This is a genomic window from Ancylobacter vacuolatus (genome assembly GCF_030813595.1).
Taxonomy (GTDB): domain Bacteria; phylum Pseudomonadota; class Alphaproteobacteria; order Rhizobiales; family Xanthobacteraceae; genus Ancylobacter; species Ancylobacter vacuolatus.
The window spans coordinates 1-111,852 of the sequence record NZ_JAUSUH010000013.1 but is presented as its reverse complement, the minus strand read 5'-3'; the positions used below and the strand labels follow the sequence as shown (position 1 = coordinate 111,852).

109 protein-coding genes and 1 pseudogene (1 of these 110 only partly in view) are annotated in these 111,852 nt (G+C 68.0%); 46 read left to right on the top strand and 64 right to left on the bottom strand.

Annotated elements, in window-relative coordinates; genetic code table 11:
- Window positions 1-419: the 5' portion of an MFS transporter gene (locus J2S76_RS21815; RefSeq protein WP_307064040.1), read on the bottom strand. 853 nt of this gene lie to the left of the window's left edge; only the first 419 of its 1,272 coding nucleotides appear in the window; it begins with the start codon at window positions 417-419; its stop codon lies beyond the left edge, outside the window.
- Between the two features lie 91 nt (window positions 420-510).
- Window positions 511-1,260: a bifunctional 2-polyprenyl-6-hydroxyphenol methylase/3-demethylubiquinol 3-O-methyltransferase UbiG gene (ubiG, locus tag J2S76_RS21810; RefSeq protein WP_307064038.1), complete on the bottom strand. Its 750-nt coding sequence runs from the start codon at window positions 1,258-1,260 to the stop codon at window positions 511-513.
- Between the two features lie 159 nt (window positions 1,261-1,419).
- Here ubiG and J2S76_RS21805 point away from each other — a divergent pair, with 159 nt between their 5' ends.
- From J2S76_RS21805 to J2S76_RS21785, 5 genes are all read left to right on the top strand, one after another.
- Window positions 1,420-2,670, top strand: coding sequence for an aspartate kinase (locus tag J2S76_RS21805; RefSeq protein WP_307064036.1), 1,251 nt, complete (start codon window positions 1,420-1,422; stop codon window positions 2,668-2,670).
- Between the two features lie 79 nt (window positions 2,671-2,749).
- A complete protein-coding gene (ptsP, locus tag J2S76_RS21800) occupies window positions 2,750-5,017 on the top strand; it encodes a phosphoenolpyruvate--protein phosphotransferase (RefSeq protein WP_307064034.1) in 2,268 nt (755 codons plus the stop codon).
- Window positions 5,018-5,027: 10 nt separating this feature from the next.
- Window positions 5,028-6,125: a peptide chain release factor 1 gene (gene prfA / locus J2S76_RS21795; protein WP_307064032.1), complete on the top strand. Its 1,098-nt coding sequence runs from the start codon at window positions 5,028-5,030 to the stop codon at window positions 6,123-6,125.
- Window positions 6,122-6,973 carry a peptide chain release factor N(5)-glutamine methyltransferase gene (prmC, locus tag J2S76_RS21790; RefSeq protein ID WP_307064030.1) on the top strand — a complete coding sequence of 284 codons (852 nt, stop codon included), beginning with the start codon at window positions 6,122-6,124 and terminating at the stop codon, window positions 6,971-6,973. Before prfA ends, prmC begins: the two co-directional genes overlap by 4 nt.
- 588 nt (window positions 6,974-7,561) lie before the next feature.
- The gene (locus J2S76_RS21785) at window positions 7,562-8,803 is read left to right on the top strand and encodes a DUF4167 domain-containing protein (protein WP_307064028.1); all 1,242 of its coding nucleotides are present in this window, start codon (window positions 7,562-7,564) and stop codon (window positions 8,801-8,803) included.
- A gap of 111 nt (window positions 8,804-8,914) precedes the next feature.
- Here the strand turns inward: J2S76_RS21785 and J2S76_RS21780 are convergent, their stop codons facing one another.
- Window positions 8,915-9,748, bottom strand: a complete 834-nt coding sequence (locus tag J2S76_RS21780) for an MOSC domain-containing protein (RefSeq protein ID WP_307064026.1) — start codon at window positions 9,746-9,748, stop codon at window positions 8,915-8,917.
- Window positions 9,749-9,918: 170 nt separating this feature from the next.
- Between J2S76_RS21780 and thpR the strand changes: the two genes are divergently transcribed.
- The 5 genes from thpR to J2S76_RS21755 all read left to right on the top strand — a co-directional run bounded on the left by thpR (window position 9,919) and on the right by J2S76_RS21755 (window position 12,976).
- The gene (gene thpR, locus J2S76_RS21775; RefSeq protein ID WP_018387397.1) at window positions 9,919-10,452 is read left to right on the top strand and encodes an RNA 2',3'-cyclic phosphodiesterase; all 534 of its coding nucleotides are present in this window, start codon (window positions 9,919-9,921) and stop codon (window positions 10,450-10,452) included.
- A 78-nt stretch (window positions 10,453-10,530) separates the two neighbouring features.
- Window positions 10,531-10,944 carry a YkvA family protein gene (locus J2S76_RS21770; RefSeq protein ID WP_307064024.1) on the top strand — a complete coding sequence of 138 codons (414 nt, stop codon included), beginning with the start codon at window positions 10,531-10,533 and terminating at the stop codon, window positions 10,942-10,944.
- A gap of 217 nt (window positions 10,945-11,161) precedes the next feature.
- The gene (locus J2S76_RS21765; protein WP_307064022.1) at window positions 11,162-11,680 is read left to right on the top strand and encodes an invasion associated locus B family protein; all 519 of its coding nucleotides are present in this window, start codon (window positions 11,162-11,164) and stop codon (window positions 11,678-11,680) included.
- A 79-nt stretch (window positions 11,681-11,759) separates the two neighbouring features.
- A complete protein-coding gene (gene gloB, locus J2S76_RS21760; RefSeq protein WP_307064020.1) occupies window positions 11,760-12,533 on the top strand; it encodes a hydroxyacylglutathione hydrolase in 774 nt (257 codons plus the stop codon).
- A gap of 8 nt (window positions 12,534-12,541) precedes the next feature.
- Window positions 12,542-12,976, top strand: coding sequence for a cupin domain-containing protein (locus tag J2S76_RS21755; RefSeq protein WP_307064018.1), 435 nt, complete (start codon window positions 12,542-12,544; stop codon window positions 12,974-12,976).
- Window positions 12,977-13,046: 70 nt separating this feature from the next.
- On the opposite strand, the gene yddG is transcribed toward J2S76_RS21755, so the two are convergent.
- Window positions 13,047-13,937 carry an aromatic amino acid exporter YddG gene (gene yddG, locus J2S76_RS21750; RefSeq protein WP_307064016.1) on the bottom strand — a complete coding sequence of 297 codons (891 nt, stop codon included), beginning with the start codon at window positions 13,935-13,937 and terminating at the stop codon, window positions 13,047-13,049.
- 270 nt (window positions 13,938-14,207) lie between these two features.
- Between yddG and J2S76_RS21745 the strand changes: the two genes are divergently transcribed.
- A complete protein-coding gene (locus tag J2S76_RS21745) occupies window positions 14,208-14,465 on the top strand; it encodes a PepSY domain-containing protein (RefSeq protein ID WP_307064014.1) in 258 nt (85 codons plus the stop codon).
- A 46-nt stretch (window positions 14,466-14,511) separates the two neighbouring features.
- Here the strand turns inward: J2S76_RS21745 and phbB are convergent, their stop codons facing one another.
- Together phbB and J2S76_RS21735 are read right to left on the bottom strand one after the other, a co-directional pair.
- Window positions 14,512-15,237, bottom strand: coding sequence for an acetoacetyl-CoA reductase (phbB, locus tag J2S76_RS21740; RefSeq protein WP_307064012.1), 726 nt, complete (start codon window positions 15,235-15,237; stop codon window positions 14,512-14,514).
- A gap of 134 nt (window positions 15,238-15,371) precedes the next feature.
- Window positions 15,372-16,550, bottom strand: a complete 1,179-nt coding sequence (locus J2S76_RS21735; RefSeq protein WP_307064011.1) for an acetyl-CoA C-acetyltransferase — start codon at window positions 16,548-16,550, stop codon at window positions 15,372-15,374.
- Window positions 16,551-16,818: 268 nt separating this feature from the next.
- On the opposite strand from J2S76_RS21735, the gene phaR reads away from it, so the two are divergent.
- Window positions 16,819-17,403 carry a polyhydroxyalkanoate synthesis repressor PhaR gene (gene phaR / locus J2S76_RS21730; RefSeq protein ID WP_018387406.1) on the top strand — a complete coding sequence of 195 codons (585 nt, stop codon included), beginning with the start codon at window positions 16,819-16,821 and terminating at the stop codon, window positions 17,401-17,403.
- A gap of 190 nt (window positions 17,404-17,593) precedes the next feature.
- On the opposite strand, the gene J2S76_RS21725 is transcribed toward phaR, so the two are convergent.
- From J2S76_RS21725 to J2S76_RS21715, 3 genes are all read right to left on the bottom strand, one after another.
- Window positions 17,594-18,811, bottom strand: coding sequence for an alpha/beta hydrolase (locus J2S76_RS21725; protein WP_307064009.1), 1,218 nt, complete (start codon window positions 18,809-18,811; stop codon window positions 17,594-17,596).
- A 239-nt stretch (window positions 18,812-19,050) separates the two neighbouring features.
- On the bottom strand, window positions 19,051-19,236 hold the full coding sequence (rpmF, locus tag J2S76_RS21720) for a 50S ribosomal protein L32 (protein WP_018387408.1): 186 nt from the start codon (window positions 19,234-19,236) through the stop codon (window positions 19,051-19,053).
- Window positions 19,237-19,390: 154 nt separating this feature from the next.
- On the bottom strand, window positions 19,391-20,059 hold the full coding sequence (locus tag J2S76_RS21715) for a transglycosylase domain-containing protein (protein ID WP_307064008.1): 669 nt from the start codon (window positions 20,057-20,059) through the stop codon (window positions 19,391-19,393).
- Between the two features lie 144 nt (window positions 20,060-20,203).
- On the opposite strand from J2S76_RS21715, the gene J2S76_RS21710 reads away from it, so the two are divergent.
- Window positions 20,204-21,130 (top strand): polyprenyl synthetase family protein, encoded by a 927-nt coding sequence (locus tag J2S76_RS21710; RefSeq protein WP_307064089.1) that lies wholly within the window; start codon window positions 20,204-20,206, stop codon window positions 21,128-21,130.
- Between the two features lie 97 nt (window positions 21,131-21,227).
- Entirely contained in the window at window positions 21,228-21,503 is a 276-nt protein-coding gene (locus tag J2S76_RS21705; RefSeq protein WP_307064006.1) for a hypothetical protein, read from the top strand.
- A gap of 149 nt (window positions 21,504-21,652) precedes the next feature.
- Here the strand turns inward: J2S76_RS21705 and leuB are convergent, their stop codons facing one another.
- The 12 genes from leuB to J2S76_RS21645 all read right to left on the bottom strand — a co-directional run bounded on the left by leuB (window position 21,653) and on the right by J2S76_RS21645 (window position 30,419).
- Window positions 21,653-22,762, bottom strand: a complete 1,110-nt coding sequence (gene leuB, locus J2S76_RS21700) for a 3-isopropylmalate dehydrogenase (RefSeq protein ID WP_307064004.1) — start codon at window positions 22,760-22,762, stop codon at window positions 21,653-21,655.
- Between the two features lie 324 nt (window positions 22,763-23,086).
- Window positions 23,087-24,658, bottom strand: a complete 1,572-nt coding sequence (locus J2S76_RS21695; RefSeq protein WP_307064002.1) for a GMC family oxidoreductase — start codon at window positions 24,656-24,658, stop codon at window positions 23,087-23,089.
- A 15-nt stretch (window positions 24,659-24,673) separates the two neighbouring features.
- Window positions 24,674-25,210 (bottom strand): Twin-arginine translocation pathway signal, encoded by a 537-nt coding sequence (locus J2S76_RS21690; protein ID WP_307064000.1) that lies wholly within the window; start codon window positions 25,208-25,210, stop codon window positions 24,674-24,676.
- Window positions 25,211-25,279: 69 nt separating this feature from the next.
- Window positions 25,280-25,675, bottom strand: a complete 396-nt coding sequence (locus tag J2S76_RS21685) for a VOC family protein (RefSeq protein ID WP_307063998.1) — start codon at window positions 25,673-25,675, stop codon at window positions 25,280-25,282.
- Window positions 25,676-25,833: 158 nt separating this feature from the next.
- Complete coding sequence (locus tag J2S76_RS21680) at window positions 25,834-26,175, bottom strand: ribbon-helix-helix domain-containing protein (RefSeq protein WP_018387416.1); 342 nt, start codon at window positions 26,173-26,175, stop codon at window positions 25,834-25,836.
- An 84-nt stretch (window positions 26,176-26,259) separates the two neighbouring features.
- A complete protein-coding gene (locus J2S76_RS21675; RefSeq protein WP_307063995.1) occupies window positions 26,260-26,646 on the bottom strand; it encodes a Rid family hydrolase in 387 nt (128 codons plus the stop codon).
- A gap of 143 nt (window positions 26,647-26,789) precedes the next feature.
- Window positions 26,790-27,395, bottom strand: a complete 606-nt coding sequence (leuD, locus tag J2S76_RS21670; protein ID WP_307063993.1) for a 3-isopropylmalate dehydratase small subunit — start codon at window positions 27,393-27,395, stop codon at window positions 26,790-26,792.
- A gap of 112 nt (window positions 27,396-27,507) precedes the next feature.
- Window positions 27,508-28,068 (bottom strand): cytochrome b, encoded by a 561-nt coding sequence (locus J2S76_RS21665; RefSeq protein WP_307063991.1) that lies wholly within the window; start codon window positions 28,066-28,068, stop codon window positions 27,508-27,510.
- Between the two features lie 71 nt (window positions 28,069-28,139).
- Window positions 28,140-28,556, bottom strand: a complete 417-nt coding sequence (locus tag J2S76_RS21660) for a metallopeptidase family protein (RefSeq protein ID WP_307063989.1) — start codon at window positions 28,554-28,556, stop codon at window positions 28,140-28,142.
- A 4-nt stretch (window positions 28,557-28,560) separates the two neighbouring features.
- Entirely contained in the window at window positions 28,561-28,695 is a 135-nt protein-coding gene (locus J2S76_RS21655; RefSeq protein WP_307063987.1) for a hypothetical protein, read from the bottom strand.
- A 22-nt stretch (window positions 28,696-28,717) separates the two neighbouring features.
- A complete protein-coding gene (gene leuC, locus J2S76_RS21650) occupies window positions 28,718-30,139 on the bottom strand; it encodes a 3-isopropylmalate dehydratase large subunit (RefSeq protein WP_307063984.1) in 1,422 nt (473 codons plus the stop codon).
- Between the two features lie 88 nt (window positions 30,140-30,227).
- Window positions 30,228-30,419, bottom strand: coding sequence for a hypothetical protein (locus tag J2S76_RS21645; RefSeq protein ID WP_307063982.1), 192 nt, complete (start codon window positions 30,417-30,419; stop codon window positions 30,228-30,230).
- Between the two features lie 246 nt (window positions 30,420-30,665).
- Here J2S76_RS21645 and J2S76_RS21640 point away from each other — a divergent pair, with 246 nt between their 5' ends.
- Both J2S76_RS21640 and J2S76_RS21635 read left to right on the top strand, forming a co-directional pair.
- Window positions 30,666-30,920: a hypothetical protein gene (locus tag J2S76_RS21640; protein WP_307063981.1), complete on the top strand. Its 255-nt coding sequence runs from the start codon at window positions 30,666-30,668 to the stop codon at window positions 30,918-30,920.
- A 68-nt stretch (window positions 30,921-30,988) separates the two neighbouring features.
- A complete protein-coding gene (locus tag J2S76_RS21635) occupies window positions 30,989-31,744 on the top strand; it encodes a M15 family metallopeptidase (RefSeq protein ID WP_307063979.1) in 756 nt (251 codons plus the stop codon).
- Window positions 31,745-31,823: 79 nt separating this feature from the next.
- Here the strand turns inward: J2S76_RS21635 and rplS are convergent, their stop codons facing one another.
- Window positions 31,824-32,243 (bottom strand): 50S ribosomal protein L19, encoded by a 420-nt coding sequence (gene rplS / locus J2S76_RS21630; protein ID WP_091441925.1) that lies wholly within the window; start codon window positions 32,241-32,243, stop codon window positions 31,824-31,826.
- A 180-nt stretch (window positions 32,244-32,423) separates the two neighbouring features.
- On the opposite strand from rplS, the gene J2S76_RS21625 reads away from it, so the two are divergent.
- Window positions 32,424-32,867 carry a DUF1036 domain-containing protein gene (locus J2S76_RS21625; protein ID WP_307063977.1) on the top strand — a complete coding sequence of 148 codons (444 nt, stop codon included), beginning with the start codon at window positions 32,424-32,426 and terminating at the stop codon, window positions 32,865-32,867.
- Between the two features lie 19 nt (window positions 32,868-32,886).
- Here the strand turns inward: J2S76_RS21625 and trmD are convergent, their stop codons facing one another.
- The 4 genes from trmD to ffh all read right to left on the bottom strand — a co-directional run bounded on the left by trmD (window position 32,887) and on the right by ffh (window position 36,565).
- Window positions 32,887-33,588: a tRNA (guanosine(37)-N1)-methyltransferase TrmD gene (gene trmD / locus J2S76_RS21620; RefSeq protein WP_370874822.1), complete on the bottom strand. Its 702-nt coding sequence runs from the start codon at window positions 33,586-33,588 to the stop codon at window positions 32,887-32,889.
- 163 nt (window positions 33,589-33,751) lie between these two features.
- Window positions 33,752-34,306: a ribosome maturation factor RimM gene (gene rimM, locus J2S76_RS21615; protein ID WP_307063972.1), complete on the bottom strand. Its 555-nt coding sequence runs from the start codon at window positions 34,304-34,306 to the stop codon at window positions 33,752-33,754.
- Between the two features lie 157 nt (window positions 34,307-34,463).
- Window positions 34,464-34,838, bottom strand: a complete 375-nt coding sequence (gene rpsP / locus J2S76_RS21610) for a 30S ribosomal protein S16 (protein WP_018387430.1) — start codon at window positions 34,836-34,838, stop codon at window positions 34,464-34,466.
- 179 nt (window positions 34,839-35,017) lie between these two features.
- Entirely contained in the window at window positions 35,018-36,565 is a 1,548-nt protein-coding gene (gene ffh, locus J2S76_RS21605; RefSeq protein WP_307063968.1) for a signal recognition particle protein, read from the bottom strand.
- A 259-nt stretch (window positions 36,566-36,824) separates the two neighbouring features.
- Here ffh and J2S76_RS21600 point away from each other — a divergent pair, with 259 nt between their 5' ends.
- Complete coding sequence (locus tag J2S76_RS21600; RefSeq protein ID WP_307063965.1) at window positions 36,825-38,342, top strand: pyruvate kinase; 1,518 nt, start codon at window positions 36,825-36,827, stop codon at window positions 38,340-38,342.
- Window positions 38,343-38,478: 136 nt separating this feature from the next.
- Here the strand turns inward: J2S76_RS21600 and J2S76_RS21595 are convergent, their stop codons facing one another.
- The gene (locus tag J2S76_RS21595) at window positions 38,479-38,886 is read right to left on the bottom strand and encodes a DUF930 domain-containing protein (RefSeq protein ID WP_307063964.1); all 408 of its coding nucleotides are present in this window, start codon (window positions 38,884-38,886) and stop codon (window positions 38,479-38,481) included.
- 135 nt (window positions 38,887-39,021) lie between these two features.
- Here J2S76_RS21595 and J2S76_RS21590 point away from each other — a divergent pair, with 135 nt between their 5' ends.
- Genes J2S76_RS21590 through J2S76_RS21580 form a run of 3 tightly spaced genes read left to right on the top strand, consistent with a single transcriptional unit; the run spans window position 39,022 to window position 40,551 of the window.
- Complete coding sequence (locus J2S76_RS21590; RefSeq protein WP_307063962.1) at window positions 39,022-39,756, top strand: heme ABC transporter permease; 735 nt, start codon at window positions 39,022-39,024, stop codon at window positions 39,754-39,756.
- A gap of 10 nt (window positions 39,757-39,766) precedes the next feature.
- On the top strand, window positions 39,767-39,937 hold the full coding sequence (gene ccmD, locus J2S76_RS21585; protein ID WP_307063960.1) for a heme exporter protein CcmD: 171 nt from the start codon (window positions 39,767-39,769) through the stop codon (window positions 39,935-39,937).
- Window positions 39,934-40,551, top strand: coding sequence for a DsbE family thiol:disulfide interchange protein (locus J2S76_RS21580; protein WP_307063958.1), 618 nt, complete (start codon window positions 39,934-39,936; stop codon window positions 40,549-40,551). Before ccmD ends, J2S76_RS21580 begins: the two co-directional genes overlap by 4 nt.
- Before the next feature lie 211 nt (window positions 40,552-40,762).
- Here the strand turns inward: J2S76_RS21580 and J2S76_RS21575 are convergent, their stop codons facing one another.
- The 4 genes from J2S76_RS21575 to J2S76_RS21560 are packed head-to-tail and all read right to left on the bottom strand — an operon-like array spanning window position 40,763 to window position 43,307.
- Window positions 40,763-41,254, bottom strand: a complete 492-nt coding sequence (locus tag J2S76_RS21575; protein ID WP_307063956.1) for a DUF1178 family protein — start codon at window positions 41,252-41,254, stop codon at window positions 40,763-40,765.
- On the bottom strand, window positions 41,251-42,165 hold the full coding sequence (locus J2S76_RS21570; protein ID WP_307063954.1) for a carbon-nitrogen hydrolase family protein: 915 nt from the start codon (window positions 42,163-42,165) through the stop codon (window positions 41,251-41,253). The genes J2S76_RS21575 and J2S76_RS21570 overlap by 4 nt, the downstream gene beginning before the upstream one ends.
- Before the next feature lie 14 nt (window positions 42,166-42,179).
- Window positions 42,180-42,437: a glutaredoxin 3 gene (gene grxC / locus J2S76_RS21565; protein WP_307063952.1), complete on the bottom strand. Its 258-nt coding sequence runs from the start codon at window positions 42,435-42,437 to the stop codon at window positions 42,180-42,182.
- Between the two features lie 48 nt (window positions 42,438-42,485).
- Window positions 42,486-43,307 carry a ComF family protein gene (locus J2S76_RS21560; RefSeq protein ID WP_307064087.1) on the bottom strand — a complete coding sequence of 274 codons (822 nt, stop codon included), beginning with the start codon at window positions 43,305-43,307 and terminating at the stop codon, window positions 42,486-42,488.
- 106 nt (window positions 43,308-43,413) lie between these two features.
- Between J2S76_RS21560 and J2S76_RS21555 the strand changes: the two genes are divergently transcribed.
- Window positions 43,414-44,313: a methyltransferase domain-containing protein gene (locus J2S76_RS21555; protein WP_307063950.1), complete on the top strand. Its 900-nt coding sequence runs from the start codon at window positions 43,414-43,416 to the stop codon at window positions 44,311-44,313.
- A gap of 16 nt (window positions 44,314-44,329) precedes the next feature.
- Here J2S76_RS21555 and mutT read toward each other — a convergent pair whose 3' ends face one another.
- Together mutT and argJ are read right to left on the bottom strand one after the other, a co-directional pair.
- A complete protein-coding gene (mutT, locus tag J2S76_RS21550; RefSeq protein ID WP_307063949.1) occupies window positions 44,330-44,740 on the bottom strand; it encodes an 8-oxo-dGTP diphosphatase MutT in 411 nt (136 codons plus the stop codon).
- A gap of 173 nt (window positions 44,741-44,913) precedes the next feature.
- Window positions 44,914-46,152, bottom strand: a complete 1,239-nt coding sequence (gene argJ / locus J2S76_RS21545; protein ID WP_307063946.1) for a bifunctional glutamate N-acetyltransferase/amino-acid acetyltransferase ArgJ — start codon at window positions 46,150-46,152, stop codon at window positions 44,914-44,916.
- A 1,501-nt stretch (window positions 46,153-47,653) separates the two neighbouring features.
- Between argJ and J2S76_RS21540 the strand changes: the two genes are divergently transcribed.
- The 3 genes from J2S76_RS21540 to gmd all read left to right on the top strand — a co-directional run bounded on the left by J2S76_RS21540 (window position 47,654) and on the right by gmd (window position 51,981).
- Window positions 47,654-48,283, top strand: coding sequence for a TetR/AcrR family transcriptional regulator (locus J2S76_RS21540; protein ID WP_307063944.1), 630 nt, complete (start codon window positions 47,654-47,656; stop codon window positions 48,281-48,283).
- A gap of 1,482 nt (window positions 48,284-49,765) precedes the next feature.
- Window positions 49,766-50,755: a glycosyltransferase gene (locus tag J2S76_RS21535; RefSeq protein WP_307063942.1), complete on the top strand. Its 990-nt coding sequence runs from the start codon at window positions 49,766-49,768 to the stop codon at window positions 50,753-50,755.
- 155 nt (window positions 50,756-50,910) lie between these two features.
- Window positions 50,911-51,981, top strand: a complete 1,071-nt coding sequence (gene gmd / locus J2S76_RS21530; RefSeq protein WP_370874821.1) for a GDP-mannose 4,6-dehydratase — start codon at window positions 50,911-50,913, stop codon at window positions 51,979-51,981.
- A 294-nt stretch (window positions 51,982-52,275) separates the two neighbouring features.
- Here the strand turns inward: gmd and J2S76_RS21525 are convergent, their stop codons facing one another.
- On the bottom strand, window positions 52,276-53,286 hold the full coding sequence (locus J2S76_RS21525) for a peptidylprolyl isomerase (RefSeq protein WP_307063937.1): 1,011 nt from the start codon (window positions 53,284-53,286) through the stop codon (window positions 52,276-52,278).
- A gap of 425 nt (window positions 53,287-53,711) precedes the next feature.
- Here J2S76_RS21525 and secA point away from each other — a divergent pair, with 425 nt between their 5' ends.
- On the top strand, window positions 53,712-56,507 hold the full coding sequence (secA, locus tag J2S76_RS21520; RefSeq protein WP_307063935.1) for a preprotein translocase subunit SecA: 2,796 nt from the start codon (window positions 53,712-53,714) through the stop codon (window positions 56,505-56,507).
- A 9-nt stretch (window positions 56,508-56,516) separates the two neighbouring features.
- Complete coding sequence (locus tag J2S76_RS21515) at window positions 56,517-56,921, top strand: nuclear transport factor 2 family protein (RefSeq protein ID WP_307063933.1); 405 nt, start codon at window positions 56,517-56,519, stop codon at window positions 56,919-56,921.
- 15 nt (window positions 56,922-56,936) lie between these two features.
- Here J2S76_RS21515 and J2S76_RS21510 read toward each other — a convergent pair whose 3' ends face one another.
- The 4 genes from J2S76_RS21510 to J2S76_RS21495 form a co-directional block, all read right to left on the bottom strand.
- Window positions 56,937-58,565 (bottom strand): L,D-transpeptidase family protein, encoded by a 1,629-nt coding sequence (locus J2S76_RS21510; protein ID WP_307063931.1) that lies wholly within the window; start codon window positions 58,563-58,565, stop codon window positions 56,937-56,939.
- A 218-nt stretch (window positions 58,566-58,783) separates the two neighbouring features.
- Window positions 58,784-59,737, bottom strand: coding sequence for an acetyl-CoA carboxylase carboxyltransferase subunit alpha (locus tag J2S76_RS21505; RefSeq protein WP_307063930.1), 954 nt, complete (start codon window positions 59,735-59,737; stop codon window positions 58,784-58,786).
- 117 nt (window positions 59,738-59,854) lie between these two features.
- Window positions 59,855-60,832, bottom strand: a complete 978-nt coding sequence (locus tag J2S76_RS21500; RefSeq protein WP_307063928.1) for a site-specific tyrosine recombinase XerD — start codon at window positions 60,830-60,832, stop codon at window positions 59,855-59,857.
- Window positions 60,829-60,972: a hypothetical protein gene (locus tag J2S76_RS21495; RefSeq protein ID WP_018387451.1), complete on the bottom strand. Its 144-nt coding sequence runs from the start codon at window positions 60,970-60,972 to the stop codon at window positions 60,829-60,831. Before J2S76_RS21495 ends, J2S76_RS21500 begins: the two co-directional genes overlap by 4 nt.
- Window positions 60,973-61,206: 234 nt before the next feature.
- Between J2S76_RS21495 and J2S76_RS21490 the strand changes: the two genes are divergently transcribed.
- Genes J2S76_RS21490 through J2S76_RS21480 form a run of 3 tightly spaced genes read left to right on the top strand, consistent with a single transcriptional unit; the run spans window position 61,207 to window position 64,265 of the window.
- Window positions 61,207-61,797 (top strand): shikimate kinase, encoded by a 591-nt coding sequence (locus J2S76_RS21490; RefSeq protein WP_307063924.1) that lies wholly within the window; start codon window positions 61,207-61,209, stop codon window positions 61,795-61,797.
- Window positions 61,794-62,945, top strand: coding sequence for a 3-dehydroquinate synthase (gene aroB / locus J2S76_RS21485; RefSeq protein WP_307063922.1), 1,152 nt, complete (start codon window positions 61,794-61,796; stop codon window positions 62,943-62,945). The genes J2S76_RS21490 and aroB overlap by 4 nt, the downstream gene beginning before the upstream one ends.
- A 9-nt stretch (window positions 62,946-62,954) precedes the next feature.
- Entirely contained in the window at window positions 62,955-64,265 is a 1,311-nt protein-coding gene (locus tag J2S76_RS21480) for an HlyC/CorC family transporter (protein WP_307063921.1), read from the top strand.
- Window positions 64,266-64,375: 110 nt separating this feature from the next.
- On the opposite strand, the gene J2S76_RS21475 is transcribed toward J2S76_RS21480, so the two are convergent.
- On the bottom strand, window positions 64,376-64,897 hold the full coding sequence (locus J2S76_RS21475) for a hypothetical protein (RefSeq protein ID WP_307063919.1): 522 nt from the start codon (window positions 64,895-64,897) through the stop codon (window positions 64,376-64,378).
- 291 nt (window positions 64,898-65,188) lie between these two features.
- Complete coding sequence (locus tag J2S76_RS21470; protein WP_307063917.1) at window positions 65,189-65,500, bottom strand: BolA family protein; 312 nt, start codon at window positions 65,498-65,500, stop codon at window positions 65,189-65,191.
- Between the two features lie 237 nt (window positions 65,501-65,737).
- Between J2S76_RS21470 and J2S76_RS21465 the strand changes: the two genes are divergently transcribed.
- The 3 genes from J2S76_RS21465 (at window position 65,738) to cobT (ending at window position 69,457) form a co-directional block, all read left to right on the top strand.
- Window positions 65,738-66,358: a J domain-containing protein gene (locus tag J2S76_RS21465; protein ID WP_018387457.1), complete on the top strand. Its 621-nt coding sequence runs from the start codon at window positions 65,738-65,740 to the stop codon at window positions 66,356-66,358.
- 53 nt (window positions 66,359-66,411) lie between these two features.
- Window positions 66,412-67,398 carry a cobaltochelatase subunit CobS gene (gene cobS / locus J2S76_RS21460; RefSeq protein ID WP_307063915.1) on the top strand — a complete coding sequence of 329 codons (987 nt, stop codon included), beginning with the start codon at window positions 66,412-66,414 and terminating at the stop codon, window positions 67,396-67,398.
- A gap of 79 nt (window positions 67,399-67,477) precedes the next feature.
- A complete protein-coding gene (gene cobT / locus J2S76_RS21455) occupies window positions 67,478-69,457 on the top strand; it encodes a cobaltochelatase subunit CobT (protein ID WP_307063913.1) in 1,980 nt (659 codons plus the stop codon).
- 470 nt (window positions 69,458-69,927) lie between these two features.
- Here cobT and J2S76_RS21450 read toward each other — a convergent pair whose 3' ends face one another.
- From J2S76_RS21450 to hemC, 4 genes are all read right to left on the bottom strand, one after another.
- Window positions 69,928-71,556: a heme biosynthesis protein HemY gene (locus J2S76_RS21450; protein ID WP_307063911.1), complete on the bottom strand. Its 1,629-nt coding sequence runs from the start codon at window positions 71,554-71,556 to the stop codon at window positions 69,928-69,930.
- Complete coding sequence (locus J2S76_RS21445) at window positions 71,553-73,004, bottom strand: COG4223 family protein (protein ID WP_307063909.1); 1,452 nt, start codon at window positions 73,002-73,004, stop codon at window positions 71,553-71,555. Before J2S76_RS21445 ends, J2S76_RS21450 begins: the two co-directional genes overlap by 4 nt.
- Window positions 73,005-73,098: 94 nt before the next feature.
- Window positions 73,099-73,800 (bottom strand): uroporphyrinogen-III synthase, encoded by a 702-nt coding sequence (locus J2S76_RS21440; RefSeq protein ID WP_307063908.1) that lies wholly within the window; start codon window positions 73,798-73,800, stop codon window positions 73,099-73,101.
- Between the two features lie 11 nt (window positions 73,801-73,811).
- The gene (hemC, locus tag J2S76_RS21435) at window positions 73,812-74,741 is read right to left on the bottom strand and encodes a hydroxymethylbilane synthase (protein WP_307063906.1); all 930 of its coding nucleotides are present in this window, start codon (window positions 74,739-74,741) and stop codon (window positions 73,812-73,814) included.
- Window positions 74,742-74,919: 178 nt separating this feature from the next.
- Between hemC and tsaD the strand changes: the two genes are divergently transcribed.
- The 5 genes from tsaD (at window position 74,920) to acs (ending at window position 80,587) form a co-directional block, all read left to right on the top strand.
- Window positions 74,920-76,083: a tRNA (adenosine(37)-N6)-threonylcarbamoyltransferase complex transferase subunit TsaD gene (gene tsaD / locus J2S76_RS21430; protein ID WP_307063904.1), complete on the top strand. Its 1,164-nt coding sequence runs from the start codon at window positions 74,920-74,922 to the stop codon at window positions 76,081-76,083.
- Entirely contained in the window at window positions 76,083-77,072 is a 990-nt protein-coding gene (locus tag J2S76_RS21425) for an NAD(P)H-dependent glycerol-3-phosphate dehydrogenase (protein WP_307063903.1), read from the top strand. Before tsaD ends, J2S76_RS21425 begins: the two co-directional genes overlap by 1 nt.
- 181 nt (window positions 77,073-77,253) lie before the next feature.
- Window positions 77,254-77,673, top strand: coding sequence for an EVE domain-containing protein (locus J2S76_RS21420; RefSeq protein ID WP_307063901.1), 420 nt, complete (start codon window positions 77,254-77,256; stop codon window positions 77,671-77,673).
- A complete protein-coding gene (locus tag J2S76_RS21415; protein ID WP_307063899.1) occupies window positions 77,670-78,335 on the top strand; it encodes a class I SAM-dependent methyltransferase in 666 nt (221 codons plus the stop codon). The genes J2S76_RS21420 and J2S76_RS21415 overlap by 4 nt, the downstream gene beginning before the upstream one ends.
- A 293-nt stretch (window positions 78,336-78,628) precedes the next feature.
- Window positions 78,629-80,587, top strand: a complete 1,959-nt coding sequence (acs, locus tag J2S76_RS21410) for an acetate--CoA ligase (protein WP_307063897.1) — start codon at window positions 78,629-78,631, stop codon at window positions 80,585-80,587.
- 274 nt (window positions 80,588-80,861) lie between these two features.
- On the opposite strand, the gene J2S76_RS21405 is transcribed toward acs, so the two are convergent.
- The gene (locus tag J2S76_RS21405; RefSeq protein WP_307063895.1) at window positions 80,862-85,715 is read right to left on the bottom strand and encodes an NAD-glutamate dehydrogenase; all 4,854 of its coding nucleotides are present in this window, start codon (window positions 85,713-85,715) and stop codon (window positions 80,862-80,864) included.
- A gap of 251 nt (window positions 85,716-85,966) precedes the next feature.
- Here J2S76_RS21405 and J2S76_RS21400 point away from each other — a divergent pair, with 251 nt between their 5' ends.
- Complete coding sequence (locus tag J2S76_RS21400) at window positions 85,967-86,677, top strand: OmpW/AlkL family protein (protein WP_307063893.1); 711 nt, start codon at window positions 85,967-85,969, stop codon at window positions 86,675-86,677.
- Between the two features lie 205 nt (window positions 86,678-86,882).
- Here J2S76_RS21400 and J2S76_RS21395 read toward each other — a convergent pair whose 3' ends face one another.
- The 12 genes and pseudogenes from J2S76_RS21395 to J2S76_RS23205 all read right to left on the bottom strand — a co-directional run.
- Entirely contained in the window at window positions 86,883-87,860 is a 978-nt protein-coding gene (locus tag J2S76_RS21395) for a LysR family transcriptional regulator (RefSeq protein WP_307063891.1), read from the bottom strand.
- A 7-nt stretch (window positions 87,861-87,867) separates the two neighbouring features.
- Window positions 87,868-88,779, bottom strand: a complete 912-nt coding sequence (locus J2S76_RS21390) for an HpcH/HpaI aldolase/citrate lyase family protein (protein ID WP_307063890.1) — start codon at window positions 88,777-88,779, stop codon at window positions 87,868-87,870.
- Window positions 88,776-89,981 (bottom strand): CaiB/BaiF CoA transferase family protein, encoded by a 1,206-nt coding sequence (locus J2S76_RS21385; protein WP_307063888.1) that lies wholly within the window; start codon window positions 89,979-89,981, stop codon window positions 88,776-88,778. Before J2S76_RS21385 ends, J2S76_RS21390 begins: the two co-directional genes overlap by 4 nt.
- A 10-nt stretch (window positions 89,982-89,991) precedes the next feature.
- Window positions 89,992-91,125 (bottom strand): zinc-binding dehydrogenase, encoded by a 1,134-nt coding sequence (locus tag J2S76_RS21380; RefSeq protein ID WP_307063886.1) that lies wholly within the window; start codon window positions 91,123-91,125, stop codon window positions 89,992-89,994.
- Window positions 91,126-91,144: 19 nt separating this feature from the next.
- Window positions 91,145-92,428, bottom strand: a complete 1,284-nt coding sequence (locus J2S76_RS21375; protein ID WP_307063884.1) for a TRAP transporter large permease — start codon at window positions 92,426-92,428, stop codon at window positions 91,145-91,147.
- Window positions 92,419-92,976, bottom strand: coding sequence for a TRAP transporter small permease (locus tag J2S76_RS21370; protein WP_307063882.1), 558 nt, complete (start codon window positions 92,974-92,976; stop codon window positions 92,419-92,421). The genes J2S76_RS21375 and J2S76_RS21370 overlap by 10 nt, the downstream gene beginning before the upstream one ends.
- 28 nt (window positions 92,977-93,004) lie before the next feature.
- Window positions 93,005-94,009 (bottom strand): TRAP transporter substrate-binding protein, encoded by a 1,005-nt coding sequence (locus tag J2S76_RS21365; protein WP_307063881.1) that lies wholly within the window; start codon window positions 94,007-94,009, stop codon window positions 93,005-93,007.
- A gap of 51 nt (window positions 94,010-94,060) precedes the next feature.
- Window positions 94,061-95,509 (bottom strand): aldehyde dehydrogenase family protein, encoded by a 1,449-nt coding sequence (locus tag J2S76_RS21360; RefSeq protein ID WP_307063879.1) that lies wholly within the window; start codon window positions 95,507-95,509, stop codon window positions 94,061-94,063.
- Between the two features lie 581 nt (window positions 95,510-96,090).
- Window positions 96,091-96,714, bottom strand: coding sequence for an NAD-dependent epimerase/dehydratase family protein (locus J2S76_RS21355; protein WP_307063877.1), 624 nt, complete (start codon window positions 96,712-96,714; stop codon window positions 96,091-96,093).
- Window positions 96,711-97,169, bottom strand: a complete 459-nt coding sequence (locus J2S76_RS21350) for an NAD-dependent epimerase/dehydratase family protein (RefSeq protein WP_307063875.1) — start codon at window positions 97,167-97,169, stop codon at window positions 96,711-96,713. Before J2S76_RS21350 ends, J2S76_RS21355 begins: the two co-directional genes overlap by 4 nt.
- Before the next feature lie 232 nt (window positions 97,170-97,401).
- Window positions 97,402-98,313, bottom strand: a complete 912-nt coding sequence (locus J2S76_RS21345) for a glycosyltransferase family protein (protein WP_307063873.1) — start codon at window positions 98,311-98,313, stop codon at window positions 97,402-97,404.
- 29 nt (window positions 98,314-98,342) lie between these two features.
- Window positions 98,343-98,528 (bottom strand): annotated as a pseudogene (locus J2S76_RS23205) (glycosyltransferase); the annotation flags it as partial.
- On the opposite strand from J2S76_RS23205, the gene J2S76_RS21340 reads away from it, so the two are divergent.
- Both J2S76_RS21340 and J2S76_RS21335 read left to right on the top strand, forming a co-directional pair.
- Complete coding sequence (locus tag J2S76_RS21340) at window positions 98,515-98,868, top strand: hypothetical protein (protein WP_307063872.1); 354 nt, start codon at window positions 98,515-98,517, stop codon at window positions 98,866-98,868. The pseudogene J2S76_RS23205 and the gene J2S76_RS21340 overlap by 14 nt on opposite strands.
- 330 nt (window positions 98,869-99,198) lie before the next feature.
- Window positions 99,199-99,729, top strand: a complete 531-nt coding sequence (locus J2S76_RS21335) for a hypothetical protein (protein ID WP_307063870.1) — start codon at window positions 99,199-99,201, stop codon at window positions 99,727-99,729.
- A gap of 243 nt (window positions 99,730-99,972) precedes the next feature.
- Here J2S76_RS21335 and purH read toward each other — a convergent pair whose 3' ends face one another.
- The 3 genes from purH to rsmB form a co-directional block, all read right to left on the bottom strand.
- Window positions 99,973-101,574, bottom strand: coding sequence for a bifunctional phosphoribosylaminoimidazolecarboxamide formyltransferase/IMP cyclohydrolase (gene purH / locus J2S76_RS21330; protein ID WP_307063868.1), 1,602 nt, complete (start codon window positions 101,572-101,574; stop codon window positions 99,973-99,975).
- 218 nt (window positions 101,575-101,792) lie between these two features.
- On the bottom strand, window positions 101,793-103,511 hold the full coding sequence (locus J2S76_RS21325) for a heparinase II/III family protein (RefSeq protein WP_307063866.1): 1,719 nt from the start codon (window positions 103,509-103,511) through the stop codon (window positions 101,793-101,795).
- A 121-nt stretch (window positions 103,512-103,632) separates the two neighbouring features.
- Window positions 103,633-104,955 (bottom strand): 16S rRNA (cytosine(967)-C(5))-methyltransferase RsmB, encoded by a 1,323-nt coding sequence (rsmB, locus tag J2S76_RS21320; protein ID WP_307063864.1) that lies wholly within the window; start codon window positions 104,953-104,955, stop codon window positions 103,633-103,635.
- A gap of 183 nt (window positions 104,956-105,138) precedes the next feature.
- Here rsmB and J2S76_RS21315 point away from each other — a divergent pair, with 183 nt between their 5' ends.
- On the top strand, window positions 105,139-106,110 hold the full coding sequence (locus J2S76_RS21315; RefSeq protein WP_307063863.1) for a glucokinase: 972 nt from the start codon (window positions 105,139-105,141) through the stop codon (window positions 106,108-106,110).
- A 75-nt stretch (window positions 106,111-106,185) separates the two neighbouring features.
- Here the strand turns inward: J2S76_RS21315 and J2S76_RS21310 are convergent, their stop codons facing one another.
- From J2S76_RS21310 to J2S76_RS21295, 4 genes are all read right to left on the bottom strand, one after another.
- Entirely contained in the window at window positions 106,186-106,602 is a 417-nt protein-coding gene (locus J2S76_RS21310) for a hypothetical protein (RefSeq protein WP_307063861.1), read from the bottom strand.
- 106 nt (window positions 106,603-106,708) lie between these two features.
- Window positions 106,709-107,488 carry an RluA family pseudouridine synthase gene (locus J2S76_RS21305; protein ID WP_307063859.1) on the bottom strand — a complete coding sequence of 260 codons (780 nt, stop codon included), beginning with the start codon at window positions 107,486-107,488 and terminating at the stop codon, window positions 106,709-106,711.
- A gap of 42 nt (window positions 107,489-107,530) precedes the next feature.
- On the bottom strand, window positions 107,531-108,313 hold the full coding sequence (locus J2S76_RS21300) for a 3-hydroxybutyrate dehydrogenase (RefSeq protein ID WP_307063857.1): 783 nt from the start codon (window positions 108,311-108,313) through the stop codon (window positions 107,531-107,533).
- 122 nt (window positions 108,314-108,435) lie between these two features.
- The gene (locus tag J2S76_RS21295; RefSeq protein ID WP_307063855.1) at window positions 108,436-108,894 is read right to left on the bottom strand and encodes a hypothetical protein; all 459 of its coding nucleotides are present in this window, start codon (window positions 108,892-108,894) and stop codon (window positions 108,436-108,438) included.
- Between the two features lie 204 nt (window positions 108,895-109,098).
- On the opposite strand from J2S76_RS21295, the gene J2S76_RS21290 reads away from it, so the two are divergent.
- The 4 genes from J2S76_RS21290 to J2S76_RS21275 form a co-directional block, all read left to right on the top strand.
- On the top strand, window positions 109,099-109,671 hold the full coding sequence (locus J2S76_RS21290; protein ID WP_307063853.1) for a Fur family transcriptional regulator: 573 nt from the start codon (window positions 109,099-109,101) through the stop codon (window positions 109,669-109,671).
- Window positions 109,672-109,750: 79 nt separating this feature from the next.
- Window positions 109,751-111,055, top strand: coding sequence for a flavodoxin-dependent (E)-4-hydroxy-3-methylbut-2-enyl-diphosphate synthase (gene ispG / locus J2S76_RS21285; RefSeq protein WP_370874818.1), 1,305 nt, complete (start codon window positions 109,751-109,753; stop codon window positions 111,053-111,055).
- A gap of 5 nt (window positions 111,056-111,060) precedes the next feature.
- Entirely contained in the window at window positions 111,061-111,456 is a 396-nt protein-coding gene (locus J2S76_RS21280; RefSeq protein ID WP_307063849.1) for a rhodanese-like domain-containing protein, read from the top strand.
- Window positions 111,457-111,691: 235 nt separating this feature from the next.
- Window positions 111,692-111,852, top strand: a 161-nt coding sequence (locus J2S76_RS21275; RefSeq protein WP_307064085.1) for a GIY-YIG nuclease family protein, incomplete at its 3' end; no start/stop codon positions are given.

Below are 111,852 nucleotides of genomic sequence, written 5' to 3'. Positions count from 1 at the left end.
CCCAGCTGCCGGTCGAAACCGGCCGGCCCGACCAGCCCCAGCGTGAGGCCGGCAATCGCCGGCAACAGCGCGGCGGCGGCGATGCCGTTCACCGCCTGCGCCACCGCCACCGCCGCGAAATAGGGTACGGCGAGGATGGTCAGCGAGGCCGCCAGGATCGCCACCGAACCGAACACGATGATCGCCCGCTTGGCCCGGCTCGCATCGACCAGCGCCCCCATCGGCATGGTTGCCAGCATGGCGACCAGCCCGCCCAGCGTCATGACGAGGCCGATCTCGGCCGGGCTCCAGTTCTTTTCCTGCAGGAACACGCCGAGAAACGGCCCGAGGCCGTCGCGCACATCGGCGAGGAACAGGTTCAGCGCGGCAAGCGCCGCGAGCGGGGAGAGCAACGCGGCAGTGGGGACGGAGGCGCGCATGATGGGGGTTCCGGCGGTGGCATCGCACCGATAAGCCGCCGCCCGCCGAATGGTTCCGGCGTACCGGACGATGCGTGCCGGGACGGCGATGCTAGGCCGCCGCGCGGCGCTCCGCCAGCATCATGTAGTTGACCGAGAGGTCGCTGGAGCGCCGCCATTCATCCGCCAGCGGGTTGAACACCACACCCTCGCGCGCGATCACGTCGAGCCCGCCGGTCTCCAGCGCCGCCTGCAGCTCCTCGGGGGTAACGAAGCGCTTCCAGTCATGCGTGCCGCGCGGCAGCCAGCCGAGCACATATTCGGCCCCGACAATGGCGAGGGCGAAGGAGCGCTTGGTGCGGTTCAGCGTCGCCGCCACGAACAAGCCGCCCGGCTTCACCATCTCCGCCGCGCGGGCGAGGAACAGGTCGACATCGGCGACATGCTCCACCACTTCCATCGCCATGACGACGTCGAATCGCTCGCCGGCGTCGGCCAGCGCCTCGGCCGTGGTGGCGCGGTAGTCGACCGGAATATCGCTCTCTTGCGCATGCAGCGCGGCGATCCGCACATTGCGCTCGGCCGGGTCGATGCCGGTGACATCCGCGCCCATGCGGGCCAGCGGCTCGCTGAGCAGCCCGCCGCCGCAGCCGATATCGAGCAGGCGCAGCCCTTCCAGCGGGCGGATGGCGCGCGGGTCACGGCCGAAATGGGCGGTGATCTTCTCGCGCAGATAGGCCAGCCGCACCGGATTGAACCGGTGCAGCACCCGCATCTTGCCGCGCGGATTCCACCATTCGGCGGCGAGCGCGGCAAAGCGTTCCACTTCGCGGGGATCGACGGTGGTGGCGGTTGCGGTCATCGACGCCTCATCTTCGCCCGGCGGTGCCGAGAGGGATTCCAAGCTCGCGCGACGGCGTTGCGGGCGCGGCACGAGGTGGATATGTATACGCGCCTTTTGGGCCGGGAGCTCACATTCTCCCGCCCGGCCCCACAGAAGAACACGGTACGGTTTCCCGCAATGGCACGTCTGGTGATGAAGTTCGGCGGCACCTCGGTCGCCAACATTGAGCGCATTCGCATTGTTGCGCGGCACGTCAAACGGGAAGTGGAGGCCGGCCACCAGGTCGCGGTCGTCGTCTCGGCCATGTCCGGCAAGACCAATGAGCTGGTCGCCTGGTGCCGCGAGGCCGCCCTGCTGCACGATGCGCGCGAATATGATTCCATCGTCGCCTCCGGCGAACAGGTGACCTCCGGCCTGCTGGCCATCGTGCTGCAGGAGATGGGCATCTCGGCCCGCTCCTGGCTCGGCTGGCAGCTGCCGATCTCGACCGACGACGCCCATGGCGCGGCGCGCATTCTCGACGTGAATGGCGAGGAGATCATCAACCGCTTCGCCCAGGGCGAGGTGGCTGTCATCGCCGGCTTCCAGGGCATCCACCTGCCGAGCGGGCGCCTCACCACGCTCGGGCGCGGCGGCTCGGACACCTCAGCGGTGGCGATCGCCGCCGGCATCAAGGCCGACCGTTGCGACATCTACACCGATGTCGACGGCGTCTACACCACCGACCCGCGCATCGTGCCGAAGGCGCGCCGGCTGGAGAAGATCGCCTTCGAGGAAATGCTGGAAATGGCGTCGCTCGGCGCCAAGGTGCTTCAGGTGCGCTCGGTCGAGCTGGCCATGGTACACAAGGTCCGCACCTTCGTGCGCTCCAGCTTCACCGATCCGGACGCACCGGAACTCAAGACCGCCGGCGACCCGCCCGGCACCCTGATTTGCGACGAGGAGGAAATCGTGGAGAGTGAAGTCGTCACCGGCATCGCCTTCGCCCGGGACGAAGCCCAGGTCAGCATCCGCCATGTGCCGGACCAGCCCGGCATCGCGGCGAACGTGTTCGTGCCGCTCGCGGAAGCGAACATCAATGTCGACATGATCGTCCAGAACATCTCGGCCGAGGGCTTCACCGACATCACCTTCACCGTGCCGACCACCGATTTCGAACGCGCCAAGGCCACGCTCGCCGGCGTGCGCGACCAGATCGGCTTCCAGAGCATCGAAGGCGCGACGGATGTGGTGAAGGTGTCGATCATCGGCATCGGCATGCGGAGCCATGCCGGCGTGGCGGCCCGTGCGTTCAAGTCGCTTTCCGAGCGCGGAATCAACATCCGCGCCATCTCCACCTCCGAGATCAAGATCTCGGTGCTGATCGACGCCGCCTATACCGAGCTTGCCGTGCGAACGCTGCATTCGGTATACGGGCTGGACGCCTGAGTTCAGGCAACGGCGCGGCGCGAGTCGCGCCGCGTTAAGACGCTCCGGGATAGCGGCTCCCGGAAACCGAGGACGGCCAATGCGTGGCGCGCTCGGCGGCCCGCGCGTGCTTTTGAGGCGTCTCCGCGAGGTCATGGCGGAGCCGGTGAGCGCGCAGGACCGCCTCGACAAGATCGTGGTGCTGATCGCGGCCAACATGGTGGCCGAGGTGTGCTCGGTCTATGTGCTGCGCGTCGATGGCACGCTTGAGCTCTATGCGACCGAGGGCCTGAACCGCACCGCCGTGCATCTCACGGTGATGCGGATCGACGAGGGCCTCGTCGGCACGGTGGCCCGCGAGGCCGAGCCGATCAGCCTGTCCAATGCGCAGGCGCACCCGGCCTTCTCCTACCGGCCGGAAACGGGCGAGGAAATCTACCACTCCTTCCTCGGCGTGCCGATCCTGCGTGCCGGCAACACGCTCGGCGTGCTTGTCGTGCAGAACCGCGCCCACCGCTCCTATACCGAGGAGGAGATCGAGGCGCTGCAGACCACGGCCATGGTGCTGGCCGAGATCATCGCCTCGGGCGAACTGACCGCGATGGCGCTGCCCGGCGCCGAGCCGGCCGCGCGCCGGCCGCTGCATCTCAAGGGACTTGCGCTCTCGGAAGGCATCGGCCTCGGCCATGTGGTGCTGCACGAGCCGCGCATCGAAGTCACCAAGGTCATCGCCGACGACCTGCCCGCCGAGCTGAAGCGGCTCGACGGCGCGGTGGACACGCTGCGCGCCTCGATCGACACCATGCTGGAGGATGAGGGCGTCGCCCGCGTGGGCGAGCACCGCGAGATCCTCGAAGCCTACCGCATGTTCGCCCATGACCGCGGCTGGATCGGCCGCATGCGCGAGGCTGTGATGACCGGGCTCACCGCCGAAGGCGCGGTGGAGCGGGTGCAGTCCGACACCCGCGCCCGCATGCTGCGCATGACCGATCCCTATCTGCGCGAGCGGATGCACGATCTGGACGATCTGGCCAACCGCCTGCTGCGCCAGCTCACCGGCCGCACTGCCGGCTCGGACCATGACCGGCTGCCCGACAACGCCATCATCGTCGCCCGCAATATGAGCCCGGCGGCGCTGCTGGACTATGACCGCACCCGGATTCGCGGCCTCGTGCTGGAAGAAGGCGCGGCGACCAGCCATCTGACGATCGTCGCCCGGGCGCTCGGCATATCCGCCGTCGGCCACATGGAGAACGTGGTCGGCCAGGTCGATGCTGGCGACGCGGTGATTGTCGACGGCGTCAGCGGCGAGGTGCATATCCGCCCGCCGGCCGATGTCGAAAGCGCCTATGCCGAAAAGGTGCGCTTCCGTGCCAAGCGGCTGGAGCGCTACGCCGCCCTGCGCGACGTGCCGACCGTCACCAAGGACGGCACGCCGATCGAGCTGCATCTCAATGCCGGCCTGCTGGTCGACCTGCCGCATATTGAGGAGACCGGCGCGACCGGCATCGGCCTGTTCCGCACCGAACTTCAGTTCATGATCGCCTCCGCCTTCCCGCGCACCAATGAGCAGCTAAAGCTCTACCGCTCGGTGCTGGACGCGGCGGGCGACCGGCCGGTGGTGTTCCGCACCCTCGATATCGGCGGCGACAAGGTGCTGCCCTATATGCGGGCGATCGAGGAGGAGAACCCGGCGCTGGGCTGGCGCGCTATCCGCCTCGGCCTTGACCGGCCCGGCCTGCTGCGCAGCCAGATTCGCGCCTTGCTGCGCGCCGCCACCGGGCGCGAGCTGCGACTCATTTTCCCGATGGTGTCGGCGGTGGAGGAATATGACCGCGCCCACCATATCGTCGAGCGCGAGCTGACCCATCTGCGCCGGCACGGCCACGGCCTGCCCGAGCGCGTGCTGGTGGGGGTGATGCTGGAAGTGCCGGCGCTGCTGTTCCAGCTCGACCTGCTGTTCAGCCGGGTGGATTTCGCCTCGGTCGGCTCCAACGACCTGGTGCAGTTCCTCTACGCCGCCGATCGCGGCAATTCGCGCGTCGCCGACCGCTTCGACCCGCTGGCCCCGGCGGCGCTGCGGGCGCTGAAGATGATCATCGATAAGGCGGCCGAGTACGGCAAGCCGGTCACGCTGTGCGGCGAACTCGCCTCGCGCCCGCTGGAGGCGCTGGCGCTGGCCGCTATCGGCTATCGCCGGCTCTCGGTCTCCCCGGCCTCCTATGGCCCGGTGAAGGCCATGCTGCTCGAACTCGACCTGCCGGCTGCTTCCGCCTTTGTCGAACCGCTGCTCGGCATTCGCGGCGAGGTTCACTCGCTGCGCCCCCAACTCGCCGCCTTCGCCGCGAAGGCGGGCCTGCCGCTGTGAGTGCCGCCGCGTGACCGCCCTGCCCGATGTCCGGCTCGACCAGCTTCTCGCGCGCCATGCCGAGATCGAGCACGCCCTCTCCTCCAGCCCGGAGGCGGACACCTATGTCCGCCTGTCGCGGGAGTTTTCCGATCTCTCGCCGCTCGTGGAGAGCGTGAAGGCGCTGCGCCGCGCCGAGCGCCAGCTCAAAGAGGCCCGCACCCTCGCCACGGAAGCGTCCGGCGATCGCGAGATGGCGGCGATGGCGCAGGAGGAGGCGCACGCGCTGGAGGAGGAGGTGGAAACCCTCTCCCATGCCGTGCGGCTCGCCTTGCTACCCAAGGACGCGATGGATGAGCGCGGCGTCATCCTGGAAGTGCGCGCCGGCACCGGCGGCGACGAGGCGGCGCTGTTCGCCGGCGACCTGTTCCGCATGTATGAGCGCTTCGCCGCGCTGAACGGCTGGTCGGTCGAGGTGCTGTCGATGACCGAGGGCGCCGCCGGCGGCTTCAAGGAAATCGTCGCCGGCCTGCATGGCTCGGGTGCCTATGCCAAGCTGAAATTCGAATCGGGCGTCCACCGCGTGCAGCGGGTGCCTGATACCGAGGCCTCCGGCCGCATCCACACTTCCGCCGCCACCGTGGCGGTGTTGCCGGAAGTGGAAGAGGTCGACGTCGACATCAACGAATCCGATCTGCGCATCGACGTGTTCCGGGCCTCCGGCGCCGGCGGCCAGCACGTCAACAAGACCGAGAGCGCGGTCCGCATCACCCATCTCCCCACCGGTACGGTGGTGGCGGTGCAGGACGAGCGCTCGCAGCACAAGAACAAGGCCCGCGCCATGGGCATGCTGCGGGCCAAAATCTACGAGGCCGAGCGCGAGCGGCGCGACAGCGCCCGCGCCAGCGAGCGCAAGGTACAGGTCGGCTCCGGCGACCGCTCCGAGCGCATCCGTACCTATAATTTCCCGCAGGCGCGCGTCACCGACCACCGCATCGGCCTCACTCTGCACAAGCTGCCCGAAATTCTCGCCGGCGACGCGCTGGGCGAGCTGGTCGATGCGCTGACCACCGAATATCAGGCGACGCTGCTGGCCGAGGCCGAGAGCGCCGGCTGGGGCGAGCGGTGACCACCCGCACCGCCCTGCTGCGCGCCTTTGCCGCAGCCTTTGCCGAAAAGGGCCTGGAGGCGCCTGAACGCGAGGCACGGGCGCTGCTGCGGGCGGGCCTCGGCCTCAGCGATCTCGACCTGGTGACGCGGGGCGAGCAGGAGGTGGCGCCGGTGGACGCCGCGCGGCTTCGCGCCCTCGCCGAGCGCCGCGCCGAGGGCGAGCCGCTGGCCCGCCTGACCGGGCGGCGCGAATTCTGGAGCCTCGCTTTCACCCTCGCCCCCGAGACGCTGGTGCCGCGCCCGGAGACGGAAACGCTGGTGGAAGCGGCGCTGGCGCTGTTCCCGGACCGCCGCGCGCGGCTGCGCCTTCTCGACCTCGGCACCGGCTCCGGCGCCCTGCTGGCGGCGCTGCTCAGCGAATTTCCCGCCGCCTTCGGCATCGGCGTCGACCTGTCGCCGGGCGCCGCCCGGCAGGCGCGCGAAAACCTTGCGGCGCTTGGATTCGCGACGCGCTCATCGGTGATGGTGGGGCACTGGGCGCAGGCGCTGGCCGGCGGCTTCGATCTCGTGGTCTCCAATCCGCCTTATATTCCCAGCACCGATATAGCGGCGCTGGAGCGGGAGGTGCGCGAGCACGACCCACTTCTCGCCCTCGACGGCGGCCCGCAAGGGCTCGATGCCTACCGTGCTCTCGCCAGCGCCCTGCCCGGCCTGCTCGTCACCGGCGGCTCTGCCGTGCTGGAACTGGGCATCGGGCAGGAACGGGATGTCGCCGCGCTGCTGGCCGCAGCGGGGCTACGGGTCGAGGGTCCGGCACGGTGCGATCTCGCCGGGATCGCCCGCGCGCTCGTCGCCCGCAAGCCCTGATATTGCGGGAAACGCCACAAAAAAGGGCTTGGAAGGCGATACCGAACCGATTAGTGTCATTTGCAGGAATCGTCCTGAGACATCATCTGCCTTTTGGTGATTGGAACGCCGGTCGCTCAACGATCCGAGTCGCCGTGCTCCTCGCTGGCAGTGGCATTCGGGCCCTTGCGAAAGGCCTAGATGCAACCCGTTTCATAAGGGGCGAACGCTCCAAGAGTTTATCGGCGTGGCTTCGGTTACGCGATGAAACATGGGGTCGGCCGCAGCGCATTCTTGCGCGCGCCGGGTCCGGGCCGGAGAAATGCGGTCAGGACGGATCGGTGTCGGCATGGCCGGCGGCGAAGCATCTTCGAGATGCGCTCCCATGGAAGAAGCCCGATGGTCGAGGGCGACCTGCGGCGCGACTGGGACCCAAGGGTTCCGGCCTGCGGCAGCTTTTCACCGACTGACGGCGAGATTTCCCGCCGTGCCGCTGCCGATGGCCTAGGCCGAAGGGGCGGGACTGCGGACACCGTGTGATTGACCCGCCTGTATGGCACCGAATGGGGCATCCCCGTCCGGCTTTGTGGGGCACCAGAGACCAGCTCGATGCGAAATAGTAATCAGCAGAAGCGTACGCGCGGCCGCAACAACGGCAATCGGCGCAGCCAGAATCCGCTTACGCGCGTTTATGAGTCCAACGGCCCGGATGTGAAGGTGCGGGGCACGGCGCAGCACGTCGTGGAAAAGTATCAGCAGCTGGCCCGCGACGCGCAGGCCACAGGCGATTACGTGGCGGCGGAAAACTATCTCCAGCACGCCGAGCATTACTACCGCATCATCGCCGCCGCGCAGGCGCAGTTCGGCGTGCAGGGGCAGCCCTATCAGCGCTCCGACGATGACGAGTTCGACGACGAGATGGACGAGGGCGGCTCGGACAACCAGCCGGTCTACCAGACCCGCGAGCCGCAGGCGCCGCGCGACAACGGCCAGCGCGAGAATGGCCAGCGGGACAACGGACATCGCGACGGTGGCCAGCGTGACAACGGCCAGCGGGACGGAAACCAGCGCGACGGTGGCCCACGTGAAGGCCAGCGCGACTTCTTCCGCGACCGCGACAACCGCCGCGACAATCGCGAGCGCGGGCAGGATCGCCACCAGGAGCGCGGCCCCGACCGCAACCAGGACCAGCGCAACCAGGACCAGCGCGCGCAGGAGCCGCGTGGACAGGACCGGGCGCAAGACCGTGGCCAGGAGCGCGGCCAAGACCGTGGCCAGGAGCGCGACCGCAGCGAACGGCCCGACCGTCCGGAGCGCGAGCCGCGCGAAGGCCGCTGGTCGCGCGAGAGCCGCCCCTATCGCGACAATCGCGCCCCCCGCGAGGGTGGCGATGCCGGCTACCGCGACCCCGCCCAGCAGCCGCAGCCGCGCCTCGGGCCGGAAGTGGAGGCCGAGATCGGCCTGCCCGCCTTCATCACCCAGAGCGGCGGCACCGCCCCGGCAAGCACCGCCGCGCGCAAGAGCGACGCGCCGGCCGACGCGCCGGAGCCCAAGGCGGCACCGACCGTTGCTCCCGTGAGCGCAGCACCGGCTCCCGCAGCGGCACCCGCCGCCCCCGCGCCGGTGGCCGCCGCCCCCACGGAAGCGACGCCCGCCGCTGAGGCCCCCGCCCCGAAGACCCGCAGCCGCGCCGCCAAGCCGGCCGCCGCGGTGGCCGTGGCACCCGAGGAGGCCCCGGCCGACGACACGGAAGGCCGCGCCCCGCGCACCCGCCGGCGCCGCTACCGCCGCAGCGACACGGAAGGCGAAGGCGAAGGCTCCGAGCCCGCCCCGGCGGAAGTCGCGGAGTGATCGGCTCCCCCGCCTGAACATGAAAAAGGCCCGGCTCAGCCGGGCCTTTTTTGTTGCGGGGTGGAGAGGGACAGCCCAAGGCGTCCGAAGCGGGCCTCAGCGAAACGGCCCTCAGAGCGTGATCCGCACCGAATCGCCATCGACGATGAGCCCGCCCTGCTCGATCTCGGCGAAGATGCCGCAATCGGTATGGCCGAAGGTCCGCATCAGCGTCCCCGGCACGTCCATGTCGCGCTTGGCCGTCACCGGGTCCACATTGGTGGCGGCGCAGCGGAAAATGCGCTGGGTGATCTTGAGCCGGACATGGCTGCCCACCTCGATCGTATGGCCGACGAGGTCGAACTCCTCCCACGGCTCCATGCCGTCGAGATAGAGATTGCCGCGAAAGCGCAGCGGGTCCACCGGCTGGCCGATGAGGTCGCCCAGCGCCCGGCAGCTCGCCAGATTGATCAGCGAGACATAGCCCTCGGTGGTGTCGACGAAACGGAACTCCGGCGGTGCCGCCAGCACGCGCGGCGCACCGCGCAGCTCATAGCGGGAATAGCGCTGGAAGAACGCCTCGATCGCCTCCCGCCCCTCGGCCGTGTCGAGCTTGCCGCGCGCCACCTCGGCGTCCTCGAGCCGGATCACCAGCTCCGCTGTCGCGTCGTCGAAGCGGGCTTCGAGCGCGGCCAGGCGCTCATTGCGCATGAGCATCAGGAACTTGATCTTGGGCTGGAAGTCCGGAGCCTCGGCGATGAAGCCGGAGGGCCCATTCTCGATGGCGAAGAGCCGGTCGCCGGGAAAATACTTCCCCGCCATCAGCTCGACCAGCTCAAGCCGCTCCGGCGTCAGCCCCTTCACGGGGTAACGATAGATCGACTGGATGCTGGCAAAGGCGAGAGACCTCGCCGCATCCTCGGCCGTGGTGAAAAGTTCAGCGTCGTCGGTCGATTCGCTCATCATGCCTCACCATATCGGCTCCCAGTGTTCCCGTCAGCAGCAGCGATAATCCGCGCCCGTGGCGGCACTGCGGACGGCCCGTGTTTTGCCTGTCGTATTTTTAGCTTTTCCTCGGCCTGCGAATCCGTCTCAATGGGTGACGGGTTCCCTTGCCGACACCGCAGGAGGGGGTCATGCCGCGGCTTTTCACCGCCCTCGAAATCCCGAGCGAGGTTGCCGAGCATCTGTCGATGCTGCGCGGCGGCCTTCCCGGAGCACGCTGGATCAGCCCGGACTTCTATCACGTCACCCTGCGCTTCATCGGCGATGTCGACCACGCGGTCGCCCGCGACGCCGCCGCCGCGCTCGACGAGATCGAACGCTTCGGCTTCGACCTCACCCTTTCAGGCGTCGACCAGTTCGGCAACCACAAGCCGCACTCGATCTTCGCCGGGGTGCAGGCCAATCAGGCGCTGAACGAGCTTCAGGCCGAGCATGAGCGGGCGATGAAGCGCATCGGCCTGCCGCCGGAAGGGCGCAATTTCCGCCCGCATGTGACGCTGGCCCGGCTGCGCGACGCCGCCCCCCGACAGGTGGCGGATTATCTCGCTTTGCGCGGCTATTTCCGCAGCGCCACCTTCCAGGTCTCGCGCTTCGTCCTCTTCTCCTCGCGCGATTCCGTCGGCGGTGGGCCCTATCGGGTGGAAGCCGCTTATCCGCTGATGTGACGGCGCGATGTTGCGAAAGCGCGCAATGGCAACCATGTCTGGCGGGACGGGCTTATTCCGACCCGTCGGGAGAGCGAGATGATCCAACGATCCGACCCTGCTTTCGACGCCGACGCCCCTGATAGGGAGGGCATCGAGACGGACGCCCGCGCCATCCCCGGCGCCAGCGCCGAGGAGGAGGCCCGGGTACGCGCCCGCTTCTGGCCGAAGCTGGCCGGCGTGCTGTCGCGCATTCCCTTCGCCGAGGACGCGGCGGCCGCCTATTACTGCGCGCTGGACAGCCAGACGCCGACCCGGGTGCGCGGCCTGCTGTTCGGCGCCCTCGCCTATTTTCTGCTGCCCACCGATGCGGTGCCGGACCTCATCGTCGGCCTCGGCTTTACCGACGATGCGGCGGTGCTGGCGACGGCGCTGAACCTGCTGGCCAGCCATATCGGTGCCGATCACCGGGCAGCGGCACGCGCCGCCCTTGCAAGGCTGCGTGCGTCCTGAGCATGGGCCCGGAGCGCGCCCTTGCGGGGATAATCCGCCGCGCGGCCCCGCCATGCCATCAATTCGCCGCCCCCCTTCCGCCAATTGAGCCGCAAAGCCCTCCTATCGGAGCACCAAGGGTTCACAGCCGCGGACTGCGCGGATATCCCTGATGCCGCCGATACGGAGAATCACGCGGAGCCGCCCCGGCGGCCCGAGGATACGGAGGATGCAGACCATGGCACGACGCACCGTGCGCGCCACCCTCGCCGGCCTGGCAATGGCAATGATCGGGATCGGCGGCGCCAGTGCCCAGGGTGCGCCCAAGCTCGTCACCCAGTCGGGCGACTGGGGGGTCTATCTCGACACCAGCGGCAGCGGAAAGATCTGCTACGCGCTGTCGCAGCCCAAGACGCGCATGCCGGCAGGCCTGAAGCGCGACCCCGCCTATTTCTTCATCTCGACCCGCACCGCCGAGAATGTGAAGGGCGAGGTCAGTGTCGTCATGGGCTTCGCGCTTAAGGAAGGCACCGACGCCACCCTGACCATCGGGCCGGCCAATTTCGACCTCTACACCCGCGGCACCGGCGCCTGGGTGCGCAATGTCGCCGAGGAGGCGCGCCTGGTGGACGCCCTGCGCAAAGGCAAGGACGTCGTGGTGAAAAGCACCTCCCTGCGCGGCAATGTCACCACCGACACCTATTCGCTGAGCGGCATCTCGGCGGCGATCGACCGCGCCGCCCAGGAATGCCGCTGACGCATCGCGCGAGCCTGCTAGACTGACGGCGACGGCCCTGCGCCGTGCCGTTCCCCGAGCGCCAATCTTCGAGGTCATCATGCCCGCCGAACTGCGGCTCATCCCCTGCCTCGCCGACAATTACGCGGTACTGCTGCGCGATCCCGTGACGGAAGCGACCGCCGTCATCGACGTGCCGGAGGTGGCGCCCGTGCTGGCCGCGCTGGCGCGTGAGGACTGGACGCTCACCCATATTCTCGTCACCCATCACCACACCGACCACATCGCCGGCGTCGAGGCGCTGAAGGAGCGTTTTGGCGCCACCGTGATCGGCCCGAAGGCGGAGCGCGAGACCATTCCCGGCCTCGACTTCGCGGTGGTGGATGGCGATCCGGTCGCCGTGGGCGGGCTGGTGGGACGGGTGATGGAGACGCCCGGCCACACCAAGGGTCACATCGTCTTCCTGTTCGAGGAGGAGCGGCTGCTGTTTTCCGGCGACACGCTGTTCGTCATGGGCTGCGGTCGACCCTTCGAGTGCGACCCGCCGGTGCTGTGGGAATCGCTCGCCCGCCTGCGCACCCTTCCCGACGACATCTCGGTCTATTGCGGGCACGAATACACCCTCTCCAATGCGCGCTTCGCCCTCAGCCTGGAGCCCGACAATGAAGCGGTCGCTGCCCGGCTGAAGGAGATCGAGGCGCTGCGGTCGGCGGGCAAGCCGACCCTGCCGACCACCATCGGGGCGGAGAAGGCGACCAACCCGTTCATGCGCGCCGACGACCCCGAGCTGGCCGCCCGCATCGGCCTGGCCGGCGCCGAGCCTGGCGCCGTGTTTACCGAGCTGCGCAGCCTCAAGAACAGTTTTCGCGGGTGAGGCGGCCCATGCGGCTCGACGGACTTTCCGCGCCGGAGGTGATCGCCCTTCTGGCGCTCGCGCCGCATCCGGAGGGCGGGCATTACCGCGAGACCTTCCGCGATCCGCACCCGACGCCGGACGGGCGCGCCGCCTCCACCGCGATCTATTTCCTGCTGACCGCCGGCGAGATATCGCACTGGCACCGGGTGGACGCCGTCGAGGCCTGGCACTGGTATGCCGGTGCGGCGCTGGAACTGCGGATGGCGCGGACCGATTCCGGTCCGGTGACGGCGCATCTTCTCGGCACCGGTGCCGGCGAGGAGCCACAAGGAATCGTCCCGCGCGGTGCCTGGCAGTCGGCCCGCAGCCTCGGCGACTGGACGCTGGTGGGCTGCACAGTGGCGCCCGGCTTCGACTTTGCCGGCTTTGAGCTGGCCGCCCCCGGCTGGTCGCCGGGCTGAGTCGTGCGGGCTGAGTCGTCGCTGGGGCAGGTTCTTGTCGCAAAAGTCGTCAACTTTTGCGGAACATGCCCTACCGCCGCGCCAGCAGCGTCGCCACGGCGGCACCGCCGACGATGAGCGCGCAGGCAAGGCCGAGCGACCAGCTCAGCGCCGCGAAGCCCGCCGCCACCAGCAAGAGGGTCGAGAGAACAGGCGCGGCATAGGACATGACGCCGAGCAGGCGGATGTCGCCGCGCTTCATGCCGATGTCCCAGGTGTAGAAGGCGATGCCGACCGGCCCGATGCCGAGCGCCACCACCGCCAGCCACTCCCCGCCCCCGGCCGGCCAGATCGACGGCTCGAACGCGACATGGCAGAGCGCCGACAGCACGGCGGTGGCAAGGCAAAAGCCGGCGACGACTTCGGTCGGCACCTTGGCGAAATGCCGCGACGCCACCGAATAGACCGACCAGATCACCGCGCAGAGCGCGGCGGCGAGATAGCCGGGCACGAATTCCGGCGCAAAGCCGAGGCTGCCGGCCCGCCCGCTCAGCAGCACCACCGTTCCGGCCAGGCCCATCAGCGCGCCGCCAATATGGGCCGGGCGCAGCTTTTCGCCCGGCAGGAAGGCCGACATCAGCACGATCAGCAGCGGCCAGAGATAGGCGATGAGGCCCGCCTCGGCCGGCGGCGCCAGCTTCAGCGCCGAGAAATAGCAGAAGTGATAGCCGAACAGCCCGCCCACCCCGTGCAGCCACACCGGCCAGGGCTGGCGCAGCACGGAAAGGCTGACACCCCGCACCACCGCCGTCGCCAGCCCGACTGCTCCGCCAATGGCGAAGGTCAGCGCCGTCAGCAGGAAGGGCGGCACCGCGCCGGTGGACGAGGTCGCCAGCGCCAGCGTCGACCACAACAGTATGGCGGTGAAGCCGATGAGCGTGGCGGCACGGCGCGAGAGGGGGGCAGTCGTTTGGAGGGGCATGGGGACACGCGGTGGGGACACCTGGATGGGCGCCCCTTATGGCCGGCCGAACGGCGCAAGCCAAGAGCGGATGGCCGCACAATCGCGCCGCGCGATGGAACCTGAGCGGCGAGAGCCGATTACCCCTGGGGAATGCGCCGATCAGCTTGTACCCAAGCCGATCGGATCACGCAGTCTCGATCAGTGCCTTTGAGGGCGATTTGCCAAGCAGATTGATCCAATCGGCTCGGATCGCGCTCCAGATCAGCCTCGACCCTTCAGGAGTTCCGCATGAAGACGCCCTGCCGTTCCCTTCTCCCTGCCCTCGCGCTCGCCACGCTGTTCGCCGCGCCGGTTCTGGCCCAGACCCCGGCCACCGGCATTGACGACGCGCTGCGCATCGCCCGCGACAATGGCGTGGCGACCATCACCAAGATCGAGATGGACGACGGCAAATGGGAGGTCGAGGGCCGCAATGCCGCCCAGCAGCGGATCGAGATCGACATCGATCCGGCGAGCGGAAAAATCCTCAAGACCGAAACCGACTGATCTTTTCCGGGAAAGCGCCGCCGCCCTAACGGCGGCGGCGATGGCCTCAGGTGAGGTACTGGCCGCCATTGGCAGCGAGTGTCGAGCCGGTGATGAAGCCGGCGGCGTCATCGGCGAGGAACACCACGCAGCGCGCGATTTCCTCGGCCTCGCCCAGCCGGCCGACCGGAATCTGCGGAATGATGCTCTTCTCGAGCACCTCCTTCGGCACCGCCAGCACCATTTCAGTGGCGATGTAGCCCGGGCAGATGGCGTTGACGGTGATGCCTTTCTTCGCCACTTCCTGCGCCAGCGCCTTGGAGAAGCCGATCTCGCCGGCTTTGGCGGCGGAGTAATTGGTCTGGCCCATCTGGCCCTTCTGGCCATTGATCGACGAGATGTTGACGATGCGGCCGAAATTGCGCTCGCGCATGCCCTCGATCACGTTGCGGCACATGTTGAACACCGAGGTCAGGTTGGTGTTGATCACCGCGTGCCAGTTCTCGGGCGACATCTTGTGCAGCATGCCGTCGCGGGTGATGCCGGCATTGTTAACCAGCACATCGACCGGGCCGAGCTTGGCCGTCACCTCGGCGATGCCCGCCTGGCACGCCGCGAAGTCGGACACGTCCCATTTGAAGGTGGGGATGCCGGTCTCCTCGGTGAATTTGGCGGCCGCCGCGTCATTGCCGGCATAATTGGCGGCGACGGAATAACCGGCCGCCTTCAAGGCTTTGCAGATGGCCGCGCCGATGCCGCGCGTCCCCCCGGTGACCAATGCAACACGCGCCATGTATCCCCCCTCTGGCGTCCCTTCCCCAGGGAACTCTCGACGGTTTGTACGTCGATTCTTGATGGCGGCAAGGTCGAGAGTCCGCCTTGCCGCCGCGATGGATCACAGTCCCTGCCGGCTGTGCCGGAAGCGCGTCAGTCGCGCTCCAGGCACATGGCGATGCCCATGCCGCCGCCGATGCACAGCGTGGCGAGCGCCTTCTTGGCGTCGCGCTTCTCCATCTCGTAGAGCAGCGTGGTGAGGATGCGCGCGCCGGAGGCACCGATCGGGTGGCCGATGGCGATGGCGCCGCCGTTCACATTCACCTTGCTCGTGTCCCAGCCGAGATCCTTGTTCACCGCGCAGGCCTGCGCCGCGAAGGCCTCGTTGGCCTCGATCAGGTCGAGATCGGCCGCCGTCCAGCCGGCCTTTTCCAGGGCGCGGCGCGAGGCGGGAATGGGGCCGGACCCCATGATCGCCGGATCGACGCCCGCCTGCGCCCATGAGACGATGCGCGCCAGCGGCTTCTTGCCCGCGCTCGCGGCCCGCGACGCGGCCATCAGCACCACAGCGGCGGCGCCGTCATTGATGCCGGAGGCGTTGCCCGCCGTCACCGTGCCGTCCTTGGAGAAGGCCGGGCGCAGCCGGGTCATGGATTCGAGGGTGGCGCCGTGGCGGGGATATTCGTCGTCGCTGACGATGACGTCGCCCTTGCGCGAGGAAATGGTCACCGGGACGATCTCGTCCTTGAAGCGCCCGGCCTTCTGCGCCGCTTCGGCCTTGTTCTGCGAGGCGACGGCAAATTCGTCCTGCTGGTCGCGGGTGATCTGCCACTGGCGGGCGACGTTCTCGGCTGTCGTGCCCATGTGATAGCCGTTGAAGGCGTCCCACAACCCGTCCTTGATCATGGTGTCGACCATCTCAAGATTGCCCATCTTGGTGCCGTTGCGCAGATGGGCGCAGTGCGGCGCCTGGCTCATCGATTCCTGGCCGCCCGCGACCACGATGTCGCTGTCGCCGTTGAGAATGGCCTGAAAGCCGAGCGCGACGGCGCGCAGGCCGGAACCGCAGAGCTGGTTGACGCCCCAGGCCGGGCTTTCCACCGGGATGCCGGCCGCCACCGAGGCCTGGCGCGCCGGGTTCTGGCCGGCGCCGGCGGTGAGGATCTGCCCCATGATGGTTTCGCTCACCTCTCCCGGCGCGACGCCGGCCCGCTCCAGCGCGGCCGCGATCGCGATCTTGCCCAGCTCATGGGCGGGGAGCGAGGAAAGCGCGCCGTTGAACGCGCCGACAGCCGTGCGCGCGGCGCCGACGATGACGATGCCGTCTTTCATGAATGACGTCCTCCGGTACGGTCCCGTTTTGCAGCGCGGCCTTCGGGCCTGCGCCTCACCTTCTTGAACAGGTGTGACAGCATCGTGGTAGCCACCTGTGATCCATGTCAATGGCACACGGATTTTCTTGACGTCAGGTCAGCATGGGACATGCCCAGCCCCACATTGTGCCGCGCGAGCGGCCGTAAGCCGCCACAATTCCTGTAGCCGGGCGCTGGGAAACGTCCTAGAGTTTTCAATGGGAAACGATCAAGGCGACTGGATCACAATGGCAAAATCCAACGAACCCGTCACCATCAAGAAATACGCGAACCGCCGCCTCTACAATACCGGCACGAGCACCTATGTGACGCTCGAAGACCTCGCGCAGATGGTCAAGAACGGCGAAGACTTCGTCGTCTATGATGCGAAGTCATCCGATGACATCACCCATTCCGTGCTGACCCAGATCATCTTCGAGCAGGAAGGCAAGGGCCAGAATCTCCTGCCGATCAACTTCCTTCGCCAGATCATCCGTTTCTACGGCGACAGCATGCAGATGCTGGTGCCGCGCTATCTCGACATGACGATCGAGAATTTCAGCAAGGAACAGAACAGCCTGCGCGAGAACTTCACCAAGACGCTGGGCATTGGCGGCATTGGTGGCTTCGGCATATTGGACGAACATGTGCGCCGGAACATGGAAATGTTCGACCGCACCTTCAAGATGTTCCTTCCCGGCGCCCGCGCCGAGGACGCCGCCCCCGCGCCGGCCGCCAGCCCGCAGCCGGACGATTTCGACGAACTGCGCCGGCAGGTCGCCGACATGCAGAAGCGTCTCGACAAGCTGGGCGATGGCGGCACGAAAGAGTGAGCCCCGCCAACGGGTGAGCGCCGACAATGGGTGATTGCAAGCCGGCAGGGCGCCGCCGGGCGGCCTGATCGGCCTCGGGCCTCACGCAGCTCCGGTCCCTGCCGCGCGCGACGTGGAAGGCCGGGCACGCCCTCGGCGCGGGGCGAAGCCGCGCAGCGCCTTTCCCATCACCGGCCTCACGCCGCGTGCGTCAGCGCCGCGACACCGCCCCCGCAGCGACGATGGCGGCGGAGGTATCGACCACGGGATCGCTCTCTTCAGGCGCGCCGGCGCTCGACTGGGTGGCAGCGGGAAGCCCCGCCGAAACCTGCGTGGCCCGCATCCGGTCGAGACCGGAGAACTGAATCCCCGCCACCTCGACGGCAGAGCCGCCGCTCGCCTGCGCCGCCCGCGCCAGCATGCCGCGCAGCTGCGGGGCCATTTCCGCCAGCTGGGCGAATTTGGCGTGGTTGAAGCCGTCGGTCGACTTCACATTGGACATGTCGACGACGACGGCGCCCAACTCGACCAGTTCGGCATCGTGGGTGTAGGCGCCGAGGCGCGGCTTGTCGCCAGCGATGAAATCGGAGAAGGCCAGCGCCTTGTCGTCGCTCGACACGATGACGATGAAGGGTTTGGGCAGTTTGCCGAAGCGCTTCAGCTGGCTCTTGAACACGTCAACATCAATGTCGGGCGCGGCCAGCACGATATTGCCGATCTTATTCTCCGGCAGCGGCCGGTCGGAGATCTTGATCTGCCGCAGCGCCTCCACCGTCACCCAATTGCCCATGGAGTGGGCGACGATGCTGACCTGGTCGGCACCGCTGGCGAAGACGAGGCGTATCGTCTCTTCCAGCCGGTCGCGGGCGGCGGTGGCGCTGTTATTGTCATAGACATAATCGGCGATGCCGCCGCGCGAGGCCCAGGTGAACAGCACCGGAACGCCGGGCGTCTTGGAATCCTCCACCATCTGGGTGAGGCGATAGAGCGCCTCCGAGAACAGCGTGTTGTAGCCGTGGACGAAGATCACCGCCTGTCGCTTGCCGGCGGGATATTTCGCCAGCTGGCTCTTGAGGTCGGCGGAGAACTGTGTCGGCGTGTCGCGATACACAGCCTCGAGCACCACCATGTCGGTGGCAGGATTGGGCGGTGATTTCGTCGGCGCTTCCACCATTCCCGGCTTGTGGGTGGGCGGCACGCCAACCTCGACCCTGGCGAAGCTCAGTTCGGGCGTCCGCTCGCCATTGTAGAACACACCGGGCCGCGGGTCGCGGGCGCGGGAGGAGGCGACGAGAAGTGTGTGCTGGCTGGCGCTGACCGTGTCGCCCTCGATGATCGAAAGCGCGTCGTCGCCCGGGCGCGAGGCGCAGCCGGCCAGGACAGGAGCCGCCAAGGCCGCCACGAGCAGCCAGGCGAAGCGCCGGCGCATTCCACGGCTCGCATCACGCAACACGGCAGGCTCCCAGGTTCAGGGGCGGACGGTATCATCGTTCTGGCGGAGCGGTAAGTGCGCCGGAAAGGCACGGCGCCGGCCTCGCTCGCCATGGCTTCTGGATGGTTAGCAGCCAAGCGTTAACGCATCAGCCTTGTACCAGGCTACCCAACGCAGAAAAGCCGGCCTCAAGGGCCGGCTTCAGCAACGCGGGGCAAACGGCCCGGCAGAGGCGATCAAGCCTCGGCCTTGACCTTCAGCACCTGACGGCCCTTGTACATGCCGGTCTTCAGGTCGAGGTGGTGGGGACGGCGCAGCTCGCCCGAATCCTTGTCCTCGATATAGGTCGGCTTGGCGAGGGCGTCGGCGGAACGGCGCATGCCGCGACGCGACGGGCTGGTTTTCTTCTTCGGAACTGCCATCGTCTTCTCCTGTCCCGGCCTGGCTCACGCCCAGTCGGAAGGGCCGGCGCCGGATGGTGCGTAATTCGAGTGGCGGCTTATACAGACTCATGCGCGCGAGCGAAAGAGGCAGACGCAAATCTGTCGCAGACTTCGCGCGTCCGGCCCTTTGCCCTCAGAGGCAGGAGGTCAGTTCGGCCCCCTCGCGCGGAATCCGCGCCTGCAGATTGCCGGCAAGGCGGATCAGCCCACGCCCGGGCTTGCCGGCATCGCGCCGGTGCGGATTTGGCAGCATGACCGCGAGCAGCGCCGCCTGCCGCGCCGAGAGGTCGCCGGCCGAGCGCCCGAAGGCCCGCTGCGCGCCCGCTTCGACGCCGAACTGCCCGTCCGGCCCCCATTCGGCGATGTTGAGATAAATCTCCAGCTGCCGCTGCTTTGACATGACCAGGTTGAGATACAGCGCTAGCGGCAGCTCCAGCCCCTTGCGGATGACGCTGCGCCCGTTCCACAGGAACAGGTTCTTCGCCAGCTGCATGGTGATGGTGGAGGCGCCGCGCGGGGCGTTGAGCCCGTCCGATTCGTCGATCACTCCCTGCAGTTCCACCATGTCGACGCCCGAATGGGTGCAGAAGCGCGCATCCTCGGAGGCCAGCACGGAGCGGACGAGATTGGGAGAGATGTCGTCGAAAGGCAGCCAGACGCGCGTCACCGGCTGGCCTGTGACCCAGCGGCCCAGCATCAGCGTCGAGGGGGCGGGCACCACATTATATAGAAGCCCGAGCACGAGCGGGGTCGCGACGACCACGAGCGCGATCTTCCAGGCCCAACTCCACAGAACACCCATGCTCACTCCCCGGCGCAAACACTCTAGCCGGCTCGCTCGCGGCGGTCGACCAAGGGTTGCGAGTGCGGGCCCGCGCGCGCTTGACCGCGCCGCCCGCCTCGGGCACGCAACGCGCTACCCTTGTTGAGCGATCCCTCGGACCCGATGACCGCCACCCAAAGCCGCCCGCCCCTCGCGCTCGCGCTCTCCCGCACGGCCGAGGCCGTCGCCACCTATATTGACGGCGCGATCGCCCGCAGCGGCGCGCCGGGGGAAAGGCTGGCGGGAGCGATGCGCCACGCCACGCTGGCCGGGGGCAAAAGGCTGCGGCCGTTCCTGGTGGTCGAATCAGCGGCTTTGTTCGGCATCTCCGCCGCCCGAGCGATGCCAGCCGCGGCGGCGCTGGAGTGCATTCACTGCTACTCGCTGGTGCATGACGACCTGCCGGCCATGGACAATGACGACCTGCGGCGCGGGCGGCCGACCGTGCACTGCGCCTATGACGAGGCAACCGCGATTCTCGCCGGCGACGCCCTGCTGACCCTCGCCTTCGAGATCCTCGCCGGCGCAGAAACCGATGCGGACCCGGCGGTGCGCCTCGCCCTGGTCGCCAGCCTGGCGCGGGCGGCGGGCGTGGCCGGCATGATCGGCGGGCAGATGCTGGACCTCGCCGCCGAGGGCCGATTCGCCGAGGGAAAGCCGCTCGACCTGCCGGCGCCGGCGATCATCGAGCTTCAGGCGATGAAGACCGGCGCCCTGCTGCGCCAGGCCTGCGAGGCCGGCGCCCTGCTGGGGCGCGCGAGCCCGGCCGAGCGCGCGAGCCTCGACCGCTATGCCCGAGCCGTCGGACGCGCCTTCCAGATCGCCGACGACCTGCTCGATGTCGAGGGCGAGGCGAGCCTGGTCGGCAAGGCGGTGGGCAAGGACGCCGCCGCCGGCAAGGCGACGCTGGTCGGCACGCTTGGCATTGACGGCGCCCGCGCCGAGCTCGCCCGGCTGACCGGCGAGGCCGAGGCGGCGCTGGCCGGCTTCGGCAGCGCGGCCACACTTCTCGTAGAAGCGGCATATTTCGTCGCCGATCGGCGCAATTAGGACTTTCATCATCTCGACGGAACGATAAGTTCCGGGCAATGTTGTTTGTGACGGGAATGTCCGCGCCGCGCGACGTGACCGTTTCCTGGAGGTTGAGATGCGTGTCGCCCTGTTCGCCCTTGCCGCCCTGGTCGGCGGCACCGCCGTCATCGCCACGGTGCCTGCCGACGCGCAGGAATCCAACCGCATCATCATTCGCAAGCTGCCGCCGCGCTCCTATCTCGATCCCGGCCCGGTGGTGAAGCCCGGCACCTCGCGCGACCTCAACTATGTCTATGTCGCCCAGCCGCTCTACCCGCAATATGGCGATGACAGCGGAATCACTGGCATTCGCTGGCCGCTGCCGAGCCGTTTCGACCTGCCGGGCTACTGATTCGCCGCTGCGGCCTCTTGCCTGACGACGCAAAGCCCGGCCCGCGCCGGGCTTTTTCATGAGTCTTGCAGTTCAGTCTTGCAGCCTCGCGACAGCAAAAAGCCCGGCCGAAGCCGGGCTTTTCGTGTTCTGAAGCCCGAAGGGACGGCTCAGGCCGCCTTGTCCAGCTCGGCGAGGATGGCGTCGCCCATGCCTGAGGTGCCGACGCGGGTCTTGCCCTCGGAATAGATATCAGCGGTGCGGAAGCCACCGGCCAGCACCCCGGCGATCGCCGCCTCGATGCGATCGGCCGCGTCCAGCTCGCCGAAGGAATAGCGCAGCGCCATGGCGAGCGAGCCGATCATGGCGATCGGATTGGCCACGCCCTTGCCGGCGATATCAGGCGCGGCGCCATGCACGGGCTCATAGAGCGCGCGACGGCGGCCGGAGACTTCTTCAGTGCCGCCCAGCGAGGCGGAGGGCAGCATGCCGAGCGAGCCGGTGAGCATGGCCGCGACATCGGAGAGGATGTCGCCGAACAGATTGTCAGTGACGATGACGTCGAACTGCTTGGGCGCGCGCACCAGCTGCATGCCGCACGAATCGGCGAGCTGGTGCTCCAGCTCCACGTCCTCGTAATTGGCGCCGTGCACCTCGCTCACCACCTGCTTCCACAGCAGGCCGGTCTTCATCACATTGTGCTTCTCGGTGGAGACCACCTTGTTGCGACGGGTGCGGGCGAGTTCGAAGGCGACACGGGCGATGCGCTCGATCTCGTAGGATTCGTACACCTGGGTATCGACCGCCCGCTTCTGGCCGTCGCTGAGATCGGTGATGGTCTTGGGCTCGCCGAAATAGACGCCGCCGGTCAGCTCGCGCACGATCAGCACGTCGAGGCCTTCCACCAGCTCACGCTTGAGGCTGGAAGCATCGGCGAGCGCGGGGTAGCACACGGCCGGGCGCAGATTGGCGAAGAGCTGCAGGTCCTTGCGCAGGCGCAGCAGGCCCGCCTCAGGACGCGACTCATAATGCACATGCGTCCATTTGGTGCCGCCCACCGCGCCGAGCAGGATGGCATCGGCGGCGAAAGCCTTGGCCATCGCCTCCTCGGAGATCGGCTGGCCGCAGGAATCATAGGCCGCGCCGCCGACAAGGTCCTCCTCGATGGCGAAGCAGGCGAGGCCGCGCCGGTCGAGCCAGTCGATGACCCGTTTCACCTCGGCCATCACCTCGATGCCGATGCCGTCGCCGGGGAGAAGGAGAAGCTTGTGGGTCGCCATCAGGTCCCTCGCTTGCGCCGTTGAGGAAGCGTCAATGCCGGGCGAACTGCCCGGCGAGCGAGTGCTAAAGCCAGATGATTGCGGTGGCAAGACGTGCGGGGCGCCGCAAAAGAAAACCGCCGGCGCGGACCGGCGGGGGAAGGCGGGGAGGATCGGATGCGGGACCCCGACCCGGAGCACGGCGCAGCCGGCCGCGCGTCAAGTCGCCGCCGACGAAACGCTGTCATGGCCGGGCGTGACCCGGCCACAAGGCTCTCGCGCATCGACCCGAACGAGCGGGGTCCCCGGGACAGCCCGGGGACGAGGGAGAAGCCGCCCGGCCGGTCAGATCGTCTTGCGCGTCATCTCCCCGGCGATGAAATCGGCCTGCCGCAGCGCCAGCGCCACGATGGTCAACGTCGGGTTCTCGGCGCCGCCGGTGGTGAACTGGCTGCCATCGGCGATGAACAGGTTCGGGATGTCGTGGCTCTGCCCGTGCTTGTTCACCACGCCATCGCGCGCCTTGGCGCTCATCCGGTTGGTGCCGAGATTATGCGTGGAAGGATAAGGCGGCGTCGGCAAGGTGCGGGTGGCGCCGACCGAATCATAGATCGCCGCGCCCTGGGCATAGGCATGGTTGCGCATGGCGACGTCGTTCGGGTGGTCGTCGAAATGCACATTGGCCACCGGCAGCCCGTACTGGTCTTTCACGTCGGTGTTGAGGGTGACGCGGTTGGTTTCCTGCGGCATGTCCTCGCCGACGATCCACAGCCCGGCCATGTTCACATAGCCGTCCATGGCGGAGGCGAAGGGCCGGCCCCAGCCGCCGGGATCGAGGAAGGCGGCCATGAACGGCACGCCGATGGAGAGCGTCTCCATCTCATAGCCGCCAGCGAAGCCGCGCTTGGTGTCGTTCACCGCCTCGTCGCGCACGATGCCGGCCATGGTGGTGCCGCGATACATGTGCACCGGCTTCTCGAAGATGGCGTAGACCGAGCCGGTCATGTGGCGCATGTAGTTGCGCCCCACCTGCCCCGAGGAATTGGCGAGCCCGTCCGGGAACATGTTGCTGGCGGAGTTGAGCAGCAGGCGCGGGCTCTCGATCGAATTGCCGGCCACCGCGACGATGCGCGCCTTCTGGCGCTGGGTCTTGCCGTCCTTGTCGACATAGACGACGGCCGTCACCTTGCCGGAGGCATCGTGCTCGATCTTCTGCACCATGCTCTGCGGGCGCACCTCCAGATTGCCGGTGGCCTCGCCGCGTGGGATCTCGGCGATCAGCGTCGACCATTTCGCCCCCGACTTGCAGCCCTGGAAGCAGAAGCCGATCTGCTGGCAGGAACCGCGGTCGGCGCGCGGCTCGCTGTTGATCGCCATCCGCCCGGTGGAGACCTCCTTGTAGCCGACCTTCTTCGCGCCGGCCTCGAACACCTTGAAGTTGTTGTTGCCGGGCAGGCCGGGAATGCCGTTGGTGCGGGTCACGCCCATGCGGTCCTCGGCCTTGGCGTACCAGGGCTCCAGCTCGGCGAGTGTGATCGGCCAGTCGAGCAGATTGGCACCGTCCAGGTCGCCATAGGTGGTGCGGGTCTTGAACTCGTGCTCCTGCAGGCGCAGCGAGGCGCCCGCCCAATGCACCGAGGAACCGCCCACCGCCTTGACGATCCAGGCCGGTAGGTTGGGGAAGTTCTTGTGCACCCGCCACGAGCCGGACGTGGTGCGCATGTCGGTCCAGGCGAGCTGGGAGAAGCTCTCCCACTCATTATTGACGAAGTCTTCCATGTTGTGGCGCTGGCCGGCTTCAAGGATCACCACCTTGATGCCCTTGAGAGCCAGCTCGGTGCCGAGCGTGCCGCCGCCGGCGCCGGAACCGACAACGACGACGACGGAATCATCATTCAGATCGAAGGGTGCGGACATGATGCGAGCCTCCCCTTACAGCCAGGCAATGTCGTTGAAGCCGCGGTCGATGTAACCGCCCTTGTCGGCCGAGGCGCCCTCATAGCCGAAGATCGGCCACACCTCCTCCTGGTTGTAGAGGCCGACCACGAGGCCGCCCCTCACCTTCTGGAAGAAAGCGCTGTCCTCGATCTCGCGCAGCACCGCCACGCGCTGGTCCTCCCAGCCGACATCGGCATAGGCGACGCCGTATTTGGCCTTGGACAGCGTATCGAGGGTGATGACGCCGTCCTCCACCAGCGCCTTCAGCGCGGGGTCCTTGGCGGCGTCCGCCTCATAGGGCTTCATCGCGATGGCGTAGTAGCGGTCGGGAATGCGGTCATGCGGGTAGACGTCGCGCGCCATCACGATGAGCGTGCGCATCGTTTCCGGCTTCAGCGCGGAAACCTCCATGCCCCACGCCTCGCGCGGGTTGAGCACCGCCGCGCCGCTCACCATCAGCGCACCGGCCGCGCCGATGCCGGCAAGCACGGCGCGGCGTGACGGACCGCGCCTGTCGATCAGTGTAGCCATTGTAACCTCCCAGGTATTTTTATGTATTATTGAGTTTTTCCGCGCCGATTGGCGTGTCAGCGCGGTCGTTCAGCGGTAGCGTCCGTGCTTCTGCAGCACCTCGATCTTGTAGCCATCGGGATCGGTGACGAAGAAGAACTTGGCCAGCAGCACGCCCTCGTGGAAAAATTCCTTGATCGGGTTGGGATTGAGGCCTTCCTGCGTGAAGCGCGCATGTTCGGCGGCGAGATCGTCCACCACGAAGGCGATGTGGCCATAGCCGTCGCCCAGCACATAGGGCTCGGCCCGGTCGTGGTTGATGGTCAACTCGACCTCGAAATCGGCTTCCGCGTTGCGCAGATAAACCAGCGTGAAGCCGTCAAAGGGCAGACGCTGCGCCACCTCCAGCCCGAAGGCACGCGCGTAGAAATCAACCGAGCGCGCCTCGTCGAGCACGCGGATCATCGAATGAATGGCCTTCGCCACCTGTTCCTCCGGCCTTGAACTCACCATGGCGACCCTTGTCGCCTGAAGGGGATGCTAGGCCTGCGCCAGGGCGGCAGGTGGTAGACCGCTAACACATCACCACGATGTGCATTGCCGGCCGGCGCGGGGCCGGCAGGTGGGCCAGGCAGGGGGCGTTCTCACTCCGCCGCTTCGAGGTGAATGCGCGTGCTCTCGCACAGATAGCGCCCGCGCGCCGCCACCGGGGCGACGCCGGCGGGGCGCAGCTCGGCGAGGAAGATCAGGCAGGAGCAGCGCAGCAGCGAGGCGAAGTTGCGCACCTCGCCATGCAGCTCCAGCACCTCGTCATGCAGCTTGGTGACGAATTTGCCGACACTCATGCCCTGATGGGCGGCGACCTCTTCCAGCACGGTCCAGAACGCCGCCTCCAGCCGGATCGAGGTGGAATGGCCACCGATCCGCACCGAGCGCGTCTGGCTCTCATAGGTCTCGGGCGCTTGGCCCGCGAAGATGTGGCACATGGGGGCGTCTCCCGGATGTTCTCGTTTTGAACGATTCCATCCCGAGACGGCGGCGCTGTAAAGCGAAAACGCTGCGGCGCGCGCTCAGCCCTGCCGGCGCGCGGTCACTTCGATCTCGATCTTCATCTGTGGTTGCAGGAGACCGGCGACGATGAGGGTGGCGGCGGGCCGCGCCTTGGCGAAATACGCGCCGAAGATCGGAAAGACGATGTCGGCATAGTCGGCATCGGTCACGATGTAGCGCACGCGCACCACGTCATCCAGGCTGGCGCCCGCCAGCGCCAACGCCGCCGCGATGTTGGCGAAACAGCCATGAGTCTGCGCCACAAGGTCGTCGGGCAGCACCATGGCGGCGTAGTCGTAGCCTGTCGTGCCCGAGACGAAGATATCGGCGCCGTCGACCACGGCACGGGAATAGCCGGCCACCGCCTCGAAGGCGGAGCCGGAGGAGATGCGGCGGCGCGCGGTCATAGGGAGCGGTCCTTCCTGTCATCCCGGCCGGAGGCGAAGCCGCAGAGCCGGGACCGTCCTGCCGTTCCGACCTACGATCCCGGATCAGCCGGCGGCTGTCCGGGATGACGTCGAGCGGTGGAATCCGATCACGCCCGGCACGCTCACGCCCAGGGGCGGTCTTCGGCGAGCATGGCCTCGAAGCTGGCGATCTTGTCCGCCTTCACCTGGGTCAGGCCGATATCGTCGAGCCCGTTCAGCAGGCAGTGCTTGCGGAACGCATCGACATCGAAGGAGATCGAGCCGCCATCCGGCCCGGTGATGGTCTGGCTTTCCAGATCGACGGTGATCTTGGCATTGGCGCCGCGCGCCGCGTCATCGAACAGCGCCGCCAGCTGTTCCGGCGTCACCCGGATCGGCAGAATGCCGTTCTTGAAGCAGTTATTGTAGAAGATGTCGGCGAAAGAGGTGGAGATCACGCAGCGAATGCCGAAATCGAGCAGCGCCCAAGGCGCGTGCTCGCGCGAGGAGCCACAGCCGAAATTGTCGCCGGCGATGAGGATCTGCGCGCCCTTATAGGCCGGCTTGTTGAGCACGAAATCGGGATTGTCCGAGCCGTCCTCCTTGTAGCGCAGCTCCGAGAACAGCCCGGTGCCGAGCCCGGTGCGCTTGATGGTCTTCAGATACTGCTTCGGGATGATCATGTCGGTGTCGACATTGACCAGATGCAGCGGCGCCGCGACGCCGGTCAGGGTGGTGAACTTGTCCACGGCACTCTCCTCAATTCCGGAGGCGGCGCGCGCCGCTCCCCGTCAGACATTCCGCCTTCGCCGCTGATGTGCACCGACGGCGCGCCGTTCGCAACCCGAACCCCTTGCGCGATCAGCGGTGCGGCAACATCCGGCGCAGCACGTCGTCCTTCAGGACATAGTGATGCACCAGGGCCGCCGCCGCGTGCAGCAGGGCCAGCACGACCAGCGCATTCGCCAGAAGCTCGTGCAGCTCGATGACCTGGCCGGCGGCCGTCCGGTCCACCTCCACCGGGGAGGGAATGGTGAACAGGCCGAAGAACGTCACCTCATTGCCGCGCAGGAAGGCGAGATAGATGCCGACCAGAGGTGTCGCGACCAGCAGGACATAAAGCAGCACATGAACCGTCGCCGAGGCCAGATGGACCGGCCGCGACAGGGCCGCCGAGGGCGGCGGCACCGGCCCCGCGAGGCGCGTGACGAAGCGCAGCGCGACGAGGCCGAGAATGGTCAGACCCACCGAGATATGGGTCCACCAGATAAGCGCGCGTCCGGGCGTGCCGCGCTCGAAGAACCCTTCGAGATAGGTCACGCCGTAGGTAACGACGATCGCGATGAGCGTCAGCCAGTGAAGCGCCCGAAGCGGCAGGCTGTACACGTGCCCGCCGACCGGATGGGACGAATGCTGTGACATGGGATGTGCCTCGACTCTCGATGATTTAGAGAAATTCTAAGCCGAGCCTCACTCCCTTGCCATGCGGTCCGCTACCTATCCGCCTCCTCCTCGATCCGCTCCATGTCCTCGTCGGAGAGGCCGAAATGGTGGCCGATCTCATGCACGAGCACATGGGTGACGATATCGCCCAGCGTCTCCTCATTCTCCGCCCAATAGTCGAGGATCGGACGGCGGTAGAGGAAGATCATGTTGGGCAGCACGCCGGTCGCCAGCTCGTAGCCCTGCGCCAGGCCGATGCCCTGGAACAGGCCGAGCAGGTCGAACGGGCTTTCCGCCTCCATCTCCTTCAGCACCTCGTCGGTCGGGAAATCCTCGACCCGGATGACGAGATTGCCGCACAGGGCGCGGAATTCGTCCGGCAGGCGGGCATAGGCCTCCTCGGCCATCGCCTCCATGTCGCTGAGGCTGGGCGCGCCGCGCTTCAGCCAGTCGCCGCTCTCGCTCATCGGCTCACCTCAGATAGGTCGCGAACAGATAGACGACGAGGCCGAGCGCCACCACAACGGCGAGCCCGCGCCCGAGGCGACGGCCCCACACTTCCATGGGGTCGTCGGGCGGCGGGTCCCAGAACGGATCGCCCCTCATCGCGCGGCCTCCCGAATGAGGCTCAACCCGCCCGCGGCCAGGTGCGGACGTCGACAAAATGGCCGGCGATCGCCGCCGCCGCCGCCATGGCGGGGGAGACGAGATGGGTGCGGCCCTTGAAGCCCTGCCGGCCCTCGAAATTACGGTTCGAGGTGGAGGCGCAGCGCTCCTCCGGGCCGAGCTTGTCGGCGTTCATCGCCAGGCACATGGAGCAGCCCGGCTCGCGCCAGTCGAAGCCCGCCGCCTTGAAGATGGCGTCCAGCCCCTCGGCCTCGGCCTGCAGCTTCACCAAACCCGAGCCCGGCACGATCATGCCGGAGACGCCCTCGCGCACCTTGTGGCCGCGCACGATGGCGGCGGCGGCGCGCAGATCCTCGATCCGGGCATTGGTGCAGGAGCCGATGAACACCTTGTCGACCGGGATATCGATGATCTTGGTGCCGGCGACGAGGCCCATATAGGCCAGCGCCCGCTTCTTCGCGTCGCGCTTGTCCGGATCGTCGATCAGGTCGGGGTCGGGCACCAGCCCCTCGACCGAGATCACGTCCTCCGGGCTGGTGCCCCAGGAGACGATGGGCGGCAGCGAGGCGCCGTCGAGGCGGATTTCCTTGTCGAAGAAGGCGCCTTCATCGGTGCGCAGCGTGTCCCAATAGCGCAGCGCCGCGTCCCAGGCGGCGCCCTTGGGCGCGCGCGGGCGGTCCTTCACATAGGCATAGGTGGTCTCGTCGGGGGCGACCATGCCGGCGCGCGCCCCGCCCTCGATCGACATGTTGCAGACCGTCATGCGGCCTTCCATCGACAGGGCGCGGAACACCTCGCCGGCATATTCGATGACATAGCCGGTGCCGCCGGCAGTGCCGGTGGCGCCGATGATGGCGAGCGTCACATCCTTGGCGGTCACGCCGTCGGGCAGCTTGCCGTCGACGCTGACCCGCATGTTCTTGCTCTTCTTCTGGATCAGCGTCTGGGTGGCGAGCACATGCTCCACCTCCGAGGTGCCGATGCCATGGGCGAGCGCGCCGAAGGCGCCATGGGTCGAGGTGTGGCTGTCGCCGCAGACGATGGTGGTGCCCGGCAGGGTGAAGCCCTGCTCCGGGCCGATCACGTGGACGATGCCCTGGCGCTTGTCGAGCTCGTTGAAATATTCGACGCCGAACTCGCGGGCGTTCTCGGCCAGCGTCTCCACCTGGATGCGGCTTTCAGGATCGTCGATGCCGAAGCGGCGGTCAGTGGTCGGCACGTTGTGGTCCACCACGGCGAGCGTCTTCGACGGCGCATGCACCCGGCGGCCGGCCACGCGCAGGCCCTCGAAGGCCTGCGGGCTGGTCACTTCATGCACCAGATGCCGGTCGATATAGAGGAGGCAGGTGCCATCCTCCTGGCGGTCGATGATGTGGTCGTCGAAAATCTTGTCGTACAGGGTACGGGGAGCGGACGTGCTCATCTTGGCGTCTCTTTGGAAGAGGAAAACAGGGGGCGGGCAGCAGCGCGGCCGGGAGCGCAGGCCAGAGGGCCCCGGCTCCGGGCAGCGCTCAGCTAAGCCCGGCGACCGCGCAGGCGGTGAAGCGTCCGAAAAAGCGCGCCGGCAGGCGGACATGATCCGGCACGGCGGCGAAGCCGATGGTGGTCGGCAAGCGGCGGCGGGCCTCCGGCCGCGCGGCACCGGGCGCCGGCGAGGTCGCCGCGCCGCAGGAAACCGTCATCGGTGAGCCATACGCCATCATGGAACCCTTCTAGCAAGTCTGGACGCGGCAAACAATCGCCGCCATCCCCCGGCCCACCCCGCGCCGCCGCACGACTGCGTGACGGGCAACCATCGGAACATATGGATGGAATAATGTATTACATAGTAAAATCAGCATGAAACCGGCGGAAAAATCGGAACATAACCGCCTCTCTACGCCTCTTTACCTTTCATATGGCGCCGCTTCATCCCCCGCGCTAAGCTGTTGCGGCGAAGGGAGTCTATGATGCGCCTGTCCGACATCGCCTTGATCGCCGCAACCTTTGTCACTTTCGCCGCTGTCGAGGCGGGAAATCGCACGGATGTGAAGGCGCAGGACGTGGCGCAGGAGGTGACGAAGACGGCGCACCGTCAGCTCATCACCTGCCCCCTGCGCAAGCCGGACTTCGCCACTGTGATGCAGGCCGCGATGCTCGGCGACGGCACCATCCTGGTCGAGCAGCAGACCAATACCCGCGTGCTGCACATCAAGGATTGCTGACGCGCCCCGGGGAGGCCGGCGGGCCGCATGGCACATCGCCTCACATTGTCCCGATCAAGGTTCTCGCAATGCTCAGGACTGTCCTGCTGACGTTCGCCCTCGCGGCCGCGCCGGTCGCCGCCCGCAGCGCCGATCTTCCCGATGGCTTCGTCCGGCTGCGCGATGTCGCTCCCGCCATCCAGCACGATATGCGCTATGCCGGCCCGCACAATTTCGTCGGACGACCCATCGCCGCCTATGCCGCGCCCGACTGTATCCTGACCCGTCCGGCCGCCGAGGCGCTGGCGGCAGCGGCGGACGAACTGGCCCTGCAGGGGCTCGGCCTCAAGGTGTATGACTGCTACCGCCCGGCACGGGCGGTCGCCGATTTCGTCGCCTGGGCGAAGGACCTGGGCGACGAGACGATGAAGCCGGAATTCTATCCCCGCGTACCCAAGAGCGAATTGTTCACGCGCGGCTACATTGCCGAGAAATCCGGCCACAGCCGGGGCAGCACGGTCGATCTCGCCATTATTCGGCTCGGCCAGAAGCCGGCGACACCCTGGGCACCCGGCGACCCGCTCGCCGACTGCGCCCTGCCCTTGGGCGCGCGCTTCGACGACGCCACGCTCGATTTCGGCACCGGCTATGATTGCTTTGATGCGCGGGCCCATCACGGCGCCGCCGGCATTCCGGCGCAGGCCACCGCGAACCGGGAGACGCTGAAGACGCTGATGCAGCGCCACGGCTTCATGCCCTATGCCGAGGAATGGTGGCACTACACGCTGGCGGACGAGCCGTTTCCCGACACGTATTTCGACTTCCCGGTGACAGCCGGCCCCTGAGCCCTGCGGACAAAAGAAAAGGGCGGCCGAAGCCGCCCTGAACGTCGTCTGACAGTCCCGGCCGGAGCCGGGGCCGGAATCACTCGGCGGCAGCGGCCGGGGTCGTGGCCGGGCCCTTCTTGCGGCTGCCGGCGTTCTTGTCCTGGCGCTCGGCGATACGGGCCGACTTGCCGCGACGGTCGCGCAGGTAATAGAGCTTGGCGCGGCGCACCTTGCCGCGACGGACAACCTTCAGGCTGTCAATGTTCGGCGAATAGAGCGGGAACACGCGCTCGACGCCTTCGCCATAGGAGATCTTGCGAACGGTGAAGCTCTCATTGATGCCACCGCCATTGCGGGCGATCACGACGCCCTCATAGGCCTGCACGCGGGTGCGCTCGCCTTCCTTCACCTTCACATTGACGATGACGGTGTCGCCCGGCTGGAAGTCGGGAATGGCGCGCAGCTCGGCGAGCTTGGCGGCCTGCTCGATGTCGAGCTCTCGGATAATATCGACCATGTTATCACCTCAGGCAGGATCGGTCAGGGCATGTCAGAACCCGGCCGCCCGCATCTTGCTGTTGTCAGTTGGTAGTGACGGGGCGCCTATACGCGACCTCAGACGTTTTGTCATGCAATTTTCGTTGCATTCCGTACTTGGGTAGGGTGCACTGCGCGCCTCTTTAAGCGGGAGCATCAAATGCGTCGTTTTCACATCCTGTCGGCCATGAGCGTCGCGGGATTGCTGTGCCTTGTGTCCGAGGGCAAAGCCGATTTCAAGATCTGCAACAGGGCGGACGAGACGGTGAACCTGTCGATCGGCTACGACAGCACCGACTATGGCTGGACCTCGGAAGGTTGGTGGAAGCTGGCGCCGGACGACTGCACAGTGATGATCCGCGGCCGACTGGCCAACCGCTACTACTACATCTACGCGGCGGGCGAAGACGGTGGCACCTGGTCAGGCTCCAGCAAGCAGCAAGGCGGCCACTTCTGCATCGCGGCTGAGAAATACACGCTGCACAATCGCGACCATCAGACCGGCGACACGCTCGATTGCGAAGAAGGCGGCTTCACCGGCGTGAAGTTCGACGAGGTCGACACCAAGAGCAATCAGAACTTCACCTATGAACTGACCGAGTGAGCGCGCCGAAACAGCGGGCTCAACGCCCGCCCGTTTCGCGATAGCGCGCCCACAGGTCCGGCCGCCGCTCCCGTGTGGCGGCCTCCGCCTGCTCGCGCCGCCAGCGGGCGACCTTGGCATGGTCGCCGCCGGTGAGGACCGCCGGAATCTCCAGCCCCTCGAAGCTCTGCGGGCGGGTGTACTGGGGATACTCCAGCAGGCCCGCCGAAAAGCTCTCCTCGGTGCCGGATTCCGGGTGTCCCATCACCCCCGGCAGCAGTCGGACGCAGGCGTCGAGCAGCACCAGCGCCCCGATCTCCCCGCCCGACAGCACCACATCGCCAACCGAAACCTCCTCCAGCCCGCGCGCGGCAATGAGCCGGTCGTCCACCCCCTCGAAGCGCCCGCAGACGATGACCACCCCCTCCCCCGCGCTGAGTTCGCGCACGCGCTTCTGGGTCAACGGCGCGCCACGCGGGGTCATCAAGAGGCGCGGGCGGCTGTCGCCCTCGGGCGCGGCGGCGTCCACCGCGCGGGCCAGCACATCGACCCGCATCACCATGCCCGGCCCGCCGCCGGCCGGGGTGTCGTCGACCGAGCGGTGGCGATCGGTGGCCTGCTCGCGCGGGTCCACCGTCTCAAGGCCCCAGGCGCCCTGCGCCAGCGCCCGGCCGGCCAGAGAAAGACCGAGCGGGCCGGGAAACATGTCGGGAAAAATGGTGATGAGCGAGGCGCGCCACATGGCAGGGGTTCCGTTCATCGTCATCCCGGACGGCCGTCAGGCCGATCCGGGATCGCGAGCCGTTGGAGAGCGATCCCGGCTCTCGCTACGCTCGGCCGGGATGACGACTTGTTTCGTTTGAGGGGCTCGGACAGGCCCTGCCCGATCCCTGCTCACACGCCCGTCAGCCCTGGTCCGCCTCCGGCGGCGGGGCTTCCTCGCGCACCCATTCGCCGGGATCGACGGTGAGGCGGCCGGCCTTGAGGTCGACACTGGGCACCACCGCCTTGGTGAAGGGCAGCATCACAGTCTTCGCGCCACCCTTGCCGCCGGCTTCGGGGGCGATTTCGAGAATGTCGCCGGCGCCGAAATCATGCACCGCCACCACCTTGCCGAAGGGCGCGCCGTCGGTGGTCTGCGCGCTAAGCCCGATCAGGTCGGCCTGGTAGAAATCATCTTCCTCGTCCGGCTCGGGCAGGAGGTCGCGGGCGACATAGACGCCCTGATTGGTCAGCGCCTCGGCCGCCTCGCGGCTGTCGACGCCGTCCAGCCGGGCGACGAAATGCTCCTTGGCCGGGCGCAGCGTCTTGATGCGGAAGGTCCGCGTCCCCGCCTCGTCGGTCAGCGGCGCGTAGTCCTGCAGCGCGGCCGGATCGGCGGCGAAGATGAACAGCCGCACCTCGCCGCGCACCCCATGCGGGGCGCCGATGCGGGCGAGGAGAACACGGTCATGGGGCATAGAGGTGTGCTCTGAAATGACCATCCTTCGAGGCTCGCTCACGCTCGCACCTCAGGATGACGTCGTTCCCGGCAAGAGAACCGCGTCATCCTGAGGTGCCGCGAAGCGGCCTCGAAGGAGGCTCAAGCAGGGCGACGCAAGGCCGCCCCGCCCAAACTCACTCGGCCGACGGAGCGGCAGCAGCGGCGGCAGCGGCTTCGGCGGCCTTGGCGGCTTCGGCGGCGCGCTCCTGCGCCTTCTTGCCGGGAACGGCCTTTTCCGGGTTGTTGCGGGCGGCGCGCTTCACCAGCTCGAGGCTGTCGAGGAAGCGGGCGACGCGGTCGGTCGGCTGGGCGCCCTTGGCGAGCCAGGCCTTGGCCTTCTCGACGTCGAGGGTGAAGCGGTCGGTGGCGTCCTTGGGCTTCAGCGGATCGAAGGTGCCGATCTTCTCGATGAAGCGGCCATCACGCGGGGAGCGCGAATCGGCGACGACGATGCGGTAATAGGGACGCTTCTTGGCGCCGCCACGGGCGAGACGGATCTTGAGGGACATTCAGGTCTTCCTTTCAGGTCGTTTGTTTCGTCGGTTGGTGTCTGTCGTCATCCCGGACAAAGAGAGCGCAGCGAACGCCGATCCGGGATCGTTTGACGCCTAAGGCGCGGAGAACGATCCCGGATCGGCGCTTGAGGCGCCGTCCGGGAGGACGGCAAGGGGGTCAGGTCATCGGGCCGTCACTTCTTCTTCCCCGGAAAGCCCGGCAGGCCAGGCAGCCCGCCCGGCTTGGTGCCCAGACCCGGCAGCCCGCCGGGAAGACCAGGCATGTTACCGGGGAAATTCGGCGGTAGACCGCCACCACCGAGTCCGCCGGGCATCTTCTCGGCCATCTGCTTCAGCTGGTCGGGGCTCGGCATCCCGCCCATCCCGCCGCCGCCGAGGCCGAACATGTTGGCGAGGCCGGCCATCGGGCCGCGCTTGGCGCCGGGGGCGCCCATCGCCTTCATCATGTCCGCCATCTGGCGGTGCATCTTCATCAGCCGGTTGACGTCCTCGACCTTGGTGCCGGAGCCGCTGGCGATGCGCTTGCGACGGGAACCGTCGAGCAGCTTCGGGTTGCGGCGCTCCTTCTTGGTCATCGAATCGATGATGGCCTTCTGGCGCTTCAGCACCCCGTCATTCATGCCGGAGGCGGCGAGCTGGTTCTTCATCTTGCCGACGCCGGGCAGCATGCCCATCAGCCCGCCAAGGCCGCCGAGCTTTTCCATCTGGTCGAGCTGCATGCGCAGATCGTCGAGATCGAACTGCCCCTTGCGCATGCGATCGGCCGCGGCCATCGCCTTTTCGGCGTCGATATTCTCGACCGCCTTCTCGACGAGGGAGACGACATCGCCCATGCCGAGAATGCGGCCGGCGACGCGGCGGGGATCGAAATCCTCCAGCGCGTCCATCTTTTCGCCGGTGCCGAGCAGCTTGATCGGCTTGCCGGTGACGGCGCGCATGGAAAGCGCGGCACCGCCGCGTCCATCGCCATCGGCGCGGGTGAGCACGATGCCGGTGAGGCCGACACGCTCGTCGAAGGCTTTTGCGGTGTTCACCGCGTCCTGGCCGGTGAGGCTGTCGGCGACGAGCAGCACTTCATGCGGCTTGGTCGCGGCCTTCACCTCGGCCACTTCGGCCATCAGCGCCTCGTCGAGGGTGACGCGGCCGGCGGTGTCGAGCATCACAACGTCATAGCCACCGAGGCGGGCGGCTTCCATGGCGCGGCGGGCGATCTGGACGGCGGACTGGCCGGCGACGATCGGCAGGGTGGCGACGCCGACCTGCGTGCCGAGCATGGCCAGCTGCTCCATCGCCGCCGGGCGGCGGGTATCGAGCGAGGCCATCAGCACCTTGCGGTTGCCGCGCTCGGTCAGGCGCTTTGCGATCTTGGCGGTGGAAGTGGTCTTGCCCGAGCCCTGCAGGCCGACCATCAGCACCGGCACCGGCGGGGCGGCGTCGAGGTCGATCGGCTTGGCATCTGAGCCGAGCATGGCGACAAGCTCGTCATTGACGATCTTGACCACCATCTGGCCGGGTGTGACCGACTTGATGACCTCGGCGCCAACGGCGCGCGTGCGCACCTTGTCGGTGAAGGAGCGCACCACGTCGAGCGCGACATCGGCCTCGATCAGCGCCCGGCGCACCTCGCGCATGGCCTCGTTCACGTCGGCCTCGGTGAGGGCGCCGCGTCGTTTCAGCCGGTCGAGTATGCCGCCAAGGCGGTCGGTCAATGAATCGAACATGCGTTCGCTCCGGTCCTTTTCCCACAGCTCACAGCGCAATGCCGAACGGCGCCCGAGGGCGCAAAGCGCTGTCGGGCGTTGACCTCCGGCCTCAGGGGCCGGGCGGCGGATCGGCTCGCGGGGTCTGCGAGGATGTGGGGCTCGTAGCCGCCGCGCGCCAGAGAGTCAAGTTTTGACGCGCTTTTGCGGGAGACTACGGAGGTCACAGCCACGTAACAGCGCCATCCTAGCGTGCCGCATCCATGCGAGGAACCTGGCCATGAACAGCGACACTGCGCCCCTCTCCGCCGCCAGCGACGACGTTGTCAGCGATGACAACGCCCTTTTCGAGACGCTGCTGTCCCTGCGGGCGGCGGTGGTCGAGGAAGCCGCCCCGCTCATCGAGCGCTTCCACCGCGAGGCCGGCCGCGAAGACCCCGCGCTCGACAATCTCGCGCATTATCTCGCTCTGCGCCGGCACGAGCTGCGGCCGCTGCAGCGCCAGCTGATGTGGCGCGGCCTGTCCTCGCTCGGGCGGCTGGAGAGCCGGGTGCTGCCGACGCTCGACGCGGTGCTGGCGGCGCTTGCCGCCCTCGCCGGCCGCGCCCCGGCGATTCCGGCGCCGGAGCCCGCCGCCTTCTTCGCCGGCGAGGCCCGGCTGGAGAAGGCCAGCGCGGCGAGCCTCGGCCCGGAGCCGGAGGGGCGCTACACCCGTATCATGGTCACGCTGCCGGGCGAGGCGGGCGGCGACCCGGCCTTTATCCTGGCGCTGGCGCAGGCCGGCATGGATGTCGCCCGCATCAACTGCGCCCATGACGACGCCGCCACCTGCCGGGCCATGGCGGGCCATGTGCGCGCCGCGGCCGAGGCGGTCGGCCGCCCGATCGCGGTGCTGATGGACATTGCCGGCCCGAAGATCCGCACCGGCGCCGTGCTGCCGATGCGCAAGGACAAGCCGACCGGCCGCCTGCTGCCCGGCGACACACTGCGCCTCGTCGCCGAGGGCGAACCCCGCGTCGACGACGCCGCCCTGTTCAGCGCCGCCGTTTCGCTGCCGGAAATCGTCACCCGCCTCGGGCTCGGCCACCGCGTGCGCTATGACGACGGCAAGGTCGAGGCGGTGGTGGAGAGCGTGGGCACGGGCGAGGCGATCCTGCGCATTCTCCACACCCGCCCCGGCGGCACCAAGCTGAAGCCGGAAAAGGGGATCAACCTGCCCGACACCGCGCTCGGCCTTTCCCCCCTCACTGCCAAGGACGATGCCGACCTCGCCACCGTCATCGAATGCGCCGATCTCATCGGCTATTCCTTCGTCAGCCGGCCGGAAGACCTCGATCTGCTCGACGCCGCCATCGCCCGCCACGGGGCGGGGCGCGCACGTCCGCTCGGCCTGATGGCCAAGATCGAGCGCCCCGAGGCGGTGCGGAACCTGCCGGACCTGATCGCCCGGGCGGCGCGCTACGGCGATTTCAGCGTGATGATCGCCCGTGGCGACCTCGCCGCCGAAATCGGCTTCACCCGCCTCGCCGAAATGCAGGAGGAGCTTCTGTGGATCTGCGAGGCCGCCTCCGTGCCGGCCATCTGGGCGACGCAGGTGCTGGAGGACCTGGTGCGCGACGGCATTCCCTCGCGCGGCGAGATGACCGACGCCGCCATGGCCGCCCGCGCCGAATGCGTGATGCTGAACAAGGGGCCGGCGGTGGTGGAGGCGGTGCAGCTGCTCAACCAGCTGCTCGGCCGCATGGCCGACCATCTCGACAAGAAGACCCCGACCCTGCGGGCGCTGCATTCCTGGTAGCGGCGCCCTGCGTGTCTGAGGCCGTCATCCCGGCCGGAGCGCAGCGGAGAGCCGGGATCGTCATCCGACATCGGCACACGATCCCGGATCGGCCTGCGGCCGTCCGGGATGACGCCTGAAATGGGTTCCGGAGAGCCTACGGCGCGACGAGATAATGCCCGGCCCATTCCGAGGTCGGGATCGCCGCGCCGAGCGTGTAGTGAAAGCGCGTCACGTCCAGGCCTTCATGCGCCGTCTCGCACTCATAGGCGATGTGGTACCAGGCGCCGCCCGAGCGCACCGCCGCGCCCGGCGCGTTGATCTTCGCGCCCTTCACCACCGGGTCGCGATAGGCATAGGCGACCAGTTCGTCCGGGTGCATGCCCTTCTGCCCGCGCTGAATCTCCCCCATCGCCCGCGTATTGCAGACCTGCTCGATCCGCTCCGAGGGCTCCAGCTGCATCATCTGGTCGTCGGTGGAACGCGCCAGCGCAGGCGGCGACAGGGTCATGGCGACAAGAGTGAAGAGCAGGACGCCCGCGGGGGCGGAGGAGATGTGCGGCATAAGCGCTCGATTCCGTTTCGATCGAATCGGGTCACAGTTCAATAGCGCAGTTTTGTCCATCCTGTGGCGATCGATCCGCGCCTGACGCATGCCGCGCCGGTTGCCGGCCCTCGCGCGCCGGATTAGAACCGCCCCATGGCGCTGATGGACCTTGCCAACCCCACCCGCTTCCTCGCCCTTTCCGGGCGCGTCCTGCCATGGCTGACCGGCCTTGCGCTGGCGACGCTGGCGCTCGGCTTCTTCCTCGCCTTCCGCGCGCCGGAAGACTACCAGCAGGGCGAGACGGTGCGGATCATGTACATCCACGTGCCCTTCGCGTGGCTGGCGATGTTCGGCTATTCCATGCTGGCGGCGTCCGCCCTCGGCATCCTGGTCTGGCGCCACCCGCTGGCGGACGTGGCGCACAAGGCGATGGCGCCTATCGGCGCGGTGTTCGCCTTCCTCTGCCTGTTCACCGGCTCGCTGTGGGGCCGGCCGATGTGGGGCACCTATTGGGTCTGGGACGCGCGCCTCACCTCGATGCTGGTGCTGCTGCTGCTCTATCTCGGCCTGCTGGCGCTGCGCTCGGCGATCGAGGACCCCAATCAGGCCGGACGGGCAGCGGCGGTGCTCTCGCTGGTCGGCTTCGTCAATGTGCCGATCGTGAAATTCTCGGTCGACTGGTGGAACACGCTGCACCAGCCGGCCTCGGTGTTCCGCATGGACGGGCCGACCATTCATTCCAGCCTGCTCTGGCCGCTGATGATCTGCGCCATCGGCTTCACTTTGCTGATGCTGGCGCTGCACATGGCGGCGATGCGCAACGAAATCTACCGCCGTCGCCTGCGTGTGCTCGAAGCGCGCGCCGCCGCCGAGGCGGCCTATGCGTGAGGCCTTCTGAATGTTCGGCGAGCACGGCTTCTTCATCCTCGCCTGCTATGGCGTGAGCGCCTTGGCGCTCGGGTCGCTGGCGCTGTGGATCTTCGCCGACGGGCGCCTGGTGCGGCGGCGGCTCACGGAACTGGAGGCGCGCGGCGTGCGCCGCCGCTCCGCCGGGCGGATCGACGCATGAGCCATCCCTCCGACACCCCGCCTCCCGAGGAAGCAACGGCCGGCCGGCCGCGCCGTTCGCGGCTGCTCGTGCTGCTGCCGCTCGTCGCGTTTCTGGCGCTAGCGGCGCTGTTCTATGGCCGGCTGTTCTCCGGCGATCCCTCGCGCGTGCCTTCGGCGCTGATCGGCCGGCAGGCCCCGGCGATCGACCTGCCGGCGCTGGAGGGGCTGACGCGCGAGGGCCAGCCGGTGCCGGGCCTTACCTCCGCCGCGCTCAAGGGCGAGGTGACGGTGCTCAACGTCTTCGCCTCCTGGTGCGTGCCCTGCCGCGACGAGCACCCTTTTCTGGTCGAGCTATCGAAGATGCCGGGCTTCCGCCTCGTCGGCCTGAACTACAAGGACGACGCCGCCAATGCCCGCCGATTCCTCGGCCGCTTCGGCAATCCCTATGCCGCCGTCGGCGTCGACGCCAATGGGCGCACCGCCATCGACTGGGGCGTCTATGGCGTGCCGGAAACCTTCGTCATCGGCAAGGATGGGCGCATCGCCTACAAATATATCGGCCCGATCGACGCGCAGGGGCTGAAGGAACGCCTGCTGCCGCAGATCGAGAGCGCGCGGACGGCGGGGCCGTAGACCCCTGCAGCGTCAGGCTGGCCCGGTTTCCCGGACAAGCTGCACGCCGTGCGGCGCGGATCCGGGATCCAGCGAAGACCCGACGACGCCTCTAAAATCCATGACGCCCCTGCATCCACAGTGAAGCGTCTGCGGCGGACCTTTGCGCTCGATCCCGGCTCTGCGCTTCGCCTTCGGCTCCGCTGGGCCGGGACACCAAGGCCCCTTGCCCTCAGTTGCGCTCGTCCGGCAGCACCGGGAGCGGCAGCACCTCGATCTCGTCCTCGATCAGCGCCCGCACCTCGTCCGCAGTGGCCTCGCCGCGAATGGCGCGCTTTTCTTCCTCGCCCTCATGCATGCGGCGGGCAAGCGTGGCGAAATCGTCGCCGACATCGACCGAATTGGCGACAACATGCGCCCGCACCGCGCGCAGCATGGCACGCAGCTGCTGCTCCTTCTCCGAGACCAGCGCGACCGGCTGCGGGGGCGCCGACGGTGCGGCGTCGGGGGCGTCGGCCGGCGCGGTATCCGCCGCCACGTCAGCGGCGAATTTGCGCGCCGCCCGGCCCAGTGCCGGGGCCATCAGCGCCTTCTCCACCTCGGGAGAACCGCAGACCGGGCAGGTCACGAGGCCGCGCGCGCGCTGGTCGTCATAGGCGGTGGAATCGCGGAACCAGCTCTCGAATTCGTGCTCCTTCACGCAGCACAGGCGATAGAGAATCATGCCACCCCACCGGGAACGACATGCAGCCGGCCATGATCGGGCGGCATCACCAGCTCGAAGCGCCGCCCGTTCGAGAGCGAAGGAATTCGCCCGCGCACGCCCGCGACCTTGGCCGGGTCGATCTCGGCGGCGATGATGCCTGGCTCGGTGCCGCCCTCGGCGAGGATGGTACCCCAGGGATCGATGATGAGGCTGTGGCCGAAGGTCTGGCGCCCGTTCTCATGCGTGCCGCCCTGCGCCGCCGCCAGCACATAGCACCCCGTCTCGATCGCCCGGGCGCGCAGCAGAATGTGCCAGTGCGCCTCGCCCGTCGACTGGGTGAAGGCGGCCGGCGCAGCGATCATCCCCGCCCCGGCCTCGGCCAGCGCGCGGAACAGCGCGGGAAAGCGCAGATCGTAGCAGATGGTGAAGCCGAGCCTGATCTGCGGCAGATCGGCCACGATGGCCATCTCGCCTGGCCGGTACGCGGCGGATTCGCGGTAGACGTCGCCATTGGGCAGGTCGACGTCGAACATGTGGATCTTGTCGTAGCAGGCGGCGATCGTCCCGTCCGGGGCGAGCAGATAGGAGCGGTTGGCCGCGCGGTGCTCGCTCGCCCGCACCGCCAGCGAGCCGATATGCAGGTGCACCTTCAATTCGGCCGCGAGCGCGCGGAAGGCCGCCAGCGCCGGGTCGTCTTCCTCCGCATGCAGCACCTTGAACAGCGCCTCGCGGTTCTCCTCCATGGTGCCGGTCATCTCAGGCGTCTGGATGTAGCTCGCCCCCTCCCCCGCCGCCTCGCGGATCAGCGCGGAGGCCGCCGCGACATTGGCGGCGACGTTCTTTTCCGTCCGCATCTGGATCAGCGCGGCGCGGAAAGGGCTGCCAAGCGGCGGCGTGCCGGGCGTGAGCGTATCGGAAGAGCCGGTCATGGTTTCACTCTCGTTCAGCTGGCCAGAAGCGCGTCCAGCTCGCCGGCTTCCTCAAGCGCGTAGAGGTCGTCGCAGCCGCCGACATGGCGCCCGTCGATGAAGATCTGCGGCACGCTGGTGCGCCCATTGGCCCGGCTCGACATCGAGGAGCGCGCCACCGGATCGCCGGTCACGTTGACCTCAGAGAAATCGACGCCCTTGCGCCCGAGCAGCTTCTTGGCTGCATGGCAATAGGGGCAGGTCGACGTGGTGTAAATCTCGATCTTCGCCATCTAATCGTCCTAACCATCGGCCGCCGCTGCGACCGGCATCCTGGTGCCTTATGATAGGGGCGTGTCCACCGCGTCAGCAACCCGGGCGAACACCAGAACGTCCACCCGTCCCGCCCCCGCGCGCAGCAGCGCCTTGACGCAGGCGTCGATCGTCGCCCCTGTCGTAAGCACATCATCGACCAGAACAAGGCGCCGGCCGCGCAGTTCCCCCTTAGCCATCTCAGGCACCGCGAAGGCGCCCTGCACATTGCGCGCCCGCGCCGCCCGGTCGAGCCCCACTTGCGGCACGGTCGCGCGCTGGCGCTCCAGCCAGCCGGCCCGCACCGGCAGGCCGGCCTCGCCGCCAATGACCCCGGCCAGCGCCGCCGACTGGTTGAACCGCCGCCGCCAGAGCCGCAGCCTGTGCAGCGGCACCGGCACCAGCGCCTGGGCGTCGGAAAGGATGTCCGCCCCGGCACGAGCCATCATCCGCCCCATCGGCGGGGCGATGTCGAGCCGGTCGGCATATTTGAGCGCGTGGATCAGGTCCCGCGCGACATCGCCGAATTCCGCCACCGCCCGCGCCCTTCCATAGGCCGGCGGCGCCTCGCGCGCGGCGAGCGAAATCAGCCGCCCTTCGCCGAACCCATAAGGCAGCGGCGTTCCCAGCCGGTCGCAAAAGGGCGGCGCGATGAAGGAGAGGCGGCTCCAGCAGCCGCCGCACAGGCAGCCCGGCTCGTCCACCGCCGCCCGGCAGGCCATGCAGGCCGGCGGCAGCGCGACATCCACCAGCCCGCGCCATAGCCGGCGCCCTAAGCCGAGCCCAAAGCCGAACGATGGCGCGGCCCGGGTGGCGGGCGGCGCCTGCGCCTCGCGGGCATTCTCGCGCATCGGCTCCAGGAACGGGTCCATGCCGCCAGACTAGCACGGCGCGCGCCGACGCGCCTTTGACCTGTCGCCGCCCCGGCTCTATGCCTCTCGCCGAGGAGCCCCCCCTATGTCCGCTTCCCCGACGCCCACCTCGCCAATGAACGTGTTCGACCCCCAGGCGCTGGCGCAGCGCCGCCAGCGGGCGCGCGCGCTCGGCCCGGAAACCTTCCTGCTCGACCGCGTGGCGGAAGACCTCGTCGACCGTCTCACCGCCGTGAAGCGTGTTTTTGGCACGGCGGGCGATCTCGGCACGCCAACGCCGGTGCTGCGCGAAGCGCTGTCCGGCACCGGCATGGTGGAGCGCTATGTCGCCTTCGGCCCGGCTGAACGGGGAGATGTCGACGTCGTCACCGACCCGGAGATTCTGCCCTTCGCGCCCGCCTCGCTCGATCTCGTCGTCTCCGCCCTCGCCCTGCAGAGCGTCAACGACCTGCCCGGCGTGCTGGCGCAGATCCGCCGCGCGCTGAAGCCTGACGGGCTGCTGCTGGCCGGCTTCCTCGGCGGCGGCACGCTTTCCGAGCTGCGCGAGGCCTTCGCCATCGCCGAGAGCGACACTCTGGGCGGCATCTCGCCGCGCGTGGCGCCCTTTGTCGATCTGCGCGACCTTGGCGGGCTGCTGCAACGGGCGGGCCTTGCCCTCCCCGTCACCGATGTCGACCGCGTGGTGGTGCGCTATGGCGACCCGCTGGCGCTGCTGCACGATCTGCGCCGCATGGGCGCGGCCAACCCGCTCACCGACCGGCGGCGGGCGCCCCTGCTGAAGAAAACACTGGCGCGGCTGTTCGAGGTCTATGCCGAGCGCTTCGCCGACCCGGACGGGCGCCTGCGCGCCACCTTCGAAATCGTCTGGATTTCCGGCTGGGCGCCGCATGAAAGCCAGCAGAAGCCGCTGCGCCCCGGCTCCGCCAAGACCCGCCTCGCCGACGCGCTGAACGTGCCGGAGGGCCGGCTGCCGGGCGAGGGGTAAAGAGGCCCGGCCCGCGCTAGCGCCCCGGCCCCAGCAGGTCGAGCAGCACCGGGATCAGCGGCGCGTCGGCCGGCGGCATCGGGTAGTCGCGCAGCGCGCCCGGCTTCACCCAGGCGAGGCGCTGACCCTCGCGGCCTTGCGCCTGCCCCTCCCAGCGCCGGCAGATCCACAGCGGCATCAGCAGCTGGAAGTTTTCATAGGTATGGGAGGCGAAGGAGAGCGGCGCCAGGCACGGCTCCCTGACCGTGATACCCAGTTCCTCCTCCAGCTCGCGGATGAGGCACTCCTCCGGCCGCTCGCCTGGCTCCACCTTGCCGCCGGGAAACTCCCACAGCCCGGCCAGCGACTTGCCCGCCGGCCGCTCGGTCAGCAGCACGCGGCCATCTGCATCGACAAGGGCGGCGGCGGCGACGAGGATGAGTTTCATGAGCAGCTCCGCAGAATCCGACTTCAGGCCCGAAACGCATCATGGCCGGGCCAACACACCCTCACCTTCGCCGTGGCCAACGCCCTGAAAAAGGCGTGGATCCCCGGGACGAGCCCGGGGATGACGGAGCTTTCTAACCCGTCACGTCTCGGCCGGCGATGTCCGGTCCGCTCTCAGGAACGGTAATCGCCATTGATGGCGACATATTCCTTAGTGAGGTCGCAGGTCATCACCCGGTCCGCACCGCGCCCGAGGCCGAGATCGACGGTGATGTCGATCACATCGTTCTTCATGTAGGCGGAGACTTCGCCCTCGTCATAGGCGGGGTCGCGCGCACCTTCATGCGCCACGCGGATGGCGCCGAACGAGATGGAGAGACGGTCGCGCTCGGCCGGCTCGCCCGCCTTGCCCACGGCCATGACGATACGGCCCCAATTGGCGTCCTCGCCAGCTACCGCCGTCTTCACCAGCGGCGAATTGGCGATCGACATGGCGATGCGCCGGGCGGAGCGCTTCGAGGTCGCGCCGGTGACATGGATCTTCACCAGCTTGCGGGCGCCTTCGCCATCGCGCGCCACCTGCTCGGCAAGGTCCGCCAGCACGCCGGTCAGCGCCTTACGGAAACGGCCAAGGCGCGGGTCCTTGGCATCATCGATGCGCGGCGCGCCGGAGGCGCCGGTGGCGAACAGCATCAGCGTGTCGGAGGTCGAGGTGTCGCCGTCAATGGTGACGGCGTTGAAGCTGTCGGTCACGCCCTTGGAGAGCAGGGCCTGCAGCGCCGGGGCCTCGATGGCCGCATCGGTGAAGACGAAGGAGAGCATGGTCGCCATATCAGGCGCGATCATGCCGGCGCCCTTGGCGATGCCGGCGATCGTCACCTCCACCCCGTCGATCTTCACCTTTGCGGTGGCAAGCTTGGGGAAGGTGTCGGTGGTCATGATCGCCTTGGCCGGCTCGATCCAGGGCAGCGGCGCCAGACGCGTTGCGGTCTCCGCCAGCACGCCCTCAAACTTGGTGGCGTCCAGCGGCTCGCCGATGACGCCTGTCGAGGCGAGGTAGATCTCCTCTTCCCGGCAGCCGAGCGCCTTGGCGGCGATCTTGGCGGTGAGCGCGGTCGATTCCCGGCCCTTGGCGCCGGTGAAGGCGTTGGCATTGCCGGAATTCACCACCAGCGCCCGCGCCGTGCCGTTCGGCAGATTGGCGCGGCACCACTCGACCGGCGCCGAGGGACATTTGGAACGGGTGAACACCCCGGCGACGCTGGTGCCGGCATCGAGCGTCAGCAGCAGCACATCGGTGCGGCCCTTATAGCGGATGCCCGCCTCGGCGGTGGCGAAGCGCACCCCGGCCACGGGGCCGACCTCGGGCGTGGTCTTGGGGGCGAGCGGGGAGACGGGAGAAGCGTGGGCCATCGGGGGAACTCGATCGCGGGAAAGGGCCGGACCGATGTGCCCGAGATGCGCAACATCCGCAAGACGATGGCGCGCCGAAGGCCGTACGCGCGCCTATTTCACACTGGCCGCGCGGACAGGCCAGCCGAGCTGGCGCGGTCTCGCCGTGGCAGCCCCCCGACGAAGCAGCTGCCCGGACGCTTTTGGCCTCGCCGCACCGGCATCGGCAACCGGACCTGCAGGGCCGGACCTGCCCCCCTTCGCGCGGCGCGCGGTTACAAACGGCCCACATCGCCGCGTCTGATCCGCTGCGGCAGGCAAACGGTATGGCCGCGCCTACCGCAAGCGCCCGGCCGGTCGCGCCTGTGCCGCCGCAGCGCGCCGGACCGACCCGCGCAGCCGCGTCAGACCCGCATGACCGTGCCGGGCCGGCTCGGGAAACGTCACCCAACGGCCGGGTGTAACCATTCGGCCCCAGGGCCCGCCCCTCCTCGCGCGCCACATGGTGCGAGCGGTCCCCATAACCATAGCTCATCTGCATGACCGGCCCTGATCGGGCTTCGACATGGGACCCATGGGGCGGAGTCCAGCCCCGCCGGTTCCGCAGGACCGCACATGCTCGGCCGGTCGGGAACACATTCGACGGCTGCGTTTGGCCACCCGGCCCGCTTGGCCTGCATGGCCGCGTCTGATCCGCTGCGGCAGGCAAACGGTATGGCCGCGCCTACCGCAAGCGCCCGGCCGGTCGCGCCTGTGCCGCCGCAGCGCGCCGGACCGACCCGCGCAGCCGCGTCAGACCCGCATGACCGCTCCGGGCCGCGCTCGGGAAACGTGACCTAACGGCCGGGTGTAACCATTCGGCCCCAGGGCCCGCCCCCCTCCTCGCGCGCCACATGATGCGAGCGGTCCCCATAACCATAGCTCATCTGCATGGCCGGCCCTGATCGGGCTTCGACATGGGACTCATGGGGCGGGGTCCAGCCCCGCCGGTTCCGCAGGGCCGCACATGCTCGGCCGGTCGGGAACACACTTGATGGCTCCGTTTGGCCACCCGGCCCGCTTGGCCCGCATGGCCGCGTCTGAGCGCGCTTGGCCGACCTGACGCGAACGGGCGCATCCGTCCGCCGACAGCCCAGGATCGTCGACCCCGCACCACACCGCCCATCGGCGCCGGATCCGCCGACAGCCTTTACCTTTGCGGCGGATAGGGTGAGAAAGAGATGTCAATCCTGCGGCTGATTCGTTCGCCTCATCGCCAGCTCTGAGGAGCCTGATCGGGCCGCACGGGCTTGGCGATAGGGTGCCCCCCGGCCGATGAGGTCCCGGCAAGGCTTAGCCGGCTGATTTGAAAAAATGTAGAAGTTGCGCTACTTTATAATCGATACGGAACGTACCGTTTCAAGAGTCAGAACGTTTCGTTTCATTTGGATTTGCGCGGGAAGGGCGTTGCGCGGCGGTCTCGGGGCAGGCACCTGGAACGACGCCATGATCGTCTCTACATCCACCAGCGTGGTTAAGGAAGATGGTTAACGGAACCATTCGGCAAAGGCCTTTTCATGACGGTGGCCCCCGCGGCCGCCGGAGTTCGGCCGGCCCACGCCGCAGCAAGGCGGCGGCCGAGGCCATTCTGGAGGCGGCGGAGGCGGTGCTTGGCGAGGCGGGCTATGCCGGATTCACCATCGAGCAGGTGGCGCGGCGCGCGGGCGCCGGCAAGCCGACCATTTACCGCTGGTGGAGCGGCAAACCGGCCCTGCTGATCGAGATCTATGCCCGGCAGCCGCTCGACCTGTCCGGCACCAACACCGGCTCGCTGCAAGGCGATCTCGTCGCCGCGCTGGGTCGCCTGCTCGCATTCTGGCGAGACACGCCAGCTGGCGAAGCGTTCACCGCCCTGCTGGTGGAAGCCCAGCACGACCCGGCGGCGCTGGACATGCTCCGGGCCTTCGTCGCTGAGCGCAGCTTTTCCCTGGCCGACCTGTTCAATCGCGCCGCGCGGCGCGGGGAACTGGCGCCGGATTTCGCTCTGGCCGCCGGCCTCGATCTGGTCAGCGGCTATGTCTGGGCGCGCCTGCTGACGCGGCGGCTGGAGGATGACGCCGACAGCCTCGCATCCGCCGCCCGGCTGATGGCGCGCGGTTGCCTTCATCGCTGAGCGCGCTCCGCACCCGTCCCGATCTCGGCGGGGGAACCGGCGACGCGCCGGCGTGCTCACCGCCACTGAGTTTTTCCTTCGAGCGGTGCCAGCGTCCGCCCCAGACGAAGACGGACCGATGAAGAGCGCGAGCTTCACCGAAAATCATCGCGGTCTTGCAGGAGCATCAGGCCAGCGCGACGAGAGCCGATCTTGCGCACAGGCATGGGCTCTGGGAGGCGCGCAATCGACAACTGGACGGCCGAATTCGGCGGATGGACGTGTCCGAGGCCAGCCGGCGGAAGGCGCTCGGCGACGAGAGCGCAAGGTTGAGGAAGCACTTGGCCGAGCAGAGGCGGCGCTTCGTGCAGCCCTTGCGAAATGGCCGCCCCCTCCCTCCGCCAGGCGCGCGGGTCGCGCGTTTGCGGGCCGTCATGGACCTGACGGAGCGACGAGGCTGCCAGATCGTCACCGCCGATCGGAAGACCGTCCGCCACCACTCGTGCCGGCCACCGGACGGCGATCAGCGAGCGACACGGGCGAATGGGGGGGATCGTGTCCGGTCTATGCACGGAATACAACGGCAACGCCATGCGCGCCTGGCGCCGCGACACCCTGTTGAGGGGCGTCATCTCACCGGGCGCGCCGATGCAACGCGGCTTTGTGGAAAGCTCCAACGGCCGTGGAGGCGATGAGGAAATCGCCGCACCGTAAACGGCTGTACGCGCTTGCCCCGCCCGAGACGGCAGCCGCCGAGACCACCACGGTCAGTCCGCCCTGGCTGGCGATATTGAGATGTGGGCGGGTCCCTCAGCCGCCGGTTCTGCCCGCACCAGCGGCCGCCACCGCTCGCACCAATGATTGTGACTGACCGCGACGCCTCGCCCCGCCGGCCGACTCTGCGCGCCCCCCCCCCTGCGCCGCCGGGGCGCACTCAAAGATCTCCATTCCCATCGACTGCCGCACGCCGATCAGGGCGGCCCACATTGCCCCTCAGCGAAGGGGGGAAAGCGCCCAGCCCGGATTGGCCATCTCGTTCAACGATCGGACCTTCACCATAAACCGGTCGCCGACACGAGGCGCGGCCGTCGCGGCGCGAAGGCGGACGCCCGCCATGGGGGATTGAAGCACTCATCCCGCCGCACTAATGTTTGGCCGCTTACCGGCGCAGTCAAAGCTAGAATGGCGGCGTCTTGAAGAGATATTCCGCGCGGCTGGCCGTCAAATTCGCTTCTGATCTCAGCAGCATCTTTATTCGCGCTGTAGAATTGACCGAAGTGCGGCCCGAGAGTTCGGCTCGTTGAGGATGTCGGCGAAGCGATGAGGTCCTCAAACAAGTTGATGAGTGGATGGAGGTCGCTGCGCTGCGCGCGGGTGAACTGTCCGCCCGCTCTGGCAAAGCCTTGCTGGCTTCGCGGCCTCAGTCGCCGGAATCAAACGCCCGGGCTCGACATTGTGGGATATCTCCTCTCCGAAATCGGGCTTGGAGAAGCGGCGCGACTGATGGTGGCCGCGCTTGATGTGGGGGGCATTTCCGCAGGGTTGATCAACGCTCCCCTCCCGGGGCGCATGTCGGAACCGGCCATGGCGGAGCGGCTTGCCGCATCGTCCCAGCACCGCACGGCGCTGACCATCTGCGGTGCGAACGACCTTGGCATGTTCGCAAGCCGGACGTGCCGCCATCAAGCCAACATCGCCTATCCTTACTGGGAATTGCCCACCTTTCCCGCAGCGTGGAAAGGCCTGTTCGACGGCTTCGACGCCTATTGGGCCCCGACGACCTTCATTCAGAACGCTCTTGCAAGCGCCCAGCCCAAAGCTGTCACCCTTGTTCCCCAGCCCATTTACCTGCCGGATGAGCCCAGGCCGCAGGTCTTCCGCGCCCCGCTGAAGTTCTACACCTTCTTCGACTTCGATTCCTACGCCTCGCGAAAGAACCCCTTCGGCGCAATTAATGCGTTCCGCACAGCCTTTCCAACGGGCCGGGAGGATGCCCTGCTGCGCGTCAAGGCACGCGGCAAAGATTCAGAAGCTGGGCGGCTGACGGAACTCCTCGCAATTGCCCGGCAGGATCCACGCATCGAGATTATCGACAAGACCCTCACCCGGGACGCCATGTCGGCGCTGATGGATGAGTGCAATGTGTTCGTGTCCCTCCACCGCTCGGAAGGATTTGGACTTGGATGCGCCGAAGCCCTGGCACGCGGCAAAGCCGTGGTGGCCACCGATTTCGGTGGCACGCGCGACTTCATCAATGAGCAAACCGCCTATCCCGTCGGTTTCACCAAGGTCACGCTGAAGGCTCACGATTATCTTGGTGCCGAGGGCAATTACTGGGCAGAGCCAAGCATCGAGCACGCCGCCAGCCTCATGCGGCGTATCTATGATGACCCTTCGCAGACCGCCGATCGGGCGCTGGCGGGTTTCGCCCACCTCAAGACGCACAATTCGTTTGAATCGGTGGGGCGGCGTATAAAAGAGTATCTGGCCTGACCTGAAATAGAAGCGCGTCCTCGCCCACCCTTTCCTCAGATGAAGTGAAAGGAAGACGGACTCGCACGGCAACGCGCATGATTTCTGGCGCGGCACGCGCAGATCGTGAGCCGGATCTAAACATCGCAAAACCGCTCGAAAACCGCTTGAATGGTATGTATGTATGCAGCGATGGTTGCAGGATCGCCCAACCGCGTGCGGAGTTCAAGGTGAAGAAGGCGCTGATCACGGGCATCACCGGGCAGGATGGCAGCTATCTCGCGCGCCTCCTGCTCGACATGGGGTATGAGGTAACCGGCACCGTCCGCGCCAGCTCGCAGGCCAAGATGACGCGCCTGCGCAAGCTGGGCGTGGCCGACGCCGTGCGGCTGGTTGATGTCGACCTGAGTGAAATCAACAGCATCAACCGCGCCATTCGCGGGACGGCTTTTGACGAGGTCTACAATCTGGCAGCGCAGAGTTTTGTCGGGTCCTCCTGGGACCAGCCGATCTACGTCGCCGATGTGAATGGCCTGGGTGTCGTGCGTCTCCTCGATGCTCTGCGCACCTATTCCCCCCAGACCCGCTTCTATCAAGCGTCGACCTCGGAGATGTTCGGCCGTGTGAGGGCGGTGCCGCAGAACGAGGAAACGCCCTTCCATCCCCGCTCGCCCTATGGCGCGGCCAAGGTGTATGGCCATTACATCACCGTCAACTACCGCGAATCCTTCGGGCTTCACGCTTCGTCCGGCATTCTCTTCAACCATGAGAGCCCCGTGCGCGGCGCCGAAATGGTGACACGCAAGATCACATTGGCACTGGCCCGCTTCGCCCATGGCGATCATGTGCCGGTGGAACTCGGCGATCTCGATGCGCGTCGCGACTGGGGCTTTGCCGGCGATTATGTCGAAGGCATGTGGCGCATGCTGCAGCAGGATGTGGCGGAGGACTACGTTCTGGCCACCGGCATCACGACGCCCATTCGGGACTTCGTGCGTTTTGCAGCCGAGGCGCTCGGCCTTGACCTGACATGGTCCGGCACGGCGGAGGCCGAGCACGCCGTCGACCGTCGGAGCGGTAAGGTTGCCGTCAAGGTCAACCCGCGATTCTACCGGCCAGCCGAAGTCGACCTTCTTCTCGGCGACGCAACAAAGGCCCGCACCCGGCTGGGCTGGCAACCCAAGGTCACCGTCCGCGAGCTCGCGGAAATGATGGCCACGTCGGATTATGACGACTGGCGCGCCTAGAGGGTCGCCCAAGGGCCTCTTCGGATGGCGATCCACGCCGTGCGGCACCTTCTCAGCTGAGCATCTGGCTCCATTCGGACCTCGGCACGGCCGGGGATCTCGGCGCGCTGGCAAGGCGGGGGCAGCGTCTCCCCGCCGGGCCATCATCGGCGGCGGTCGGTCCCGCGCGAGGGCAAAGAAAAAGCCCCGGACCTCACCGGTCCGGGGCCTTTCTTGGTGCCGCGCCGTCCGAAACGGCGCGTCGAGCGCAATCCGATCAGCGTGCGTTGCCGGCTGATCGGCGCGTGCTCCCGATCACGGCGTCGGCTTGGCGGGGGTAGCGGCGGGCGGGGTGAGGAGGTCGCCGGGCTTCGGCGCCGCCTCGGTCTTCTCCACCTTGGCGGCGTCGCGGGTCTTCTGCACCACCTCGGCCTGCGCCTTCTGCGCCACGAACTGCTCGATCTGCGGCTTCACTTCCTCGAAGGTCGGCACCGGCCGCTCGCGCGTTTCCTCAAGCTTGATAACGTGCCAGCCGAACTGGGTCTTCACCGGCTTGGAGACTTCGCCGGGCTTCAGCTCGAAGGCGACTTCGGCGAATTCCGGCACCATCTGCTCCTTGGTGAAGAAGCCGAGATCGCCGCCATCGGCCTTGCCCGAGGGATCCTCGGTCAGCTCGGTGGCCAGCTTGGCGAAGTCCGCGCCCTTCTTCAGCTGGGCCTCGACATCCTGCGCCTTCTTCTCGGCAGCGGCGCCCGAGGCCGGGTCCTTCGGGTCGGCGCGGAACAGGATGTGGCGGGCGCGCACTTCCTTCTCCGGCTTCTGCTGCGCCACGGCTTCCTGGTAGGTCTGCTTCATCGCCTCGTCGGTGAGGGCAGCCTTGGTGGCCTTGGTGAGAATGGCCTGCATCAGCACGCGCTTGCGGATGAATTCCATCTCGCGCTTGAAGGCATCGGTCTCATAGAGCTTCTCGGCCTCGGCGGCCTGCGCCATAGCGTTGAGGTCGATGAGGAAGCCGAGCACATATTCGTCGCGCGCCGGGCCCTGGATCTGCTGGGGCAGGTTCGGGGCCAGTTCGGCGGCGGCGGCGGTTACGTCGCTGCGGCGGATTGGCGTGCCGTTGACGGTGGCGAGCACCGGGTCATCGCTCTGCGCGGCGGCGGTCGCCGGGGCGGGTGCCGCTGCGTCCTGGGCGAGCGCGGGCAGCGCCGGAAGGAAGGCCGTGCCGATCAGGGCGGCGAGAAGACCGGCGCGCAGCGGGCTGGAGGTGACCCGGCCGGCGGGGCGATGGGCCGCCTTGGGCGCGGTGTGCGGGCTATGACGGGTCATGGAGCGTTCCTCAATTTTCGGTTGGCCGCTGCGGGGCCGCGAAAGCTGGCCCAGCCGGGTTCAGGTTGCAAGCGTGTAAGATCACCGACGCCAGATTTTTCGCCGCCGGAGCGTCGGGGACGGGACCGCCGGGGCGATGGCTTGCAGGTTAGCAAAACTGTCGTCCGGCCTGCGATTGACAACCCCCAAACCCGTTCATAAGTGTGGCACGCGGTGCGGGTTCTCGCCGGCACTCGCGCTTATGTGACGCAAGAACCCGCAAGCCGTTCGCGGCGGCCCGGCCCTGAAGACCCATTTCGGCCGCAAATGGCGTCTCGATGAGGCTTCAGCCCGCGCGCTCGCGCCCGCAGCTTGCTCAAGAGGATGCGGCGGCCCGTCACCGCCCGTCCGACACCTGCTCCTGGCGGACTCGGATTGGAAGTCTCATGTTCGGCGCTCTCGCGCGAAAGCTCTTCGGATCGGCCAATGACCGCCGCGTGCGCGGCTATCAGCCCAAGGTCGCGGCCATCAACGCGCTCGAACCGGAGCTGAAGGCGCTCTCCGACGAGGCTCTGCGCGCCCGCACCATTACCTTCCGCGAGCAATTGGCCAAGGGCGCAAGCCTGGACGACCTGCTGGTCCCGGCCTTCGCCACCGTGCGCGAGGCGTCCCGCCGGGCGCTGGGCCAGCGGCATTTCGACGTGCAGCTCATCGGCGGCATGGTGCTGCATGAGCGCGGCATCGCCGAGATGCGGACCGGCGAAGGCAAGACCCTGGTCGCCACCGCGCCGGTCTATCTCAACGCGCTGACCGGCAAGGGCGTCCACGTCGTCACGGTCAACGACTACCTCGCCAAGCGCGACGCCGAGTGGATGGGGCGCGTCTACCGCTTCCTCGGCCTCACCACCGGCATCATCCATCACGGCCTCGACGACAATGAGCGCCGCGCCGCCTATGCCTGCGACGTCACCTACGCCACCAATAACGAGCTCGGCTTCGACTATCTGCGCGACAACATGAAGTATGAGCTGAACCAGATGGTCCAGCGCCCGCACTTCTACGCCGTGGTCGACGAGGTGGACTCGATCCTGGTCGACGAAGCCCGCACGCCGCTGATCATTTCCGGCCCGCTCGACGACCGCTCGGACTTCTACACCACCATCGACGCCTATATCCCCAGGCTGACGAAGGAGGATTACGACGTCGACGAGAAGCAGCGCTCGGTCGCCCTGACCGAAGCCGGCATGGAAAAGGCCGAGAACCTGCTGCGCGACGCCGGCATCCTCAAGGGCGAGAGCCTCTACGACATCGAGAATGTCTCGGTCGTCCATCACGTCAACCAGGCCCTGCGCGCCCACACGCTGTTCCAGCGCGACAAGGACTATATCGTCCGCAACAATGAAGTCGTCATCATCGACGAGTTCACCGGCCGCATGATGCCGGGCCGGCGCTATTCGGAAGGGCTGCACCAGGCTCTGGAAGCCAAGGAGCGGGTGCAGGTCCAGCCCGAGAACCAGACGCTGGCCTCCATCACCTTCCAGAACTATTTCCGCATGTATGAGAAGCTGGCCGGCATGACCGGCACGGCCAATACCGAGGCGGCGGAGTTCCAGGACATCTACAATCTCGAAGTGATCGAGATTCCGACCAACCTGCCGGTGCAGCGTGTCGACGACGATGACGAGGTCTACCGGACGGCGACCGAGAAATACAACGCCATCATCGACCTCATCACCGACTGCAAGAGCCGTGGCCAGCCGGTGCTGGTCGGCACCACCTCGATCGAAAAGTCGGAACTGCTGGCCGAGCTGCTGAAGAAGCGCGGCTTCAAGCAGAAGGACTTTTCCGACCCCGACGCCTTCCGTCCGCTCTATGACGGCGACCAGGGCACGGCGGACGACCAGGTGTTCGCGGTGCTCAATGCCCGCCACCATGAGCAAGAATCCTACATCGTCAGCCAGGCCGGCGTGCCCGGCGCCGTCACCATCGCCACCAACATGGCCGGCCGCGGCACCGACATCCAGCTCGGCGGCAATGCCGACATGCGGATTTCCCACGAACTCGGCGACATGCCGGAGGGCGAGCAGCGCGCCGCCGCCGAGGCCCAGATCCGTGCGGAAGTCGGCAAGCTGAAGGCGAAGGCGCTGGAAGCCGGCGGGCTCTATGTCATCGGCACCGAGCGGCACGAGAGCCGGCGCATCGACAACCAGCTGCGCGGCCGCTCCGGCCGCCAGGGCGACCCCGGCCATTCGCACTTCTTCCTTTCGCTGGAAGACGATCTTATGCGGATCTTCGGGTCGGACCGGCTCGACGGTATGCTGCAGAAGCTCGGCCTCAAGGAGGGCGAGGCCATCGTCCATCCCTGGATCAACCGGGCGCTGGAGAAGGCGCAGCAGAAGGTCGAGGCGCGCAATTACGACATCCGCAAGAACCTGCTGAAATATGACGACGTGATGAACGACCAGCGCAAGGTGGTGTTCGAGCAGCGCGTCGAGCTGATGCAGGACGAGGACGTCGCCGAGACGGTGGCCGAGATGCGCCACGGCATCATCGAGGACATCGTCGTCAAGCATGTTCCCCCCAGTGCCTATCCCGAGCAATGGGACACGGAGGGCCTTGCCGAGCAGCTCCAGCGCGTGCTGGGGCTCGACCTGCCGGTCAAGGAATGGGCGGCCGAGGAAGGCATCGCCGACGAAGAGATGCGCGAGCGCGTGCAGCGCCGGGCCGACGAGGCGATGGCGCTGAAGGCGGCCAAATACGGCCCCGACATCATGCGCTATGTCGAGAAGTCGATCCTGCTGCAGACGCTGGACCATCTCTGGCGCGAGCATCTGGTGACGCTCGATCATCTGCGCCAGGTCATCGGCCTGCGCGGCTATGCCCAGCGCGACCCGCTGAACGAGTACAAGTCGGAAGCCTTCCAGCTGTTCGAGGCCATGCTCGCCAATCTGCGCGAGGCCGTGACCGCCCAGCTGATGCGGGTCGAGGTGATGGCCGCGCCGCAGACCGACGACATGCCGCCCATGGCGCCGCACCATATCGACCCCGCCACCGGCGAGGACGAGTTCGCGCTCGCCGATGCCGAGCTCGCCGCCGAGGCGACGCTGGCGCCGGCCGACGACCCCGCCGCGCCGCCGCGCAACCCCGATGACCCCTCCACCTGGGGCCGGGTTGGGCGCAACGAGGCCTGCCCCTGCGGCTCGGGGCTCAAATACAAGCACTGCCACGGCAAGTTCGTCTGAGGCAGGGCAATGAGCGGCGGCGCGGTGCAGGATGATCCGACTGAGGCGGACCTGCACAGCGTCGCAGCCGCCGAGCGGCTTCTGTGCGCGGCCGCTCTCGCCGGCGATGTCGCCGCGCTCGATGCGCTGCTGGCCGACGACCTGGTCTTCGTCAACCAGTTCGGCCACGTGCTGAGCAAGCAAGACGATCTCGACCTTCACCGCACCGGCGCGTTTGCGCTGGAGACGCTGGCTTTTTCGGACTACCGCTTGAGTTCGATCGCCCCGGGCGTGGTGCGGGCGGTACTGCGGGCCGATGCCAGCGGCACGGCGGGTGGCGCGCCCTTCGAGGCGAAGCTGCGCTTCACCCGCATCTGGCGTCGCGAGCCGGCCGGCTGGCGGGTTGCCAGCATCCACAGTTCTGTCATCGCCTGAAACGGCGCGCTGCGCCTACTGAACCGTGGAGAAGCTGCCCGGCGCCAGGATGCCGGCGGCGCCCGGCAGGGTCGGCACGGTGCCGGACACCGCTTCGCCGCTGGACGACGCCACCGAGGGACGGGCGGGAGACGCCGCACCTGCAGCCGGCGCGGCAATGGGAGCCGGCTGGCTGGCGCGGGGTGTCTGCGGCGGGGCGGCGGGCACCGTCGTAGCCTGGCGCGGCACCGGCGGACGGACGGGCGGCACCGGCACATCGGCGATCGGCTCGGCCGGGGCGGCCGCCGGCGGCGTGCTGCCGCCAAACCAGTTCTTCAGGCTGTCGAGAAAGCCGCCATTGCTGCCGGCATCGAGCGCCGCGACCTGCGGCAGCGCCGCGCGCTCGGGCGGCCGGGCCTGTGCGTCGGCCGGCGCGCTCGCGGCCTGGGGCGGCGCGGCAGCCGCCGGCGCGGCCACAGCGTCGGCCGGCTTCGTCTCAGTGGGAGCGAGGGCGCCGAACAGGCTGAAGAGCCCGCCCGTGGCCGGGGCGGCTGCGACCGCGGTGCGCGGACCACCCGGCGCGTCGTCAGGACGCGGCGCCGGCAGCGGCACGGCGGCGGTCTCGCTCACCGTGTCGGCGGTGGCGAGCGCGATGCTCTCGGCCGGCGCTGGCTCGGTGGTGGAAACGCCATAGTCGCTGCCGGGCGGCTTCACCACCGGCGGCAGCGAACCCGGGGCGGAAAGCTCGGGATTTTCCAGCTTGGCGAGGAACACCTTGTGCATGCCGCCATCCTTGCCGGTCTTGACCGGGGCGGCGGGCTGCAGCGCGCCGGCGCTGGCGATCTTGGTGCTGACGTCCTTCTGGCGGGCGGCCACCGCCTCCTCCAGCCCTTCCGGCATGGTGTAGTCCGGGCAGGGAGCGGAGGCCTGCAGCTTCTGGCTCGGGTCCGCCGGGGTGGCGTTGAACACGTAGCGCTTGCCGCAATAATCCACCTTGGGCGGCGCCTTGGTGATCTCGAACACGTCGCTGCCTTCCTTCAGCATCTTCCAGAAGGCGAGGTTCGGGTTGTTGCGGTGGCGCACCAGATTGTCGGTGCTCATCCGGAACGGATAGGCCTGCACCTGGAACGAGCGCTGGCCGCCATAGAAGCTCTCGCGGCCCAGCGCGAAGATTTCCTGCACCTGCTCGTCGGTCATGGCGTAGCAACCGCGCGAGGAGCAGTCGCCATGCACCATCAGATTGCTGCCCGAGCGGCCCCAGGCGCGGTCATAGGCATTGGGAAAGCCGAGGTCGAAGGCGAGGTAATAGCTGGAATTCGCGTTCATCTGGCCGGGGGTGATGGTGTAGAAGCCCTCCGGCGCCTGCCGGTCACCTTCCCGCACCTTCGGCCCCAATTCGCCGGACCAGCGGCAGATCGGGTAGGTCTTCAGCAGTTCATAGTCGCCGCTATTGGTTTCCTTCCAGACCTCCAGCTCGGATTCTTCCTTGAAGATCCGGACCACGATCGGGCTGGACTTGGTCATGTCCTTTTGCTGAATCAGCGCCAGCGTCTGCGGCGACAGGGTCTTGCTGGCCTTGGACATCGGCGAGTTGCTGTCGCCGCCATTGCAGCCGGCAAGCACCAGCGCCGCACAGCCGGCAAGCAGGGCCGCGCGCCAACGCACGCCGAACCCCCGGTCACGCGCCTGGCGCGAGAGGCTCGAAAACCCGTGAAACCTCAACCCCGGAGTCTCCCCGAAAGCCCGATGCCCAAAGCACCGGCCCAAAGCGTTATACCGCAGCGATGGCGTCCGCAATCCCGCCCCGCGCACCCACTGCATCACCCCTTTGCGAGGGGCCGGCACGTCGGCACAGCACGTCACCTTGGCCGGAGCCGGCAGGCTCAGAGGTTCCGGCCGATGGCGAGGAACTTCTCGCGGCGCGCCTTGCGCAGCGCCGCCGGGTCCATTCCATCCATTTCGCCGAGCGCCGCCTCGATGGCGTCGCCCGCCGCCTGCATCGCCACCTCGGGGGCGCGGTGGGCGCCGCCGGGGGGTTCGGCGATGATCGAATCGATGACATGGAAGCGGAGCAAGTCCTGCGCCGTGATCTTCATGTTCATCGCGGCTTCCTGCGCCTTGGCGGTATCGCGCCAGAGAATCGAGGCCGCTCCTTCCGGCGAGATCACGCTGTAGATCGCGTGTTCCAGCATCAGCACCCGGTTGGCCGTGGCTATGGCGATCGCGCCGCCGGAGCCACCCTCGCCGATGATGACGGCAACATTGGGGACGCCGAGCGAGAGGCAGGCATCGGTGGAGCGGGCGATGGCTTCGGCCTGCCCGCGCTCCTCGGCGTCGAGGCCTGGGAAGGCGCCGGCCGTGTCAACCAGCGAGATCACCGGCAGCGAGAAACGGTCGGCCAGTTCCATCAGCCGCACCGCCTTGCGGTAGCCTTCGGGCCGGGCCATGCCGAAATTGTGCTTGATACGGGTTTCCGTGGTGGAGCCCTTTTCCTGCCCGATCAGGCAGACGGCGCGGCCGCGAAAGCGCGCGAGGCCGCCGAGAATGGCATTGTCGTCGCCGAACTTGCGGTCGCCGGCCAGCGGGTCGAACTCTTCGAACAGGCTGGCGGCATAGTCGGAAAAGTGCGGGCGCAGCGGGTGGCGCGCCACCTGCGTCTTCTGCGAGGGGGAGAGATTCGCGTACAGCTGGAGCAGCGCGTCGCGCGCCTTGCCCTCCAGCCGGGTTATGTCGTCGCCAATGGCGACCGCATCGCCCTGCGCCGCCATGGCGCGCAATTCTTCCAGCTTGGCCTCAAGCTCGGCCACGGGCTTCTCAAAATCGAGGTAGCTGCGCATTGGAAATGACTGAACCGGCTGACAAGGTAAGGGGGGCCGCCCGGAGGGGAAACCCGCGAAGTTGCGCGGAAGCTGCCCCGAGAGGGTGGCGACGTCAAGGCAAGGCCGCAAATGCGCTTAATCGCCGCTGCCATCGCTGAGCGGATGCAGGTCGCGCACCAGGCTTTTCAGCCGCTCATCCAGCACATGGGTATAGATCTGCGTGGTCGAGATGTCGGCATGGCCAAGCAGTGTCTGCACGATGCGCAGCTCCGCCCCATGCGCCAGGAGATGGCTGGCGAAGGCATGGCGCAGCACATGCGGCGAGAGCCGGGCGGGGTCGAGCCCCGCCGCCAGAGCGAGGTCCTTCAGGTCCAGCGCCACCTGCTGGCGGGTGATGTGGCCGCTGGCGGCGCCGGAGGGGAACAGCCAGCGCGCGCGTGGCGGCGGCGCCGTGCCCGGCCCCTTGCCCGCCTTGCCGGCGCTCGCGGTCTCCAGCGCGGCGCGGTAGTGCCTCATCGCCGCCTTGGCCGGCTCGCCCAGCGGCACCAGCCGCTCCTTATTGCCCTTGCCGCGCACGATGAGGGCATCGCCCTTCATGGTCGCCGCCGAGGCCGGCAGCGCCGCCAGCTCGGAAACGCGCAGGCCGGTGGCGTAGAGCAGTTCGATAAAACAGGCCGTGCGTGCCCGCCGCGCGCCTTCCGCAAAGCTCGACACCGCCTCGCCGGCCCGCGCATGGGCGGTGGCGATGAGGCCGCTCACCTCCTCCAGAGTCAGCACCTTGGGCAGAGGCCGGCTGCGGCGCGGGCCTTCCAGCACGGCGGCGGGGTCGTCGCCGCGATGGCCTTCGGCATAGAGAAAGCGGTGGAACTGGCGCACCGCCGAGAGTTTTCGCGCCACGCTAGCGCTGGCGAGCCCGCGCACGGAGAGTGACGCGAGCCAGGCGCGCAGCTGCGCTGTCCCGGCGGCCAGTGCGTGCGAGCCCTGCGTCGCCAGAAACCCCTCATAATCCTCTAGGTCGCGCTGATAGGCACCCAGCGTGTTCGCCCCGGCCCCGCGCTCGGCCGCCATCATGTCGAGAAACAGCCGCGCCTGTCCGGGCGCCGGCGCGTTCATTTGGCGAACCGATCCGGCGGCACCACGATGCTCATCTCGCGCATTTGCGGCTTCACCAGCGTGGCGAACGCCCACAGCGTGCCATAGCCGATGCCGCCGAGAATGCCGAGGATGACGAGAAGACGGATGAGGCTCGGCATGGGGGAGCGGGGCCTTGCGCGATTCGATGGAGGGTGGTGGCGATCCTAAGGCCTTTGGCCGGCCGGCGGAAACGCGCCCGACCCGGGCGATGTCGGTTTCACCCTGCCATTTCTGTCTGAACGGAGCGTTACAGTGCCACCGCCGCGCCCGGCGGCTTCCCATTGCGTCACCCTCGCATTGCGTCACCCTTGCGCCAATGCTAGTCCGCGCTTCGTTTGAGCGAGCAGGGTGCGATGACGGCGGAACCCGAACAGGATGAGACGGCAGCGCGCCTGCGCGAGCTTCAGGGCGCGCGCTCCATCGTGCTTGTCGGCATGATGGGCGCCGGCAAATCCTCGGTCGGCAAGCGCCTCGCCCGCCGCCTCGCTCTGCCCTTCGCCGATGCCGACACCGAGATCGAGACGGCGGCGGGCATGACGATCCCCGAGATCTTCGCCCTGCGGGGCGAGCCCGCCTTCCGCGATGGCGAGAAAAAGGTGATCGCCCGCCTGCTGGAGGCCGGGCCGATGGTGCTCGCCACCGGCGGCGGCGCCTATATGAGCGAGGAGACGCGCGCCGCCATCGCCGCCCGCGGCATCTGTGTGTGGCTCAAGGCCGAGCTCGACGTGCTGCTGCGCCGCGTGCGCCGGCGCGATGACCGGCCTCTGCTGAAGAATGATCCGGAGGGAACGCTGGCGCGGCTGATCGACCAGCGCTATCCGGTCTATGCGCTGGCGGATGTCACCGTGGTGTCGCATGACGTGCCGCAGGACGTGATGGTCGACACGGTGATCGAGGCGCTCATTGGCCATCTCGCCGCGCCGGCCTCGGGAGACGAGATATGAACATGCCCGCCGCTTCTGCATCTGTCGCCCCCGCCGCCAACCGCACGCAGCTGCGCGTCGGGCTCGGCGAGCGCTCCTATGACATCGTCATCGGCCCGGGCCTGCTGGCCGAGGCGGGGGCGCGCATCGCCGCCCTGCGGCCGGGTGCCCGCGTCGGTATCGTCACCGACCACAATGTCGCCGACCGCCATCTCGGCACGGTGGAAACGGCGCTGCGCGAGGCCGGCCTGTCGCCCACCCCGGTGCTGGTCGCGCCCGGCGAGAAATCGAAATGCTTCGCCGTGTTCGAGGAAGTGGTGGACGCCCTGCTCGCCGCGCGGATCGAGCGCGGGGACCTTGTCCTGGCGCTGGGCGGCGGCGTGGTGGGCGATCTCGCCGGCTTTGCGGCGGCGGCGCTGCGGCGCGGGGTCGATTTCGTCCAGGCCCCGACCAGCCTGCTGGCGCAGGTCGATTCCTCCGTCGGCGGCAAGACCGGCATCAATTCCCGCCACGGCAAGAACCTCGTCGGCGCCTTCCACCAGCCCATTCTGGTGCTGGCCGATACCGGCGCCCTCGACACGCTGCCGCTGCGCGAGTTCCGCTCCGGCTATGCCGAGGTCGCCAAATACGGGCTGATCGACAACGCCCCGTTCTTCGCCTGGCTGGAGCGCAAATGGCAGGCGGTGTTCGGTGGCGGGCCCGAGCGTATCGAGGCCATCGCCACCAGCTGCGCTTCCAAGGCCGCCGTGGTCAGCCGCGACGAGAAGGAGACGGGCGATCGCGCCCTGCTCAATCTCGGCCACACATTCGGCCACGCGTTGGAAGCGGGCGCCGGCTTCTCGCAGCGCCTGCTGCATGGCGAGGCGGTCGCCATCGGCATGGCGCAGGCCTTCCGCTTCTCGGCGGCGCAGGGCTTGTGCGCGCAAGGCGATGCGGCGCGGGTGGAGGCGCATCTGCGCAGCGTCGGCCTGCCGACGCGCATCGCCGACATTCCCGGCGCGCTGCCGGACACGGACGGGCTGATGGCCCTGATCGGCCAGGACAAGAAGGTGTCGCGCGGCGCGCTCACCTTCATCCTCGCCCGCGGCATCGGCCAGAGCTACATCGCTCGCGACGTCGACCCTTCACAGATCCGTGCCTTCCTTGAGGTGGAACGCCAGCCCAGCTAAGAAGGCGCCATGACCGCATATGACTGGATTGCCCTCAGCGCCGTTATCATCTGTCTTCTGCTGTCTTTTTTCTTCTCGGGAAGCGAAACGGCACTGACCGCCTCCTCCAAGGCGCGGATGCACACACTCGAAAAGAACGGCGATGTCCGCGCCGCGCTGGTGAACCGGATGATGGGCCAGCGCGAGCGCCTCATCGGCGGCATTCTGCTGGGTAACAATCTCGTCAACATCGCGGCGTCCTCGCTGACAACCGGGCTACTGCTCGCCTGGTTCGGCACCGCCGGCATCGCCTATGCGACGGTGGGCATGACGATCGTCGTCGTCATCTTTTCCGAAGTCCTGCCCAAGACCATCGCCATCAACCACCCTGACCGCGTCTCGCTGCTGGTGGCGGGGCCGATCCGCTTCATCGTCGGCCTGTTCGGGCCGCTGACGCTGGCGATCGAGGCGCTGGTACGGGCCCTGCTGCGCGCCATGGGCGTGCCGCTCGGCGCCACCACCAACGTGCTTTCCGCGTCGGAGGAACTGCGCGGCACGGTCGACCTGCTGCACCGCGAGGGCAGCGTGGTGAAGGACGAGCGCGACATGCTCGGCGGCCTGCTCGACCTTGGCGAGCTGGAAGTCTCCGACATCATGGTCCACCGCACCAAGATGGCGAGCCTGAACGCCGACGAACCGCCCGAGCGGATCGTTCACGAGGTGCTCGCCTCCCCGCACACCCGCCTGCCGCTGTGGCGCGATCGGCCGGACAACATAATCGGTGTGCTGCACGCCAAGGACCTGCTGCGCGAGCTGATCGCTCTTGGCAACGACGCCACCAAGCTCGATGTCGAGAAGATCGCCCGCGCCCCGTGGTTCGTGCCCGACGTCACCTCGCTGCCCGACCAGCTCAAGGCCTTCCGCCGCCGCAAGCAGCACTTCGCCCTCGTCGTCGACGAATATGGCGAGGTGATGGGGCTGGTGACGCTGGAGGACATTCTGGAGGAGATCGTCGGCGACATCTCTGACGAGCACGACAAGGCCTTCACCGGCGCGCGCCGCAACCCGGACGGCTCGGTCAGCGTCGAGGGCACGGTGGCGATTCGCGACCTCAACCGGGCGATGGGCTGGCACCTGCCGGACGAGGAGGCCACCACCATTGCCGGCCTCGTCATCCATGAGGCCCGCATCATCCCGGAGCCGGGGCAGGCCTTCATGTTCCACGGCTTCCGCTTCCAGGTGATGCGTAAGCAGCGCAACCGCATCACCCTGCTGCGCATCTCGCCGCTGCGGCGGCCTGCGGTGGCGGCGCCCGGAAGCGCCGCCGGCCGTAAGGCTTAGAGCACGCGCCGACCGGCTTGCAACGCAAGCGGATCGGATAACGCGTTCTCTCGCTTCGAGTTAGAGGGCGAATGACCGACCAGATTGATTCGATCGGATCGGATCGCGCTCTAGCCTTTCGCGTCGCGGCGGGCCTGGGCTGCCTTGGTACGCTGGGAGACGCGGCCCACCTTTCCGGGATGCACCGTGGTGCGCCGACGTCGACTGGCGATGACCTGCATGCCCTCATTGGCGGTATCGGCGGCCGCGTGCGAGGCGTTGAAATTCTCGCGCCGCATCGCCAGGGCCCTCTCGGCAATCTCGGCCTGCGGCGCCCGCGCCGCGATCCGCGCCCGACGGTCGATCTCCCGACTGAGCCGCTTGACGGCAGCGGCGAACACCTGTTTGCGCTGGCTCGGGCGCTCCTGGGTGCCGGGAAAGCTGCCGCCGCGCGGCTCGGCCTTGCCGCGCGAGATGCGCCGCTTCTCCCGCGCCAGGGTCCGTTCCTTTTCCTGCAGGTCGCGCAGACGCTTGCGGGTCGCCTGGAGATCCTCGCCGGCCACATCATAGATATCGGGGTGATGCGTCAGGCGGACAATCTCGTATTCCTCGTGGCTGATCAGGCTTCGTTCGGCCTTGTTCGTCAACGACATCAGCAACCTCCCACATTGAGATAATCAGGCTGTGCTGCCTTGCGAAGAAGGATCGCACGCGCAGGGAATGCGAGCCATTCAACGCGGCAGCACACCTTGAACATGGAAGGGAGGAGCGAAAAGACAACGCCCTGCCTCTGCGTCACTCCCGCCCAGCGCGCGGACGTGATCGACAGCGCGGGGTGTCCTGCGACGCCCGCTTCCTTGGTGGCAGGCCTTTCGCGCTACTGGATAAAAGCGCCCGCGCTTCCTATATCGCGCAGGCCGCTGACGGGAGGACGCGCGCCGGGGCTACTCGCCGGGCGCCTTGGCTTCGATGGCGAGTGCGTGCAGGCCGCGCGCAATCTCGTCCGCCAGCAGGCCATTCACCAGGCGATGGCGCGCCAGCCGGCTCTGGCCGAGGAACGCCTGCGCGACAATTCGCACGCGAAGATGCGTCAGCTGACCAGGACGATGCCCGCCATGGCCTTCATGCCGATGACTTTCATCCTCAAGTTCCAGGACGCTCGGCGACAATTCGGCCAGCGCCGCCCGGACGCGGGCCAGTGCCTGCGCGACGGCATCATCGGAGGGCGTGGGCGGGCGTGGGATTTGCGTGCTCATGAACGATGCGGTACGCCCACCCCCTAGCCGCGTCAACATTTCGCCCTCGCCTTCCCCCGACCCGATGCAACCGCAATCGGGTGGGACACTCCTTCCCCCTCACCGGGTACGGTGAGGGAATTGTCGATTCCGCCCACCGCGATCTGATCGGCCCAGCGCCCCGTATGTCTCTTCAGGGCGGTGACGAACCAGCGGTTTCTTGTATACCTGCTCCAGCAACAGCATAATCGTCGGACCATGAAGCTCGACTCCCCTCTCTTCGATCGCATCCGCGTGAAGCCCGATCGCGATCGCCGCCTGAAGGCGGAAGGCCCCGCTTGCGAGTGGGAGGGCTGCTGCAACCCCGCGACTCATCGCGCGCCGAAGGGCCGGCAGATGGAGGGGCAGTTCTGGCGCTTCTGCTTCGAGCATGCCCGCGCCTACAACCAGTCGTATAATTATTTCAACGGCATGGCGGACGACGCCGTGGCGGCCTACCAGAAGGACGCGGCCACCGGCCATCGCCCGACCTGGAAGATGGGCTCGAAGGGTGGCGCCGCCCGCGCCGCCGAGCACGCCAAGCGCCACGCGACGGAAAACATCGCCGACCCGTTCGGCATGTTCGGCGAAGTGGGCGGGCGCGCCCGGCCGGAGCCGGAGGCGCCGCGCGAAAGCCGGATGATCCGCAATGCCGAGCGCCGCGCCTTCGAATCCCTCGGTGTGGAGATTTCCGCCACGCCCGAGGAGATCAAGGCCCGTTTCAAGGTGCTGGTGAAAAAGTACCACCCCGACGCCAATGGCGGCGACATTTCAACCGAGGACCGTCTGCGCGACGTGATCCAGTCCTATAATCATCTCAAGAATGCGGGCTTCTGCTAGGAAGCACGTGTGCCAGACCAGCCCGCGCGACCACGCGCGGCAACGGAGGAAGAATGACCGCCCCGCTCACGCAAGCGCCCGCGCTGCCGGACATGAAGGTCTCTGTTCGTCAGGTGTTCGGCATCGATGTCGATCTGGATGTGCCGGCCTATGCCGAACCGGACGCCCATGTGCCGGAAATCGATCCCGACTACCTGTTCGACCGGCCGACCACCCTCGCCATTCTCGCCGGCTTTGCCCATAACCGCCGGGTGATGGTCACGGGCTATCACGGCACCGGCAAGTCGAGCCATATCGAGCAGGTCGCTGCCCGGCTCAACTGGCCCTGCGTGCGCATCAACCTCGACAGCCACATCAGCCGCATCGACCTGATCGGCAAGGACGCCATCGTGGTGCGCGACGGCCTGCAGGTCACCGAATTCCGCGACGGCATCCTGCCCTGGGCCTACCAGAACAACGTCGCCCTGGTGTTCGACGAATATGATGCCGGCCGCCCGGACGTGATGTTCGTGATCCAGCGCGTGCTCGAATCCGCCGGTCGCCTGACGCTGCTGGACCAGAACCGGGTCATCCGCCCGCACCCCGCCTTCCGCCTGTTCTCGACCGCCAACACGATCGGCCTCGGCGACACCACCGGCCTCTATCACGGCACCCAGCAGATCAATCAGGCGCAGATGGACCGCTGGTCCATCGTCACCACGCTGAACTATCTGGCCCATGACAAGGAGGTCGACATCGTCGTCTCCAAGGCCAAGAACCTGCAGACCCCGGAAGGCCGCGACGTTGCCGCCCGCATGGTGCGCCTGGCCGATCTCACCCGGCAGGCCTTCATCAATGGCGACCTGTCGACCGTGATGAGCCCGCGCACCGTCATCACCTGGGCCGAGAACGCCGAGATCTTCCAGGAGCTGGCCTTCTCGTTCCGCGTCACCTTCCTCAACAAGTGCGACGAGCTGGAGCGCCCGCTGGTGGCCGAGTTCTACCAGCGCTGCTTCGGCAAGGAACTGACCGAGTCGGCCATCAACGTCGTCATGTCCTGACGGCCATCCTCGGGACCGGCCGGCCGCCGGTCCCGCCTTCTCTGTTCCGAGAGAGGGCTGCCCATATCCAAGGCTTGCCATGTCCACGTCGAACCGCACCAGCCGCACCCCGCCCAAGGAAGCCCCGACCGAGCCGCTGAAGCGCGCCGTCACCGGCTGCCTGCGTGCCATTGCCGGCAATCGCGAGATCGACGTGACCTTCGGCTCGGAAAAGCCCGGCTTTGCCGACGGGCGCGCGCGCCTGCCCGAGCCCGCCCGGCGCATGTCGAAGCAGGACGCCGCCATCATGCGCGGCCATGCCGATTCCATGGCGCTGCGCATGGCCTGCCATGATCCCAAGGTGCATCAGCGGCTGGTGCCGATGGGCCAGGAGGCACGCGCCGCTTTTGAAGCCGCCGAGCAGACGCGCTGCGAATCGCTCGGCGCCCTGCGGATGGACGGGGTGGCGCTGAACCTGTCGGCCATGCTGGAGGACCGCTACCAGAAGGCCAATTACGCCAATCTGGCCGACCGCTCCGACGCGCCGCTGGAGCATGCGCTCTCGCTCATCCTGCGCGAGCGCATGACCGGCATGGCCCCGCCCGCCGCGGCGCGCGAGATGGTCAATCTGTGGCGTGGCTTCATCGAGGAGCACGGCGCCAGCGCGCTCGACGAGCTTTCCGGTGCCGCCGACAATCAGGCCCGCTTTGCCGAGGCGATGCGCGACCTGCTCTCCTCGCTCGGCATGGGCGAGGACATCGCCCCCTTCGACGAGAACAACGACCCCTCCACCGAGGCCGATGACAGCCGCGACGACGACAACGGCAAGGGCAGCGACAGCGAGGAAGAGGACAACGCCGAGGGCCAGACCGAGGTCGATTCCGACCTGTCCTCTGACCAGAACCCGGAAGAATCCGAGGAACAGCAGGACCAGCCCAATTCCGAGCTTTCCGACGATGCGGAGCTGGGCGAATCCGACGATGCCTCCGAGCCGTGGAAGCCGGAAAACGCGGTGCCGGCCGAGCCGCGCCCACCCGAATACCACCCCTTCACCCCGCGCTTCGACGAGACGGTGAACGCCGACGAGCTGTGCGACGCCGATGAGCTGGCGCGGCTGCGCGCCCATCTCGACAAGCAGCTGGTGCATCTGTCCGGCATCGTCGCCCGCCTTGCCAACCGGCTGCAGCGCAAGCTGATGGCGCAGCAGAACCGTGGCTGGGAATTCGACCTCGAAGAGGGCATGCTCGACCCGGCGCGCCTGCACCGCATCATCCTCGACCCGATGCAGCCGCTCTCCTTCAAGCGCGAGCGCGACACCGATTTCCGCGACACCGTCGTCACGCTGCTGCTCGACAATTCCGGCTCGATGCGCGGGCGCCCGATCACGGTCGCGGCCGCCTGCGCCGATATTCTGGCCCGCACGCTGGAGCGCTGCGGCGTGAAGGTCGAGATTCTCGGCTTCACCACCAAGGCGTGGAAGGGCGGGCAGGCGCGCGAGGCGTGGCTCTCGGCCGGCAAGCCGGGGGCGCCGGGGCGGCTGAACGACCTGCGTCACATCATCTACAAATCCGCCGACGCCCCCTGGCGCCGCGCCCGCCGCAATCTCGGCCTGATGATGCGCGAGGGGCTGCTGAAGGAGAACATCGACGGCGAGGCGCTGGAATGGGCGCATAACCGCCTGCTGGCGCGCACTGAATCGCGCCGGATCCTGATGATGATCTCCGACGGCGCGCCGGTCGACGATTCCACCCTGTCGGTCAATCCCGGCAATTATCTGGAGCGCCATCTGCGCTGGATGATCCAGCAGATCGAGGACAAGTCCCCGGTCGAGCTCATCGCCATCGGCATCGGCCATGACGTGACGCGCTACTACAAGCGCGCCGTCACCATTGTCGACGCCGAGGAACTGGGCGGCGCCATGACCGACAAGCTGGCGGAACTGTTCGGCGAGCAGGGCGCGCGCGCCAGCGCCAAGGAACAGAAGGGCCGCAGCGCCGCGGCCTTCGCGCCGGCGGCCAAGGCCGGCAAATCCACCGGCCGCGCCTCCCCCGCCCCGCTGTCCACCCGCCGGGTGAAGTGAGCGGCACGGGCGCGCGGTTTCCTGCATACCGTTCCGCACGCTGTCATCCCGGCCGCAGCGAAGCGGAGAGCCGGGATCGCGCCCCGAGGTGCGGGAGACGATCCCGGATCGCCCTGCGGTCGTCCGGGATGACAGCGTGCACCGATCCGACAACGCCCCCTTGAATGTCCGGTGGCCCGCCCCATATAGGCATCAACCCCGTCAGAACAGGGCTTCCGGCACGTTGGCACCTCGTCAGTGCCTCGCCGGATGAGGGGCGGTCAGGACGGATGTACTCCGGCCGCACCTGTACCCTCCGGCCGCTGGACGAGCGGCCGGTTTCTGACCGGGCACCTCTACGGGGAAAATAGCGCGCCGCTTGGCGCGCTTTTTTTTGCGCTTTTCAGGTCTTTGCGCTTTCGACGGACCGACCGCCACCTTTGAGGGCGAGCACGCGGCCCCGCCCTCAAAGGCGGCGGCCGCGCGCGGCCTCACATATAGGGCCCGCGCGGCACCGCGCCGGGCTCGTCGGCGAAAGGCGCGCCGGGGCCGGGATCATCCGGCAGATGCGGCATCGCCACCACAGGCGTCGCCAGCGCGGCCAGCTGGGGCGACGCCTTCGCCGCCACCTTCTCCGGCTCCGCCTTGCCCCCGGCCTCCGGCGTCACGCTTGCCAGCGTCGCATTGGCCGGCGCCAGATGTGCCGGCGCAAGGCTCGCCGAGCCGCCAGACGCCGACAGATCGACCACTGGCCCCTCCGCGACAGGCGGGCGGCTCTCGATGGCGGCGGCGATCGCCAGCTTCACCCGCTCCGCCTCGTTCTCCAGCATCGGCGTCGTGGCGAGGCCGGGCGGCAGCTTCCATTCATAGGCGTCGAGCCGCCCGCTGACCGGGGAGATCGGGCCCCAGGCCTCGGCCACCACGCCATCGGCCACCCAGGCGGGGTCGCGCTGGGCGCGCACGGCGCGGGCGGTCCATTCGCGGGCCTTGCCGACATCGCCATGCTCGCCCGCTTCCAGCTCCGCCATCAGCAGGCAGGCGCGCTGGGTCGGCGCCACCAGCAGCGGCGCCAGCGCCGTGCGGGCCACGTCGAAATCCTGCGCGTCGAGCGCGGCGCGGGCCAGCGCCATGGCGCTTTCCGGGTGGGCCGGCTGATAGGCGGTAAGGGTGCGCACCCGCTTCAGCCGCTCGCGCGAGGCATCGCCCGGCCGCAGGTGCAGATAGGCGTCGGCGAGGTCGGGATGCGGGGTCGCCGCATAGGCGGCTTCGAGGATCTTCGCCGCCTTGCGCACATCGCCGGCCGCACCGAGCAGGCGTCCGGCAATATCGGCCGCCGGCACCAGCGTGGGGGCGAGGCGCGCAGCTTCCTGCGCCTTATCCCGCGCGCTGGCGGGGTCGGAAAGCTCGATCGCCTGCGCCTGTGCCGCCAGCAGCACGGCGCGCCGGCGCCGATGGGTCGCCCGGTCGAGCGCGCCATGCGCCGCCTCGCGCTCCAGCATCGCCAGCGCCCCGGCGAAATCGCCATTGAGGCAGCGCGCTTCGATCACCGCGTCGGCGGCCCAGGCGAGGCCGGGCTCGTGCCGGGCCGCTTCCTCCGCCGCCTGCAGGGCGGCGCTCTGGTCGCCGCGCCGGCGCGCTTCCACATGCAGGCCGCGCAGGCCGAGCAGGCGCGTGCCGGAGGCCTCGGTCATCGAGCGGAACACCGCTTCGGCGCCGGCGGCATCGCCGGAAAGCTGCGCCGCCTGCGCCGCCAGCAGCTTGCTGAGCGGTTCCTCGCCCAGCAAGCGCTGGGCGTCATTGGCCGCCCGGCGGGCGCCCACGGCGTCGCCGGAGCCCACCGCGACAAGGCCGCGCGTCACCGCCGCCCAGCCGCGATTGCGGCGCCGGTTGCGCCAGGAATGGGCGATGGTGTCGGGCGAGCGCACGATCAGCCGCAGCAGCGTCCACAACAGGATCACCGCCGCCAGCAGAGCCAGCAGGGCGCTGGCCGCGACCAGAATGCTGGTCTCGACCTGCCAGCCCTGCCAGTCGATCACCACCGCGCCCGGCCGGTCCGCCAGCCAGGCGATGCCGAAGGCCAAGAGGGCGACGACGAGGAGATAGACGACGAGCCGGATCACTGGCTTCCTCCCGCGAGAGTGGCGAGCACGCGCCGATGCAGCTCGGCGAGGGTGGCGAGCGCCGCCTGCCGGGCGTCCAGCGCGGCGAGCACGGGCTGGACGGCGGTGCGCTCGGCCTCGGGAAGCGCGGCGAGAACCGCCCGCGCGCCCTCGAAATCCCCCTGCGCCAGCGCGGTCTCGGCCCGGGCGATGTCGGGCGATGCCGCCGCCTCGTCCGAACGACGGATGGTGACGAGCTTCTGCGCGCCCTTCAGCAGGGTGGCGACAACTCCCTCATCCGCGGCCGTGCCGGGCGCGTCCGTCGCCGGGGTGGGCGCGGTGGCGGCGCGCAATTGCGCGGCCAGCGCTGGGCCGGAGGCGAAGCCGGTGGCAGCGGAAGCCTCGAGCGCCGCCAGCGGCGCCGCGTCCCCGGCCAGCAGCGCCTGCGCCGCCTTCAGTTCGGTGGCGAAGGGGCCGCCGGCGAGGATCGCCTCGCGCAGCGTGCCCAGCACCACGAGCTGCGCCGTGCCCTGCCCACTGGCGCGCTGCGCGGCGGTGGCAGCCGCGAGCTTGCCTTCCAGCGCGTCGAGGCGGGCGGTGGCGGCATTGAGAGCTTCGGGCGAAGCGGCCGGGGCCGGCGCGGGAAGCGCGCTCACCTTCTGCTCCAGCGCCTCCACCTGGCCCTTCACCGCCGCGACATCGTCCGGCGAGGCGGCAGGCGCCGCCGCAGTGGCCGGGACCGCCGGCAAGGCGTCGACCTTGGAGCCGAGCGCGTTCAGCCCGCTCTCCAGCGCATCGAGCCGGGTCGCCAGCTCGGCGGGAGCATTGAGGCCGGCAGCCGGCGCCTCGCCAGCGCGGGCCTCCAGCAGCTCCACCCGCTGGCGCAGATCCAGTGCCCGCGCCTCAAGCTCGGTGATCGCGTCGACGTTCTCCTCGGCGCCATAGAAGGTCGACACCACGCCCAGCGCGAAGGCGCCGCCGATCAGGCCGGAGAGCAGCGCGACAAAAAGCGTGCCGACAAGGCCAAGCGGACGCTTCGGACTCGGCTCGGCCGGCGGGGGCACGGGATGAACGGGCGGCGGCACGTCGGCCGTCTCGCCCTTCGCGCTCCCCGTCTCGCCGGTAGCGTCGAGCACCGGCACCTCGTCGGTGGCGGCAGCAGCATCGGGCTTCAGCGTCTCGGGGGGCATGTCGGGGGATGTATCCGGCTTGGAGGCGTCCGATTTGGAGGCGTCCGGCAGGGCGTCGCCTGCCTTGGAGGTGTAGGATTTGGACGTGTCGGGTGTGGAATCGTCCGGCGCGGAAGCCTTTGGCCCGGCAGGCACCACAGGCTCATTGGTCGCCGCCTCGTCGGAAACGGGCGTCACTTCCCGAGCGGAAAGGTCGAGCGTCGGCGGCCGGCGGCGCGCGGGCTTGCCCCCGGCCTCGACCTTGTCCTCGGCACCTTTTTTGGGATCGTCTGTCGCCACGTCCTTACCTCTACCTTGATAAAGCGCCGGGCCGGCCCTTGTTCCGGGATAGACCGCCTGTCCCTGCGCCGCAACCTCGGGAGACTGCGATGGCCTACCCGTTCAGGAGATCGAACAGGCCCTCTTCCGTCGGCGCGGCGGCGATCCGGGTCGGCCAACCGGCCGCCGCCAGCGGCTTCGCCACATTGGCAGAGAAGCACAGATGCACGACATGGCGGAAATACGTCGCCACACCGGCCGCCTCCGCCCGGTCGGCAAGGGTGGCGGCGGTACGCGGCGAGAAGTGGAAGGCCGCGTCGATCCGTCCCTCCCGCACCGCCGCCACCGTCGCGGGCGCCAGCGCCTGCGCCGGGACGGTGCGGTAGATCACGAAAAGTTCGGTGGAAATGCCGTCACCCGCCAGCACCGCGCCGAGATCGACCGCCCGCTCCTCGCCCGCGACATAAAGCAGCCGGGCGCCCGCGGGCAGCTTGGCGCGCAGCAGTTCGGCCAGCGCCGCACCGTCGCCCCCGGCGACATGAACCGTGCCGAACGCCGCCGGCGCCGCCGCCGCCGTGCGCCGGCCGACGGCATAAAGCGGCAGCCCCGCCAGCGCCGGCAGTTCCGGGCGGGCCCCCAGCAGGCGGGCACCATTGACGCTGGTCAGTGCCACCGCGTCGAAGGCCCCCGGCGGCAGGACGGCCGCCACCGCCTCCACCGCGAGCAGGGGATCGACCAGCGCGCCATGCCCGGCGGCATCAAGCCGCGCGGCGGTGGCCTGCGCGTCCGGCTGTGGCCGTGTCACCAGCACCCGCATGTCACGCACCGTCAATGCGGGAGAAGTTCGGGCGGCACTAAAGCGCGCATCTCCTGCCCTGCGGCGATGCCGAGCTCCAGCGCGCGGTTGCGCGGCCCATAGCGCACGATCTCGTAATAGCGCGCGCCATCGGGCGAGAGCACGGCGCCGCGAAAGCGGATCTCATCGCCCTCCAGCTGCGCCAACCCGCCGATCGGCGTGCGGCAGGAACCGTCGAGCTGGCCGAGATAGGCCCGCTCCACCCGCAGCGCCAGCCCGGTGGCCGGGCACGCCACCGGCACCACAAGCGCGTCCACCGCGATATCGCCGAAGCGAGTCTCGATCGCCACCGCCCCCTGCCCGACAGCCGGGAGGAAGTCAGCCGTCTCCAGCACCGAGCTGACCCTGTCGGCGAGGCCGAGGCGGTTCAGCCCGGCATAGGCGAGCAGCGTGCCGTCGAACTCGCCGCTCTCCACCTTTGCGAGGCGGGTGTGCACATTGCCGCGCAGCAGCGAGACATGAAGGTCAGGCCGCAGCCGGCGCAGCTGCGCCTCGCGCCGCAGCGAGGCGGTGCCCACCCTCGCCCCCGGCTTGAGGTCGCGCAGCGCCACGCCCTCGCGCAGGATCAGCGCGTCGCGCACATCCGCGCGCGGGAGATAGCCGACCAGGTGCAGGCCGTCCGGCAGGCGGGTCGGCATGTCCTTGGCTGAATGCACGGCGAGGTCGATGCGCCGGTCGAGCAGCGCCTCCTCAAGCTCCTTGGTGAACAGCCCCTTGCCGCCGGCCTCCGACAGCGCCCGATCGGTGATGGCATCGCCGGTGGTGCGGATCACCTGCACCTCCACGGCCTCGTCCGGCCAGCGATGGGCCTTGAGCAGCGCGTCGCGCACCGCATGCGCCTGCCAGAGCGCCAGCGGGCTGCCGCGCGTGCCGAGCCGAAGTTTGGGAAGCGATTGCGTCATGCCGTCCTGCGGTGCTAGTGGGTAAAATCCGGCAGCTGAAATTCAGATGTCGGGTTTTTGGCCACAATATCAATATTTTGTGGCCCGACATGGCCGTATCATTGCGAAGCCGGATGATACCGTCGGGCCACAAGCGGTTCGGTGCCGGCTCAATTCACTGTCCAACCCCGTAAAGTCAATGCGCGATCTTCTCCTGCTCGGGATCGAGACCACCTGCGATGAAACCGCCGCTGCGGTGGTGCGCCGGCGCGCCGATGGCACCGGCACCATCCTGTCCAACATCGTCCATTCCCAGACCGAGGACCATGCCGAATATGGCGGCGTGGTGCCGGAGATTGCCGCCCGCGCGCATGTCGAGGTTCTCGACCATCTGATCGCGCGCGCCCTGCGCGCCGCCGGGCTGAGCCTCGGCGAGGTCGACGGCATCGCCGCGGCCGCCGGCCCGGGGCTCATCGGCGGCGTCATCGTCGGCCTCACCACCGCCAAGGCGCTGGCGCTGGCGGCGAAGAAGCCGCTGATCGCCGTCAATCATCTGGAAGCGCATGCGCTGACCGCGCGCCTCACCGACAAGGTGCCCTTCCCCTTCCTGCTGCTTCTGGTCTCGGGCGGACACACCCAGCTGGTCGCCGTCACCGGCATCGGCGACTATGCCAAGCTCGGCGGCACCATTGACGACGCGGTCGGCGAGGCCTTCGACAAGACCGCCAAGATGCTCGGCCTGCCCTATCCCGGCGGCCCGGCGGTGGAACGGGCGGCGCTGAAGGGCGACCCCGGCCGCTTCGCCCTGCCCCGCCCGCTGCACGGCAAGCCGGTGCCCGATTTCTCGCTCTCCGGCCTCAAGACCGCCGTACGCATCGAGGCGCTGAAGATCGCCCCGCTGAGCGAGCAGGACGTGAACGATTTGTGCGCCTCCTTCCAGGCCGCCATCGTCGACATCCTGTCCGACCGCGTGCGCTGCGCCCTGCGGGTGATGCGGCAAAAGGCGCTGAAGCCTTCCGCGCTGGTGCTGGCCGGCGGCGTCGGCGCCAACCAGGCGGTGCGCCGGGCGCTGCACAAGGTGGCGGCCGATGGCGGCACCCGCCTCGCCGTGCCGCCGCCGGAACTATGCACCGACAATGGCGCGATGATCGCCTGGGCCGGGGCGGAACGGCTGGCGCGCGGCCTTTATGACGGGCTCGACGTCTCCCCCCGGGCCCGCTGGCCGCTGGCCGAGGTGGAAGCGGCCGCGCTCGCGGTCTCGGACAGCGCCCCGGAGGCGGAAGCAACCGACCCGGCGGCACCGGTCAACCCGGCGGCGGCTCTTCCGGCTCCCTCCTTTGGCCCGGCCGGGACCAGCGGCTGATGTCCGCGCGCTACGCCTCCATTGGAGTGGTCGGCGCCGGCGCCTGGGGCACCGCGCTGGCCAATGCCTGCGCCCGCGCCGGGCGCGAGGTGATGCTCTGGGGCCGCGACCGCGACCTCATCGCGGCGATGGCGCGCACCCGCAGCAACCCGGCGCATCTGCCGGGGGTCGTTCTCGCCGACGATGTCCGCCCGACCGCCGATCTCGCGGCGTTGGCGGGCATGGACGCCATCCTGCTTGTGGTGCCGGCGCAGGCGAGCCGAGCCGTCGCCGCCGAGCTTGCCCCGCATCTCGCCGCAGGAACCCCTGTTGTCACCTGCGCCAAGGGCATCGAGCGCGGCACCTCGCTGTTCATGACGCAGGTGCTGGGCGAGGCCTGCCCGCAGGCGGTTCCCGCCATCCTCTCCGGCCCCAGCTTCGCCGCCGATGTCGCGGCCGGCCTGCCGACCGCCGTCACCCTCGCCGCGCGCGACCCCGGCATGGCCGAGGCGCTGGCCACCGCGCTCGGCTCGTCCTCGTTCCGCCTCTACCACAGCGCCGATGTGCGCGGCGTCGAGATCGGCGGCGCGGCCAAGAATGTGCTGGCCATCGCCGCCGGCATCGTCGGCGGCCGAAAGCTCGGCGCCAGCGCCGGTGCGGCGCTGATCGCACGCGGCTTTGCCGAGTTGATGCGCTTCGGCAAGGCCTATGGCGCGCGGGCCGAGACGCTGACCGGCCTGTCGGGCCTCGGCGATCTCATCCTCACCTGCTCCACCGCGCAGTCGCGCAATTACGCGCTCGGCCTCAGCCTCGGCCAGGACGAGGGCCTGCACCCGCCGGGCAAGCTGGCGGAAGGCGCGCTCACCGCCAGCGTGCTGGTGGCGATGGCGCAGGCACGCGGCGTCGACATGCCGATCGCCCGCGCCGTCGAGGCGGTGTTGGCCGGGCGCAGCGATATCGAACAGGCGATCGGCTCGCTGCTGGCCCGCCCGCAGAAAGCGGAAGCGTGAGATGCGGTGGCCTCGGGGGGTTAGAGGCTCGTCATGGCCGGGCTTGACCCGGCCATCCACGCCTTCAATGAAGCGTGGTACCCGGCACGTCGTGGATCCCCGGGCCAAGCCCGGGGATGACGGCATTCTGGGTGTGGTTGATATTTGAACGAACCTCTCGGCGAGGTCACGGGGAGTGGAAATGGCGCACTGGCTCTACAAGTCCGAACCCTTCAAATGGTCCTGGGACCAGCAGGTCGCGGCCGGGGCCAAGGGGACGCATTGGGACGGGGTGCGCAACCACCTCGCCAAGCAGCAATTGCTCGCGATGAAGATCGGCGACCGGGGGTTCTTCTACCACTCGAACGAGGGCAAGGAGATCGTCGGCATCGTCGAGGTGATCCGCGAGGCCTATCCCGACCCCTCCGACCCCTCGGGCAAGTTCGTCATGGTCGATGTAAAGGCGGTCGAGGCGCTGAAGAACCCGGTGTCGCTGGCGGCGGTCAAGACAGAGCCGCGCCTCACCGAGATGGCGCTGATGAAATTCTCCCGCCTGTCGGTGCAGCCCGTCACCGACGCCGAATGGGACATTGTGCTGGAGATGGCGGACGGCACACGGTGACGCCCCGCGTCATCGCCGATCCCGACAGCTTCATCCGCACGGAGACGGCTCGCCTCGCCCCGCCGCTGGTGCCCGAGATCACCCTCCACCTCGCCACCGAATCGCTGCCGATCTGGCAGCGCACCGAGGAGGAGCTGGGCGAGATCGGCCTGCCGCCGCCTTTCTGGGCTTTCGCCTGGGCCGGCGGGCAGGCGCTCGCCCGCTACATTCTCGACCACCCGGAGACGGTGCGCGGCAAGCGCGTGCTGGATTTCGCCTCAGGCTCGGGCCTGGTCGGCATCGCGGCGATGAAGGCGGGCGCGGCCCATGTCGCCTGCGCCGACATCGACCCTTTCGCCCACGCCGCCATCGCGCTGAACGCCGCGCTGAACGAGGCCGATACTGTAACGGTGCTGACCACGGACGTGGTGGGCACGGCCGGCGGCTGGGACGTAGTGCTCGCCGGCGACATCGCCTATGAGCGCGACCTCGCGGAAAGGGTCTTCGCCTGGCTGGAAGCGCTCTCCGCGGGGGGCACCGATGTGTGGATCGGCGATCCCGGCCGCTCCTACCTGCCGCGCGACCGGCTGGAAAAGGTGGCCGACTATGCCGTGCCGGTGTCGCGCGAGCTGGAGGATGCGGAGATCAAGGCCACCAGCGTCTGGCGCCCGCGCCAGGGCTGAACGTCGGATATCCCCAGCCCGTCCTGCCGGGCACGCCGTCAGCCCGGGGTTCGGCCCGGAATCCACGACTTTCTCCCCCCTCCCTCACCCCCACCGAAGGCGGGGGGATGGCCTTGCCAAGCCCGGCCATGACGATGTTCCGGAGGGACCGCAGGCACGCCCGCGCCCTCCGCGCGACTACCTACCGACCAAAGTTGCGCGCGGCATCGGCTTGTCCAGCCGGGGCCGGCTCCCCATAATCCCGCCGAAGCAAGAGAGGGCGCACAGCGCCAGCCTGAAGGGGAAGAAACGCCATGTCCGATAAGATTTACGACGTGCCCGCGGAATGGGCCAAGCGCGCCTTCCTCGACGATCGCGCCTATCAGGCGAAGTACGAGGCCTCGCTGCGCGACCCGCAGGCCTTCTGGGCGGATGAGGGCAAGCGGATCGAATGGTTCGAGCCTTATACGGTGGTCAAGAACACCTCGTTCGATCCCGGCCATGTCTCTATCAAATGGTTCGAGGACGGCGTCACCAATGTCGCCTGGAACTGCATTGACCGGCATCTGCCGACCCGCGCCGACCAGGTCGCCATCATCTGGGAAGGCGACAACCCGTCCGAGCACCGGCACATCACCTATCAGGAGCTGCATGACGAGGTCTGCCGCTTCGCCAATGTGCTGCGCAACCGCAATGTGGAGAAGGGCGACCGCGTCACCATCTACATGCCGATGATCCCCGAGGCGGCCTATGCGATGCTCGCCTGCGCCCGGCTCGGCGCCATTCATTCCGTGGTGTTTGGCGGCTTCTCGCCGGACAGTCTTGCCAGCCGCATTCGCGACTGCGATTCGCGCGTCGTCATCACCGCCGACGAGGGCCTGCGTGGCGGCCGCAAGGTGCCGCTGAAGGCCAATGTCGACGCCGCGATCGCCAAGGTCACCGAGTTTGAGGTCGACCATGTCGTGGTGGTGCGCCGCACCGGCGGCACGGTCAACATGAAGCCCGGCCGCGATGTCTGGTACCATGAGGCCGCCGAGCTGGTGACGAGCCACTGCCCAGCCACGCCGGTGAACGCCGAGCACCCGCTGTTCATCCTCTACACCTCGGGCTCGACCGGCCTGCCCAAGGGCGTGCTGCACACCACGGGCGGCTATCTCGTCTATGCCGCGATGACGCACCAATATGTGTTCGACTACCACGAGGGCGACATCTACTGGTGCACCGCCGATATCGGCTGGGTCACCGGCCACAGCTACATCGTCTATGGCCCGCTCGCCAATGGCGCCACCACGCTGATGTTCGAGGGCGTGCCGAACTACCCGACCAATTCCCGCTTTTGGGAAGTGATCGACAAACACAAGGTCAACATCTTCTACACCGCCCCCACCGCCATCCGCGCCCTGATGCAGGGCGGCGACGCGCCTGTTAAGTCGACCAGCCGCGCCTCGCTGCGCCTGCTCGGCTCGGTGGGCGAGCCGATCAACCCGGAAGCTTGGGAATGGTATTACCGGGTGATCGGCGAGGAGCGCTGCCCCATCGTCGACACCTGGTGGCAGACCGAGACCGGCGGCATTCTCATCACCCCGCTGCCCGGCGCCACCAAGCTCAAGCCCGGCTCGGCCACCCGTCCCTTCTTCGGCATCATCCCGGAAGTGGTGGATGCGGAAGGCAACCCGCTCAGCGGCGCCTGCGAGGGCAATCTGGTGATCGCCGATTCCTGGCCCGGGCAGATGCGCACGGTCTATGGCGACCATGAGCGCTTCATGCAGACCTATTTCTCCACCTATCCCGGAAAATACTTCACCGGCGATGGCTGCCGGCGCGATGCCGACGGCTATTACTGGATCACCGGCCGCGTCGATGACGTCATCAACGTTTCCGGCCACCGCATGGGCACCGCCGAGGTGGAAAGCGCGCTGGTGGCCCACCCGAAGGTGTCGGAGGCGGCCGTGGTCGGCTATCCCCACGACATCAAGGGCCAGGGCATCTATGCCTATGTGACGCTGATGTCCGGCATCGAGCCGACCGAGGAGCTGCGCAAGGAGCTGGTGTCCTGGGTGCGGCAGGAAATCGGCCCGATCGCCTCGCCCGACCTGATCCAGTTCGCCCCCGGCCTGCCCAAGACCCGTTCCGGCAAGATCATGCGCCGCATCCTGCGCAAGATCGCCGAGGACGAGTTCGGCAATCTCGGCGACACCTCGACGCTCGCCGACCCGCATGTGGTGGACGACCTGATCTCTCACCGCCAGAACAAGAAGCACGCGGCGGTGTAGCCGGGTTCGAGCGGCGGCGGGGATCTGGCCAACCCGGCCGCCCGTCCGTCATCCCGGCCGAAGCGAAGCGGAGAGCTGGGAACGCTCTCCCCTTCGCAGCCGAGCCCGGACCGAACTGCTTCCGTCCGGGATGACGGCCCTGGGTGCGACCGCCGGCATCGCCGGGTTCGGCCATCGCTTTGGGAAGATGATTGCGAGCCGGCCGCGCCACACGCGGCCGGTCTTCGTTTGAAAGGGGCCCGCCGTGCCCGGGCGGCCGGCCGGAAGCGGCGTTCTAGCCCCGCACCAGGTCGCCGATCAGGCTGGCTGCCACCGAGAGCTTCGACACGCTGAGCCCCGAACCGGCGATTTCGTGCACGCCATTGCGCGCCCGCTCCACCACCTCGCCCCGCGCGCGTGCCCAGCTCGACACCCCGGCAACGCCGGCGCCATGCTCCTCGATCACCTCGGCGGTGAGCCGGCGCACCGCGCTCTCGAAAGCGGCGAGCGCCCTCTCCAGCGCCAGCCGGTCGTAATAGTCGCTCACCGAGAGGGTCCGCGCCGGGCCCAGGATGCGGTCGAGCCGGAACAGCAGCGCGACGGCGAAGAAGGTCACGGCCGCGTCGGCCAGCGGCGCCCGGGTGCGGTCGGCGATCAGCACGATGTCGGTGGCGCTCTCCACCGCCGGCAGCCGGGCGATGCGCCGCGCCAGCGCCTCGGGCACACCGGCCTGCGTCCACTGGTCGACGCGGGCATCGTGCAGCACCCGCGATTCCTCGGGCAGCAACTCGCGCACCGGCCCGGCGAGCACCTTCTCCACCGGGGCGATGCCGGCGGCGTAATGGCCGACCAGCTCGTCGAGATTGCGCCGGAGGTCGACATTGCGCAGGAACCAGATCGAGCGGTCGAGCAGCATGTCCTGCACGACGCCATAGAGGTCGAGCTGCACTGCGCCGGCGACCAGACCGTCCAGCGCGTCGATCTCGCGGTTGAGACCCGCGAGGCCGAAACCGTCGCGTACCACGGCGAAGGCCTTGGCGATGCTGTCGATGCCGGCCCCGGTCTCGTCCGTCAGCCGGGCGACGAAGGCCGGGCCGCCATGGTTGATCATCGCGTTGGACAGGCGGGTGGCGATGATGTCGCGCCGCAGCCGGTGGTGCTCGATGCCTTCCGGGAAATGCTCGCGCAGCTCGGCGGGGAAATAGGCTGCCAGCTCGCGCGCGAGATAGGGATCATCAGGCACGTCGGTGTCGATCAGGTCGGCCTGGGCGGAAAGCTTGGCATAGGCCAGCAGAACCGCCATTTCCGGCCGGGTGAGAGCCTCGCCCCGGCCGCGCCGCTCGTTCAACTCACTGTCGGAGGGCAGATATTCGACCGCGCGGTCGAGCAACCCGCGCCCTTCCAGCCGCTGCATCAGCCGCTGCAGGAAGCCGAGATCGTCGAGGCCGCGCATTTCGGCCAGCGAGAGCGCCAGCGTCTGCAGATAATTGTTGGCCAGCACCAGTGCGGCTACATCGCCGGTCATGCCGGCGAGCACCTGCGCCCGCGCCTGCGGGTCGAGCCGCCCCTCGCGCAGGGCGGGAGCCATGGCGATCTTGATGTTCACCTCGATATCGGAGGTGTTGACGCCGGCGGAATTGTCGATGGCGTCGGTGTTCAGCCGCACGCCCCGCCGTGCCGCCTCGATCCGCCCGCGCTGGGTGACGCCGAGATTGGCGCCCTCGCCGATCACCCGGGCCCGCACCTGGTTGCCGGCGATCCGCACGGCGTCATTGGCGCGGTCGCCCGCCTGCGCGTCGGTCTCGCTGGAGGCGCGCACATAGGTGCCGATGCCGCCGAACCACAGCAGGTCCACCGGCGCCCGCAGAATCGCGCTGATCACCTCGGAGGGGGAGGCCGAGCTCTTGTCGAAGCCCAGCACTTCGCGCATCGCCAGGGTCAGCGGAATGCTCTTGGCGGAGCGCGGGAACACGCCGCCGCCCGGCGAGATCAGCGACTTGTCATAGTCCTGCCAGCTGGAGCGCGGCAGCGCGAACAGCCGCTGGCGCTCGCGGAACGAGGCTTCCGGGTCCGGATTGGGATCGAGGAAGATGTCGCGATGGTCGAAGGCGGCGACCAGGCGGATCGTGTTTTCCAGGATCATGCCGTTGCCGAACACGTCGCCCGACATGTCGCCGACGCCGGCGACGGTGAAGGGCGTGCGGCGGATATCGACATCCATCTCGCGGAAATGCCGGCGCACCGCCTCCCAGGCGCCGCGCGCGGTGATGCCCATCGCCTTGTGGTCATAGCCGACCGAGCCGCCGGAGGCGAAGGCGTCGCCCAGCCAGAAACCGCGCTGCAGCGAGAGTGCGTTGGCGGTGTCGGAGAAGGTCGCCGTGCCCTTGTCGGCAGCCACCACGAGATAGGGGTCGTCCTCGTCGTGCCGCACCGTGTGCGCGGGATGGACGGTACGGCCGTCCTCGATATTGTCGCTCACGTCCAGCAGGCTGGAAATGAACAGCTTGTAGGCCTCGACACCCTCGGCCTGAATGGCCTCGCGCGGGCCGGCGGGGAGCTGCTGGGGCACGAAGCCGCCCTTGGCGCCCACCGGCACGATGACGGCGTTCTTCACCTGCTGCGCCTTGACGAGGCCCAGCACCTCGGTGCGGAAATCCTGCGGCCGGTCGGACCAGCGCAGGCCGCCGCGCGCGACGCGGCCGAAGCGCAGATGAATGCCCTCGACGCGCGGCGACTGCACGAAGATCTCGAACAGCGGGCGCGGCTGCGGCAGACCGTCGACCTCAGCGCTCAAGAACTTGATGGCGATGGTCGGCCGGTGGCCGCCCTGCGCCCCGCGCTGGAAGAAATTGGTCCGCACCGCCGCACCCACGAGGTTGGCGAAGCGGCGCAGGATGCGGTCCTCGTCGAGGCTCGGCACATCGGCCAGAGCGGTCTCGATCGCGGCGCGCAATTCCTCCTGCCGCTCCGCCCGACGCTCGCTGTGGTCGGGGTCGAAGCGGGCATGGAACAGCGCGACAAGCTTCTGCGCGAGGGCGGGATGGGCGTTCAGCGTCTGCCAGAGATAGTCCTGGCTGAAAGGAATGCCGACCTGACGGAGATAGCGCCCCAGCGCCCGCAGCAGCGCGATGTCGCGCCAGCCGAGCAGGGCGTTCAGCGCCAGCGCGTTGAAGCCATCGCTCTCGCCGCCGCGCAGCACCGCCATCAGCGTCGCGTGCAGCCGCGGGCCCAGCTTGTCCAGCGGGATATCGCCGCCGCCGCGCCGCGACAGCAGCATGTCGTGCAGATAGACCGGCGCGCCGCCGGCCGGCTTCAGCGTGAAGGTGCGCTCGTCGATGACGACGAAGCCCATCGATTCGAGCAGCGGCACCCGCTCGGAGAGCAGGCGCGGCACCTTGTAGCTGAACACCTTGAGCGAGACCCGCCCACGTTCGCGCAGCGCCGAGGGCCGGAAATCCGCCGCAACCGGGCTCGCATCGCTGAGATCCTCGATAAGGCGCAGATCGTCGATCGCCTCGGCCGGCATCGACGCCGCCTGGTAGCCGGCGGGGAACGCCTTGGCGTAGCGCTCCATCAGTTCGCTCGCCTTGCTGGCGGGCACCGTGGCGGCCAGCGCCTCGGCAAAGCCATCGCCCCAGGTGCGGATGATGGCGCCGATCGCCTCCTCAAGCGTGGCACGATTGACGGTCGGCACCTCGCCGGGGCCGCGCTCGATGATGAAGTGGACGCGGATCAGCGGCCCTTCCAGGAACATCGGCCGGAAGGCGACGATCTGGCCGCCGAAGCTTCCTGCCAGCAGATGGCCGATCTTCTCGCGCACGTCGCTGTCGTAGCGCTCGCGCGGCACGAAGACGAGGATAGAGACGAAGCGGTCGAATCGCTCATTAAGCGCCAGCACCCGCACGCGCGGGTGCTCGTCGAGCTGAAGGATGGCGAGCGAGAACTGGTAGAGCGCGGTGGTGTCGATCTGGAACAGGTCGTCGCGGGGATAGGTCTCCAGCACCTTCACCAGCGCCCGGCCGGAATGGCTCTCGGGAGCGAAGCCGGCCCGCGCCAACACCGTGGCCGCCTTGCGCCGCAGCATCGGGATGGTGCGGACCGAACTCGTATAGGCGGTGGCGGTGAACAGCCCGGCGATGCACAGCCCGCCGACCACGCGCCCCTGCGAATCGTAGCGCTTGACCAGAACCACATCGATCCAGGCCCGCCGGTGGACATTGGACACGGCGCGCGACTTGGTGACGATCAGCGGGCTGGGATCGGCCAGCGCTTCGGCGAGATCGGTGCTGACGGTGCGCGGGTCGCCGGTCGGGCGGAACAGACGGAACTCCTCATCCGCCATCAGCCCCAGCGCGTCCTCCATCCGCCGCTCGAACACCGTCACCTTCGCGCCGCCGGGGGTGCCCGTGGCCTGGTAATGCCGGCAGCCGAGAAAGGTGAAACGCCCGGCCAGCAGCCATTCGAGGAAGGCGATCGCCTCTTCGCGGTCCTCGCGCGGCACCATGGCGGGGGCGAGGGTGAGATTGGTGACGGCGGCCCGCACCTGCGCCATCATCGGCTGCCAGGCGCCCACCACCACGCGCACCTGGTTCAGCACCAGGGTGAGTTCGTCGATCAGCGCGACGCGCCGGCCCTCATCCTCGATACGCGGGACGTGGATCTGGATCAGGCTTTCGCGCCGCATGCGGGCGCCGGCCGGCGTCTCGCCGGGGACGAGGCTTGTCACCTGCCCGGCTGCGTCGCGGTCCACGCCCATGATCGGGTGCACCACGAAGCTCGCCGTCAGGCCCTGGGCGTTGAGCGCGCCCATGACCGAATCAAGCAGGAAGGGCATGTCGTCATTGATGATCTCGATAACCGACACCCGGGCGAGCCGGTCGCCGCCCTCGGCGGGCTGGGGCTGTTCGATGCGGATGTCGGAACTGTCGCGCCGCCGGACCTTCAGATGGCCATAGGCGAGGCGCGCCAGGCCGGCGAGTTCGTGCGGGGTGTAGACACGGACATCCTCCGCCACCGCCCGACCGAACAAACCATGGGCAAACCGGGCCGGCACATCGCCGTCGGTCGCCTGCAGGATAAGGTCCGCCTGCTCGACGAGCTGGCGCGCGACGCGCTCGTCCTCGCTGGCCAGGAACCCTTCGACACCCATCATTTCCCCCCGCCGGATGCTGCGGGCCCCGCTTGGCCGCCCGCCCACCGGCTGTAGCCGATCGTTCTATTATACGTCTATTCTTCCCGCTGAAATGCCGGAACCGCCGTCGCTTCTCCTCCTGTTGCCGTCCGGTCACAGAAGGACAAGAGTATCGCCGGTTTGATCTCGATCAAGCTCAGGCCCGCCCTCTCCGCTCACCACTGGGGCCGCGCTCCGCACAGGGGCAAGGGAAACAAGGGGTTTGGGGCATGCCGTCCATCGGATCAACACTTCATCGTCTTTCCGCTCCGGCGGCGGGTCTGGCTCTTCTCGGCACGGTGCTGGCCGGCGCCCCGGCGCTGGCCGCCGACATCGCGGGCACGCCCCCGCTCGCCTACAAGGCCCCCGCGCCGGTGGTGGAGCAGAGCCCGTGGCAGATTCGCCTGCGCCTGCTCGGGGTCATCCCCGAGGATGACGGTTCGGTGCGGGGCATCAACGGCTCGAATCTCGACGTGTCCGACTCGGTGGTGCCGGAACTCGACATCACCTACTACTTCACCAAGAACTGGGCGGCCGAACTGATCCTCGGCGTCACGCCGCACGACATCAGCGGCGCGGGCTCGATCTCCAGCCTCAACAAGATCGGCGAAGTGTGGCTGCTGCCGCCGACCCTGACGCTGCAGTACCACTTCACCGATTTCGGCGCCTTCAAGCCCTATATCGGCGCCGGCATCAACTACACCTTCTTCTTCGACCAGAAGGCTTATTCGGCCGATTCGATCGACGTGAAGGACACGTTCGGCTGGGCGCTGCAGGCCGGCTTCGACTACATGTTCGACGAGCACTGGGGCTTCAACGTCGATGTGAAGAAGCTGTTCCTGAAGCCCGACTTCGACGTGGTGGTCGCCGGCCAGCCGCTGACCGGCAAAGCCAATCTCGACCCGTGGATCGTCGGCGTCGGCGTCACCTACCGCTTCTGAGACGGGGCCCCCGAGGGCCCTCGCCTGAAGGGCGATCATCACCCGAACGACGTAATGGCCGGGCTTGTCCCGGCCATTCACGTTTTGGGTCGTGGCCCGGCGCTCGCCCCGCGTGCAACGACCTGCATAAGGGGACCGCTCTCCATAATCCGCCCTCCCCTGGAATGCGAAGCAGCTCCGACCGCTCCCCGGCTCCGCGTGAGCGCTAGAAGCCTGCAGCGCCGTTCGGTACGCGCCGGGCTTTCCATTCGTCGGATGCGGCGGACGCCAGGAGTGTTTCCACCGCCAGCTGGGCTACGGCGAGGGTGGCGCGCGACGAGGGGCGGTTGAGGGGCGTGGCGAGATACACGGTGCGCCTGAAGCCGGGTTCGACGACCCGGAAGGTGTGGAGTTGCCCGTTATCCGCCGAACTCACCATCGAGCCGGGATGCCGGGCCGCCAGCGAGCAGATCGTGGCGCCATGCCCGCGACGGATGAGCGCGAAAATCTGTGGCGATGCATCGACTTCCATCACCACGTTGAGCGGCACGGAATGGCGTCGCGCCGTGGCCTCAACCAGAAGCCGAAGCCCATGCTCCGGACCTGGCATGACGAGACGCAGATGTCGGACATCGCGCATCCGAATCTCGCCCTTGTCGGTCAGATACGGGGCAATGGACGGCAGATCATAGGTGCCGACATAGAGGTCCTCTTCGGCGATCGCCTGCAGCGAGGCGCTCCGGTCATTGGCCGCGCCGCCGCCGAAGATGATGGCCGCGTCCAGCGTGCCTTCGCGCAGCCAGTTCGCGATGTATCCCGACATGCTCTCCACGACCCGCAGCCGAACCTGCGGCAGCCGCTCCAGGCAGGATTCGATCAGACGCACCGTCAGGAGTCCCACGAGCGAGCCGGGAACGCCAAAGCGGACGGTGCCGATCGGCGGTTTGTCGCGGCTGAGCATGCTCGCCTTGGCATCCTCCGCCTGCTTCAGGATGGCATAGGCGTGTGTCTGGAACTCGCGGCCCTGCTCGGTCAGCGTCAGCCCGCGTGCCCAGCGCTCGAACAGCACGGTGGCCAGTTCGTCCTCGAGATCCCTCAGCCGCGCGCTTAGCGAGGGCGAGCTCATATGGAGCACCTTGCCGGCGGCGGCCAGGGAGCCGGTCTCCGCTATCGTGACAAAAACCCTGAGATCGCGAAGGTCCATGGCACCGTCAGGCTTGCAGGGCGACCTCCGCCCTTTGCGCCTTCATGTGCGCCAACGCGTCGTTGCGGGCAAGGATGGCGCGTGCGCGATCGGCGACCGGCAGATCGACCATGGCGCCTCGATACGTCACGGCGCCGAGTCCTCTGGCCAGCGCCGCGTCGAAAACCTCCAGCGCGCCACTTGCCCAGTCGACTTCCGCCGGCGAGGGCGAGAACACCTCATTCATGATCGGCACCTGGCTTGGATGGATGCAGAAGCCGCCGGTAAAGCCCATTTCGCGAGCCTGGGTAATGGTGCGGCGGAACTTGGCGGTGTCGGCATAGTCCGCCACCGTGCCGACGAAACCGATGGGATGGATGCCGGCACTACGGGCGGCGACAACCGCCTGGGCATTGTGAATGTAGAGCGTATCGTAGGTCGGCGAGGCGCCGAGCGAGAGAGCGAGGTCCTCGGCGCCGACGATCATCCCCGCGATGCGAGGATGGGCGGCGGCGATGGACGCCATGTTGAGCAGTCCCTCTGCCGTTTCGATCATGACCACGAGCCTGGTATGGCCCACCTTCAAGCCGCGCTCGCGCTCCAACTCGTCGAGGATTTCGGCGATGGCGCGCACATGGGAGGCGTCCGGGACCTTGGGAAGTGTCAGGCAGCAGACATCGGGCCCAACCGACGCTTCGATATCGGCCAGCGCCTGCCGCCACGGCCGATTAATGCGCACGACCACATCCAGCCTCTGCCGGGCGAGGCGAGCGGCGGCCATCGGCACGGCAAGGCGAGCCTCGTCCTTTTGCGCGGGAGGAATGGCGTCCTCGAGGTCGAGTTGGATCGCATCGGCGCCACGCTCGGCGGCACGGGCGAGAAAGCGCTCATTGAGAACCGGAATGAAGAGCATGGAGCGCCATGCCGGAGCGGTATTCATGACGAAACCTCGACTGCCTTAAGGCGCGCACCGAATCCGAGTTCACGCCGGATTTCCTCATTGTGCTCGCCAATGTCCGGCGCCGGACGGCGGAAGGCCCCCGGCGTGACGGAAAAGCGGGGGATGATGTTGTGCATCGGCAGCGAGCCGAGATCGCGGTCCTCGACCTCGACGATGGCTTCGCGGCCGAGCACGAACGGGTGGTCCAGCAGGTCGGCGACCGAGCAGACCGGGCCGACCGTGACGCCGGCGGCCTCGAAGAGAGCGAGGTTGTCGGCCTGGCTTCGGGTGATGATGAACGCTGCAATGATGGCGTCGAGCGCATCGCGGTTGGCGACGCGGGCGGCGTTGTCGACGAAGCGCGGGTCCGCCTTCAGCTCGGGATGGCCGATGGTCTCGAAGATGCGCTCCGCCATGGACTGCATCGAGCCCGACATGGCGACATAGGCGCCGTCCGAGCACTGGTAGACATTGCGCGGCGCGGTGTGGGACGACTGGTTTCCCGCCCGCGGGGTCGGCGCGCCGGTGAGGCGGATCTGCGCCGCCTCGGCGCCGATCATGGCGTGGATCGGCTCGAACAACGACAGGTCGATCACCTGCCCCTTGCCGCCGCCCTGCTCGACCGAACGCAGCGCGGCGAGGATGGCGGCGGAGCCATAGAGGCCGGCGATCATGTCGGCCAGCGCCAGTGGCGGCAGGGTGGGCGGCTTGTCGGCATGGCCGTTCATGAAGGCCCAGCCAGACATCGCCTCCACCAGCGTGCCGAAGCCCGGCCGCAGCCGCCACGGCCCGGTCTGTCCCCAGCCGGAGACCCGGAGGATGACGAGGCCGGGGTTGCGGGCATGCAGCGCCTCGGGCCCAATGCCCCAGCGTTCCAGCGTGCCGGGCACGAAGTTCTCCACCAGCACCTGCGCGGTGTCGATGAGGCGCAGCAGCACCTCTCGCCCTTCTGCCTCATGGATATCGAGCGACATGCTGCGCTTGTTGCGCGCATAGACTTTCCAGAACACCTCGACGCCGTCGACCCGCCAGTTGCGCAGGTCGTCGCCCTTGCCGGGACGCTCGATCTTGATGACGTCCGCGCCGTAGTCCGCGAGGACATGCGTGGTCATGTTGCCGGCGACCAGCCGGGACATATCGACGATCCGCACGCCGTCGAGCGGCCCGCGCTGGTCTGGGGCGAAATGATGTGTATCGGCCATCGCTCGCCCCTCAATCCATCACGATGAGCGGCTTGATCTCTTCAAGCCGATGCATGCGATCGAGCGCTACGTTCACCTCGTCCAGCGTGTAGCGGCCGGTGATCATCTTGCCGAAGGGGATATGGTCGATATGCGCGGAGGCAAATTGCAGCGCCTTCCAGTAGGACTTCACGTCGCCCGAGAACGAGCCGAGCACGCGGATGTTCTTCTTGACGATGGTGGAGGGGCTGAAAGTGGTCGTGCCGGTGCCGAGCTGTCCGACGGTGAGATAGCGCCCGCCCTTGCGGACAATGTCCAGCCCCTGGCCGAAGGCGTCGGGAAAGCCGGTAAACTCCATCACAATGTCCGGCCCGCGCCCGTCGGTCAGGTCGCGCAGTCCCGCCACCCGCTCTTCATGGGTGGTTCCCTCGATAGTGAAGGTGTGGGTGGCCCCGAAATCCCTGGCGAGGGCGAGCCGGGCCTCCGGCGCGCCGATGACGCTGACCGTGCGCGCGCCGGCGACGCGGGCGACGGCCGCGGCCAATATGCCGAGCGGCCCCGCGCCCTGGATAGCGACATGTTCGGACGGATCGATGGGCCCGAGATTGTCGAAGGCGTTCATCACCGAACGAAAGGCGCAGCTGCAAAGGCTGGCGACGCCATCGTCGAGATTGTCCGGCACCCGCACCCGGCCGGATTCGGGCAGCACATAGCCATATTCCGAGAAGCCGCCGAGGAGATAGGGCGGTTTCTCGATGTTCTCGTACATATAGGCGCGGCGGTTCTCGCACAGAGTCGGCTGGCGGGCGACGGTGCAGTAGAAGCACTTGCCGCAGGCGGTGTGGGTCCACAGGATGCGGTCGCCGATGGCGAGTTTCTGGCCGACGCTGTCGCGCCCGGCGCCGTCGCCGATGGCGACCACGCGCCCGACCATCTCATGGCCGAGGATGATCGGCAGGTCGACGGTGAGCGAGAGATTGCCGCGCGAGAGGTGCACGTCGGTGCCGCAGATCGAGCAGGCCGTGGTGCGCACGATCAGCGCGCCCGGTTCCGGGGCCGGAGGGACGGGCACGCATTCGATCTTCACCGGCTCGCCGAACCGCCGGACGACCGCGGCGCGGGAGAATTCGGGAAGCGCGGTGATATCGCGGGTGTCACCAGACATGAGCATGAGTCACACAAGGCTAGAGGTAGCGGAACCACAGCGTGGCAAACGGAACGAAGGTGATGATCGCCTGGCCCAGCAGCGCCGCGCCGAAGAACCAGCCGAGATAGGGCATCATGTCGGCCAGCCGGGCATTGGCGGCGCGGGCGGCGACATAGAGATTGGCGGCCATGGGCGGGGTGAGCAGGCCGATTTCCAGATTGGTGGCGAGGACGATGCCGAAATGCACCGGGTCGATCCCGAAGCGCTCGGCGGCCGGTGCCAGCAGCGGGCCCATCAGCAGGATGGAGGCGTTGGTCTCCATGAAGGTGCCGACCAGCAGCAGCACCACATTGACCATCAGCAGGAAGGCGATCGGGCTCTCAATATAGGTCGCGACCCAGATGGCGATGTCCTGCGGCACCTGGTTCAGCACCATGGCGCGGTTGAAAATGCCGGTCATGGCGATGATGATGAGGATGCCCGAGCCGGTGATCGCCGCCGCGCGGAAGGAGCGGGTGAAGCCCTCCCGGCTGATCAGCCGGCGCCCGACCGAGACGCCGATCGCGTAGAGGCAGCCGATCGCGGCGGCTTCGGTAGGGGTCATGATGCCCCCGTAGATCCCGCCAAGGATGACCACCGGCAGCAGCAGCGCCGAGGTGGCGTCGAACACGATCCGGGCCGGCGATTTGCGGGGATCGAGCACCCCGTCGGCTTCGGAGCGGCCCTCGATGCCGCCGCGCAGGACCTTGCGCGACAGGCGGTTGTGCACGAACAGAAACAGCGCGCCCATCAGCAACGCCGGCACCATGGTGGCGATGAAGAGCTGGGAGATCGAGACGCCAACCGTCGCGCCATAAAGGATCAGCGGGATGGAGGGCGGCACCAGCACGCCGAGCAGCCCGGCGGAGGCGGTGAGCGAGGCGACATAGCCCTTGGGATAGCCGCGCCGGATCATTTCCGGCGAGACGATGCCGCCGACCGCCGCGACGGTGGCGACCGAGGAGCCAGTGATGGCGCCCATCATCGCCGAGGCGGCGACAGTGATATAGCCGAAGGCGGCGCGGATGCGGCGCAACAGCAGGTCGGCGAGCGCGATCAGCTCCGCCGCCATGCCACTGCGGTTCATCAGCTCGCCGGTCAGCATGAACAGAGGGATCGCCACCAGCGGATAGCTCGATATCTCCTCGTAGGGAATGTTGCTGAGGCCGGCGATGGACAGGCCGTAGCTGCCCATCTGCAGGAAGATGACGAGCCCGAAGGTGACGGCCAGCGGCGCGCCGAGCACCAGGAACAGGGCCATGAGGCCGAAGGTCAGTGCCACGGGTTGAACCCTCCCGGCTCGCGTCCCACCAGCGCCCGCCAGATGTCGAGCGCCGAGTGGAAGGTCATCAGGGCGGCGCCGGCGAGCATCAAGCCGGCGGGAATGGCGACGGGGGTGCCAAGGTCGATCAACGTCTCGCCGGAGGAGCGGGCGTAGTCGAACAGGTCCCAGGCCAGGGCGATGAAGAACAGGCCGAACACCAGGCAAAGCACGGCGGCGATCGCGTCGAGGCCGCGGTGCAGAGGTCCCGGCGGCAGCATCTCGACGATGTCGGCGGTGAGGTGCTTGTGCAAATGGCTGCACAGCGCCGCTCCGATGAAGGTGAGCGGCGACATCGCCACCATCGCCCATTCGCCGGTGTCGGAGAAGGGCAGGTCGAAGGTGCGGATCGCCACCGACGCGCCCACCGCAAGGATGGCGACGACCATCGCCGTGATGACAACGGCATTCTCCATCCGCGCCATCACCCGCTCGACACGCATCAGCGTGTCGAGCACCGCGTGCCGTCGGGGCGGGGCGTCGGCGGAGGCCGGTTCGTGACCGCTCATAGCGGCCGTCCCGTCGTGGGCCATGGCCTCACTCGCCCCGAGCCGTGGCGATTTCCTTCTTCAGCTCGGCGATGCGGTCCGCACCATAGATCGGCGTCAGCTTCTCCCAGCCGATCTGGCCGACCTTGGCGAATTCCGCCATCGCTTCCGGCGTGGGGGTGATGACGGCGACGCCTCCGGCCTTGATCTTGTCGAGGAAGGCGCTGGTGGCGGCGCGGTTGCGGGCGATGCCTTCGCGCGCGGCTTCCTGCGCGGCTTCGGTCAGGATCTTGCGCTGGCCCTCGTCGAGCCCGTCCCAGAAGCGCTTGCTGACCGTGATCGCGCCCATGGCGTACACATGATTGGTCAGGGTCATGTATTTCTGGGCTTCGAACAGCCGGGAATTATAGGTGATGCTGGCGCCATTGTCCTGGCCGTCGACCGTGCCCTGCTGGAGCGCGACGAACAGGTTCGGCATTGGCATGGTGACGGTCTGTGCGCCGGCCGCCTCGAAGAAGGAGCGGATCGAGGCCGAGCCCGGCACCCGCAGCTTGAGGCCCTTGAGGTCCTCGGCAGTGTTCACCGGGCGGTTGGAGTTGGTCACCGCGCGGAAATCGAGCTCGAAATAGGCGAGCGCGACCATATTGTGCTTGGCCAGCGTGCCGGTGAGCGTGCGCTGGAGGATGCCCTGCGGGTTGTAGAAAATCTTGTCGACCTGGGCGTAGTCGGTCGCGATATAGGGCAGATAGTGGATGTCGAGCAGCGGATCGAGGCCGGTCAGCGAGCCGATGTTGAGGAAGGCGAACTCGACCGCGCCGCGGCTGAGATCGCGCCCCAGCGCCTCATCGCCGCCGAGCTGGCTGTTCGGAAACACGGTGATGTCGATCTTGCCGTCGGTGCGTTCCTTGACCAGGCGCGCAAAGATCTGGCTCGCCTCGTCGGCCGCATTGCCCTGGGCAAAAACGTGCCCGAGGCGGGCCTTGTCGGCGGAGGCCGCCTGCGGCAAGACAGCAAACGTCACGGCTGCCAAAGCAGCCACGATAATGTTCTTCATGATATTCTCCCTAGATATGTAATTGTTTTTGTTATCGACGCCGACTTTTTGTCAGCTTGAGTGGTCGATGACCACGGTTTTGGCGACCGTGTATTCACGCAGCGCTTCGAAACCCTTCTCGCGGCCGTGGCCACTCTTGCGGAACCCGCCGAACGGCAATTCGACTCCGCCGCCAGCGCCATAGCCATTGATATAGATCTGGCCGGCGCGGATGCCCTTGGCCATGCGCATCTGGCGCCCGCCGTCGCGGGTCCATACGCCGGCAATCAGACCGTAATCCGTGCCGTTGGCGATGCGCAGCACGTCGTCCTCGTCGTCGAACGGGAGGGCGGCGAGCACCGGACCGAAAACCTCCTCGCGCGCCAGCTCATGCTCGCGCGGCACCAGCCCAAACAGCGTCGGCGGCACGAAATAGCCGGCCTTCGATGCGTCGGGATGGATCTTGCCCTGCGCCGCCACCTCGACCTTGTCGGTGGCGGCGCGGTCCAGGAAAGCCATGACGCGGTCGCGCTGCACCTGGTTGATCACCGGGCCGCATTCGAAATCCTGTTCGGGAAAGCCCACGCGGACCGTGGCCATGCGCTCCGCAAGCTTCCGCATGAAGGGCTCATAGATGGCGCGCTCGATCAGCACGCGTGAGCCGGCCGAGCAGGTCTGGCCGGCATTCTGCACGATGGCACCGATAATGACCTCGCACGCCTTGTCCTGATCGGCATCGGCGAACACGATCTGCGGCGACTTGCCGCCGAGTTCCAGAACGCAGGGAACGTGGTTCTTCGCGGCGGCGGTCTGCACCAGCGTGCCGACCTCCGGCGAGCCGGTGAAGGACAGGAAGTCGATCCCGGGATGGCTCGAAAGGGCGGCGCCAGCCTCCTCGCCGAGCCCGGTCACCACGTTGATCACGCCGGCCGGGAAGCCCACTTCCTCAGCCAGTTCGGTGAAGCGAAGGCAGGAAAGCGAGGCTTCTTCCGCCGGCTTCAGGATCGCGGTGTTGCCGGCCGCGAGCGCGGCGCCAAGAGTGCGGCCGAACATCGAGGCCGGGTAGTTCCAGGGAATGATATGGCCTGTGACGCCCCGTGGCTCGCGCAACACGATGACCTGATAGCCCGGCAGGAAGGGGATGGTGTCACCGTGAATCTTGTCGGCGGCGCCGCCGTAATATTCGAAATAGCGGGCAGTCACGCGAATATCGTTGCGCGCCAGCTTCATCGGCTTGCCGGTGTCGGCGGCTTCGAGCTGGGCGAGTTCCTCGAGACGATCGAGGATGAGAAGGCCGAGCCGGCTGAGCAGGCGGCCGCGCTCCAGAGCCGCCATGGAGCTCCACACGGTTTCGAAGGCATGGCGGGCGGCCGTCACCGCGAGATCGATATCGGCGGCGCCGCCGGCGGCGATCCGGCCGATCGTCTCACCCGTGCTGGGGTTGACCACCGGCAGAAACCTCCCCGACGCTGACCCCACCCACCGGCCATCGATGAAGAGCTGATCCCGACCCATACGCATCCTCCCAGAGCTTATTTTTAAGATTGCGGCGATGCTTCTATGTCGGCGCACGTTAGACAACGCTGAAAACTCGTAAGGCCCGTTAGGCTCAGCCTAAGGCACTGGCACCTCAAGCCTTCGCACATGGACGCGGACGAGGGCATCGGGATCGCCGCGCCGCGGCTCGATCGCCGGGCGTGTGAGTTCCAGATGCTTGCTCGGCCGGCAGATGCCGCCGCTCTGCCCGACCATGGTGGCAATGTTGACGTCCGCAGGGCGTGGGTCCGACTTTGCCGGGCTCGCGCGGCTCTGAGATCATCATCCGGTCAATCCGAGTGAAGCGATCAGCGTCAACGTCATGGCGCGGCTTGTTCTTCAGATTCACCTCGGTCTGCGGACCGCGTTTCAGCGTCATCAGTTCGTTCGCCCGGTGGCGGATGCCTGGGCGATGTAGTCACCGGCGATGGTGAGAACGCATCCATTGCCCAGCACGCCCCGGACGAGGATATGCCGCGGAAGTGACCGGTGTTGCGATGATTGTCTTTGATTGAAGCGCGTGGCACGTAGCGCACCCCACGGACCCTCACTCAGTGCCGAATACATCAGCGACTGGAAGTCAAACTCGCTCCCGAGACACCAAAACAACTTCGCCTCATCTGACGGCGCAGATAAGGCGGAACCGCTCTAAAGCCTGCGCGCAGGATGAGGAAGCACTGGCGAACACGCCAGGCATCCTCGATCATCAAGGAGAGCGTCGAACGGACAGGCTCCCACCCCAGCTCCCGCATGGCTGCGGTACTGCCACATACCAAGCGCGCGGCATCGCCCTTGCGGCGCGGCCCGCTCTCGAAGTGAATGGCTCGGCCCGTCACCTCCTGCGCCTCGGCTATCACGCCACGGACCGAGAAACCCTGACCGCTTCCTAGACAGAAGACACGCCCCGCGCGCCCCGCTTGGAGCCAGCCAAGTCCCAGAACGTGGGCGTCCACCAGGTCGCTGACATGGACATAATCGCGAATGCAAGTCCCGTCAGGCGTCAGGTAATCCGTCCCATAGATTGTGAAGTTCTCACGCTCCCCGCTCGCCACCTCAAGCAAGGCAGGGATAAGATGCGTCTCGCGAACATGGAACTCTCCAAGCTCCGCCTCTGGATCGGCATCCGATACGTTATAATAGCGGAATATAACGGATTCTATGGAATAAGATTCAGTAAAATCAATAATCATATTCTCAATATCGCGCTGATCGAGCCATACGCGTTTATCGGGTGCTGTGGAGTGCCCTCTTGCAATAAGACGCCGTCTTGATCCCCATAAATGGCGCATGTCGAAGAAAACACGATTCTCTTGCATCCATGTCCAACCATTGTATTCAGAATATTTATCGACCCTGAAACATTGTATGTCCAGTATTTACCGGGATCCCGAGCCGCTTCTCCAACTTGATTCAAAGCAGAAAAATGCAACACAGCGGCTGGATTCCAGCGATGGAATACTTCAGAAAGCCGCGTCGAATCGGGAAGGTCCCCCTTTTCGAATGGACCAAATTTCACCATTTCGAGCCAACCGGCTTCCAGATTGTCATAGGTCACCGGGGTGAAACCAGCCCGGCGCAAGGCCTTGCAGGCATGCGAGCCAAAATAGCCGGCGCCACCCGTGACAAGGATGGTCTTATTACTCATCGATCATGTCTCGTGAAGTGGTGTGGTTGGCGGCTGCGGTCATCGCGCGGCGTGCCGGAGCCGGATGCCGAGGCGGGCATTGTCTTACTGGCCAAGAAGCCGCGAGGTTTTACTCGCCGGAGGTCGCAATGCCCGTCGCGACGAACGCTGCCCAGCCCCCTGCTTGGCCATATGCGTCGCCGCAAAGGTTGCGGGCTGGCGCTAATCAATGAGTCCTGGGCTTAGCTCCAGGTCATTTTTCTGCCAGATCTCTGCACGCGGCGCGCGGCCAGCCAATAGGCGACGCGGCGGGGCGACGAAAGGCGATGCGTTGCCAGGACTTCCGGAATGAGGCGATGTCGAGAATTTTCTCCCGGGAGCGCAACTGACGAGGCAGTGTCGCGCAAGCGAGCGCGAACAGATCCATCCTATGGCTGCCATCGGACCCAATACGGCCGAGCCGCCGTAGCGCGGCCGCCTCCGTCAGGGAAAAACGCCGGGACTTGAGCGCGCCGACCCACGAAAACGGCCGGGCGCAGGCAGAGCGAAGCGCATGTTCCGAGCGCAGATGGGGCGGCAGAATGGACAGGCACAACGCTTCAGCCAAGAGCGCCGTGCCGATCTCTGTCGTGGTCGGCGCCTGTAACGACTGAGCCAGCGCAAATTGCAGTGCGGGTCGAAGAGGACCAGCGACGGCGTTGAGATAGGGGCGCAGCGAACGCATGAAGTCCGCGTCCGCGAAGTCGCGCCCGCGCAGCATCGTATCGTCGCTCTCACGATACCAGAAGAGCGGCTCCGGAACGTTGATGATGGCTAGACCCATCCGGGAAGCGCGGCCGAAGATCTCCCAATCCTCGTGACCGGCGCCGTAATCCTCGGTGAAGCCGCCCGTTGCCTCGAGCGCGGACCGCCGAAAACAGGCGTGGGCGTCGCCGAAACCGTTGACATAGAGACCGGCACCGGTGCCGTTCCCAATGAAGGCCCAGACCGGCTCGGTCTGCCGGCTCGGCCCCGCCGGGCGCTCGCCGCGATAGGTGGCCATAGTGCAGGTTGCGATGTCCGCGCCCGAAGTGAGGATGGCCCGGACATAGGTTTCGACGAGGTCAGGCGGCGAATAATTGTCGTCGTCGTGGAAATGACGAGATCCCCCGTCGCCGCGCGCCACCCCGCATTGCGCGCAGCTCCGAGGTAGCGGTTCTCCTGGCGGATCAACGTCCAGCCGGCGGCGCGGAACTCGCGGCCAAGGCTGTCGAGATAGGCTATCGCCTCGGGATCGTTGCTGCCATCGTCGACGAGGACGACCTCAAGCGACCGCCAGGACTGCTCCCGCAGCGCCTGGATGGTTTCGGCGAGGGATGCCGGTCGGTTGAACGTCGTCACCACGACGGATACGCGGGGCCTCTCGGCACTGGGCACGACTGGCGGAGCGGGTATCTCGCCGACTGCGGAGCACCAATCGGCGGCGACCGCTTCGTCGGCAAAGGCCGAACGCACGCGCACCGCGCCGCTTCGAACCGCGCGCGTGATGGCGGCCGCAAGATGGGACGGCGTCGGCTCGAACAGCACCGCCGCACGGTCCTCCACTGCGATCAACTCGGCTATCCCGCCGACGTTCGACGCAATGAAGGTAATATCGAGAGCGATGCATTCGCGCACCGTCATCGGTGAATTTTCGACGAGCGAGGCGATCACGGCCAGACGGCCAGGCGCCCTCGGATAGTTTAGGGCTTCATGTGAATTTTAATCGTCCACTATACGAAAGTCACGAAATCCGCTTCCGCAATTTTTGGAAATGAAGGAAAGAGTCACACTGGGCGAATCATCAGTCTTTCCTAGGAAAGTGACCTTCACGCTGGCGCCGTCGGGCACATGATGAAGGTAATACCGAGCTCGTCATAGATCCGAAGTCAACTGTCGTTCGCCGTCTCCTTGTATCCGTCATTGGCATAGAGAATCGTGACATCATGCCGGGCCACTCCGCCAAATCTTCGCGATCTCGAAACAGGCGGATCCAATGCCGCCATTGCGGATAGGACCCGGAATGTCGGGTGTGGCGATGCAGATCGAATGCCTGCAACCTCTGGATCAGCACTTGAATAAGGCCGACGTGATCCTCGGCCGGATGGGAGTTGACCCCGACTTCTCGCATTCCTTGCCGAATGCCATCATGATGTCCGCGCCAAGACAGGAATTCTGGCTGTTCGTCATCCAGCTTCTGCTTGACCGCGCGTCGCAGGACGCTCGACCTGAGTTCAAGACCGGTCCTGAGATCATCAAGAAGGCCTTCGACGTCTATACCGATGCGCGATCCAACGCGGAGTTCCGCCGCAGGATGGCGCCTTTGCTCCGAATGCTGAAGATCGATGCCTCGCAATTGCGGCCGACCGACATCATGGTCGCCCATCCACGACTGTTCTATCCGGTGGACTGGACCGATGCGATCCATCAAATCTACATCCGTCGGCGGATCGTCCGAGACGGGCGTTGTTTCACCGGGGAGGAGAAGCAGGCGCTCTTCCCCGGCTCCTCGCTGGTGACCTATTGGACTCACAACTGGGAAGCCGAGCAGTGGGACGAATAGAGCCTCTTCGAGCCGCCGCAGCGAAGGGTTCGCCAACATGATCCTGCATCTTCACGCAGCGAGTTGGCGCGCCGGAGGCAATAGGTAAGAACCGGAGCGTGTCCGCAAATGGATCCAGAAGATCTCACATCGCGCTCACGAGCGTGTGTCGGAGCCGGTTGAGACCTGCCCGGGGTGTACCGGAGAGACGGTGCTGTGCGGCTGGGAGGACGGTGCGCGGGCGTGCACGCCCGGCCCCTCCGCTCAGTGCCGGAAGTGCCGCACGCCGGTGAACACCATGGCGATGCCGGCCGCATCCGCCGCCGCGATCACGTCCGCGTCGCGGATCGAGCCGCCCGGCTGGATCACGGCGGTGGCGCCGGCCTCGATGGCGGTGATCAGCCCGTCGGCGAAGGGGAAGAAGGCGTCGGAGGCCACCACGCTGCCGCGCGTCAGCGGCTCGGCATGGCCGGCGGCCTCGGCTGCGTCGCGCGCCTTGTGCGCGGCGATCCGCGCCGAATCGACCCGGCTCATCTGCCCGGCGCCGATGCCCACCGTGGCGAGGTCCTTGGCATAGACGATGGCGTTCGACTTCACATGCTTCACCACCCGGAAGGCGAAGGCGAGGTCCGCCAGTTCCTTCTCGGTCGGCGCGCGCCGGGTCACCACCTTCAGCGCCATGTCGTCCACGACCGCGTTGTCGCGCGACTGCACGAGAAAGCCGCCGGTCAGCGACTTCACCAGCCGGCCGCCGCCGCGCGGGTCCGGCAGCGCGCCAGTGACGAGCAGGCGCAGATTCTTCTTGGTGGCGATGATGGCGGCGGCTTCCTCGGTGGCGTCGGGAGCGACGATCACCTCGGTGAAGATGTCGACAATGGCGCGGGCGGCCTCGGCGTCCAGCGTGCGGTTCAGCGCCACGATGCCGCCAAAGGCCGAGGTCGGGTCGCAGGCCAGCGCCTTGCGATAGGCCTCGACCAGCGTTTCCCCCTCGGCGACGCCGCAGGGATTGGCGTGCTTGACGATCACCACCGCCGGCGCGCGGGCGGGGTCGAACTCGGCCACCGCCTCGAAGGCGGCGTCGGTGTCGTTCAAATTGTTGTAGGAGAGCGCCTTGCCCTGCAGCTGGCGGGCGGTGGCGACGCCGGGCCGCGCCGGCCCGCCAATATAGAAGGCCGCGCTCTGGTGCGGGTTCTCGCCATAGCGCAGCGCCTCGGCGAGGCGGCCGCCAAACACCCGGCTTTCCGCCGCCGCCTCCGCGTTTTCCTTCGCCTCGACTTCCGCGAACCAGGAGGCGATCGCCCCGTCATAGGTGGCGGTGCGGGCATAGGCGAGCTGGGCGAGCTTGCGGCGGGTGGCCAGCGTGGTGCCGCCCTTCGCCTCAAGGTCGGCCAGCACGGTTGCATAGCTGGCGGGATCGACCACAACAGCCACATCGGCATGGTTCTTGGCGGCGGCGCGGATCATCGCCGGGCCGCCAATGTCGATGTTCTCGACGCAGTCATCATAGCCGGCGCCGCGCGCCACGGTGGCCTCGAACGGGTAGAGATTCACCACGACGAGGTCGATCGGCAGGATGCCGTGCGCGTCCATGGAGGCGCGGTGGCCTTCATCGTCGCGAATGGCGAGAATGCCGCCATGCACGCCGGGGTGCAGCGTCTTCACCCGCCCGTCCATCATCTCCGGGAAGCCGGTGAGGTCCGACACATCCGCCACGGCGAGCCCCGCCTCGGCCAGCGCCTTGCGCGTGCCGCCGGTGGAGACCAGCGCGATGCCCCGGGCGGCCAGCGCCTGGGCGAAGGGCACGAGGCCGGTCTTGTCGGACACCGAAAGGAGGGCGCGGGCGATGGGGCGGATGTCAGCGGACATGGAAGCGGCCAGTGCGTTGGAACCAGGATGCCGCCGCCCTATCACGTCTGGCCCCCGGGGTGAACCTTCGAGCCCCCCGGACAGCTATGCATCCTTCGAGGCTCGCTGCGCTCGCACCTCAGGATGACGGCGCTTCAAGAGGCAACCTCGTCATGCTGAGGTGCCGCCGGAGGCGGCCTCGAAGCACGCAGGCGCTCCGGCCGGCATGACCAAAGGGGTCAGCCCCGCAGCGCCCGCAACTGGACGAAGGTCCATTCCACCCGCGGCGTCTGCCGGGCATTGCCTGTTATCACCAGTTGCTCGGCGCGGCGGGGGCCGGCATTGCTGCCGAGAAAGATGCTCTCCTCGATGACGACGGCGCTCTCCGGGGCGGTGAACGCCCAGTCATCGCCATCCGGCAGCCGCAGGATCACCGTCTGCCCGTCCGAGGCGCGCGAGGGCTCGATCGAGGGGTGCAGGTGGAAGCGCACCGCGTAGCGCCCCGGCTGGTCGGTGGGGAACTCCTCGCCCTGCGCCACCCGGAACAAATCCTCGCCGTCGAGCCGCATGCCGTCGGCCGACAGCCGCCAGGAGCGCTGGTGCACCACGCCGAAGCGCCTGACATAGCCGTCATGGCTGGCGCGCAGCACGTCGGCGCCGCCGCGCTCGCCCCGGTCGACATGCAGATCCGCCGGCCCGCCGAGAACCGGCGCCCCGCACAGCCGCGTCAGCGGCCCGGCGGAGAGAAAGCGGCAGGATGAAGTGTCCTCGACCACCACGGTCGAATGCGCCGCCGTCTGCCGCGCCACCGCGCGCCATTCCTCGCGCCCGGCGGCGGGCAGGCCGCAATTGACCACGATGCGGTGCCGCCCGGCGGAAAGCTCGAACGACAGGCACCCCGCATGCGCCTCCAGGCTCAGCGGCAAGGGCGGCGGGGCGCCGGTATCGGCGATCACCACCGTGCCGCCCGCCTCCATGCGCTGATAGCCGGAATAGGGCGCGTTCGACACCGGGCGCCCGCGCGCATCGTCATAGGCGAGCACGGTGGCGAGCACATCCGCCGGCGTCGGCCCCATGCCGTTGAACAGGGCGAAGGCGCCGTCCACATGCCGGAAGAAGCGCAGCATCGGCATCATCCGGTCGATGGCGTTCAACAGCGCCGGCGGCGGCGCCACATGGCGGGCGGCATAGCTCTGGCGCAGCGGCAGCAGGTCGAGCAGAACCTCGATCAGCATGCCGGGATTACGGCTGACATGGCCGCCATCGCCCAGCACCTGCCGGTCGAGCTCGTCGATCAGGCGCTTCTGCGCCGCGCGCATCAGCCTTGTCTGGTCGGCCATGCACAGGCTGGCCAGCGAGAGGGTGAGCGCGCAGGCCAAGCGTGCCCGCCCGTCCGGCGCGTTCGGCCCGACGCTCTTGATATAGCGCACCTGCGCGGTGAGGCTGCGGATGAAGCGGCGGTGAAAACCGGGATCGGCATCCTGCAGGATCAGCGGCGCCTGGGTGAGCCAGCTCGCCACCCGCCGCGCCGCGATTTCCGGCGCCGAGGCCTGCGGCAGGCGGTGGCCGCGCATGGCGATCCAGTCGCCCACCAGCGCGCGGGCATGGGCGCGGGCGATCGGCGAGGCGGCGGCTTGCAAATGCCGCAGCCAGCCGAAGGAATAGAGCTCGCGCGCCCATTCCGGCGAGGGCGGCACCATCTCGAAGGGCGAGGCGCCATCGGTCAGCACCAGCTTGCCGGCGAAGCTGTAGCGCCCGGCATAGAATTCGCCGGCCCGCGCCGGGTCGCCGGTGCGCAGCTCGTGCGGGGCGAACAGCAGCCGCGAGGGCAGCGGCACGGCGGTGGCGCGCCACGGAAACCACGGATGCGCCAGGGTGCGCGCCACCAGGCTGTTCCAGCCGGTCTCGATCGCGAACAGCGCCAGGCGGGCGCGATCGGCATAAATCTCGCGGGCCATCAGCGTCTCAGCCCCTCTCGAAGACGCCGGGAATCACCAGCACATGCATCGTGCGAGCTTAGCGGAGCGGGTCCCGGCGTCCAACCGGGCGACGAGCGACCCGGGGCGCGCGCGCAAAACCTCACCCCTTGCGCAGCCGCGCGGCGAAGAAACCGTCGAGGCCGGCATAGCGCGGGTCCTCGTCCGGCAGATGCGTCGGCAGGGTGCGGACCTCACCCGCCGCATTGATCCATTCGGCCGGAATGCCGCACTCGCCGGGAGTTACCGGTTCGCGGGAAAAATCGGGGCGTCGCGCGAGGAAGGCGGCGATCTGCCGCTCGCCCTCCTCCGGCTCCAGCGAGCAGGTGGAATAGACCAGCACCCCGCCCGGCTTCACCAGCTCGGCGGCATTGGCGAGCAGGCGGGCCTGCAGCGAGGCGAGGCTGACAATATCGGCTGGCGCCTTGGTCCACGCCACTTCCGGGTGGCGGCGTATGGTGCCGGTGGCCGAGCAGGGCGCGTCGAGCAGCACCCCGTCATAGGGCCCGGCCTTGAGGCGGGTGGCATCGGCCTCGATCACTTCGGCGGTGAGGTTGAGCCGCGCCAGATTGGCCTTCAGCCGGCGCAGGCGCGGGGCGGAACGGTCCACCGCCACCACCCGCGCCCCGGCGGCGGCGAGCTGCGCCGTCTTTCCGCCGGGTGCGGCGCACAGGTCGGCAAGGGTCATGCCGGCGGCGGGATGAAGCAGCCGCGCCGGCAGCGCCGCCGCCGCGTCCTGCACCCACCATTCGCCCGCCTCGAAGCCCGCCAGCGCGGTGACGTTGCCGGCCTCGACCAGCCGGATCGAGCCGGTCGGCAGCAGCCGGCCGCCGAGCTTTTCCGCGAGGATTTCCGGGTTCTCACGCGCGGTGAGGTCGAGCGGGGCCTCATGCGCCAGCGCCCGCGAGATCGCCTCGCCGGCCGCCGGGCCATAGGCTGCGGTCCAGCCTTCTACCATCCATTCCGGCTGGTCGGCGACATCGGGAAGGATCGCCTTCCCCTCCCGCGCAATCCGCCGCAGCACGGCGTTTGCAAGCCCTTTGAAGCCGGCCGTGCTGGCCTGCTCGCCGACCAGCGTCACGGTGGTGCCCACCGCCGCATGGTCGGGCACATCCATGAACAGGATCTGCGCCGCGCCGACCAGAATCAGCATCTCGACCCGGCGCGCCTTCTCCGGAATGCCGCGCTCCATCAGCGTGCGCAGCAGCGCCCGCAGGCTCCCCTGCTTGCGCAGCGTCGTCGCCGCGATCATCCGGGCCAGCGCGCGGTCGCGCTCGTCCAGCTCGCGGGTCAGGCGCTCAAGCGTCTCTTCGAGCGGATGCCCGGTTTCCATGACGGACTGGACGGCATCGGCGGCCGCCCGGCGGGCGGCGAGGCCGGGCGCATCGGCGGCGGGGGAGCGGGCAGGCGGGCGCGGTTCTTTCATCGCGATGGGACTAGGCCGAGCCACGCTGGAAGGCAACCTTATCCCGACGATCGTGCGGGGCGAGGCATCCAAATGGCCGCCTGGGGGTTGTCGAAGCGGGCAAGATTGGGTCCTATCCCCTATCGGCCCGCCCACCCGCCTCACCGGCCCGCCTCACCGCCTAGCGCCTGCAGCGAACGGAACATGCCCCACCAGATCCTCATCGCCGATATCGGCGGAACCTCCTCCCGCCTCGCCCTTGTGGGCCCGGACGGCGTGCCCCGCGACATCCAGATTCACCGCAATGACGACTTCGCCGGCTTCAAGCAGATGATCGAGGCCGACCTCGCCCAGCGCGGCGAGGGCGCCCATGCGGCCGTTGGCGGCGCGGTGCTGGCGGTGGCCGGGCCGGCGGATGAAGAGGTCATCCGGCTGACCAACCGCGACTGGTCGTTTTCCAAGCGCGACATGCGCCGGCATTTCGGCTGGCAGAAATTCGCCGCGCTGAATGATTTCGAAGCGCTGGCGCTGGGCGTGCTCGCTCTCACCCCGGACGACCTCGTCCCGGTGGGCGGCGGCCACGCAGAGCGCGACGCCCCCATTCTGGTCTGCGGCCCCGGCACCGGCTTCGGCACCGCCATTCTGGTGAAAACCGGCCGCAACCGCATGGTGCTCACCGGCGAAGGTGGCCGGGTGCGGCTCGGCGCCGCCGATTCGGAGGAGGCGCTGCTGCTCGGCCACATGGTGCGCGAGCTTGGGCCCGTGGTGGTGGAGCACGCGCTGTCCGGCTCGGGCCTTGCCCGCATCCACCGCATTCTCTCGGGGGTGAGCCTGTCACCGGAAGAGGTGATCGCGGCGGCGAGGCGCGACGAGGACGCCGCAAAGCACAGCTGCGGCGTGTTCCTGCGGCTGTTCGGCCGCATTGCCGGCGATCTCGCGCTCATCACCAATGCACGCGGCGGCGTCTATATCGCCGGCGGCGTCTCGGTCGGTCTTGCCTCGCTGTTCGCCGGCTCGGCCTTCCGCGCCGCCTTCGAGGAGCATCCGCCCTTCGAGGGACGTCTGGCCGACATTCCGGTGCAGGTCATCACCCACCCGACACCGGGGCTGATCGGCTGCGGCCAGTACGGCGGCCGGCTGGCCCGCACGCTCAAGCCCGGTTTGCGGGTCGTCTAAGCTGGGGCACGTTCCACTCTGATGACGGGGCCATCAGGTCAGAACGTGCCCGCGCGTGACAGCAAAGCCCCAGTGTTATTTTTCGCGCCGGAATAGAGTGCAGGACGCAACACTCGGCGCTACCTGCGCATAGCACAGTTCAAAACTGTTCGAATCGATGATGTGGCCGAAGGAGTTTCCGTCACTGTCCGCCGAGCGGAGCGTCTTTCGGTCTTCGGAGACCACCATCAGTTTTTCTTCCTTATGACCCGCGGATACGATCGTGCCGATGTAACGGCCCTGATCCTGCTTCGTAATCTCGACAACGAGATCGGACGAGGCGAACCGGGGCTCGCTGCCACCGCCGGCGCTGCCATAGTGACCCGCTGGGCTCATAATAACGGCTCGGCTCTTCCCGCCCCACTTGCCGAGAAGATCCGGCCACGCTTCCTGCGCAACCGCCGGCCCCGCGAAACTCATGGCAGCAAACAGAAAAATCACGCTCCCACGCATGGGGACCTCCTGATACCGTAGACGATATAAGGTATTATATTGCCATATGTCATGGGATACGCAAAGGCCCACCGCTACCGGGTGCGCAATTGTGGCGCGCTCTGGGCTACGGGGCCGCGCGTGGTGTGAAGACGGCGGCGTCCGCCAGCGCCTCCAGCGCGGCGGGGTCGAAGCCCGCCCGCTCCAGCGTCGCCCGCATATGGGCGGGCAGCGGCGCGCGCACATCGATGGGATCGCGCCCCTTCTTCTGCGGGATCACCGCCCGGCGCGAATGCAGGTGCAGGATCGGCCCGCCCGGCAGGCGCGAGGACCCGCCATAGATGCTGTCGCCCAGAATCGGGTGGCCGATGGCGTCGAGATGCACCCGCAGCTGGTGGGTGCGCCCGGTGAGCGGGGAAAGCGCCAGCACCGCCAGCCCCTCGCCCACGGCAATGGTCTCCCACTCGGTGATGGCTTCCTGCCCCCTTGGGTCCACCGCCATCCACCAGCCGCGCGTCGGCGAGCGCTTGGCGAGCTTGAGCTCGATCCGCCCGCGCGGCTCGCCCGGCACGCCGCGCACGACCGCCATATAGGTCTTGCCCACCGTGCCATCGGCAAACGCCTTGCCAAGCTCGGCCAGCGCCTTGCGGTGGCGGCCGAGCACGAGGCAGCCGGAGGTGTCCTTGTCGAGCCGATGCGCCAACTCGGGCGCGTTCGGCAGGCCGAAGCGCAGCGCGTCGAGATGATCGGCCAGCGTCTCGCCGCCCTTCGGCCCCTTGTGCACGGCAAGGCCCGGCGGCTTGTCGATCACCAGCATCATGCCATCGCGGTGCAGCACGCGGGCGGCGATGTCGAACGGGGCGTCGGAGGCGGATAGGTCGTCGGAGGCGGTGACGGACTGGCTCATCGCGCCGTCACACCACAAAGCCGGCCGCGCGTCGAGAGGCGGCTACTTCGCTACCCAGCCGCCATCCATCTGCTGCAGCGCGCCGGTGATGGAGCGGGCATTGTCGCTGGCGAGGAACACCGCCAGCGCCGCCACCTCCTCGACGGTGACGAACTGCTTGGTCGGCTGCTCCGCCAGCAGCATGTCCTTCACCTGCGCCTCGGTCATGCCGCGCGCCTTCATGGTGTCGGGAATCTGCTTTTCCACCAGCGGCGTCCAGACATAGCCGGGACAGATGGCGTTGACGGTGATGCCGAACGGCGCCGTTTCCAGTGCCACCGTCTTGGTCAGGCCGGCAATGCCGTGCTTGGCCGCGACATAGGCCGACTTGAACGGCGAGGCGACCAGCGCATGGGCGGAAGCGGTGTTGATGATGCGCCCCCATTTGCGCGCCTTCATGCCCGGCACGGCGGCCTTGATGGTGTGGAAGGCGGCCGAAAGGTTCAGCGCCAGGATGAGGTCCCATTTGTCGTCCGGGAACTCCTCCACCGGCGCGACATGCTGCACGCCGGCATTGTTCACCACTATGTCGACCGTGCCGAGCGCCTTGTCCGCGAACGCGATCAGGCCGGCGCAGGCGGCGCCCTTGGTGAGATCGGCGTCGGAATAGAGCGCCGTGACCCCGAAAGTGGTCTCGATGTCGGCGCGCTGCGTCTCGATCTCGGTGGGATCGCCGAAGCCGTTGAGCACGACATTGACGCCTTCGGCGGCGAAGGCGCGGGCGATGGCGAGACCGATGCCGCTGGTCGAGCCGGTGATGACGGCGTTCTTACCCTTCAAGGACATGCACGGTACCTCATTCGACAGAACGAGCGGCCAGGGACGAGCCGCATCGGCCCGCTCGCCGCAACTTAGAGCGGGGCGATGACATGCGCATCACCGCCCCGCTTATGTTCAGGCGCGGGAGATCACGGCTGCTTGAGGCAGACCGCGACGACTTCCTTCACCGGATGTTCGCAGGCGACGACGGTCTTGCCGCCATCATCGGCAAAGGACGCGATGTGCTGGAAGCCACGCTCGGTATTGACGCAATAGCCCGAGACGATGACCTCGCCGCTCTCGCAGCCGCTGGTGCAGCCCGCCGACGGGCAGGGCGCACTGCGCACGGTGATGGATGACGAACCCGACGCACCGGGCGTGCCCGCCGTGCCGGCGGGCCCCTGCGGACCGATGGGACCGGCCGGGCCAGCAGGCCCCGCAGGACCGGCGGGACCGGTGGCGCCGGCAGGACCTGCGGGGCCGGCGGGGCCGGCCACACCGGCCTCGCCCTTGGCACCCGCCGAGCCGGCGGGCCCGGCCGGGCCTTCAAAACACGCTGCCAAGGGCAGAGCCAGCGCAGCGACGAAAAGGAATTTGAGAACCTGCATGATACCCCCACTAAGCGACCCAGCCACCTTATCCTGCTCCGGCTCCCGAAGCGTCACAAGGGCGCGGCGGCGGGAAAATGGCTGATGGCGACGAGACTTTTATGACCCGGCGGCGCCGTCCACCGGTGGCGGCCGGATTTCCTCGTCACGGCGCCGCGACTCCGCGTCATGGCGCCGTGACCCGTGAGGGTTTATATTGAGCCTATGTCGACATCCTCTTCCCCGCCCGGCGGCCCGCACGGGCAAGACCACCATGGCCACGACCACGACCATGCCGCCTGCGTTGCCGGCGCCATTGCCCGCTTCGAGGAAAGCTGCGCCCGCAGCGGCGCGCGGCTCACCCCGCTGCGCCGGCGCGTGCTTGAGGAACTGGCGGACAGCCACACCCCGCTCGGCGCCTATGACCTGGTGGAGCGCCTCGGCGCTTCCGGCGAGAAACCGGCGCCGATGTCTGTCTATCGGGCGCTGGACTTTCTGGTGAGCGAGGGGCTCGCCCACCGCATCGAGAGCCGCAACGCCTATCTCGTCTGCGGGCGCGAACATGGCCCCGATGACGTCATCGTGTTCCTCATCTGCGAGAGCTGCGGCGTGACGGCGGAAGTCGCCTCGCACGCCATCGGCCGCGACCTCGCCTGGGCGACCCGCGCCGCCGGCTTCACCCCGCGCACCCCTGTGATCGAGATAGCGGGCACCTGCGCCCGCTGCCGCACCGCCGCCGGGGCCGAAGCTGCCGGCGAGGCCCACACCCACGCGGCCCACGCCGAGGCTGCCCGTTGACGCCCCGCCCGCGCCGGCTTACCCCCTGCCGCACGCTGCGCTCCCAAAGCACGACCCTGGTCCCCGGACGATGAACGCCATGGACGCCCTCTCCCCCGCCCCCGTCGTCGCCCCGGATCTGGAAGCCGCCGGCCCAGCCCCCCGCCGCGCGACGGTCGCCGTCAAGGTCGGCGGCATCACGGTGGGCGGCGGCGCGCCGGTTGTCGTACAGTCGATGACCAATACCGACACCGCCGATGCCGAGGGCACCGCCCGGCAGATCGCCGCGCTCGCCCGCGCCGGCTCGGAAATCGTGCGGATCACGGTCGACCGCGACGAGGCCGCTGCCGCCGTGCCCGAAATCAAGGAACGCCTGCTGAAAATGGGGCTCGACACCCCGATCGTCGGCGACTTCCACTACAACGGCCACCTGCTGCTGACGAAGTACCCGGACTGCGCGCAGGCGCTGGACAAGTACCGGATCAATCCCGGCAATGTCGGCTTCGGCGAAAAGCGCGACCGTCATTTCACCACCATCGTCGAACAGGCGATCCGCCACCGCAAAGCAGTCCGCATCGGCGCCAATTGGGGCTCGCTCGACGACGATCTGCTCACGGCACTGATGGATGAGAACGCGAAGCTGCCGCAGCCGGCGGCGGCCCGCGCCGTCACCCGCGAGGCGCTGGTGCGCTCGGCCCTGCTCTCGGCGGCGCTGGCCGAGGAGATCGGCCTGCCGAGGAACCAGATCATCCTCTCCGCCAAGGTCTCGGCGGTGCAGGACCTCATCACCGTCTATGCCGAACTCGCCCGCCGCGCCGACTATGCGCTGCATCTCGGCCTCACCGAGGCGGGCATGGGCTCGAAGGGCATCGTCGCCTCCTCCACCGCCATGGGCGTGCTGCTCCAGCAAGGCATCGGCGACACCATCCGCGTCTCTCTCACCCCCGAGCCCGGCGGCGACCGCACCCGCGAGGTGACGGTGGCGCAGGAAATGCTCCAGACCATGGGGCTGCGCACCTTCGTGCCGCTGGTCGCCGCCTGCCCCGGCTGCGGGCGCACCACCTCCACCACCTTCCAGGAACTGGCTTTCGAGGTGCAGGACTTCATCCGCACCTCCATGCCGGAATGGAAGAAGCACTATCCCGGCGTCGAGACGCTGAACGTCGCGGTCATGGGCTGCATCGTCAACGGCCCGGGCGAGAGCAAGCATGCCGATATCGGCATCTCGCTGCCCGGCACCGGCGAGTTCCCCACCGCCCCGGTCTATCTCGACGGCAAGAAGGCGATGACCCTGCGCGGGCCGAGCCTGCGCGAGGATTTCAAGAAGATCGTCGAGGACTATGTCGAGCGCCGCTTCGGCGTCTCCGCCAAGGCCCCGGCGCAGGGCATCGACGCGGCGGAGTGAGGGCGATGAAGACGGGCTACAAGCAGCTGCTCGCCGAGGCCGAGGCCGTGGTTACGGCCATCGAGGTGGCCGAGGCCGCGACCCTGCAGGGCCGCGACGACGTGGTCTTTGTTGATCTGCGCGACCCGCGCGAACGCGAGCGCGAGGGCGCCATTCCAGGCGCCTTCTCCTGTCCGCGCGGCATGCTGGAATTCTGGATCGACCCCGAAAGCCCCTACGCCAAGCCGGTCTTCGCGCAGGACAAGCGCTTCGTGTTCTTCTGCGCCAGCGGCTGGCGCTCGGCACTGGCGACGAAGACGGCGCAGGAGATGGGGCTGGAAAAGCTCTGCCACCTCAAGGGCGGCTTCACCGCCTGGAAGGCGGCCGGCGGCGCGGTGGAGAGCGTGGCGCCGAAGGGCTGAGGGGGCGCGTGCCCGACGCCCATCCTTCGAGGCTCGCTACGCTCGCACCTCAGGATGACGTGGTTCCTCAAGGAGTTCATCACGTCGTCATCCACCAACGCGCCGGCATCCGGAGGTGCGAGGCATCGCCGGACCTCGAAGGAGGGTCGTCCACGCCCCTTGCCTTCCCCCCGCACAACGTCATCCTGAGGTGCGAGCGCAGCGAGCCTCGAAGGATGGTCATCCGGGAGAGAAGATGGGTGCGTTCGTCTACATGCTTCGCTGCGCCGACGGTTCGCTCTGTGTCGGCTCAACCAGCGGCGCATTGGAAAAGCGCCTCGCCGAACACCAGAGTGGCAGCTATCCCGGCTACACGTTTCGGCGCCGGCCGGTAACGCTGGTCTGGTCGGAAGCGTT

Coding starts and splice junctions, on each gene's coding strand:
- ubiG (WP_307064038.1), bottom strand. CDS start 1,260: ATGACCGCAACCGCCACCACCGTCGATCCCCGCGAAGTGGAACGCTTT.
- J2S76_RS21805 (WP_307064036.1), top strand. CDS start 1,420: ATGGCACGTCTGGTGATGAAGTTCGGCGGCACCTCGGTCGCCAACATT.
- ptsP (WP_307064034.1), top strand. CDS start 2,750: ATGCGTGGCGCGCTCGGCGGCCCGCGCGTGCTTTTGAGGCGTCTCCGC.
- J2S76_RS21785 (WP_307064028.1), top strand. CDS start 7,562: ATGCGAAATAGTAATCAGCAGAAGCGTACGCGCGGCCGCAACAACGGC.
- J2S76_RS21780 (WP_307064026.1), bottom strand. CDS start 9,748: ATGATGAGCGAATCGACCGACGACGCTGAACTTTTCACCACGGCCGAG.
- thpR (WP_018387397.1), top strand. CDS start 9,919: ATGCCGCGGCTTTTCACCGCCCTCGAAATCCCGAGCGAGGTTGCCGAG.
- J2S76_RS21770 (WP_307064024.1), top strand. CDS start 10,531: ATGATCCAACGATCCGACCCTGCTTTCGACGCCGACGCCCCTGATAGG.
- J2S76_RS21765 (WP_307064022.1), top strand. CDS start 11,162: ATGGCACGACGCACCGTGCGCGCCACCCTCGCCGGCCTGGCAATGGCA.
- gloB (WP_307064020.1), top strand. CDS start 11,760: ATGCCCGCCGAACTGCGGCTCATCCCCTGCCTCGCCGACAATTACGCG.
- J2S76_RS21755 (WP_307064018.1), top strand. CDS start 12,542: ATGCGGCTCGACGGACTTTCCGCGCCGGAGGTGATCGCCCTTCTGGCG.
- yddG (WP_307064016.1), bottom strand. CDS start 13,937: ATGCCCCTCCAAACGACTGCCCCCCTCTCGCGCCGTGCCGCCACGCTC.
- J2S76_RS21745 (WP_307064014.1), top strand. CDS start 14,208: ATGAAGACGCCCTGCCGTTCCCTTCTCCCTGCCCTCGCGCTCGCCACG.
- phbB (WP_307064012.1), bottom strand. CDS start 15,237: ATGGCGCGTGTTGCATTGGTCACCGGGGGGACGCGCGGCATCGGCGCG.
- J2S76_RS21735 (WP_307064011.1), bottom strand. CDS start 16,550: ATGAAAGACGGCATCGTCATCGTCGGCGCCGCGCGCACGGCTGTCGGC.
- phaR (WP_018387406.1), top strand. CDS start 16,819: ATGGCAAAATCCAACGAACCCGTCACCATCAAGAAATACGCGAACCGC.
- J2S76_RS21725 (WP_307064009.1), bottom strand. CDS start 18,811: ATGCGCCGGCGCTTCGCCTGGCTGCTCGTGGCGGCCTTGGCGGCTCCT.
- rpmF (WP_018387408.1), bottom strand. CDS start 19,236: ATGGCAGTTCCGAAGAAGAAAACCAGCCCGTCGCGTCGCGGCATGCGC.
- J2S76_RS21715 (WP_307064008.1), bottom strand. CDS start 20,059: ATGGGTGTTCTGTGGAGTTGGGCCTGGAAGATCGCGCTCGTGGTCGTC.
- J2S76_RS21710 (WP_307064089.1), top strand. CDS start 20,204: ATGACCGCCACCCAAAGCCGCCCGCCCCTCGCGCTCGCGCTCTCCCGC.
- J2S76_RS21705 (WP_307064006.1), top strand. CDS start 21,228: ATGCGTGTCGCCCTGTTCGCCCTTGCCGCCCTGGTCGGCGGCACCGCC.
- leuB (WP_307064004.1), bottom strand. CDS start 22,762: ATGGCGACCCACAAGCTTCTCCTTCTCCCCGGCGACGGCATCGGCATC.
- J2S76_RS21695 (WP_307064002.1), bottom strand. CDS start 24,658: ATGTCCGCACCCTTCGATCTGAATGATGATTCCGTCGTCGTCGTTGTC.
- J2S76_RS21690 (WP_307064000.1), bottom strand. CDS start 25,210: ATGGCTACACTGATCGACAGGCGCGGTCCGTCACGCCGCGCCGTGCTT.
- J2S76_RS21680 (WP_018387416.1), bottom strand. CDS start 26,175: ATGTGCCACATCTTCGCGGGCCAAGCGCCCGAGACCTATGAGAGCCAG.
- J2S76_RS21675 (WP_307063995.1), bottom strand. CDS start 26,646: ATGACCGCGCGCCGCCGCATCTCCTCCGGCTCCGCCTTCGAGGCGGTG.
- J2S76_RS21665 (WP_307063991.1), bottom strand. CDS start 28,068: ATGTCACAGCATTCGTCCCATCCGGTCGGCGGGCACGTGTACAGCCTG.
- J2S76_RS21660 (WP_307063989.1), bottom strand. CDS start 28,556: ATGAGCGAGAGCGGCGACTGGCTGAAGCGCGGCGCGCCCAGCCTCAGC.
- J2S76_RS21655 (WP_307063987.1), bottom strand. CDS start 28,695: ATGAGGGGCGATCCGTTCTGGGACCCGCCGCCCGACGACCCCATGGAA.
- leuC (WP_307063984.1), bottom strand. CDS start 30,139: ATGAGCACGTCCGCTCCCCGTACCCTGTACGACAAGATTTTCGACGAC.
- J2S76_RS21645 (WP_307063982.1), bottom strand. CDS start 30,419: ATGATGGCGTATGGCTCACCGATGACGGTTTCCTGCGGCGCGGCGACC.
- J2S76_RS21640 (WP_307063981.1), top strand. CDS start 30,666: ATGCGCCTGTCCGACATCGCCTTGATCGCCGCAACCTTTGTCACTTTC.
- J2S76_RS21635 (WP_307063979.1), top strand. CDS start 30,989: ATGCTCAGGACTGTCCTGCTGACGTTCGCCCTCGCGGCCGCGCCGGTC.
- rplS (WP_091441925.1), bottom strand. CDS start 32,243: ATGGTCGATATTATCCGAGAGCTCGACATCGAGCAGGCCGCCAAGCTC.
- J2S76_RS21625 (WP_307063977.1), top strand. CDS start 32,424: ATGCGTCGTTTTCACATCCTGTCGGCCATGAGCGTCGCGGGATTGCTG.
- trmD (WP_370874822.1), bottom strand. CDS start 33,588: ATGTGGCGCGCCTCGCTCATCACCATTTTTCCCGACATGTTTCCCGGC.
- rimM (WP_307063972.1), bottom strand. CDS start 34,306: ATGCCCCATGACCGTGTTCTCCTCGCCCGCATCGGCGCCCCGCATGGG.
- rpsP (WP_018387430.1), bottom strand. CDS start 34,838: ATGTCCCTCAAGATCCGTCTCGCCCGTGGCGGCGCCAAGAAGCGTCCC.
- ffh (WP_307063968.1), bottom strand. CDS start 36,565: ATGTTCGATTCATTGACCGACCGCCTTGGCGGCATACTCGACCGGCTG.
- J2S76_RS21600 (WP_307063965.1), top strand. CDS start 36,825: ATGAACAGCGACACTGCGCCCCTCTCCGCCGCCAGCGACGACGTTGTC.
- J2S76_RS21595 (WP_307063964.1), bottom strand. CDS start 38,886: ATGCCGCACATCTCCTCCGCCCCCGCGGGCGTCCTGCTCTTCACTCTT.
- J2S76_RS21590 (WP_307063962.1), top strand. CDS start 39,022: ATGGCGCTGATGGACCTTGCCAACCCCACCCGCTTCCTCGCCCTTTCC.
- ccmD (WP_307063960.1), top strand. CDS start 39,767: ATGTTCGGCGAGCACGGCTTCTTCATCCTCGCCTGCTATGGCGTGAGC.
- J2S76_RS21580 (WP_307063958.1), top strand. CDS start 39,934: ATGAGCCATCCCTCCGACACCCCGCCTCCCGAGGAAGCAACGGCCGGC.
- J2S76_RS21575 (WP_307063956.1), bottom strand. CDS start 41,254: ATGATTCTCTATCGCCTGTGCTGCGTGAAGGAGCACGAATTCGAGAGC.
- J2S76_RS21570 (WP_307063954.1), bottom strand. CDS start 42,165: ATGACCGGCTCTTCCGATACGCTCACGCCCGGCACGCCGCCGCTTGGC.
- grxC (WP_307063952.1), bottom strand. CDS start 42,437: ATGGCGAAGATCGAGATTTACACCACGTCGACCTGCCCCTATTGCCAT.
- J2S76_RS21560 (WP_307064087.1), bottom strand. CDS start 43,307: ATGCGCGAGAATGCCCGCGAGGCGCAGGCGCCGCCCGCCACCCGGGCC.
- J2S76_RS21555 (WP_307063950.1), top strand. CDS start 43,414: ATGTCCGCTTCCCCGACGCCCACCTCGCCAATGAACGTGTTCGACCCC.
- mutT (WP_307063949.1), bottom strand. CDS start 44,740: ATGAAACTCATCCTCGTCGCCGCCGCCGCCCTTGTCGATGCAGATGGC.
- argJ (WP_307063946.1), bottom strand. CDS start 46,152: ATGGCCCACGCTTCTCCCGTCTCCCCGCTCGCCCCCAAGACCACGCCC.
- J2S76_RS21540 (WP_307063944.1), top strand. CDS start 47,654: ATGGTTAACGGAACCATTCGGCAAAGGCCTTTTCATGACGGTGGCCCC.
- J2S76_RS21535 (WP_307063942.1), top strand. CDS start 49,766: ATGGTGGCCGCGCTTGATGTGGGGGGCATTTCCGCAGGGTTGATCAAC.
- gmd (WP_370874821.1), top strand. CDS start 50,911: ATGTATGTATGCAGCGATGGTTGCAGGATCGCCCAACCGCGTGCGGAG.
- J2S76_RS21525 (WP_307063937.1), bottom strand. CDS start 53,286: ATGACCCGTCATAGCCCGCACACCGCGCCCAAGGCGGCCCATCGCCCC.
- secA (WP_307063935.1), top strand. CDS start 53,712: ATGTTCGGCGCTCTCGCGCGAAAGCTCTTCGGATCGGCCAATGACCGC.
- J2S76_RS21515 (WP_307063933.1), top strand. CDS start 56,517: ATGAGCGGCGGCGCGGTGCAGGATGATCCGACTGAGGCGGACCTGCAC.
- J2S76_RS21505 (WP_307063930.1), bottom strand. CDS start 59,737: ATGCGCAGCTACCTCGATTTTGAGAAGCCCGTGGCCGAGCTTGAGGCC.
- J2S76_RS21500 (WP_307063928.1), bottom strand. CDS start 60,832: ATGAACGCGCCGGCGCCCGGACAGGCGCGGCTGTTTCTCGACATGATG.
- J2S76_RS21495 (WP_018387451.1), bottom strand. CDS start 60,972: ATGCCGAGCCTCATCCGTCTTCTCGTCATCCTCGGCATTCTCGGCGGC.
- J2S76_RS21490 (WP_307063924.1), top strand. CDS start 61,207: ATGACGGCGGAACCCGAACAGGATGAGACGGCAGCGCGCCTGCGCGAG.
- aroB (WP_307063922.1), top strand. CDS start 61,794: ATGAACATGCCCGCCGCTTCTGCATCTGTCGCCCCCGCCGCCAACCGC.
- J2S76_RS21480 (WP_307063921.1), top strand. CDS start 62,955: ATGACCGCATATGACTGGATTGCCCTCAGCGCCGTTATCATCTGTCTT.
- J2S76_RS21475 (WP_307063919.1), bottom strand. CDS start 64,897: ATGTCGTTGACGAACAAGGCCGAACGAAGCCTGATCAGCCACGAGGAA.
- J2S76_RS21470 (WP_307063917.1), bottom strand. CDS start 65,500: ATGAGCACGCAAATCCCACGCCCGCCCACGCCCTCCGATGATGCCGTC.
- J2S76_RS21465 (WP_018387457.1), top strand. CDS start 65,738: ATGAAGCTCGACTCCCCTCTCTTCGATCGCATCCGCGTGAAGCCCGAT.
- cobS (WP_307063915.1), top strand. CDS start 66,412: ATGACCGCCCCGCTCACGCAAGCGCCCGCGCTGCCGGACATGAAGGTC.
- cobT (WP_307063913.1), top strand. CDS start 67,478: ATGTCCACGTCGAACCGCACCAGCCGCACCCCGCCCAAGGAAGCCCCG.
- J2S76_RS21440 (WP_307063908.1), bottom strand. CDS start 73,800: ATGCGGGTGCTGGTGACACGGCCACAGCCGGACGCGCAGGCCACCGCC.
- hemC (WP_307063906.1), bottom strand. CDS start 74,741: ATGACGCAATCGCTTCCCAAACTTCGGCTCGGCACGCGCGGCAGCCCG.
- tsaD (WP_307063904.1), top strand. CDS start 74,920: ATGCGCGATCTTCTCCTGCTCGGGATCGAGACCACCTGCGATGAAACC.
- J2S76_RS21425 (WP_307063903.1), top strand. CDS start 76,083: ATGTCCGCGCGCTACGCCTCCATTGGAGTGGTCGGCGCCGGCGCCTGG.
- J2S76_RS21420 (WP_307063901.1), top strand. CDS start 77,254: ATGGCGCACTGGCTCTACAAGTCCGAACCCTTCAAATGGTCCTGGGAC.
- acs (WP_307063897.1), top strand. CDS start 78,629: ATGTCCGATAAGATTTACGACGTGCCCGCGGAATGGGCCAAGCGCGCC.
- J2S76_RS21405 (WP_307063895.1), bottom strand. CDS start 85,715: ATGGGTGTCGAAGGGTTCCTGGCCAGCGAGGACGAGCGCGTCGCGCGC.
- J2S76_RS21400 (WP_307063893.1), top strand. CDS start 85,967: ATGCCGTCCATCGGATCAACACTTCATCGTCTTTCCGCTCCGGCGGCG.
- J2S76_RS21395 (WP_307063891.1), bottom strand. CDS start 87,860: ATGGACCTTCGCGATCTCAGGGTTTTTGTCACGATAGCGGAGACCGGC.
- J2S76_RS21390 (WP_307063890.1), bottom strand. CDS start 88,779: ATGAATACCGCTCCGGCATGGCGCTCCATGCTCTTCATTCCGGTTCTC.
- J2S76_RS21385 (WP_307063888.1), bottom strand. CDS start 89,981: ATGGCCGATACACATCATTTCGCCCCAGACCAGCGCGGGCCGCTCGAC.
- J2S76_RS21380 (WP_307063886.1), bottom strand. CDS start 91,125: ATGTCTGGTGACACCCGCGATATCACCGCGCTTCCCGAATTCTCCCGC.
- J2S76_RS21370 (WP_307063882.1), bottom strand. CDS start 92,976: ATGAGCGGTCACGAACCGGCCTCCGCCGACGCCCCGCCCCGACGGCAC.
- J2S76_RS21365 (WP_307063881.1), bottom strand. CDS start 94,009: ATGAAGAACATTATCGTGGCTGCTTTGGCAGCCGTGACGTTTGCTGTC.
- J2S76_RS21360 (WP_307063879.1), bottom strand. CDS start 95,509: ATGCGTATGGGTCGGGATCAGCTCTTCATCGATGGCCGGTGGGTGGGG.
- J2S76_RS21355 (WP_307063877.1), bottom strand. CDS start 96,714: ATGATTATTGATTTTACTGAATCTTATTCCATAGAATCCGTTATATTC.
- J2S76_RS21350 (WP_307063875.1), bottom strand. CDS start 97,169: ATGAGTAATAAGACCATCCTTGTCACGGGTGGCGCCGGCTATTTTGGC.
- purH (WP_307063868.1), bottom strand. CDS start 101,574: ATGTCCGCTGACATCCGCCCCATCGCCCGCGCCCTCCTTTCGGTGTCC.
- J2S76_RS21325 (WP_307063866.1), bottom strand. CDS start 103,511: ATGGCCCGCGAGATTTATGCCGATCGCGCCCGCCTGGCGCTGTTCGCG.
- rsmB (WP_307063864.1), bottom strand. CDS start 104,955: ATGAAAGAACCGCGCCCGCCTGCCCGCTCCCCCGCCGCCGATGCGCCC.
- J2S76_RS21315 (WP_307063863.1), top strand. CDS start 105,139: ATGCCCCACCAGATCCTCATCGCCGATATCGGCGGAACCTCCTCCCGC.
- J2S76_RS21310 (WP_307063861.1), bottom strand. CDS start 106,602: ATGCGTGGGAGCGTGATTTTTCTGTTTGCTGCCATGAGTTTCGCGGGG.
- J2S76_RS21305 (WP_307063859.1), bottom strand. CDS start 107,488: ATGAGCCAGTCCGTCACCGCCTCCGACGACCTATCCGCCTCCGACGCC.
- J2S76_RS21300 (WP_307063857.1), bottom strand. CDS start 108,313: ATGTCCTTGAAGGGTAAGAACGCCGTCATCACCGGCTCGACCAGCGGC.
- J2S76_RS21295 (WP_307063855.1), bottom strand. CDS start 108,894: ATGCAGGTTCTCAAATTCCTTTTCGTCGCTGCGCTGGCTCTGCCCTTG.
- J2S76_RS21290 (WP_307063853.1), top strand. CDS start 109,099: ATGTCGACATCCTCTTCCCCGCCCGGCGGCCCGCACGGGCAAGACCAC.
- ispG (WP_370874818.1), top strand. CDS start 109,751: ATGGACGCCCTCTCCCCCGCCCCCGTCGTCGCCCCGGATCTGGAAGCC.
- J2S76_RS21280 (WP_307063849.1), top strand. CDS start 111,061: ATGAAGACGGGCTACAAGCAGCTGCTCGCCGAGGCCGAGGCCGTGGTT.